We start from the raw sequence: 115,343 nt of genomic DNA, 5'->3' as shown, positions 1-115,343 counted from the left end.
GTCTATTTGTTAAATAATACTTAATACAAAATATTTATATATATTAAAATTATTAGCTTGATTTGCATAAAAAATTTAATATATGTAAAAATGAAAACAAATTTAGAGAAATTACTTACCCTTGTTTTTGTCTGTTTCATTGCATTTGTTTCAGCGCAGAAACAGTTAATTATAGGAACTGTTCTTGACGACAGCCAGCCTCTCCCCGGGGCAACAGTCAAAATAAAAGGCTTATCTAAAAATGTAGCCACCGATATTGAAGGAAAATTCACCATCAATGATATCAAAGAAGGCCAATACACTTTACAAATCAGCTACATCGGTTATGAATCTGCAGACATCAATGTAGAGCTGACACCAGAACATACAGTTGATTTGGGAATCATCAAACTTTCCCAGCCCCGAAAAAACATTGATGAAGTAGTCGTGACCGGAACATTGAAAAATACGGAAGCAAGAGCGTTGAACCTTCAGAAAAATGCGATCAATATTACCAATGTCATTGCCTCTGACGGAATCGGAAAGCTCCCGGACAGAAATGCAGCAGAGACCGTACAGCGCGTACAGGGAGTTTCTATTGAAAGAGACCAGGGAGAAGGAAGATTTGTCTCTCTTAGAGGGCTTCCGCCATTCTGGGCTTCTACAACCATCAATGGAAACAGGCTTCCCACGGCAGAGGAGGAAACTACTTCCAGAGCTACCGCATTCGACTTCTTTCCTACGGAACTGATCTCGTATGTACATGTAAACAAGTCTTTTACCCCAGACATGGAGGCAGACGGAATTGGTGGTGGTGTTAATTTTATCACCAAAACTCCGCCAATGAAAACAGAATTCAAAGCAACTATTGGAAGCGGATATAATGCCAAAGCTGACAAAGGAGTGTATAACCTCGGATTTTTATACGGAGGAAGAACGAAAGATAAAAAATTCGGGTACCTATTCAATTTTGCCCATTTCATCAGGAACTGGTCTACCGATAATTTTGAGGCGAGAAGAAGTGGCGATGAGGGTGTTTTCAGACTGGAACTTCGTGATTATAACGGAGTAAGAAAAACAACAGGGATCAATACGGCTTTTGAATATGTACTGTCTCCAAAAACTACTTTCTATTTAAAAGGAATGTATGGTACATTATCGGATGACGAAACCCACTATAAACATAGAATCCGATTTGATAAATTCAGCAGCGCCAACAATACAGCAAGGGTTGAGCTTCAGAATATCCACAATTTATTGATTACAGAGCTTACTTCTGTTTCTTTGGGAGCAGTTCATCATTTAAATAAAGGAAAAATCGACTGGGATTTATCTTACTACGACAACAAATTCAAGTATGGAAATATTCCTGATAAACAAAACAATTCCTACTATGTTATCAAATATACTCAATCCGGTGTAGGGATTAATCCTGATTATATTTCCGATCATGGAAATGGGCCAAGAGCTTACTGGAAAACCGATGGAGGAAAATTAGATTATAAAAATCCGGATGCTTTATTTGGTTTTTACAGTGATCCTAACTTTAAAATGGATGCCTCCCAGATGAGATTTACAGATCTTGAATTCTATAAGGTTTTTGTAGAGGAAAAGGATAAAATTGTAGCAGCATTCAATCATGAGATCAATGCTTCTGATAAACTCACTTTAAAATATGGTTTTAAATACCGCGATAAGGAGCGTAATGCAAAGTTCTCTGATATTTTCTACAACTGGAGCAGCGGAACAGCCCCACTTCTGTCTGAGTTTTCACCATATATCACGACACAACCCAACGGACCGAAATATTTAAGTGAAATGAATGCCCACATCGGGAATACTTTTGGACCGGTACTTTCTACAGAAGGAATGAACCAGTTTTGGTATGATCATCAGGAAAATCTGAAAATTAATGCTGCTGATTCCGAAGCACTGGAATACAACAAAGCATTAGGCAGAAACTTTGATGTCTTTGAAAAACATGCGGATGCCTATGGGATGGCAACATATAAACTGAATGATAAGGTTACGATTTTAGGAGGGATCAGACTATCGAATACCAATACGAAAGTAAGAGGATACAGCGTAAATGATAATATACTGACTCCAGTAGAAAATACCAAAAACTATCTGGCTGTTCTTCCAATGGTTCATTTGAAATATACGCTGAATGATAAAGCCAATCTTCGTTTTGCAGCGACAAGAACTTTCTCAAGACCCAATTTTGGAGATCTTACTCCAGGAGGAACTTATATTGAAGCTGACAACGAATTCAAAGGAGGAAACCCAAATCTTAATCCTACCTATTCTTTGAATTTTGATCTGATGGGAGAATATTATTTCTCCAACGTAGGGATTCTAAGTGGAGGCGTTTTCTATAAATCCATAACAGATCCTATTTTCCAGGATTCTTTTATCGGAAATTATAATGGAAACAACGGTGTACAGTTTACAGCCCCAAATAACGGAAAAGCAGCATGGTTAGGAGGTATTGAACTGGGAATCAACAAGAGATTTGATTTTCTTCCAGGATTTCTTCAGTATTTCGGAGTACAATTGAATGCTACATTCATGACTTCTGAAATGGAAAAACCAAGCGGAAGAACAGTAACCCTTCCTTATCAGGCAAAAGAATTGTATAACGCCCAGCTTTTCTTTGAGAGAAAGGGTTTCAATGCAAGACTGGCTTACAACTATAAAGGGAAATACGCTGTAGAATATGCTGAGGAAGATATCAACGATTCTTATTATGGTAAATATAGCAATCTGGACTTCGGCGGGTCTTATCAGTTTACCAAATACCTGACCTTGTATGCTGATGTGAATAATATTCTGAACAAACCTCTGATCTATCATTTCGGTAAAAATGAAGACCGTCCTGAGCAGGTAGAATTTTATGGCGTGCGATTTAATCTTGGAGTAAAACTGAACTTCTAAACCATTATTATGGCCAGAACCATCAACAAAAAAACACTGGTAACACTGAAAGCTGCTTTCGCTGCTTTTGGTGTTTACTTCTGCATGTACGGCTTCAGAAAGCCTTTTACTGTAGCTTCTTTCGAGGGACTTTCCTATTTCGGAGTAGATTATAAGATTCTGATTATTATTGCACAGGCAGTAGGCTATTTTATTTCAAAATTTATCGGGATCAAATTTATTTCTGAACTGAAACCACAAAAAAGACTTACTTATCTGTTTGTTTTTATTGCTATTGCAGAGCTTGCCCTGTTAGGATTTGCGGCTGTTCCCGCCCCTTACAATATTATGTTTATGTTGATCAACGGGATTCCGTTGGGAATGATCTGGGGAATTGTTTTCTCCTATATTGAAGGACGCAAAACGACAGAAATCATTGGTTTATTCTTATGTTCAAGCTTTGTCGTTTCTTCAGGGTTTACAAAGTCGGTAGGAAAATTTTTAATGGATACGTTCTCGATTTCCGAGTTCTGGATGCCGTTTTCAGCCGGACTTCTTTTTGTGATTCCTTTACTTCTTTTCGGGCTGCTTCTTGAAAAAATTCCCCAACCTACAGAGGAAGATATTTTACTTAAAAACAAAAGAGAGCCATTGAATGGCCGGGAAAGAAAAGCACTGATTCAGCAGTTTTTTGTTCCGATCGTGTGTATTATCTTTTTATATATCAGTTTAACGGTTTTAAGGGATTTCAGAGATAATTTCAATCGTGAGATCTGGGACGGACTGCATTTTAGTTTCGACAGTTCTATTTTCACTTTAACGGAAATACCCATTGCGGTGATGGTACTTTTGATCTTAAGTTTCATGGTCAAAGTAAAGAATAATAAAAGGGCATTTGCTTACTATCATTATATTCTTTTTGCTGGAATTCTTACCGTGGGACTTTCTACTTATCTGTTTCAGCAGGGTTCTTTATCTCCTTTTTTATGGATGACGATTTCCGGTTTTGGAATGTATATCTGCTATATCCCTTTCAACGGAATTTATTTTGACCGGATGATCGCAGCATTTGAAATTAAAGGAAATGTAGGATTTCTTATTTATATTGTAGATTCATTCGGGTATCTGGGAAGTGTGCTGATTCTTTTGTACAAAAATTTTGGTTCAGCTCAGACTTCATGGTTACATTTCTATATCAACTTAAATTACATCATCACCGTTACAGTTTTCATTCTTTCGGTGATTGCTTTTCTGGCTTTCAGGAACAAATCAAAGCCAAAACCAAAATCAAACCCAAATTCTAATCAATTCATCAATTTCGATACGTCGAAAATTTTATAAATTATAATACAATGACAACAAAATTTGATTTACTCGTTGTAGGAGGTGGAATTTTAGGAACATTCCATGCTTATCATGCGCTGAAGAAAAATCTTAAGGTCGCTTTACTGGAAAGAAATTCTGTTCCTCAGGGAGCCACTGTAAGGAACTTCGGACAGGTAGTACCGTCCGGAATGGATCTGAAATGGCAGAATTTCGGAAGAGAAAGTCTCGCCATATACAATGAACTTCATACCCAGGCGGATCTTACTATCAGACAAAACGGATCTGTATATATCGCTTCCAATGACGAAGAGCTTCAGCTGATTGAAGAACTTTATGAAATCAACAGAAACAATGACTATGAATCTGTTTTATTATCAAAAAACGACTGTATCAAGAAATATGACGGTCTCCGTTCAGATTACTGTAAAGGTGGACTGTTTTTTCCACAGGAACTTTCTGTAGATTCTGCAGACATGATTGTAAAACTTCATACACTGCTTCAGGAAAAGATGGGATTGCAGATTTTCTATAACACCACAGTTCTTGAAACACATGAAGATGATCAGAAATGTACCGCTGTAGCTGCAGACGGAACAGAATTCAACGCTTCAAAAATCATCATTTGTGGCGGACATGAGTTTAAGACTTTATATCCTAAAGTATTCAATGACAGTGATCTGGAAGTCAGTAAACTTCAGATGCTTCAGACCAAACCTCAGGGGATTTATTCACTTCAGGGAAATATTCTTACCGGGCTTTCTGTAAGACGATATGAATCATTCAGCGAATGCCCTTCTTTTCAGAAAATCAAGGCCTTAGAAGACCCCAACTCATTTGAAAAGAAATACGGAGTTCATATTTTATTCAAACAGGCCCTTGACGGTTCTGTGATCATAGGAGATTCTCATGAGTATGCGGACGCTAAAAATGCGGATGATCTGGGATATGACCTTAATATGGAGATTGACGAATTCATGATTCTTGAGGCGAAGAAAATCATTGATCTTCCTACGTATGAAATTCAGAGAAGGTGGTTCGGAATTTATTCCCAGTGCAAAACGAAAGATATTTTTGAGCACAGTCCATCTGCCAATATTCATATTATAACAGGTATCGGAGGAAAAGGGATGACAGGAAGCGGTGGCTTCTCCCAATTTAATATTGAAAAAATTTACGCATAAAATTGAAATGAAAAATATAGAATTATTGGTTCTGGATATGGCCGGAACAACTATTGATGAGGATAATGTAGTCTACAAAACACTTACCAATGCAGTGAACGATTACGGCTATGTGGTAAGCCTGGAAAAGGTATTATCCAGCTGTGCCGGTATGGAAAAACAGGAAGCCATTACAAGTCTTTTAAAGGAAATCAATGGCAATGAAGAAGACGCTCCTGCAATCTTTGAAAATTTCTCTGATCAGCTTAAAGAATCTTATAAAAACCTTGAGGTAAAACCCATTATCGGAACGGAAGACTTCCTTCTCAGCATGAAGTCTCAAAATAAAAAGATCGTTTTAAATACAGGCTATACTTCTGAAATTGCTCATCAGCTTTTGAATAAACTCAACTGGAAAGAAAATATTCATTTTGATGCTTTAATTACTGCTGACGACGTTTCGGAAAGCCGTCCAAGCCCTGAAATGATCCATCTTGCCATGAAGAAATTCAACATCACTGAAGCCAATAAGGTTTTAAAGGCCGGAGACTCTGTTATTGATATCGAAGAGGGTAAAAATGCCGGCTGCGGACTAACCGTAGCTGTCCTTTCAGGGGCTCAGACCCAATCAGAGCTTGAAAAAGCGTCACCTGATTATATTCTGAACACCATTTCTGAGGCTGAAGGTATTCTTTAACAACTTCTTTTTTAAATATTTTTTATACTTCTTGACACAAATGTTTTCATGGTAACTCATTGGAAACGTTTGTGTTTTTACCACCCCATCAAATTTCTAATTTTACAGAGGTTTTCACAAAAGCTAAATAATTTGGCTTTTGTCATTCTGACGAAGGAAGAATCTTATTGATCTGCGAAACATTAGATTCTTCACTATATTTCATTTCATTCAGAATGACACTTTTAAAACAGCCTCGATTTAGTACAATCAATTGAATATTTGAAAATCCGAATATTTCAAGAACTTTTTTCTGGAACTTTTTAATTATCAATTAATTAATTTTCAGTTTACATATGTTTACAAATAGTAAACTAATTTTACAATAGTTAAAAATAAATTACTATTTGTAAACTTTTGATTTTAAAAAACTCTTTTTCCTATGAAAACAAAACTATTATCAATGGCTGTTGTAATGAGCTGTTTCCTTGGAGCTCAGACCAAAAAAGTTCTTTTCATCGGTATCGACGGATGCCGTGCAGATGTAATGATGTCTACTCCTACTCCCAACATTCAAAACCTTATCAGTCAGTCGATCTATTCTGTCGACGGGCTTTGTGCTGCCACTACCTGGAGTGGAAACGGATGGAGTACTATGCTTACCGGTGTATGGCACACCAAGCATAATGTTCAGGACAATAATTTTACAAGCCCGAACTATGTTAATTATCCTGACTTTTTAACAAGAGCAGAAACTTACAATTCTGGTCTGAGAACTATTTCTCTTGCTCATTGGGCACCCATTAACGATAAAATTATCCAAAACGCTGATGTGAAAACCAATCTGGCAACAGATCTTGCAGTGAAAAATGCTGCTGTAACAGCTTTGCAGAATGATAATCCTGATATTCTCTTTGTAGATTTTGACGATGTGGACCACGCAGGACATTCTTATGGGTTCTCTTCAAGTGTCCCTCAGTATGTTTCTTCTATTAAAACAACTGATACTTATGTCGGAGAGATTGTTACAGCTATGAAAAACAGACCTTCTTATAACAATGAAGACTGGCTGGTAGTACTCACTACAGACCACGGAGCAATAGAAAGCTCTCATGGAGGCGGAAATCTTTCGGAAAGAAATATTTTTACGGTGTATTCCAATCCGGGATTTACTCCACAGCAAATCAGCAAAACAGTCCTTGAGTCCAGTAAGACGTTCAATCAGTTGAATTTTCCTGCAGGAACTTATGCAAAACCTTCCAATCAGGCTCCTTTCAATTTCGGTGCAAATCAGGATTTTACGATTGAATTTTGGGTAAAGCCTAATGCAGCCTATTCCAGTGATCCCGTGATGATCAGTAATAAAAACTGGGCTAATGGGAAAAATAAAGGATTTGTTTTCTCAGGGTATTCCGGGCAGACATTCAAGATGAATATTGGTGATGGAAGCAACAGAATAGATCTTGTTGGCGGAAAAGTGGAAACCAATAAATGGAAACATATCGCTGCCAGCTTTGACAGGGATGGTCTTGTAACGCTGTATGAAGATGGTGTTCCGGTAACTTTTGCTAAAATGAATACAATCGGAAATATTGATTCCGGACTTCCTTTAACTTTAAATCAGGATGGAACAAATATTTATGGAATCAATCTGGCAGCTTCTTATAAAGATGTGAGAATCTGGAAATCGGCTCTTCCTAACGATGTAATTGTGAATTGGGCTAATCAGGATATTACACCTTCACACCCTTATTATTCTCAGTTATTAGCCAATTGGAAATGTAATGGAACTTCAGGAAATACCTTGACGGATTCAAGTCCAAATGCTAATAATATGACGGTAACCGGTTCTCCTGCGTACAATACAGGTACTGTTAACAATTTCAAGGTGTATGATTATACCTCAACGACAAGAGAAACCGATCATTTTCCTACGGTATTGAACTGGCTTTGTATTCCGGTGCAGTCTTCATGGGGGATTGACGGAGTGAACAGAATTCCGGTATGTTCCAAAGAAGTATTGGCATCAAAAGAAATGAAGATCATTGCTGATGATTTTAAAATATATCCAAATCCTGTTTCAACATTTATCGGAATCCAATATAGCTCTGAGGATAAGGAAATTAAAGCAGAAATCATCGACAGTAAAGGAGCGCTTGTTTCAACGTTATATTTACAGTCTTCAAGAGGATATTACGATGAAAAAATCAGTATCGGAAATCTTCCGTCAGGAGTGTATTTTATTAAAATCAACGGAAGCAAAAAGTCATTAACCAAGACTTTCATCAAGAAATAAAACAGTAAAGCAATTAGATTTAAATTTTGATATTAGAACAAGGATATTCCTATCCGAGTTCTAATATTTTTTTGTTATATATTCAGATTCAGCTCCATCTGCACATCTACACGCTCATATCCTGCATCCACAATAGGCACATGCTTAAAACCCAGCTTTTCATAAAGTTTTATTGCAGGAACCAGCACAGAATTTGTTTCCAGAACTACTTTTTCAGCATTCAGGCTTTTTGCCAGATCTACTAAGGCGGTTCCCAGTAAATATCCTATTTTTTTACCCTGAGCTTTAGGACTTACCGCCATCTTTGACAGCTCAAAAGTGAGAGGATCCTCTTTCGATTTCACCAATGCACAAGTTCCTACGGCTTCATTATTTAACAGCGCAAAAACAATATGCCCTCCTTTATTTAAAATATATTCTTCAGGATTATCCAACAGCTTATAATCACCCGCTTCCATCACAAAGAACGTTTTGATCCACTCTTCATTTAAAGCTTTAAAAGCCCCTTTATACTGAGGTTCATAGACTACAATTTTTACTTCATTCTTAATATCATTCATCGCTATAAGGTTTATTAAATTCTGTTTTTTATCATTTTCCCAAGTTTCTCCAGATCACTTTCCACTCTATCAGTCCATTCTAATGCATAGTTCAGCCGCATACAGTTCTGATACTGATTATATTGTGAAAATATTCTCCCCGGAGCAAAGTTTACCTTCTGGCTGACAGCCAAATCATAGAGATCTTCCGTACAGATTCTCTTATCCAGTTCCAGCCAAAGCATAAAACCTCCTTTGGGATCTGAGATTTTTGTATTATCCGGAAAATATTCAATCACTGACTTCTGAATCTGAAGGTAGTTGGTATACAGCTTTTTCCTGAACATTCTCAGATGATGATCATAACGCCCATGGGCCAGGAAATCTGCAATCACGTCAGAAAACAAAGAAGGTCCGCTTACTGTCTGAACCAATTTCTGACGGATAATTTTTTCTTTGAATTTTCCGGGAGCCACCCATCCTACTCTAAAACCAGGAGCCAATGTTTTGGAAACCGAACCTACCCACATCACAATTCCTGCTTCATCATAAAATTTGCATGGTTTTGGCCTTCCCGCTCCGAAATAAATGTTTCCGTACACATCGTCTTCCACCAATGGGACATTGTGCTCGGTAAGCATCTTCACCAGCTCTTTTTTGTTCTCATCAGGCATCTGAAACCCTAACGGATTATTATAGTTCACTACAAAACAACACGCAGAGAGCTTCGGAAGCTCCTTCTTTAAAGCATCCAGATCTACACCTGTAATGGGATGAGTCGGAATTTCTACGGCTTTAAGTCCTAATAACTGAATCGCCTGAAGGATTCCAAAATACACCGGACTTTCTACAGCCACAGAATCTCCGGGCTGAGTAACCGCCATTAAGCAGTTATAAACCGCATTCATGGCTCCGGAAGTAATAACCAAATCATCTTCTGTGATTTTCCCTTCCATTACCATGGACCATTTGGCGATTTCCCGTCGCAGTACTTCACTTCCCTGTACGGGCTCGTAATTGGTTCCGCTGTCGCTCTTTCTTTTCATTACATCGATCATGCATTTCTTCATCTTGGCCACCGGAAGAAGACTTTTTCCTGGAATTCCAAGGGCAAACTGCGTAACATCTGTACCTCCGATGCTTCCAAACACTTTATCTATAAGGTCTTGTGGAGTATTCTTACCTTCAGAGACTTTCATTTGGGTCACAGAAGGCAGCGCCAGCTTTCTCTGGGAGGTCTGGCTTACATAATATCCGTATTTGGGACGTGATTCTACCAAAGATCTGCTTTCGAGCTCCATATACGCCTGTTTTATCGTGTTCAGGCTTACATTGTATAATTTCTGAGCACTTCTCAGCGAAGGAAGCCTGTCTCCAAACTGCAGGGTTTCACTTTTAATCTGCTCTGTGACAGAATTAGCTATTTTAAGATACAGAACATCTTTTGGCATTGCATTACGGTTTTAAGTAAATGTACAATTTTATCCTGCTCTATTCAGGGTTCAGCCAGCTGATCATACTGTTGATACTGCTTTTTAACTGTTCCGGATCCTTGAAATTGGGCGTATTATTGTTTTTAAAATATCTTTCAGCACGGGAAAAGAAATTTCTCTTCTCAGTTTCTGTCATTCTGTTTTTATCATAGATTCTGAAAGATATCTCATCCTTTTCATTCACGATAAGACTGGCAAAAGCAACTATTTGATTTCCATTTTTAGCCAAAAGAAAAGGAAGTCCGAAATTCTGATCTGCTTTTTTCAAATTCTGTGTTTCAAGAAAGATATTTTTCAGCATCAACATGTCTGATATATAAGCCTCAGCATATTGAAACTGTTTCTGATGTTGAGTGATTGTTTCCATATTTTCTTCTTTAGCTTAACAAAATTATGGAGTATTTAATTTTGGATACAGATACAGAACTATACAATATTGTGGGTACAGATTATATTATAATGCCCGGAATTTGTAATAACGAAAGAAAACGGTTCCACCACCAAACCAGAAATTGATATCATAAAGAGCACTATTTATGCAATCGCTATTTCAACCTCTAAAGTATTGTGATACCGGATCGTTGTGTAGTGTCGCTTGCACATGGTTGCAAATATTTTTATCAACCATTTGTTCCGCATTTTCTATATTTGCAAAAAATTTTAGACAGCATGAGCTTCTTTGGAAGTAATATTAAGACCATACGACAGATTAAAGGATTAAGCCAAAAGGCCTTTGCGGACTTATTTGATTTAAACAGAGGGGTAATAAGCTCTTATGAGGAAGGACGCGCAGAGCCAAAAATAGAAACAATCCTGAAAGTTGCCAATCATTTTAATCTTGATCTTGATAAATTTCTGACAGAAACCCTACAGCCAAACCAATTGGGAAGTATTTCATGCACTGATCAGCTCATACTTTTCCCGGAATTGGCTCTTCAGAATGACAAGAAAACGCAAGTAACAACGGAAAATAACAGTCTCAATATATTATTATTGCAAAAAATATTAGCATCTGTTGATTTGATCTATGAATTTACTACAGAAAAGCACCTATTGCCACCATATCAATATGGAGATATTATATTTCTGAATAAAGCCGATCCAAATACAGAACCTATTCATAAGTTGTTGGTGTACACCAATAAAACCCTTCAATATATATCTGATAATCAATTAATAAATAAAAAAAATAAGGAATATTATAAGATTGTAGGATATGTTTCTACCACCGAAAAGAATATATTTGCAAGCATCTTTGAAAGACTGGAAAGGCTGGAAAATAAAGGATAGCCTATCCATCAGACAAGAAATAAAAATCCCCATGCAGTTGATTGCATAAGGATTTTTATGAGTTATCACATTTTACTTAAAATCGTTTTCTTCAATACTCTTATTATAATACAATTCCACAAGGTTGGCTTCCTGATTTCCACTTTCAGAAACAAAAGTAGATTTAGTGGCATACCAAAGATCTCCGAACTTCTTGTAATCACTTTGTAAAACCGTTGAAAACGTATTCTTTTCTCCATTTTCAACAGTTTCTTCTTTGCTTAGAAAGAATGATTTCACATCGTAATACAGATAAGTCACCTTTCCTGTTACATAGGTGGCTTTTATTTTATAATATATCTTATCAGGATTCTCATCAATAAGTTCAATTTTGTACAGTTGAGGATCTATGTAGGCTAATTCATTGATGATATATTTTCTGTCAGCTTTATCTTTGAATTCAGCAGGATCAGCCAGTTTTCTCTCACCATTCACCAATTCATATCCTGTTTTCCCATCAAACCAGGATCTGTATACAATCCTTCCCTGATATTCAATCTCAAAACTTCCTTTGTTAGGCACCATTTCTTTTGTGATCCAGTTTACCTTACGGCCGTCCATTACCGTTTCTGATTTGGAATAAAGTGTTTTTATACTGCTTAAAAGTTTCTTACCTCCTTCTGCTTGAATAGCTTTTTCAATAATTTCCCGGGCTTTTTTCTCGTTGGCTGTCTGTGAGAATAATTGATGAGAAGCAGTTATCAACGTAACAGCTAAAACGGTATTCAATAATTTCATGATTGTTTTATTTCTGAAACAAATGTACCAAAAGCAGCCTCAATTTTTAAATTATTTAAAATTATTTGTAATTAAATCGATCTTCGTTTTGCCATCAATAAGTATTTAAAGCTGAAAACAACCGTTAAAGACATCTTATAATATACAAAATATGACAATGAGTGATTATCAGACATAAAAAATCCCTCCATAATCAGATTACAGAGGGACTTGTACCCCAGACGGGACTTGAACCCGTACGTCCTTGCGGACACAGGATTTTAAGTCCTGCGTGTCTACCAGTTCCACCACCAGGGCATGGTGTGGAGCGAAAAACGGGATTCGAACCCGCGACCCCAACCTTGGCAAGGTTGTGCTCTACCAGCTGAACTATTTTAGAATAGTGCGGATGAAGGGACTCGAACCCCCACGCCTCACGGCACCAGATCCTAAGTCTGGCGTGGCTACCAATTACACCACATCCGCTGGTTTGCTGATCTGAATTTACAGATTCAGGCTATATTTCTTACAAATATAAAAATTTTATTTAAAGAACACTCTCTATTAAAACAAAAAACCCTCCGTAAGATATTACAGAGGGTCTTGTACCCCAGACGGGACTTGAACCCGTACGTCCTTGCGGACACAGGATTTTAAGTCCTGCGTGTCTACCAGTTCCACCACCAGGGCATGGTGTGGAGCGAAAAACGGGATTCGAACCCGCGACCCCAACCTTGGCAAGGTTGTGCTCTACCAGCTGAGCTATTTTCGCATAGTGCGGATGAAGGGACTCGAACCCCCACGCCTCACGGCACCAGATCCTAAGTCTGGCGTGGCTACCAATTACACCACATCCGCTGGTTTTTTATATTGTAAGTTTTAAAGAGCTTGCTTCGTTTTTGTGAGTGCAAATATAAGGCAATTTCCTTTACTACCAAACTTTTCAAAGAAAAAAATTAAATTTTCTACATTTTTTTTTCGCGGCACCTTTTATTACATTTCATTTTCTTACTTTTACATCGTTAATATTTACGATATGGAATTACAAGGAACGGTAAAGAAACTTTTTGATGCTCAAACATTTGCGAGCGGGTTTCAAAAAAGAGAAATGGTTATTTTAACTCAAGAACAGTATCCACAGCCGATAAACATAGAATTTTTATCTGATAAAATCAGTTTATTAGATAACCTTAAAGAAGGAGAGAACGTAAAGGTGGGAATCAACATCAGAGGTAGAGAATGGGTTTCTCCTCAAGGTGAAACTAAATACTTCAACTCTATTACAGGGTGGAGAGTAGAGAAAGTTTCTGAAAATGCTTCAGAACCTACTCAGGCAATGTCTCAGCAATCTGCAACTCCAGTTTCAAACGAAAATCCGTTCGCGGGAGACGATGATGATGATTTACCTTTTTAATTAAAGAATATAAGATCAAATATAAATCCTGCTTTTTGAAGTGGGATTTTTTTTCTAAGCATGGTTCGATTAGACGAAAACGAGATTTCATTTCCTGACCCTGAGCTGTATGGCGGTCATGAAGGAGTGGTTGCTTTTGGAGGCGACTTGTCTGTAGAGCGTATCTGGTTTGCTTATCAGCTGGGTATTTTCCCCTGGTACAATCCCGGAGAAGAAATTCTTTGGTGGTGTCCGGACCCAAGGTTTGTTCTTGACCCGGCAGAATTAAAAGTTTCAAAATCAATGAGAAAGATATTAAACAGAAACGTTTTCACTTTTTCAGAGAATAAAAATTTCAGGGAAGTAATCAGGAATTGTCAAAAGGCAACCCGAAAAGGACAGTCCGGGACATGGCTTTCTGATGAATTGATGCATTCTTTTATCCAGCTTCATGACTATGGCCTTGCCAAAAGTATTGAAGTGTGGCAGGATAAAGAGCTTGTAGGTGGTTTTTACGGACTGCAAATTGGCAGTGTCTTTTGTGGAGAAAGCATGTTTGCTACAGTGAGCAATGCTTCCAAAGCAGGATTCATTCATTTTGTAGAGAGCAACAGAAACAAGATTGAATTAATTGATTGCCAGTCCCATACAGAGCATCTTGAAAGTCTTGGTGCTAAAATGATTCCTAAAAAAGAGTTTCTAAAAATTTTACACGAAAATAATGAACGCGGATAAAGAAAAATGGGTTCTTCTGATTATCCTGAGTATTATCTGGGGATCATCCTTTATTTTAATCAAAAAATCGCTTGAGCATTTTAATCCTTATCAGGTAGGATCTTTAAGGGTTCTTATTGCAGGGATTATTTTACTTCCGGTTGCTATTTCAAATTACAAACTCTTCCCGAAAAAACATTTAAAATGGTTAATTCTGGCTGCTTTTACAGGGAATTTCATTCCTATGTACCTTTTTCCAATCGCAGAAACTGAAGTCAGCAGCAGTATTGCAGGAATCATCAACTCTATGATGCCTATTTTCGTGATTATTGTAGGGGCTTTGGTCTGGAAATTTGAAACGACAAAAAAGCAGATTATAGGAACTTTAATAAGTTTCACCGGGGTATGTATCCTTGCATTCGGTGGAGGTGACAGCGGTGAATTGAAAATGATTCCAATCCTGTTGTTATTATTGGCCACTTTATGCTATGCCATGAGTACAACAACGGTCAAATCAAAGCTTATGGAAGTTTCTTCCACTGTTTTATCAGCTTTTGTATTCTCATTTGTCTTACTATTTCCCTCTATTATAGCACTTACGTGCACCGGATTCTTTTCGGAGTTCAGCTTTTCAAAGGATAATTTGCTGGGCCTTATGTTTGTGAGTCTCTTATCTATCTTCGGAACGGGTCTGGCGATGACAATGAATTATCGTTTACTGAAAGTTTCGTCTCCCCTTTTTGCTTCCACGGTTACTTTAGTAATGCCAATTGTTGCTATTATCTGGGGTATTATAGATGGTGAAAAACTGACTTATTTACAATTTATAGGGGCAGGAATCATCATTGGAGGACTTATATTTTTAAGAGCAAATCCAAAAAAATAAAATCATATTATAAATTAAATTATATTTGACTGATTTAACTTATAACTATGAAAAAAATTCTACTTTGTGGCTCAATTGCCTTATTAACACTTTCATGTTATTCTTCTGACGATAACGATCCTTTTGACAACGGCGATCCTTCCAATCAAAGTGTAATTCTTCCTACAAAAATGATCAAGGATGGTATTGTAATGAAAATCAATTACAACGGAACCAAAATCATCAGCATGATTAACAATATTAATCATGGGCAAAGAATTGAATTCAGCTATACCGACGAATATGTTACTGGAATCAAAAATTACGAAAACAATATTCTTGAAAGCACCGTTGAATATGGATATAATAACGGCCGTATGGCTTCAGCAGTTACAAAAGAATATTCTACTGCAGGTACAGTACAGAACACCGTTACATTTACTTATGTTTACACAAGCAATACAGAAATCAATGTAAAAAGACAAACAAATTCTGGGGCTGCAGGGTCTTCTACAATCAACAGTGTATTTACCTACAACAATGGAAATATGATAAGCAATGTAGGTTCAGGCACAGGAACCGTAAATGGGAACACCGTTAATTACACAGAAACAGAGACCTACACTTACACGGATAAAAACTATCCTTTTAAAAATGTAAAGGGCTTTGATAAAATCATATTCAACGGAAACGAAAGCAGCGATGGGGTAAGCATGTTGTTTTCAAATATAAAGAATAGCTTAAGCTCCTATAAGGGACAGTTTACCAATACCACGGCTGGCGGAGGAACCGGAACCGGAACAACTTCTCATAAATATACCACTACATTCAATACCGCAGGTTACCCGTCTGTAGAGGACAGACAATCTCTTGATATAAATGGAAATCCTCTTACAAGCGCTCCTGATAAATTCATCTACGAATACAACTATCAATAAAAAAAACCTGCAGAAATGCAGGTTTTTCTATTATTTTTTAGATTAATCTAGTTCTTTTTCCTCACTTTAGTCGCTTTTACCTTTTTCACTTCATCTTTAATGAAAGGATATTTTTTCTGCATATCCTTAACTAAAGACGGATCAAGGTCTAATGCTTTCTGAAGTGATTCTGTTCCTTTATCCTGATCTTTCAGATTGAAAAAACAATTGCTCAACTGATAAAACAGTTCAGCTCTGTGATGTTTTTTTAAGGCACTATTCAACACAGTTACCGCATCTTCGTACTCTCCTACCAACATTAAAACTTCTGAGTAGGCATACCAGTTGTAGAACCTTGTAGGCTCAGCATCCACCAGCTTTTTAAGACAGGAAAGGCTTTCTTCAAACTTCCCTGAATCGATGAAAAGAAACGCTAATCTTTTTTGATACTCAAGATTGTTTTCATTCAGCTGGGTAGCTTCTTTCGCATAATGCAATGCTTCAGACATTCCGCCCATTTCTTCGTAAAGATAGGACTGTTCCATCATGGCAAGATAAAACTGAGGATCTTCTCTCAATGATTTCTGGAATGCATTTAAAGCTAAAATAGGTTGTTTTAATGCCTTGTTGCACAATCCGATCTTATAAAAAGTAAATGCTTTTGTGTATTCCAGCTCCAGCATTTCTTCATAAGTATCGATGGCTTTCTGGTATTGTCCCATAGCTTCATAACAAGCTGATTTGTTAGCATATACTCCTACAGAGTTTGAGTTGATTGCCAACAAATAATCGTAGCCTCTTATAGCTTCATCATAATTTTTTCTGTTGAAATAGAATTGTCCGTATTCAAACCAGGCAGTTTCAGAATAAGGGAATTCATCTAAATATTCATTAAGAAAGGCTATAGCCTCCTCGCTCTTATTCAGGTCACTGAAACACACCATACAGTTTTCCAGCGAATATTCATCCGTTGGATCTTCTTTCAGTGCTTTTCTGTAATGTTTAAGCGCGTTAAAAGGGTCTCCAAGATTCACATATTCATCCGCAATAAAGTTGTGGAGAAAGTTTTCTTCTTCCTCTAATGTCAAAGCTTTTTTACAAATTTCAATGGATTTTCTGGGATTTCCTAAGCTCGAATAATATTTGGCGTAACAAACCAAAAAGTCTGTGTTCTCCATAGAAGCACCTTTCAGCTCGTTGATAAGTTCTTTCGCCATATTATACTCTTCCCATTCCAGAAGGATTTCAAGTCTTTTGATCTTGATATCCAATGAATTGGGATGAAGCTTTAGACCATAATTAACCGCCATATCAGCGTAATTAAAATCACCAAGCTCCAAATAATAAACAATAATGTCTTCCAACTCTTCTGTATCAAAGTAGAATTCGTCATTGTTTTCCATCATTTCCTCGAACTTTTTTACAAGTTCATTTCCAAAATACTCTTCCAATAGTGTCCTCTTTGTCGGCCTGATGTCTGAATTTGCTTACAAACCTCGGCAAACGGTTAGTTAATAATACATCTGAAACTGATATTCAAATATTTATGCAAAGTTGCAACTTTTTTTTGAATTTTCCATTTCATAAATTTCTATTATAAAAATAGTAAAAAAAGAAAACCAATAAAAGGATTGTGGATAAAAAAATGGAAATTGGGGTTAAATTCTTATGACCAGACGTTTTCCGCTTTGTATATCAGCATTCCATACGGTTTTGATATTTTTAATATCAGCCTCCTCTGTTTCCATCTTAATTTTTCCTTCTACGGCTGCCCGATACATTTCCGGAATAATTTCTGAAAACAGAAGTGCAGATTCTTCTTTCGTCCAGCTTCCCAGTCCTGATCCTGAAATCTGAATATCAGTTCCTCTGAGAATCTGTGAAGACAGTTGAATGGTGTCTCCGCTCATTCCTCCTATGGTTACCAGTTTTGTTTTATGGGAAAAAGTTCCGTCACCTTTAAGGGCAGTCAATATCATTTCTACAGAATGGCCCCAGATATAATCCAAAATAATATCTATAGGCGTCTGCTGATGAACTTCTTTTATTTTTTGTTTAAAATCATGATCTGTGGATTGAAGAGAAATTACCTCATCAGCTCCGAGTTCACGCAAAGATTGTAAGGATTCTTCATTTCTTCCGATAACGATGATCTTTCGGGCGCCATATAATCTGGCAATCTGAACGGCTATTCTTCCCGTAATTCCTGTCGCTCCATTGATAAGTATCGTATTTCCGGGCTGCAATCCTGCCTTGAATTTTAAAGCCATCGCTGATCCCATGACCGCATTGGGTAATGCCGCAGCTAAAGAAAAATCCAGTTCTTCAGGAATGGGAATGATCATTTTTCTGTCTGCTGCGGCTTTTTCAGCCACCGTTCCTTTTTTGCTGAAAAAATAGACTTTATTTCCGTTTTCAAGATATCCTGCTCCATCTGTTCCAATAACCGTTGGCTGATGCTCCTGATGTTCTGTAGAATAATGATTTCCTCCAGCTCTTGCTCTATCAAGATTTTTAATAGAGGCTGCTTTTACTGAAACCAAAATTTCATTTTCCTGTACTTCAGGCTCCGGAAAATCTGCATATTGAGGGATACTTCCTTTTTCAAATACTACTGCTGCTTTCATTCTTTTAATTTTTAACAAAATTATTGATGATGAATGCTGGGAAGCGATAACATTTGTTATCAATTGGGAAAGGAAGCTGGAGGAAGGGAGGCTGGAAGTTTATAAAGATGGAAATAGAATTGGAACACGGAGGACACTCAGTGATATAATATTGAGTATTATTCGTTCACAATGGAACTTCGTTTAACAAGTATATGTGTTTTCTTCCATCTTCCGCCCTATCCCAATCTCTCTTTCAGGATTTTGCTTTTGATCCTGCTGAGATGTACCGTTGTAATACCCAGATAGGAAGCAATATAATGTTGGGGAACTCTTTTAACAATCTCCGGCTTGGTTTTGGTCAGATTGATATACCGCTGCATAGGTGTATCTTTAATGAAGGAAAAGAAATGTTTCATATAATCGAATACTCTTTCAAAAAGAGCATCCATAAACAGGTTTCTGAGCTCTGGATTTTGATAGACTTCTTCCAGGAAAGCTTCCACATCAGGTTTGCTGATCCTGTATAAAATACACGGCTCTATGGTCTCAAATGACACCATGCTTGGCAAGCCTTTTTTAAAGCTTTCAAGGGAAGAAAACATTGTATTTTCAAGAAAAAACTGGAATGTTACGTCTTTGCCGTCATTATTATACCAGGCTCTCACCATTCCTTTTTCAATATAATAGGCATTATAGGAAACCTCATCTTCTTTTAAAAGTAAGGTTTTGGCAGGAACTTCCATCCGTTCAAAGCTGCCCAGAAATTTTCTCCATTTTTCTTTAGGAAAGGGAAATTTGTTTTTGATATGCTCAAACATGCCTGATAGAAAAAAGAACGGACAATTCGTCCGTTCTTCCTGTATTTTTTTAGATTAAACTTTTAATTTTAGCTATGATATCATCACCTAACTGATCAGCTTCTTCCTGAGAATGAGCTTCCGTGTAAATTCTGATAATCGGCTCTGTATTTGATTTTCTAAGGTGAACCCAGTTGTTTTCAAAGTCTATTTTAACACCGTCTACTGTAGAAACGTCTTCATTCTGATACTCCTGTTCCATTTTGCTTAAGATAGCATCTACATCAATCTCCGGAGTCAGTTCTATTTTCTTTTTACCCATGAAATAGCTTGGATATCCTGCTCTTAGCTCAGAAACGGTTTTGTTTTCTTTAGCCAAATGAGTTAAGAACAAAGCTACTCCTACCAAAGAGTCTCTTCCGTAATGTAAATCAGGATAGATAATTCCTCCGTTTCCTTCTCCTCCGATGACAGCATTTTTCTCCTTCATCAAAGTAACAACGTTTACTTCTCCCACGGCACTGGCAAAATATTCTGAATCATGGGAACGTGCCACATCTCTTAAAGCGCGGCTGGAAGAAAGATTGGAAATAGCGGCTCCTTTTTTGTGTTTCAACAGATAATCTGCAACAGCAACCAATGTATATTCTTCACCAAACATTTCACCTTTTTCATCAATCAGAGCTAATCTGTCTACATCCGGATCTACTACAACTCCTACGTCTGCATTTTCTTTTTTCATCAATTCGCAGATGTCTCCCAAATGTTCTTTCAAAGGTTCAGGATTGTGTGGGAAATGCCCTGTAGGCTCACAGTATAATTTGATGGTTTCACAACCTAATTTATCCAAAAGCATAGGAATGGCAATACCTCCTGTAGAGTTTACGGCATCCAGGGCCACTTTAAAGTTTTTAGCTTTGATCGCTTCTACATCTACCATTGGTAAATCAAGGATCTGCTGAATATGGATATCAAAAGCATCATCTCTTGTTTCATATTTTCCAAGATCGTCTACTTCTGCATAATTGAAATCTTCACTCTCTGCTAAAGCAAGTACTTCAGCCCCGTTTTCTCCGGTGATGAATTCTCCTTTTTCGTTCAATAATTTAAGGGCATTCCACTGTTTTGGGTTGTGGGAAGCGGTAAGGATAATTCCTCCGTCTGCCTTAAGCTCTGGAACCATTATTTCAACTGTTGGCGTTGTAGAAAGGCCAAGGTCTATCACATTAATTCCCAATCCCTGCAACGTAGCCGTTACCAAAGAAGAAACCATCTGACCAGAAATTCTGGCATCTCTTCCGATGATAAGGGTAAGATCTTTTTTGTTTTTATTATTCTGAAGCCAGGTTCCGAATGCGGATGCGAATTTTACTACATCCAGCGGTGTTAAGTTATCATTTACCCTTCCACCAATGGTTCCGCGAATTCCGGAAATAGATTTTATTAATGACATGATGTTTTTACTTTTATTTTGTTCTTTCTAAATTTTCCAACGCAAAGATACTTAAAAGACCCTTCAACTTATAAGACCGGAATCTTTTTTTGGATTTTATCATAGGTATTTTTTACAACTTTCGGTGGTGCAAAACGATACCCTATATATAACAGTCCATAAAGGTTATTATTTTCTACGGTCTGGTTGTTTTTCTGATCATAGGCATAGGACTTGAAATTCATTTTACCACCGAATAAGAACCGGTCTGTATTATACCCGATGTGAAGGCCGCCCTGCATTCTTATGGTAGCATACTGTGCATTTTCTTTGGTTCCTGAATTCTGAACATCGCGGTAACTGGAGAATTTTCCTCCGATTCCAACAGCCAGATAAGGTGAGATATTCACATTCTTGCCAATGACCCAATTATAGAAATATCCTATATTTCCTCCGATATTATATTGAGTCTCTTTGCTTTTTATACCATCAATTTTATTTCTGAAAATAGTAAGGTCATAATCTACAAAAGGAACCCAGCTTCCGCTACTTTTATACTGCCATTCTCCTTGTGTATAGATACTTCTTGCTGAAAAATTTTTATTGAGAATATAGGAGGTGGAGCCACCAAAAGTTTGAACCCTTAAATCCGGAAACTGAATATATGGATCTCTTCCTTCCTGCCATCCGGGAGAAAGGTCTTCCATATTTTCAACGTAAAAGCCGTTTACATTTTTATAATAAACATTCTGGATCAATCTTCCGGGAAAGAATCTGAAGCTCAAATCGGTATAAGAGCTTTTTCCTTTCATTGCATCCTCATTGTTTCCCTGTAAAAACCTGGGTGAAAATGATACTGTCGCACTTATAATTCTATAATCGACTGAAAAGGAAGTTTTGGTTTTATTGTTGATTGACAGGTCCATCTCGAACGCATCCTTACCTTCTCCTGATGAAAAGACATAGTTCTCGATATTGGTATCAAGATTCACACGAATCATTACCTGATCCGCATAAGATTTGGTATTAACTGTATCTGACTGTGCCTTTACCAGAAAGGTAAATAAAGAAAATAATACTAGTGATCCTGCTTTTAAAAAATTCAAACCGAATAATTTACATTAGAAAAATGAAATTACTACATTTTTTTCAATTATCCGATGAACCCAGTATTAAGAACAGCCACAATCTTTATCGCAGTTGGTTCTTTTGGAGCTGAATTTCTTAGGTGCAAAATTCTTTTTAAGTACTTTAAATAAAGAGTAGCAGGCAAATGCTACAATTAATAAGATAAGTACGTACTGAAAGATTAATGATGAGTCCATTACTTTAAAATCTGATATACTATCATCGACACAAAATATGCCAAACCTGTCATCATGACCACCTGAAAGCCAGTCCATTTCCAGCTTTTGGTTTCTCTGTAGACTACTGCAAGTGTAGAAACACACTGCATTGCAAACGCATAGAAAAGAAGAACCGATATTCCGGTTGCAAAGCTGAAGACTTTTTCTCCGTTTGGTTTTACATCTCTTCTCATTTTATCAATTACTTTTACTTCCGGAGCATCATCCTCCAAACTGTAAAGTGTAGACATAGTTCCTACGAACACTTCTCTTGCCACGAAGCTGGTAAGAATTCCTACACCCATTTTCCAGTCGTAGCCCAGAGGAGCAATTACAGGCTCTATTCCTTTACCCATTTTGGCAAGGTAAGAGTGGTCAAGATGAACGTCTGTAGCTACCAATTCGTTTGTTTTCTGACTTGGTCCGAAATAGCTCAGGAACCAGATAATAACGCTTACAATGAAAATTATTTTTCCGGCTCCGGTAATGAAGTCCCATACTTTCCCCAAAACCATTTTAAGATCGTAGCCAAAAAGTGGTTTTTTATAGGCCGGAAGGTCCATTACCAGGTATGTTTTTCCTTTGCTTTTAATAAATCTTTTCAGGATTGCTGCTGAGAATAACGCGACTAAGAAACCCAGGAGATACATTCCCATCAAAACCAGCGCTTTATATTTTATTCCTAAAAATGTCCCTTCTGAGATAATCAGTCCGATAATAATACTATACACCGGAAGTCTCGCAGAACACGTCATAAATGGTGTTACCAATATGGTCAGCAATCTTTCTTTTACATTTTCAATGTTTCTGGTAGAAATTACCGCAGGAATAGCACAGGCCGTTCCCGATACCAGGGGAACAATACTTTTTCCGTTAAGTCCGAAAGGACGAAGCAACCTGTCCATCAGGAATACAACTCTTGCCATATATCCTGAGTCTTCCAGCAGATAAAGGAAATACAACAGGATTCCGATCTGTGGTGCAAAAACCACAATTCCTCCGATTCCCGGAACGATTCCGTTTGAAATCAGTGAATTAATTGGTCCTTCAGGAAGATGTTCACTTGTAAATGCTGCCAGCCATGAGAAAGTTTCTTCGATCCAGTTCATTGGATATTCCGCAAGGAAGAAAACACTTTGAAAAATAACAAGCAGGATCAGTAAGAAAACAACATACCCCCAGAATTTATGAACTAAAACTTTATCCAGTTTTTCAGTCAATAATTCTTTGAACTGGGCTTTTTTAGAAATTACATCAGCCAGTATCTTGTCTACGTTCTGATATCTTCTAACAGTTTCCTGAACCTGTAATCTTTTTGGAACCAAGCTTTTAGAATCCGCCTCATTCAATTGTTCCATTACTGAGTTTATTCTGCCAAGATCTGTTCCCAGTGAAAGGCTCATCCAGGCTTTGTATTCATTATCGAAACCTTTATGTGCGGCCAGTTTCTGAATAAAATCTCTATGTTCGTTTGGTGTTTCAAAAGAAGCGGTATTTGTTTTTACAAATTCATTGTTGTAAATCGCTTCTCTTACCGTATCAATCCCGATCTGCTCCTTGGCGTTAGTCTGGATAATTTTAATGCCTAGTGCGTCGGAAAATTTTTGAATATCAATAGTAATTCCTCTTCTTTCTGCCTGATCAATCTGATTGACAATCAGAACCATGGGAATCCCAAGATCCTGAATCTGCTGAAACAGAAGCAGCCCTCTTTTCAAACTCAGTGCTTCAAGAATATAAACAACTCCTTCATAATTTTTCTGCTCATCAATAAGATATTTGGAAAAAATAGCTTCATCTTCTGAACTCGGGTAAACGCTGTATGAACCGGGAAGATCTATTACTTCCACCTCTTCGTTTTTATAAGTATAGCTTCCCGAATGGCTTGCAACGGTAACGCCGGCATAGTTCCCGGTCTTCTGCTTTTTGTTGCAAAGCGTATTGAAAACCGTTGACTTTCCTACATTAGGATTTCCGACTAAAAGTATCTTTTTTTTCTTGTTTTCCTGCATTAATTCAATTCTTCAACAATGATGTAATCTCCTTCTTCCTCACGAAGAGCAATCCGGCTTTTTTCTGCTCCAAACTCCACATACATTGGCCCATTGAACGGAGCCTGATACAAAATTCTGAAAGTGGTTTCCGGAAGAAGCCCCATTTCAATGATTTTATTGGGCATTTTCAGATGGTCATTATCATACCCCAATATCTTCCCCATTTTGTTTTTAGGGAATCCACTTAATTTATGTAATCCTTTCTCTTTCAAAGCCTAATTTTTAGTCCTGCAAATATACGTTATTTAAATTTAATCTAAATAACGTTTTGAGATAAAAGAAATCACCCCAAACACATTGCTGTATCTGGGGTGATTCAAAATATAATTTAGTTGATATGAATGCTTATTTTTTCTTCACGTCTGAAGCTTGTTCTTTTTCTATTGGATTGTCATTGGCATTGAAGAAATCTTTATACATCTTTTCTTGCTTCTTCATCATGTCTCCGATTGTTCCATCCATTCCAGGAATTGATTTAGACATCATTTCCTGTGTCATCATAGGTCTTACAGAAGAAAATGGATCTTTTTTGAAATCATTGAATGTTTTTTCAAACTTTTCTCTCGGCATTTCAGTCACTTTTAAACCAAGGTTGGAGAGCTTTTCCATGTATGTCAATTCTTCCCAATCTGGAACTTTTTTATTTCCCTGAAGAACCCAAGAATAATTTTTGCCTTCGTCCTCAATCTTTACGATCAAGCCCGGAAGTCCTGAAAATTTATACGGTCCATCCTGAAAAGGAAGCTCTGAGCTGAACCAGGCTGTCCATTTCTTTCCTGCAAATTCCGTTGTTGCTTTCTGAGCATTGTAGGATCCAATTTTAGCTTTTTCGTTAGAAATTTTCCAGTCTAATTTTAAAGTTTCATTATATCCGATACTCATAGGAGAAAATCCGCTTGCTATTCTCTCAACATATTGGATTTTCATATCCGGATAAGTCTTCACTATTTTTGCAGAAAACTTTGGCATTTTGAAAGATTTAGATAGATCTTTATAAACTCCTGCCTTTTGCATTGCTTCAAACTGAACTTTCAGAATAGAATCTTGTCCAATAGCTGTAAAGTCTCTATAAACAGATCTGTCTTTAACTATATCAAGAGCCATAATTACTTTCTCAAGCTTCGCCGAGTCTTTCTTCGGCTTAAAAGTCAGTTCATAAAAGAAACGGTTTGCAGCTTCCTTTGATTCCTGAGCTCCTGCAAACGCAAACAGAGCAATAAGAAATATGGAGAATAACTTTTTCATTATAACAAGTTTTATATAATTAGTTATCACATGACTACTTTTGTTACAGTTTTTTTGAAATTTTATTTTTTAGCAAAAAGATTTATCTCCTCCGGATTACATGGTGACTAAAAAATTATGATTCTCTTAAAACAGTTTCATTTTTAAAACGCTTACCTTTAAGTTTCTAAAAAACAAAATATTATGGACACGTTATCTCAATTAAGATCTGAACTGGAGGGAGAATATCAAACCACAAAAAAGTTTATTGATTTGTTTCCCGAAGGAAAAAATGACTTCGCTCCCCATGAAAAAAGCATGAAAATGATGCCTCTTGCCACCCACCTTGTAGAAGTTTTTGAATGGCCAAACACAATTTTAAATACTTCCGAACTGGATTTTGGAAAAGGAGACTACAAACCTACCGTTCTTTCTACAAGAGAAGATCTTAAGAAAAAACTGGAAGAAGATTATCAATCAGCAAAAACAGCATTAGAAAACAGCACAGAAGAAGACCTGAATCCCAGCTGGACTATTAAAAACGACGGTCATGAACTGGCAAGCTGGAGCAAATACGGAGCGATCCGCCATGCATTGAACCAGATTACGCATCACAGAGCGCAACTGGGAGTATATTACAGACTGAACAACATTCCTTTGCCGGGAAGCTATGGGCCTTCAGCAGACCAGCAAAGCTTTTAATTTTAATACATCAGTATATCTCAACAAAAAACCAATCCGGCTGGATTGGTTTTTATTTTATTTAAAGTTGAATTTTACCGTTAACATGACCTGGCTAGGGCGGAGTTGGATCTTCGTGTAAGAAGAGCTGTTCGTTGTTTGATTAATATTATACGTTTCAAAGAATTTTCTGTTAGCGATATTTAACCATTTAATTTCAAAGTCAATTTTCTTTTTAGACCAAGAAAACTGATATGAAACATCATAGAATCCATTCTTGTATTTATTAATTCCATCACTTGTATTTACCTGATCCCAATTGAATCCAATCGTATGATTTTCTAGTGGATAGAAATAAACTGCCAAATTGTGATTAAACCCTGTATTTACTCCAAGTCTGCTTTGATTAGTACTTAAACCAATATTATCCTGTTTGTTTCTTGATAAATTAAGGGTATAATCTATACTTGCCCAGCTGAAATAGGTATTATTAAACTTAAGCCCGTAAGTCTGAGTATTGTTTTTACTTAAATATTGTGTATCATCCAAGAATGCATCAGATTTTGACAATGTATTTCCATAGTTCACAGAAGCATTGGTTTTGAATTTTGGAAAATATTTACCAACCTCAATATTGAATCTATTGGTCTTTGAATGATTCTCTCTTTCAATGTATCTTATTAAAGTAGAACCCGTTGCTGCATCCAAAATTGGAGAAGAAAGTAAGTTTCTTTTACTATCACTCAATGAATAATTTATATTAAAGAATAGATTGTTTAATGGGTTTCTGTATTCAATCCGTGATCCTGCACTTTTTGAAGTTATTTGAGGAATTGGATTATTGGGATCCATCACATTAAATCCTCTTGGACTTAATAACATATATCCCGCATAAGCCGTCTGAATATCTCCAAAATTGTTGCTGATGTTTCCGTTCAGGCTTGCTTTCCAAAATGAAGCAAATGAATACTGAACAAATGCGTTTGGAGTGAATGTTGTCTTATTTAGTGATTTTGACACCCCTCTTAGGTCATCTTCAGCCTTAATGTTGTTGAAATTTGCTGGGAAATTAGCAAAAATACTCCAAGCTTCAGATTTATAATTAACTCCTACTGAAGCTGTAGGAACAATTTCTGTAAATTTCAGGTTGTTTTCATAAATACCATCACTGAAATTTGGTGGAACATCATTTGGAACAGAAGGATTAGGAACCGCCTGTCCATCAAAGTTTGTATTTAGCTTATCTGTAGAAAAATCAAATCCCACCTGAGGAGTGAATGTCCACCCTTTTGTAGAAAAACTGATATTTGCTGAATGTGAAGTATCTAAAGTTTTTAATCTGAACTGTTGTAATGCTAAAGTTCCTGGTGCAAAATTTACAACACCATATTTATCTTTTTCATTCGGATCATTTGGATTTACCTTTGGAAGTTTATATGGCAACTGTAAATAACTTGCCGGATCTACTGTCAATGTCTGTTGATCGTCCTGGTAATTGATATATGATTTGAAATTCACCATCTTTTCTCCCCAGGGGATGATAGTACTCAATGAATTTTGAAAAGATGATGTAGGAGATTCCACAGCTTGATTTCCAGATCTTCCAGCTCTGTCTGCAAAAGCTCTGTCTGCATTCCAGAACTGGCTGAAACTTGTGGTATTTTTAAAGAACCCTTTCTTAGCGTTCTTGGTAAAAATCAATTCACCTTTCAGTTTATCCGTATAAAAATTATTTCTGGTACTCATTACTACCGTTGACTGTTGTGGTCTATCTTTAGTTGGGAAATAAGTCGTTTCATTATAATCTTCCCTTTCCACTGCATTGTTGGTATAATTTGCATTAACCTTTAATTCCCATTCTTTCTTTTTATCAATATTTGTTAAGAAATTCGCAGACAAATAATGAACATTATTCATCAAATACCTTTTCACTGGCAGATTTGGAGTCGACGCATTCTCCACATTCAACCAGTTATTCTGAGAAATATTACTTCTTCTTCCTTCCCATGAGCTTCCAAATGCCAGAATATTTCCTTCATTTTCCACCTGCTCACCCATATTATTGGTTTTATAATTGACTACCCACTGGCTTTTCTGTCCAAAGAACATTGGGGTCAGTTTTACATTCCAAAGCCATGGATCTCCGAATCCTGTTCCTACTTCTCCTCTACCAGTCATGGTTACGGAGTTTTTCAGTTTGATATTGATGGCCGCCTGATCTGAAGGCACTTTGTCCTGAAGTATTTTTACCGGCTGGTGGTTTTCTAGTACTTCCACTTTCTGTACGGCATCTTTCGGAAGTGAATTGTTGATAGTACCATAGCCACCTTCCATAAGGTCTTTCCCGTTGACATAGAATTTATTAATGGCATTTCCCTGATAAAGAATTGTTCCGTCATTATTGACTTCAATTCCTGGGATCTTTTTCATTACATCCGCCAGGGTTCTGTCATTTTTACTGTTGAAAGCCTTAAGATCATAAGAAATGGTATCACCTCTTGCGGTAATCATTTTTGTTTTCAGCTGAACTTCTTTAATTTCTGTAGCTTCAGACTGCATTTTAAAATTCAGAGTCTGGTCGCTGTTACTGATTTGCTTTGTAAGCGGTTTCTGATTGAATGCTTTCACTTTAAGATCTACATTGGATTCTGCTGAAGTGAAAGTTACTTTGTATTCTCCTTTAGAATTGGTAATTCCGTAAGCCAAAATAGCATCTTTACCTGGTTCTTCTACGGTAACACTGGCACTTGGTATTGCTACGCCATCATCATCAGTAATCTTTCCTGTAACGGTCTTCTGTGCAAAAGTGATCACAGTAAAGAAAAGCATCAGAAATAAAGAAATATTTTTTTTCATACCTATTATTTGCTCAATTAGTTAATCATTGTTGTTTTTTGTTACACTTTTATAAAGATGCCTTTTATAAGTAAAAGTTAAATCCATTATCACTACAAACATAGTTATAATTTAACTTTTTACAAGCCTTAAAAAACTAATTGTAAATTCTTTTAAATTATTAACTATAATTAACAAAACAATTTTTGATTTTTTTGTGTTTTAACAGAAACATTATAGATATAATATATCAGACTCCCTGTTTTTATTTACCTTACAATATCTGTTTTAAAATTCATGACTTTATGATTTGTTAAAAAAAACAATCCATTCAATAAATACTTCATATTAATCAATAATAAATCCCCACCCGATATTGGGTTGATTATAGATGATTGATGTAGTATAAAGTCATTTTAATTCTGTTTTTACAACGAAAAGAGAGTTTTGATCAATTAATAAAAAAAATAATATTTTTAACTATTCCAAATAGCAAAATCTGATTTGAATCATAGATTAAAAAAAAATTAAAGAGGAGGTTCGTTAACATTTATTTAATAATTTTGTCATATAAATTTACTAAAATGGGAATTATTTTAAAGCCTATAGATATTGTAGATGACATTTCTAAAGAGGAATTCTACGAAAAATATCTGAAGCCAAGAAGGCCCGTTGTCATCAAGAATATGGCAAAAAAGTGGCCTGCTTACCAAAAATGGACAATGGAATACATGAAGGAGGTAGTAGGAGATGTAGAGGTTCCTTTATATGACAGCTCAAAAGCAGATCCTTCTGCTCCCATCAATTCTTCTGCCGCAAAAATGAAATTTGGAGATTATATAGATCTCATTCAGCGGGAACCTACTGATCTGAGAATATTCCTTTTTGACCCTATAAAATTTGCACCAAATCTTTTGAAAGATTATATTTCGCCCAAAGAACTCATGGGAGGATTCCTGGATAAATATCCGAATATGTTCTTCGGTGGAAAAGGATCTGAAACATTCCTTCATTTTGATATTGATATGGCACATATTTTCCACACTCACTTCAATGGAAGAAAACATATTCTTCTTTTCGATTATAAGTGGAGAGAAAGACTTTATCAGATACCATATGCAACCTACGCGCTAGAAGATTATGATATAGAAAATCCTGATTTCGCGAAATTTCCTGCATTGGATGGTGTAGAAGGAATTGAATGTTACCTTGAGCACGGAGATACTTTATTCATGCCTACAGGATGGTGGCACTGGATGAAATACCTGGATGGAAGTTTCTCTATTTCTTTAAGAGCATGGGACAAATCATGGGCAGTAAAAGCACATTCTTTATGGAACCTTACTGTACAGCGTAAATTTGACGACATCATGAAATCCAATTTCAAAAAGAGTTACATGGACTGGAAAGAGAAAATGGCCGTGAAAAGGGCAGAAATGGCTTTAAAAAGAGGCTTACCAAGATAAATAAAAAGACGTTTCAATTGAAACGTCTTTTTGATTCTATTATAAAAATTGTTATTTCTTAATAATTTTATAGCCTTTCTCGGTCTCTTTATCTTTGACTTTTACAATATAATTTCCTGCTGCCAATTCACTTACATTTACAGATCCGTTTTCTGAGTTCATCATTTCTTTTTTCACCAGCTTTCCATTAAAATCGTAGATATTGATTTCGGAGATCTTCGTTTTATTTTTGATGTATAAGTTATCTTTCACCGGATTTGGATAGATAGACGCCCGGCTGTTATCCGCTTTTACATCAGAAACCGATAGATTGTTTGCTGAAATCTGGAAATCATCTATCCCGATAAACCAGACGTCTTCAGTTGTGGAATAGAAAGCGATATAGATGGTTTGCCCTACATAAGGAGTCAGATCATATGTATACTGATTCCATGAAGTAGGAGGTTTTACTGCTGCAGCAAGTGTATTGGTAAGCCCTGCGACGGTAGGCGTTGTTGTTGATATTTTTATATCCACCGTCTCTGCAAGCCCGGCTCCTCTGTTTCTTGCCCAGAAAGTAAGCTTATCTGATACTCCGGCAGTCACCACTATAGCAGGACTAATGACATAATCATCATGGGCAGTGCTGCCATATTCCAATCCCAGAAAATGAGTTCCTGAATGCGGAGCATTGAATGAGGAATCATAGGAATCCCAGGTTTCCCAGGTTCCGGGATCTCCTCCGTTAATGACTGTCCAGTCGGCAGGCATTGTTGCCGAATCAAAACTTTGAGAATATTGTGCCAGCAAACCTATTGGTACAAAGCACAGCAGCGTTACGAATTGATAAATTTGTTTCATAGTGTTTTATTTTCACACTAATTTAATAAAAAAATAAACAAATTGATAAACAAATCGCCATAAAAAACAAAAATAATCCAAATTTTTATAAAAATCCCCTACAACACCCTATAAACAGGGTATTGTCTGAAAGTCCTTTCTTCAAAATAAGGGGAATGCCTGTACACCCAATCCAATTGGGACTCTCCATCCTCGGAAAGCTTTTTATCGGATAATTTTGCTTTTTCAAAAGCTTCTTTCATTTTTTTATCTTTTTTCAGCAGTTCAGCTGCGGTATCTTCAAAAATATAGGCAGAATAATATTCTTTCTGAGCTAAAATCCCATCGAAGAAATTCCAGTTGAAAAATGAGTCTAACGCCTCAGGCTCAAGGGTTTCTATGATATATTTTACACCAGGCTGATTGGTGGCAACCAAATAATCCCCAGCAGAAAATGTCATATCCTTACGGGAAGTGTCTACGGTAGTTTCAAAATGCAGATAGTGACCTTCATAAGGGTTTTTAACAGTTTTAAAGTCTTTGATTGTATAGGACTCCACCGTTACAGTACTGTCTTTCTGAACCGGCTTCATCTGAATCTTGTTTCTTTTAAATTCTTCGATAACACGATATTGAGACTGTGGAATCACATAATATTTAGGAATGGTAATATATCCTGTTGGAACTGCAGTAGTAAAAAGTTTTATATTCTTTGTAAAAGGTTTGTTTCTGTCATAATAAAGCCTGGGTTTCCGGGAAACTTCGCTGGGTTTATATTTTCCTTCATAGCCTTTAAAATCCATGGTAGAGAACTTAGTGGAATCTATTTTCCAACGGATTCCATATTGTTTTCCCGCCTGATATTGTTTTAAATTTTCAATACGGAGCTGTTTTATTTTGTGGTACTCTTTATCTAAATTCTGCAGGTTTACCAACATATATTTGTAAGTAGCATCTACTCTTTTATCATAAGGTTTTAACATATGGGTTTCAGGGACAGTCCCTAAGGAGTTGAAAAGAGAAGTATATCCTGTGGAATATCTTGGAGAGTCTTCAAAAGAAGCAAATCCTACTTCAGGAACATCACCATGAATATTGACATAAGGAGTACTTTCATACCCCAGTTTTTTCATATCCTCAAGATTTTTAGCCTGATAATCATTGTAAAAATAAGCTCCCAATGTTTTTCCAAGGCGTTCTTTAAAGGTTGAAATATAGGTGAATGTATATTGATAATCTGCTCCGTTGCTTACATGGTTATCTATAAATACATCTGGTTGTAACCATTGGTAGATTTCCTGAAAGCTTCTGGCATTTTTGGAATCTGCTTTAATAAAGTCTCTGTTCAGGTCATAATTCCTTGCATTTCCTCTGAAACCATATTGTTCCGGCCCATTCTGATTGGCCCTGGAGTAAGATCCTCTGTTGAGCATTCCACTCACATTATATGCTGAGATAGCAGCGATAATAAAATTCTGTGGTGTTTTGATCTTTTTAGAAGCAAGATCTCTCATCAGCATCATGGTTGCATCTATTCCATCCGGTTCTCCGGGGTGAATTCCGTTATTGACGAAGAGAATGGCTTTATCTTTTCTTAATTTTTCAAGATCTTTTTCAGGAAAAGGATTATAAACCACCACATAAATAGCTTTTCCGTTATCGTCTTCTCCTTTTTTAAGGTACTGAATGGTATTGAAGTTTTTAGCCAGATCCTGATAGTAGCTATTCATTTCGTCATAGGTAACAGTCTGATTGCCACTCCCTTTTTCAAATGGGGTCTGAAATGATTTTTGAGCAAAAAATAAGGTAGAACTCAGGGTGAGTAAAAGGTATTTCAGTTTCATTGAAGTCATATTTTTCAGACTTTAAAAGTAGCCATCTTTTATGAAAGAGAAAGATATGAAACTGCAAAATTGCTTTTAAAATTAAAACCCCCACCAATTTTGAAAACCAGTAAGGGCTATTTAAATCTATAAATTTCTTCCTTTTTCATTTGGGTATAAGGAGGGAAGCGGATCGCTTTGCCAGAATTCTTTGGAATTAATATCCATGATTGATAATGCTCCGGTATAGGCTGCACCGGTATCCATATTCCAGACATTGGCTTTGTTGGCAGGTGTTGTAATACCAATATCAAGAGTGGGCGTATGTCCGATAAATATTTCTTTGTACAAAAGCAGTCTCTTAGGATACAGCTCTGAATTCTTTTCCAGTTTTTTATCCATTGCCACAGCAGTTTCCCAGAGTGTTCTGTCCCAACGGTAATTGCTGGAATAGACTTCTTTTTCCGGCCCGTGCATGGAAGCATATCCTGCATGAATAAACAGTCGGTTCTGATCGTCAATGTGATAGTTTTTCATCCTTTGAAAGAATTCCAGGTGAAGATCCAGATCTTCCGGGAAATAATCAGCATAGCTTTCCACAGTACTTTTTCCGCCATTGAATAGCCATACATCGGGATTTTGCCCAAAGGACAGCCAATCTTCACACCAGGCATCATGGTTTCCTTTGATGAAAATACATTCCTGCCTTTCGGAAATTTCTATTAAAAGTTTAATAATTTCAGAAGATTCACTCCAGCCGTCTACATAATCTCCGAGGAAAATCAGTTGGTCATTTTCCGTGACTTCAGCTCTTTCAAGAGCCTGTTGTAAGGCTTTAAATCCTCCGTGAATGTCTCCTATTACTAATGTTCTTTTCATTTTACTTCGAAATGTATTTTGCATCTACAAAATCTGTCAGCCATACTCCGTTTGCAGACTGATAGAAAGATAACCCGTCCTGATGCATGGTTCCGGTTCTGATAGTAAGAATCACAGGTTTGCCGTGTCTCATTCCGACCTTTGTAGCAGTCTCTTTATCAGCGCTTAAGTGTACATGCTGACGGGTTCTTTTTTCAATTCCTTTTTCTAAAATGGATATGATATTACCTTCTGCAGTTCCGTGATAAAGAAATTCAGGGGGTTGTTTTGTTTCCAAAGCCAGATCTATATCTATAGAATGGCCCTGACTTGCCCTGATCATGGTTTTATCTTCATTAAAAGCAAAGCGCTTTTTATTATTGGTTTCTACTACCTCATCCAGTTCTTCGGCAGTAAAATATATTCTCTTTTTGGCAGATTTTCCTCTCAGCTCTTCTATATCTGCCCATCCGTTTTCATCCAGCGAAAGTCCTATACTTTCGGGCTGATGCCGTAAGATCAGGCTTAAAAATTTACTTATTTTTTTCTTTTCTATTTCGTTCATGGTTTGTGTTTTACTTCATTAATTTTTGGTGTAATTTCTCACATAATGCTTCAATATCATCTTTCCTCACCAGCTCCGTAATCCATTCTTCAGGAATATTTTCATATCCATAATAAATTCCGGCAATTCCTCCTGTGATGGCTCCGGTGGTATCCGTATCTTCTCCGAGGTTTACCGCTTTCAAAACTGCTTCAGAATAGCTTTCAGAGTTGAGAAAACACCATAAAGAAGCTTCCAGGCTGTGAAGAACATATCCGCCACTTTTGATTTCATCTTCGGGATATTCGGAAATATCATTTTTTAAAACTCTATTAAAAAGCTCAATTTCTTTTGGGTTAAATATCTGTTCTTCTGCATATTTCAACGCTGATTTTTGTGTATAAGTATACGCTTCTGTTTTGTCCTTACCTTTTAATAATTCGATCGCAAAAAGTACATAGATGAAACAAGCAAAAATAGACCGGAAATGGCCATGAGTTATTGCTGAGACCTCTTTTACTGTAAGATAAAGCTTTTGAATATCATTTTCATTTTCAAGATAAAAAGCAAGGGGAAGAATCCTCATCAGAGAACCATTCCCGTTATCTTCCTCAAAAATATTTCCTGAAAACCTGGCACTTTCACCTTTAATTAATCTCGCCAAGGCATGTCTTGTTGTTCCTCCTATATCGAAAAGCCTTCCATGGGCGGTCCAATGGCCATATTTATTCCATTTTACAAAGCTTTGTCCTATATTTTCCAGATCATATCCCTTGGTAAGTTCTTCAGCAAGACAAAGTGTAAGAGAGCTGTCATCACTCCAGGTTCCTTTGGGTTGATTCCAGGACATGTATTCTAGCATTTTGGTTACCGGAAAACGTTTTAAATCTTCTCTTTTTTTAAATTCTACAGGAACACCAAGAGCGTCTCCTATGCAGACGCCCATGATTCCTGCTTTTACTTTATTTTCCATCAGGCAAGGTTTACCAGTTTATCAAATAACAGTTTCATTCCCTGGGTTGCTGTTTCTTTCATGACAACGGCTCTCTGTCCGTATCCAAATCCAGTTTCATTAGGATTGATAACGATTAAAAGACAGTCATCTTTGATATCATGAATCAGTCCGGCTGCCGGATATACCTGTAAAGAAGTACCGATAACCAGTAAAATATCTGATTCTTTGACGATTTCTCTTGCCGTCTGATACAATGGAACATCTTCCCCGAACCAAACGATAAAAGGTCTTAATTGCGCCCCGTCTTCTGCTTTATCCCCGATATTGATGTCCTCTTTTTGGTCATAAATCAAGCTTTTATTATTGCATGAGCATGATTTGAACAGTTCTCCGTGGATATGAAGGATATTGGTAGATCCTGCTCTTTCGTGAAGGTCATCAATATTCTGGGTAACGACCTGAACATCGAAATGTTTTTCCAGCTCGGCCAGTAAGTGATGCGCTTCGTTGGGTTGTACTTCATGAAGCTGGCGTCTTCTCTGATTATAAAATTCAAGCACTAAAGCTCTGTCTTTTCGCCATCCTTCCGGACTTGCTACATCCGTTACATTATGATTTTCCCAGAGTCCGTCTCCGTCTCTGAAGGTTTTTATTCCGCTTTCGGCACTTATTCCTGCACCGCTTAATATGGTTAGTTTTTTCATTGGTTTAATCTAATAGTTTTTTGTAAATCATTTCATTTTCATCATCAAAGCAAACAAAAATAACTTTCTCAATGACATCTGATTTAAATTTTCTGACTTCATCTACAGCAATCTTTCCTGCCAGATCTTTTGGAAATCTGTATACTCCTGTACTGATATTGGGAAAAGCAATCGTCTTTACCCCGAGGCTTTCTGCTAATTTCAACGAATTATAATAACAAGTTGCCAAAAGTTTTGATTCTTTTTCTTTATTGTTATTCCAAACCGGGCCAACAGTATGAATAACATATTTTGCAGATAGATTTCCCGCAGTCGTTACAACAGCTTCTCCTGTATTGCATTTACCTTGTCTGTTTCTGATCGCTCTGCATTCTTCCAGTATCTGTGGACCTCCTGCTCTGTGAATGGCTCCATCAACTCCGCCTCCACCAAGTAAGGAGGAATTGGCTGCGTTGACAATTGCATCGGCGTGGATCTTTGTGATGTCTCCTTTTATTAATTCAATTTTCATTTTAGATTGAGCTTTTTGTTTAAAACCTCATCATCAAATAATAATGGCTTTTCTTCCGGAACGATAAGGTTATACAAATCATCATTTAAGACAAACTGATATTGTTCTTTCACAAAATCTGAAATGTTTTCAATTAAAATAATATCGTCTTTGGCAAAAGAACGGGTAAATTCATTTCGCAAACCTATTTGTATTGCTCTTCGTTGCAATTTATTTCCAAATGGATCATGATCCGGATCCCACTGCAACCTCACAGAGGATTCTTTCACCTGAGTCTGCCATTCTTTTCTTGAGATTTCAAGCTTATTATTGTAAGAGGAATTTACAGCATTTTCCAGATATTCTCTAAATGCATCTTTTTTCAGATGAATTGCTAAAACATATTCCTGACCTTCTTTTCTTCCCCAGCCATTGCGATACATCATCCAAAGAAAATTAGGCTTTATCCAGGTCATTCTTTCGAGACTGAAACCTCCACCAAAAAATTGGTTTTTAACAGCGAATTCTCCTATTTCTTTTCTATAGGATTGATAAACAATAATCTTCTCATCATCATACTGAGCCATGATATGATACCCTTCTTGAGGCCAATCCTGTTCTTGTTCTTTATATTTTTTTAATTTAATATTCATTGTATTTCCTCAAACGGTCCCAGCATTTCTTCTTTCTTTGTAAGCACTGCGAAAACCACTCTTTTAAATTTATTTTTATATTTTCCCTGAAAATGCTTTTTAAACAATCCTGCAATTTCTTTGGGATCGTTTCTGAACACTCCACAGCCCCATGCTCCTAATATTAAAACTTCATTTCCTTCATGTAAAGCCAGCGAAAGCATTTTATCCATTCTGACATCCATTGCGGGGAGAATTTCATATTCTCTTTCCGGTTCCTGACGTTTTACCACCCCTGCATTGACTGCCGGAGAGGTGATGAAATTACACAGAACTGGTTTAGGCAGCAATTCTCCTTTATCTTTCCTGAAAACCGGAACTTTCGGGCTGTAAATCATTGTATCAGTATAAAAACAGGATTCCATCGCGCGGTGAGTTGTATAATAATCCCAGGCCTGAAGAAGGCTTTCATACAATCCGGAAGTTCTTGCGAGACTTTCTTCCTGTGCTTCAGCTCCGTTGATAAATCCACCTCCGGGATTTTTTGCTGACGCGAAGTTCAGACACATTATTTTTCCCTGATCTTCTTCTTCAGCTAATTGTAAAATTGCTTTTAAGGAACTGCAGTTCCTTGTTTCAAACTGTGTTTCAAAATCGGTTTTCGGCATTGAGGATTCTATCATTTCTGAAAGTCTTTCCGGAGTGAAAAGAGCGGTTTGTTTTTTACTGATTTCCAGCTCGTTTTCTATATTTATTTTTTCGTTGTGTTCGTTTATATAATATTTTTTAGCAAGGATATCTAGGGTATCTTTTGCCATTCCTTTATTTGTCATTATTAGTTTTTATATTTAACATCAGTTCTTCCAGATCAGTATTTTCTGTTATTTCAAAATCATCTCCTATAAATACTTTGGTTACTTTAATGTTGCCTACAATAGCTTTATTAAAGTTCTCCAATTCTTCTGAAGGGACCCAAAGTTCATTATGGTTTCTTGCTCCTACATTCTGTGCAGGATATTGATCTGCTACTTCTTCCAATACATCAAACTGGGTTACAAAACCAAGATAGTTTCCGGCTTCATCTCGGGTATTCCATTTTTCAGCGATCTCAGAAGCATACTCTTCATTAAGTACTGGATAGAAAATGGGCTGCCAATTCAGCCTTGGAGGAAATTTTTTAAATCCACTTTCTATAATCAATATCATTTCTTTTTCTCCTACTGGTCTGTATAATGTTATCGTTTTCATCGTGTTTATTTTATTATACTGTAATTCCAATTTTTTCCGTATTAATTTATTCAAAATCATACACATACACTTCCAAATTCTTTGCAAGCAGTGTTCTTTCAATAATAGGCTCTATTTCTTCCCATTTTCCTCCAGCCAATCCACATCCGATTCTCGGCATATGAATACTTGCATTAAGCAGCAAAGCTTCATCAGAAAGTTTTTCCAAAGCTTTTTCAATAGCATCATATCGAACAGGAACTCCGTTATTTCCGGTTTTTATTCCTTTTTGCCCGATTATATTGGCTACATAAATATATTTTTCAACCTGAACCAATTGAATTTCTCCTAATGCAAAATTGTTTTTACTGCTGAAGCGGTGCCAGTTTCTGTATTCTTTTTCCGGTGCTTCCCATCTTTTAGAAACAGCCAGTACAAAACCTTTTCCCCAGCCTCCGATATCATTACAGATATGAGTGATAATTTTTATTCCTTTTGCCTGTGGAGCTGTAGCATCTCCTTTTAAATATTGTATCGTTTTCATGGTTATTTACTTTTATTCATTATCAATACCCTGGTTCTGACTCGTATAAAATTAATACTTGTATCTGCAAAATTTATAAAATCTGTTTAAAATCTTTTGAATACGGAGAATATGATCCGTAGATCGCATCAAATTCTACATCAAGTTTTTCTACTTTAAATTTCTCATCAATCTGATCTAAACAGGTAATCACAAGATTCTTTTTAGCCGGAAATACATAAGCTCCATCCAGCTTCAAAGCATAATTCAACAGGTTGTAATCTATTTCTCCTGTTCTTAATTCCTTCTGATATTCATTAAATGTACAGGTTTCTTCTTCATTATTTTTCAGGTTCATTTCTTTTTCATTGCTCATCCAGCCGTTTCCGTGGCGGGTTGTATAGCTTCTGGTCACATAATACATTTCAATGTCTTCAATTTTTAAAAGCTTACATATTTCGCAGGCATTTTTTGAAGTCGTATATGCATAGGTCACATTCGGAAAAACACCATGATCCATATCGAGTAAAATACCCTGGCTCCCTTCAAAAATAAGATGATCGAATGAAGTCAGCCAGGTATAATCATTTATTTTCCAATCAATGCTGTCAATAGCTTCTAAAAAAGGCTGTAAAAGCTCATTAACTTCTTTTTCATCTGCAAAGCCATAATAATAGGCGATTCCTTTCAGTTTTTCCATCAGCATTTCTCTGGGCGCAATCAGGTCTATGGCAAATAGTTTATAAGGACTTTCGTGTCTTTTCATGGTTGCTCCTACTCCTTTCCCACAGGTTCCGTGTTCCAGATTTCTTGCATTGGTTCTGTTCTGCCATACATCAAAAGGAGTCGTAACCTTCGCCAGTGGATGAATATGAAGCTCAATATTTCCGTTCTTTGTTTTTAATTCTTCTCTTTCATTGAGCAGAAAAACCGGATGAATAGTGCAATGTTCCGTAAAGTAAGAAGGCAAACCGCGAAGAGATCCGCTTGCAAAACTTGAATGCACATGCTTTGTATCATCAATCATCACCGTATGAGCAGCCTGCTGGCCTCCTGAGAACCGGATTACAACAGCCTCCGGATTCTGAGAAGCCAGAAAATCTGTAGTGATTCCTTTTCCTTCATCACCAAAACCAAGTCCTATTACTATTTGCGCCTTTTTCATGTCTTTTTATTTTTTGAAATCCTTAATCACAACATTTCTAATGATAATTCCGGACTTCTAAAGCATTTGAAACTGATCTAAACCTCCTGTTCCAGTTGTTCCAAAACTTTGATTTTTAAACTTATCACAGATGATTCCTTTGATAACGTTGGGAATTTCTCTGTGATCTTCTATGGAAATACAGTTTTGTCCTAATAATTCTCTCCATCCTCTGTCTGCTCTCAGTGCCTGATCGGAATGCAAAACACTGATATGGTATACTTCGTACTTTTTCTTTGCTTCTTCCAGCAGCTCAAGATGAGTATAGGTTTGCTGTCCTTTTCCCATGATTTCTCCGATGGCGGAAGCAGGAAGTGTTTTCAAGCAAGGTTCGTCGCCAACGGTAAACAGCAATCCTTTTTGTTTTCTTTTTTCAAAGGCATCTGTTCTGGTATGAAACGCTGCGAAATACCATGCTAAAAGATAGCTTTCTCCTGCATTTCCGCCGCCGCCGGACTCAATATAAGTGCGGGTGAGCCACATATCCAGCTCTGCATCTCCTGATTCAAACTGTCCCACCTGAAGCGGGTAACCATCACATTCATGATCTCCAATTCCCAGAAATAATAACGCCGGATCGGGAACACCTCCCTGGATAATTCCTCCCATCAGTTTTGGCAATCCATCTCTGATCAGTTCATGTGGAATATGCCCCATACTTCCTGTAACATCTAATCCTAAAATAATTGGAACTGAGTTGGGATGAACTTCTGAATCTCTGGATTCCCTGAAAGAAATTCCGTGAGGATTCATAGACTCATGAGCCATTCTTTTGGCATTCTGGGTGAAAATTTCACCTGCGGATTTTGTTCCGTACCCTGCTTTTCTTGCTCTGTCATAACGAGCGTCTAAATCGTATCTTGTACTTCCCATAACTATAAGGTTTTTCCAAATAAATATTCAAATCTCTTTTGGGTTACTTCGAGCTGAATATTCAGATTTCTGATTGTTAATGATAATTCCATGTCTTTCTGAGCGAATGCTTCGGGATTGAAATCCACAAAAGTCAGACTGTTCCTGTCCAGAGGACTGATATCAATAAGCCCTTCCTGTTCGCGCTCGAGTCTTTTGATTTTTAATTCGATATCTTCAACTCTGCGTCTGTAAATCAGTTCGGAGTCTGCTCCGATGATTCCTGCACGGTCTTCTCTGATCTGATCATTATTTCTCTGTAATGATTCGATAAATCTGGGTTTTAATTCATCTTCCATAGATCAATATTTTTATTTGTGTTTATATTACGCTAATTAAACAGAACATAGTAATGCCATCCTTTTTAAGAAGGATTTATTCCTTAGAATACATGATATCAGTTCTTAAAACATACTTTGTTCCACTCATCAAGGTCTTTCCTTCATGTCTCAGGGGGTGATGAAAAATCAGTGCTGTTCCTTTCTTCGGAGCTACGGTAAACAGGCTTTCAAATTCTGTTTCCCCTCCCTCAAAATCATCATTCAGATAGACCATAAAGGTGTAAAAGCTTTTCTCTTTTTCATTTCTGATATAGCTTCCGTCTCTGTGCATTTTAAACTGCTGTCCAGGTGAATATTTATAAATCCTGAGCATTTCATTAAAGTTAAGAAGCTGATATCCATCATGTTCCTGAGGTAGAAATTCAGTTGCCTTTTTAAACAGATCTTCAGCCATTGCTTCATCAAAAATCATCAGCCGGTCATTATTTCTGATTCCTTTATTCATCTGTTGCCGTCCAAATACATTGATCTTTGCTTCTTCAAAAACTTTTTCCTGCGAAAGACTGATATACTGATCACATTCTGTTTCGGTCAGAAAATCTTCAATCAGAAATATCTGTGGGTGTAATTCTGTTTTTTCCATGATTCCTATTTTGTGTTGGTGTTGTGTTTTAGTTTCTTAATTGGTCTCTTACTTCCATTAAAGCAAATCCTAAGAGGTTTTCTCCATTCCAGAGTAAGGGATTTTCTGATCTGCTATCCGTTTCCAGCATTCCGATTCCCCAAATTCTGTCATAGGGACTTGCTTCCACAAGAATTTTATCTCCCGTTGACAAAAGAAATTCTTTAAATTTCTGATTTTGAGAAAATTTCAAAAGATTTCCTTGGGTTACAATTTCATATTTATATTCGTCCCAAAGTTTCGGATTAAAGTTTTTTACTTTTCTGCCTAATGCTTTTGCCTGGTTAGGAGTAGCGGCCTTTAAGATTTCTTTTTCTGTTTCAGAATCATTAAATAACCTTGCTTTACCTGCCATCATATAGTGTTCGGCTGTTTTATAAAGGATCCCGTTTTCTTCAAATTTTCCAGGAAACCATTGGCTGAAACATGATTTAGTTACCACATCCTTTGCCGTGTGCCCCCAGAAAAAGAGAAATTTTACCCTTTCTTTCTTCTGAAATCTTTCTGTAATATTTTGTGTAGTGTATTTCATGATTGTGTTATTTCTACACAAATTTAAAATATTATCAGTCTTTGCACCAAATTTATTTGTGTTAATTTTACACTAATAAATGTAACACACTGATTTTCAGTTGTAAAATTTCATTCTCAAGAAACAGACAACACAAATTTTAATCACTAATGATACAAATCTTTAATTGGTTTAGGCTAAAGCCGAAAGAATTTGATCATAAAAAAACGGGCTAAAGCCCGCTTCTATTGAATGTTTTCAATTGATATTTTACACTGTTCTTCAAAACGTTTTATAAATATTAGTGGATATTTATGTAAACATTTGTGAGAGTTTTGGTTTAGATATAACTATTTAATTTCAAAATAAAAACCTTGTTCTTCAAGCTCTTTGTATTTTTCTTTGTTGAAAGTAAAAAGTTTTCCGGGTCTGCCGCTGCCCTCTTTTTTTACGTTATTGGTTTCGTTCAGCAATCCGTAGCTCATGATTTTCTTGCGGAAATTTCTTCTGTCGATTTCCTGTCCTACAATGGTTTTATAAAGATTTTCAAGGTCAGAAAAGGGAAATTCTTCATTGAGAAGATTGAAGCCGATCGGCTGATATTGAATTTTTGTACGAAGTCTTTTTAAGGCAGTCTCAATGATTGTTTTATGATCAAATGCCACTGAGGGAAGTTTATTGACGCTGAACCATTGTGCATCTTCCGCATCAGAATCTGCAAACAGTTCATGATAGGAAGGGTTCACAAGGCCCAGATAGGCCACAGAAACCACTCTGTTTCTCGGATCACGGCCCAGATTACCAAATGTGTAGAGTTGCTCTAAAAAATCGGGTTTTATGCCCGCTTCTTCATAGAGTTCTCTTTTTACCGCATCATCAACGCTTTCATCATCAAGAACAAGCCCACCCGGAAGAGCCCAGCCTCCTTTAAAGGGGTCAATATTTCTTTTAATCAGAAGGATCTGAAGATCTTTTTTATCAAAATATCCGAAAATAACGGCATCTACAGCCACTTTTATATCCTGTAATTTTTTTGGGGACTCCATAAATTGATTTGCGTTACGAATACACAAAGCTACGATTTATGCTCAAATTAAAAAATAATTTCGGTTATAATAAAAGTTCCTATCTTTAAGTTATCATTCTAACCAACTTAAAACTAAATTATTATGAAAAATGTATTAACAATTCTTTCTATTGCTTTTTTATTAACAGCATGTGAGAAAGGAAAAACAACAGCTGCCAATACTACTGATAAAACAGACTCTACCGCAGCCAATTCTGAATGGAAACCTGTAGACTCTGCTACATCAATGAAAAACTGGATGGCATACTCAACTCCTGGAGAAATGCAAAAAATGCTTGCAAAATCTGATGGAACCTGGACAGGAGAAACCACCATGTGGATGGAAAATGGAGCAAAACCGATGATGAGTAAATCTGAGGCTACTAATAAAATGATGTATGGCGGACGTTATCAGATCACTAATCACAAAGGCGACTTTATGGGAATGCCTTTTGAAGGGATGAGCATTGTGGGATATGATAATTCAAAGAAAAAGTTTGTCAGCACATGGATTGATAATATGGGAACCGGAATAATGCATTCAGAGGGAGATTGGAATGCATCCACAAAATCAGTTGAATTTAAAGGAAAAATGACTGATCCTTCCAGACCAGGAAAGGATTGTGATTTTAGAGAAGTTTTCACATTTGTAGATGATAATAACCAGAAACTGGAAATGTACGGTCCTGATTCCAAGACAGGGAAAGAGTACAAAACCATGGAAATAAAATATACCCGTAAAAAATAAGTCAAGAAAATAAAAAAACCGCTTCAGATGAAGCGGTTTTTTTATTTTATAATGAATTAATCATTCAGTTTTAATACAGCCATGAACGCTGATTGCGGTACTTCTACTCTACCAATCTGCTTCATTTTCTTCTTACCTTCTTTCTGCTTTTCCAATAGCTTACGCTTTCTGGAAATATCTCCACCGTAACATTTTGCAGTAACGTCTTTTCTTAAGGCTTTAATAGTTTCTCTGGCAATTACTTTAGTTCCCAATGCTGCCTGAACAGCGATATCAAACTGCTGTCTAGGAATCAGCTCACGAAGCTTCTCACACATTCTTTTTCCGATGTAATAAGCATTAGAATCGTGAATCAATGAAGACAACGCATCTACCATATCACCATTGATCAGGATGTCCATTTTTACAAGCTTGGAAGCTCTGAATCCAATCGGGTGATAATCGAATGAAGCATATCCTTTAGAGATTGATTTTAATCTGTCATAGAAGTCGAATACAACCTCAGCAAGAGGCATGTTGAAAATTAATTCAACTCTTTCTGATGTTAAGTAGCTTTGGTTAACAATTTCACCTCTCTTTTCGATACATAAAGTCATTACTGCTCCTACGAAATCAGACTTTGTAATGATTGAAGCCTTGATGAAAGGCTCTTCTACTCTATCCATTGTTGAAGGATCCATCATTTCAGACGGGTTGTTGATCAGAATCGGAACTTCAGGTTCTTTTTTAGTATATCCAAAATAAGAAACGTTCGGTACCGTGGTGATCACGTTCATATTAAACTCTCTGTCAAGACGTTCCTGAACAATTTCCATGTGAAGCATTCCTAAGAATCCGCAACGGAAACCAAAACCAAGAGCCGCAGAACTTTCCGGTTCGAAAACCAAAGAAGCATCATTCAGTCTTAATTTTTCAAGGGAGAATCTAAGCTCTTCAAAATCCTCAGAATCAATAGGATAAATACCGGCAAAAACCATTGGCTTTACTTCCTCGAATCCATCGATAGGACCATCAGCCGGGTTTTCAAAAGAAGTGATGGTATCACCTACTTTTACCTCGCGGGCATCTTTAATACCAGATACCAGATATCCTACATCTCCACAATGAATGGTTTTCTTTGGAACCTGCTTTAATTTCAACGTTCCTACTTCATCTGCTCCATATTCTTTTCCGGTTGCGAAGAACTTAATCTTTTCATTTTTAGTAATACTTCCGTTCACAACTTTGAAATAGGCTTCAATTCCTCTGAACGGGTTGTATACAGAGTCAAAAATCAGGGCCTGAAGCGGTCCGTCAGGATTTCCAACCGGCGCAGGAATTCTCTCTACGATCTGTTCCAAAAGATGATGTACACCTTCCCCGGTTTTCCCTGAAACTCTCAATACATCTTCATATTCGCATCCGATAAGATTCATAATCTCATCAGTTACCTCTTCAGGATTTGCAGACGGAAGATCAATTTTATTTAGAATCGGAATGATCGTCAAATCATTTTCCAATGCCAGATACAGGTTACTGATAGTTTGTGCCTGAATACTCTGTGCAGCATCTACAATAAGAAGCGCTCCTTCACAGGCAGCAATAGAACGGGATACTTCATAAGAAAAGTCAACGTGTCCCGGTGTATCAATAAGGTTTAGAATATATTTTTCTCCTTTATACTCATAATCCATCTGGATAGCATGCGACTTAATTGTAATCCCACGTTCTTTCTCCAAATCCATATCATCAAGCGTCTGAGACTGTAATTCTCTTTGGGTAACGGTATTCGTATACTCCAATAGACGGTCTGCCAGGGTACTTTTACCGTGGTCGATATGAGCGATTATGCAAAAATTTCGTATGTTTTTCATTTAAGAATCTTGTAATTTGCAAAGATAAGAAAATGCAAGAGAATTTTTCATTCTAATTCTTTCTTTTAACTGAAACACAGATAACAATAAGAAGAGATGCCCAATTTTTCCCTTTTTTCCGTATTATTTTGTTTTACCAAAGTCTTCCGGTAACAGATAATTTCCTGTAAAAGGATCAAGATAAACTTTAGGTCCTACCGTATTCTTTCTTTTACCTGATAAACTGACATCTACCACTGCACCAATAACGCCACCAATCAGACCACCTGCAGCAGCACCGATTGTCACCCCGGTTGTTACAGTTTCAGGAAATAATTCTGCTTTAGTCACTTCAATAAAAACACCATTCTCATCTTTGAAAATCTCAGTATAACCAACAGGAATATTTTTGTATGCTATCCCATTATGCACAAAAGCATAAAAGTGTCTTATTCCTGTTTTCTCCTCTCCTTTTACTGCTTTTGTAACAACTCCTTTATCATTAGCCTGCAAAGTAAATCCGGGTTCAGGATTATGTGTAAAAAAGCTGTAATAATCTTTGTAAACTCCTTCTTTCAATTCGTTTGCGTTCAGAATATTAAGTTTTTCTTTTAATACAGAATCATAGTTAGGAAGATCACTTTCTGAGATACTAAATTCCCATGGTTCTCCTTTATAAGATTCTTTAAACAGATCGGTAAGAATTAAAGTTGCTTTTCTGGACAGGCTTTGGGCTAAATAGGGTGTTGTACGTGATGATACTGTTGCTATTGTATCTTTTCGGTCAATAAAATGATATCCATCTTCTTTCTTAATAAATGTACTTGCTCTTAATTCAAGCTTTCCGACAGAGTATTTTTCTTTTTTGTCTTCTGAGATATTCAAGCTTTCCAGTAAAAGAACCATGTCTTTATTTCCTCTTACCGGATTGTATTTATAAAACCAATCTGTTATGTCTTTGCTGGCATTATTTTCGAAAATAATTTTAACCTCGTCCTTATGATACATAATCATTCCGACTTCCGGATTTGCTCTTTGATCTATCACCGTAAGACTTTTAATAGAGTTTTTGTTGTCTTTAATAGATTTTGAAAAATCAATCGTTTCTATTTTCTGTCCCCATAATACCATCGAAAATAATAAAAAGAAAAGTGTTTTTTTCATAAGTGAAATTTCTGGTAAAAGTAATTTTTTTTGTTATAAAATTAAACGGCTCTCACAGAAAGATCTGTAAGAGCCGTCCAACATTAAAAAAATAAACTATTATGGGTTTTGTCTAGGTCCCGAAGCATTATTGTTTCCGTGAGGTTTTCTTTCATCCATTTTATCCTTCATCATTTTCTCAGATTGAAACAGCTTCAGAACTTTCTGGCAGGGAATTACCTGCTGCATTTTTTCTGCATATTTTTTTCTGTTATCTAACAGCTTTTGGCCTACCTCAAAGCTTTGCTGCAATTTGGCTTTTGCCTCTTCATCCGTTAAAGATTCAGGATCAAAGCTTGAATTAAACTGACTTTTTATTTGTTTTTGGCTGTCCAGATATTCGTTATACAATTGGGTAAATTCGGCTTTATCTCCTGGATCGACATTCAGATTATCCATGATCATATTGTTCCTGAATTTTTTCAGAAGTTCTTTTCTCTCTTCCGGAGAAAGATTATTGATCACTTCTTTCCTTTGCTTAGGATCCATCTTTTTCCAGTCGTAATCAGTTCTTTGGGCATTTAATCCAAAGCCATAAATAATCAAAAACGTCAATAATATCTTTTTCATTTCTTTTAATTATAAATATCCAAATAAACGTCCTGAGTCGAATTACTTGCTAACTCTGCAATTTCAGAATTAGAAAACGAGTCCAGATATTCATTCATTTGTGTTTCTACTTTTTTATTCACGGTTTTCACCGGTTTTGGTGTCTCGATTGCTTTTTCAGTTTCATTTACGCTTTTAGAAGCATAAGTACTATTACTCTTTTGATTTTCAACTGTTTGATTATTATTTTCAACAGAAGTTAAATCAGATTTTAAGGTTTCGTAAGCAAGCTCACCTTCTGTTTTTGTTTCTTTGGTATTGGCAGTATATGCTGTTTCAGAATTTAATCCTTTTTGAGCAGAATCATTATCCGAATTGAAAACATAAGTTGCTCCAAAAATCAAAGCCAGTGATGCCGCTGCAGCATACATCCAGTTCAGCTTAAAGACAGGTGCTTTTTTACTTGTCTTTATATCATTCAAAACGTTCTCCTGAATATTTTCAAACATATTATCAGGAACTGTGTAAATGTTTTTACGCTCTAATTTTTCTATGTCGAACTCTTTCATCTTTGTTGGGATCAAAAATTATCTTTCGTAATTTTCTTTAATATATTCTTCTATTTTTTGTTTGGCATAATGATAATTCGTTTTCAAAGTTCCTACTGACATATCTACAATTTTTGATATTTCTTCGTAGGGTAAATCATCATAGTACCGCATCATAAATACCAGTTTCTGCTTTTCGGGCAGGCTTTGTATGGCGTTCTGCAGCAAAATCTGTATTTCTTCGGCATCTCCTTCCGTATTGTCAGCTACGAGATTCTGCATGTGATACTCCGGATCTTCGTCAGTTTTCTGCATTTTCTTCATTTTGTTCACCTGCTGCAATGCTTCATTGGTTGCAATTCTGTACAACCAGGTATACAACTGGCTATCATTTTTGAACTGATGAAAATTTTGATAAGCTTTAATAAAAGTTTCCTGCAACGTATCCTGTGCAAGATCTCCGTCCACAATAATTCTTCTTATATGCCAGTACAATCTGCTTTGATAGGCATCCATCAAGGCACGGACACCTTTATCCTGGGTCCGTGGATTCTGCATCAACGAAATAATTTCCGCGTCCTTAATCTTCATGAGATGCCTTACCTTGTTTTGGATTACAAAAATAACTGAAAGTTAAATTAAATCTTCACTTTTCAATTAAATATTTAAAATAATATGAGACACTTACGCAATAAACGTGCCTATATTGAAGTACAGGATTTCTGAGAACATCTTCCTTTTCCGGCTCAGCTTAAAATCTTATATTTGTTATATGCAAATTGTAATCATCGGTTCCGGAAATGTTTCCTATCATATAGCGAAAGCTTTCACCTTGAAAAGTATTCCCCTGGCCCAGATTTTTGGCAGGAACGAAAGAGAATTGAGTAAAATTTCAGAAGAATTAAACATTCCTTATTCCACAGAGCATCTGAAGGAAGCAGATCTTTATATCATCTGTGTAAGTGATAATTCTGTAGAAGAAGTTTCAAAGAGTATTACCAAAAAAGGCTGTTTGGTTGCCCACACCTCAGGATCACTTCCAAAAGAAGCTTTGTCCGGTGAGTACCGAAAAGCAAGCTTCTACCCTTTACAGACATTTTCAAAATCAAAAGACCTGGAGTATGAAAAAATTCCGTTTTTTGTAGAAGCAGAAAATGAAGGAGATCGGAAAATACTGATTGGACTTGCTTCACAGATTTCAGAGAAAGTGATGGAAAGCAGCCATGAAAAAAGAAAATATATTCATTTAACAGCTGTTTTCGCCTGTAATTTTGTGAATCATCTTTTTTCAAGGGCTAAAGAAATTTCGGATTCTCAGGATATTCCGTTTGATTATTTCTTACCGCTGATTGATGAAACAGTCCAGAAAATTTATGAAATTGAGCCTAAACAGGCACAAACCGGACCTGCAGTGAGAAATGATGTAAGAATTTTACAGCTGCATGAACAGTTATTAAAAGACGAAAGTCTTGAAATTTATAAAACAATGAATCATTCTATTCAGGAAATGTATGAGTTATAAAGAGAAGTTAAAAGATATTAAGGCATTTGTATTTGATGTTGACGGCGTTTTTACAGACGGAAGTGTTTATCTGCTTCCCGGTGGGAATATGTGCAGGGTAATGAATGTATTGGACGGATATGCCGTAGTGAAAGCATTAAAAAACAATTATTTGATCGGAGTAATTACCGGGGGAAATGATGAAATGGTAAAACACAGAATCAATTACCTGGGTATCCAGGATTACTATCCGAAGTCCCACAACAAAATAGAGGATTTTGAAGATTTTAAGAAGAAACACAATCTTAAAAATGAAGAAATCCTGACTATGGGAGATGATCTTCCGGATATTCATATTATGGAAAGCTCAGCTATTGCGGCATGTCCTGAAAATGCCGTTCCTGAAGTAAAAGGAATCTCTGATTATATTTCCCCGAAAAAAGGAGGAACCGGAGCAGTACGCGATGTGATTGAACAGGTGATGAAAGTTCAGGGAAACTGGCATGATGATAACACTCAATCTGTATAATTACCGGTATGAAATTACTTTTAGCCTCTCAATCACCAAGAAGAAAAGAGCTTCTTTCAAGCCTGGGTTTTGAATTTGAAGTCGTAAAAATAGACTGTGAAGAAATTCTTCCGGAACATATAAAAATAGAAGATGCTGCAGCTTATCTGTCTGATTTAAAAGCAGATGCTTTCAGACCCTTGGGAGCAGATGAAGTTCTGCTGACAGCTGATACCGTTGTAGCTATTGATAATCAAATTCTTGGAAAGCCCAAAGATGAAGCCGATGCCTACAAAATGCTTCAGAATCTATCCGGAAAGACCCATCAGGTTTATACCGGAATCACCATCAAAACTACGGATAAATCTATTACAGAAACTGATGTTGCCGATGTTTCGCTTGATGAGCTCTCTGATGAAGAAATACGATATTACATTAAAAACTATAAGCCTTTCGATAAAGCAGGCAGCTATGGTATTCAGGAATGGCTGGGAATGGCAAAGATCACCAGCCTTACAGGGAGCTTTTATACCATTATGGGACTTCCTACCCATCTTGTTTACAAAATATTGAAAGAAACCTCTCTGATCTAAGAAAATATTGAAGTTTTAAATATCAGTTAAAGAAGAAATAAAATATTTCCACAAGAAATATAAATATTATTCATTATAAAATTTTATTATTTTTACAAAATCATCAAACTGCTGATAATAAAAAGCAGATTAGCAAGTTATAATTGAATAATGAAAAAGAATATATTATTCCTTTTAGTGATATGCCTTGTTGCTTCCTGTGCTACCAAAACAAAAAAGCCGGAGCAGCGATCAAAACTATTGAAAGGATTTTCCACATATTACAATACTCTTTTTAATGCGAAAGATGCATTAAACAGTGAGTTTACAACCAGAGATAAAGGACATAAAGACAATTTTTATGCTCCTTATATTCCTATTCTGACCTATGAAGAACAGCCTTTGGGAAGTGATCTTGGACAGTCAGAAGCGTTTGCAGAAAATTCCATGAAAATGGCTGAAGTAGCCAACAGACCTTCAGGAAGAGGAAATTCCGGAGTACCCAATATACCCGGAGGGCCTAAGGGAAATGCCCCTGACAGACCTGATGGTGAACAGGGTAAAGGAGCTACTACACTTGAAATTGCTGAAGCAAAAGCTTTAAAAGCAATTAATAAATATTCTGTGACCAGAAATGGTGAAGAAAAAAACAAGCAGATTTTCGATGCCTATATGATTCTTGCCCAAGCGAGAATTTATAGAGGTAAATCCCTGGAAGCGCTGGATGCTCTTAATTATGTGTTCACCAAAATGAAAGACGATAAAAGGATCGCTCTGGCAAGAATTTATCAGGGGCTTGCCTATGACCAAATCAAAGATTATCACAGAGCCCATGAAACTTTTGCCAAACTGAAAGGAGAAGACATTAATAAAAGCTACGCAAAACTGCTGAGCATCTATTACTCTGAATCTCTGCTGGATGCGGGCAAAAAAGAAGAGGCAGCGAAAGAGCTTGATGCAGCTTTTGAACTGAACAGCAACAGAAAACTAAAGAGCAGAATTGCTTATCTGAGGGGCCAGGTTTTAGAAAATCTGAACCAGAATGATAAAGCAAGGGAAAGCTATACCGCAGCATACAAATATGCCAATGATTTTGAATTTGAAGTAAAATCTCAGATTGCCATTGCTAAGACTTTTAATGGTAAAGGGGATTATGCCGGCGCCAAAAACTATCTTGAAGGAATCAGTAAAAAGGGGACTTATGGTTCAAGAAAAAATGAATTTTATTATGCTTTAGGTTTAATGGCCAACAAAGCAGGAAAAAAAGATGAAGCTCAGCAATTCTTCAGAAAATCCCTCTTTGAAAAGGTTTCTGACCCTCAGATCCGTGGATTGGCTTATTACGAAATAGGAAAAAGCTATCTTGATAAGAATGATTATATCGGAGCCGGAAGCTATTATGATTCTGCGCTTGCTGTGATGACTTATGAGCCGTCAAAAATTTTATTAAAAGATCAGTCGGAATACATCAAAAAGATTTCAAAGAATTATTATCTGATCAAAAAGAATGACAGTATTCTTTCACTGGCAAAGATGGATGAAGGTCAGAAAACAGACTATTTCACAAAATATATAGCAAAATTAAAGATTAAAGAAGAAAAAGAGGAGCAGGAAAGAAGACGTGCGGAAAGGAGCAAAGGTTTTGATACCGGAGACTATAGCGCTAATTCTATTTTTGCCAACAGCTCCAATGCTTTTGAGGATTTCGGAGTCACTACCAAAGGATTTTACTTCGGAAATACCGGAACTGTAAGCAAAGGAACATCCACCTTTAAACAAGTCTGGGGAGATCGTGCTCTTGCCGATAACTGGCGTTTTTCCAAGAAAATGGCTTCTATTGAAGATATGAAGAATGAAGCGCTGGGAGTAACTTCAGCACCTAATCCGAGACGTTTCGAGCCTTCTTACTATATTGAGCAGATCCCAACGGACCAGGGAAAATTGTCTCAATTGAAAAAGGACAGAGATACTGCTTCCTTAGGACTGGGAATCATGTATCAGAACTATTTTACCAACACTCCCCTGGCGACAAAAACACTGTATGACCTTGTAGATGTAAAGCCGGAGGAAAAGGTAATGCTGCAGGCACTGTATGAGATTTTTGCCATGAATTATGAGAAAAATCCACAGGCATCTGAAAAAGCGAAACAAATTCTATTGACGGATTACCCTTACACTTCTTATGCTGAATTTGCCAGAAACCCTAAAAACAAATCGTTCGTAAAATCAACGGAAGAAGTTGAAAATGAATATAAAAAAGCATATGCCTTATTTGAATCGGAAAAATTTGCGGAAAGTAAAGAGGTGATAGATCAGACCCTTCAAAAATTTCCTAAGGATGCACTGGTTCCTAAACTGTACCTGCTCAATGCATTCAATGCCGGGAAATCCAGTGGAAAGGAAGTCATGATTCTGCAGCTTGAACAGATTGCCCTGAATTATTCTAAAACTCCTGAAGGAATAAGAGCTAAAGAAATGCTGGTTTATCTGAAAAGTGATCTCAGCTTCCAGGCAACAGATAATAAAGGAAATGCGGTCCCTCAACAACCCGCAGGAGCACCTGTACAGCCTAATGCCCAGAACACTGGCGTTCCGCAAATGAATAATGGAAAAGTTCAGAAGCTGGAAAATATCAGTACTCAAACCCTGAATATGGATCCTGCTCCACAGCAGGGAAATCCTGCCCAGCAGCAGAAAAATAAGAAATCAACAGAAACCAAACCAGGATCAAAGGCACCGCCAAGACCTCAATAAAATAAAAAAGCGAAGATCTACTCTTCGCTTTTTTTATGCAGTTGTTTATTCTTCTCTACTACTCTATTTAATAAATATTACGAGCCCTTTTTCTTTACTCCATGGAAATCTTTGAGATAGAAAGGCTCAAAATATGCTATATCTTCAAATTCTTTATTTCCTATTTTTTCCAATGTCTTTTTGATAAGATATTTCGCAGAAGGATACACATTCTCGTTAAAAACAGCATCAGGAAGATTCAGGATCTCTTTTGCCTTTTTGGCACCATCGCCTACAAATAATACTTTTTTATCTTTGAATTCTTCAAAAGAAGTTTCATTCAAAATCTTGGCTTCGGTTTCAGATAATTCTTTTCCCGTATTACCGTCATAAACGGCCGTATAAACCTCCATTCTCCTCGCATCAATCAAAGGTACTATGAAGTCATAGTTATCGCTTAAAAAAGGCTCTATCATGCTTTCAAGAGAATTCACAGCAATCAGAGGAATTTTAAGACCATAACAGAATCCTTTTGCAGAGGCTGCACCAATCCTTAATCCTGTGTACGATCCGGGACCTTTCCCCAAAGAAACGGCTTCGATATCTTTAAGAGCAATTCCAGCCCCTTCCAATGCCCATTCTACATAGGTATGAAGGCTTTCAGATTGTTTATAATTTTCAGAAACTTCTTCACATACGCACAGTAGTTTTTCATTGTCTGATATCGCTACTGAACAGTTTTTGGAAGATGTTTCCAGATATAGAATTTTCATTTTTTTGTTTTAAGCTAAACAGCAAAATTGCTTTTAATATTCTGCAAATTTAGTCCATTATTTTGACTATTTTCTATAAATCGTTCTCGGTTCTGCCTGAGCACTCGGGTAGATTGTCATATCCGAAACGGTAACATGTTTCGGAGCATTCACACAATAAGCAATGGCATCAGCAATGTCTTCAGCTTTCAGAGCATCATAGCCTGCATACACCGTTGAAGCTTTCTCACTGTCGCCTTTGAATCTTACCAAAGAGAAATCGGTTTCTACAGCTCCCGGCTGAATATTGGTTACCTTGATGCCAAATTCGGTAAGCTCAAGTCTCATTCCTTCTGAAATAACGTCTACAGCTTTCTTTGTTGCACAGTACACTACTCCATTCGCGTAGGTTTGTCTCGCCGCCACAGAACTGATGTTTACTATATGACCTAAGTTTTTAGTTTTCATATTCGGAATAATCATTTTAGAAACATAAAGTAGTCCCTTCACATTTCCGTCAATCATAGAATCCCAGTCATCTGTCTTCCCGGCTGAAAGAGGGTCCAGCCCATGAGCATTCCCTGCGTTATTGATCAGGACATCAATATCTTTCCAGGTTTCAGGAAGTGAATTAATGGCTGTTTCCACTTCTTCAAGATTCCTAACATCAAACAATAAACTAAACATTTCGGTATATTGAGATAACTCTGATTTTACAGCTTCTAGCACCTCACTTCTTCTTCCACAGATAATGATTCTGTTTCCTTGTTTTGCAAGAAGCTCTGCAGTGGCTTTACCGATACCGGAAGTTGCTCCGGTGATTAATATTGTCTTCATAAATTTGCTTATTAATGATATGAATGGAATACTTTACCAAGAGTATGATATTGTTTCCTTCATACATTGTTATTGATTTATTAATTTGCATCCAATGCCTGAAAAGCATCGGTTATATGGTCAATCTTTAAGTTTCTGTTTTCATCAGGAAGAACGGAGATGATATCAAATCTTACTTCGTTGTCTTTATTAAATTCTTCGAGATAATGATTGGCTGCAGAAACAATTGATTTTATTTTGGTTTTGGTGACTGCTTCCTGAGGGAGCATAAATGCATCAGTAGATCTTGCTTTCACTTCCACTATGATAATCAGATTATCTTTTTCTGCAATAATATCAATCTCCGCTTTCTGGAAACGGAAATTGCTGACCAAAATTTTATAGCCATTTTTCTGAAGATATTCAGCAGCAAGATTTTCTGCTATTTTTCCAAAATCGTTGTGATGAGCCATACTGTATACTTAAGAGTTTGGAGATAGGAGAGTGGATATATTAAAAATCTATTTTTACTTTAGTTCCAACCTTCATTTTAACATGACCACCGATTAAAAGTGGACGGTTATCCTTAATATGCCCATTCGGGAAACCAAATACTACAGGAAATTTATATTTTGAAATTCTTTCTGAAATCAGCTTATAGGCAAATTCATCAAAGCTTTCTTCATAGCTTTTGTTTTCCTTTTCATCTCCCATATTGGTCATCCCGCCAACGATAAGTCCTTTGATCTTACTGAAGACTCCTGCCAGCTCCAGACTCATTATCATACGATCCAGTGCATAGAAGTTTTCTCCGATATCTTCAATAAATAAGATTTTGTCTCTAAAGTCAAAAGAATATTTTGTTCCTAACAGAGCGTAGATAAGGGCTAAATTCCCTCCAACCAATTCTCCTTCAATATTCCCTCCTTTGTTAAATTGATGTGATTCAAGACTGTATTTTGGAGTTTTTCCTTTGAGGATATCAAAGATCAGGTCATAGCTTTCATCAGTAACACCGAAGCTTGATGTTTTAATGGTCTGCCCATGAATAGAGGCAAAACCTTTTTTCAACAGATAAATTTGTATAACGGTGTTATCAGAATACCCAATATACCATTTCGGATTTTCTGTAAAACCTTTTATTTTCAGGTGCTGAATCAGGTGCTGGCATCCGTAGCCTCCTCTGGAAGCCCATACCGCCCTGATTTCAGAATCATTTAAAGCCCAATTGATATCTTTTATTCTTTCCTGTTCTGTTCCGGCATAATTATATCCGTTTGAAAATCTGGTGTAAAGATGTTCCCCGAGAACGGGTTCAAAACCTCTACTTTTAATCATTTCTATTCCCTTTTCCATTTGAGAGGCATCTACCGCTCCTGCAGGGGAAATAACAGCTATTTTGTCGCCTTTTTTAAGGGACTTTGGAAAGATCATTTTTTTCATTTTGTTTTTTGATATTTTACTTCTTTCTTTTCTGCTTCCTCCAGCTGTCTTTCAAACTGATTGAACTTTTTGAAACTCTGTAGGAAGATAAAGAAACTGAAGATAATAAGAATACAGCCAACAACTCTTCTGATTTGGTTGGCCAGCTTTTGTGTTAATTTATCGTGAAATTGCTTGGCAAGAAATATCTTGGCAAGATCTATTGAAAGGTAAGTGGCCAGTACAATCCCTATGTATAAAATAAAACTGCTGGTGTCCGGATATTGATTCCTCACAGAAATTACCGTTACCAGCCAGAAAAGGATAACTCCTACATTGAGAAGATTAAAGAAAAAACCATTGAAAAATGTTTTAATATAATTTTGTCCAATGATCTTTTCTTCGCCAGGCATATGCATCTTGGTTTTGGTAACCAGCATCACAATCCCATATATAAAAATAAGAATGGAAGTGATTCTGTAGAAGCCAGGATGTTTATCTATTAAAGCTACAATATCTGTACTGGCATAATACGCTGCTACAATACATAATAAATCTGCAGTGATAACTCCAAGATCCAATGATAAGGCATGTTTCGGGCCTCTGGAAAAGCTGGTTTCAATTAACAGGAAAAAAATAGGTCCTATAAAAACCAAGCTCAGCATGAATCCTAATATGATTGCCGATAGTACAAGTTCTAGCATTTAATGTGTTTTAAAATGAAAATAAATTCATTTCGTTTTATACAAAGTTATACTTTATGATTTAATTATTCAATAAAGTTGTGATATATCAAGTGGATTTTAAGGAGAGTTTAATGTAAAGTTTTTAGAAAATAGGAGAGGAGAGTATATTCAAATGTTTTTGTTAAAAAAATAAAAAGCTGAATGTAAATATACATTCAGCCTTTCAATAATTTTATCTACAGTCTTATAAAAGACGTATTTCTTATTTCACAATCTGGAAGTCAAGCTGCTTCTGAATCAGATTGGCTTTTACCACTTTGATCTGTACTTCATCACCCAACTGATATTTGTTTCCGTGTCTTATTCCGTATACCGCATGGGTTTTTGCATCAAACATATATGAATCGTCTACAAGATCCCTTAATTTGATCAGGCCTTCCGCTCCATTTTCAGGAATTTCAACCCAGAAACCAAATTCTGCCACTCCGGAAATAACCCCTCTGAAAGTTTCTCCCAGGTGTTTTTCCATGAATTTAACCTGCATAAATTTGATAGAGTCTCTTTCCGCATCTGCAGCCAGCCTTTCCATGGCACTGCAGTGTTTTGCTTTGTCTTCAAGATCCCCTCTGTTTGGAGATTTTCCTCCATCCAGATAATGCTGAAGAAGACGGTGTGCAAGTAGATCCGGATAACGACGGATAGGAGAGGTAAAGTGGCTGTAATACTCAAAACCTAAGCCATAGTGGCCAATAGGTTCAGTAGAGTACACCGCTTTGCTCATACTTCTCATTGCAAGTGTTTCGATCATGTTTTCTTCTCCTTTTCCTTTCACATCATGAAGAAGTTTATTCAAAGATGCGGCAACCTTTTTGGTATTGGCCAGATCCATTTTGTATCCGAAAGTAGCAACAAAGTCTCTTAACGATTCTAATTTTGCAGGATCCGGATCATCGTGAACCCTGTAAATAAATGTATTGTTAGTGATTTCACCTTTTCTGCTCAGAGATACATATTCAGATACTTTTTTATTGGCTAAAAGCATGAATTCTTCAATCAGGTGATTGGAATCTTTACTTATTTTAAAGTAAACTCCAATCGGTTCATTATTTTCATCCAGATTGAATCTTACTTCACTTCTGTCAAAAGTAATAGCTCCTCTTCTGATACGTTCATGACGCATAATCTTTGCCAGCCTGTTAAGAGTATTGATCTCTTCCGCCAGGTCTCCCTGTCCGCTTTCTATACGCTCCTGAGCTTCTTCATAAGTAAATCTTCTGTCAGAATGAATCACTGTTCTTCCAAACCACTGTTTCTGGATTTCAGCCTCGTCATTCAGTTCAAAAACTGCAGAAAAAGTATATTTATCTTCGTGAGGACGAAGGGAACACACATCATTACTCAAAACTTCCGGCAGCATCGGAACTACCCTATCAACAAGATATACTGAAGTAGCTCTTTTATATGCTTCATCATCCAGAATTGTTCCCGGAACTACATAATGGGATACATCTGCGATGTGAACACCGATTTCCCAGTTTCCATTTTCAAGCTTTCTTATAGATAAAGCATCATCAAAATCTTTCGCATCTTTAGGGTCAATTGTAAATGTACAGATATTACGCATATCCCAGCGTTTTGCAGCCTCTTCGTCAGTAATACTTCTGTCTATTTTATCAGCATCTGCTTCTACTTCCGATGGAAATTCATAAGGCAGGCCATACTCTGCAAGAATAGAGTGGATCTCTGTTTCGTGTTCTCCCGGAGCACCCAATACCTGTATGATTTCACCTTCAGGATTTTTATCCCCAGGTCTCCATTCAGTCATTTTTACGATGACCTTATCTCCGTCCTCAGCATCGTTGAATTTTCCCTTTGGAATAAAGATGTCTGTATTGATTGATTTTTTATCGCAAACCACAAATCCAAAATCTTTGTGGGCAACCTTCTGAAATGTTCCTACAAATTCAGTTCTGGTACGTTCCAAAACCTCCAAAACGGAGCCTTCCAATTTCTTTCCTTTATAATGATAAGTTATAATAAGAACCTTATCTCCCTGCAGGGCATCCTTCACATTTTTGGAATGAACGAAGACATCGTCTTCCAATCCTTCCACACTTACATAAGCATTTCCGCTTTGATTGAAATCAATAATTCCGGTAAGTGTTCCTCCAATTTTCAGGTTTACTATATATTTTCCTTTTTCTACTTCTTTGATTTTTTCAGATCCCTGAAGTTTGTGCAGCGCCTGAATTACAAGTTCTCTTTGTCTTGGATTTTTGTAATCTATTCCGTCAGCGATCTGCTTATAATTATAAATCTTGGATGAATTCGCATTCATAAAACGGAGGATCAGTCTTCCGATCTCCATCATCTTTAAATCATTTTTATGACTTATATATTTTCTTTTTTTTGGCATTTTAATTTTCTTTTAATTTGTTTTGGTCTTACTTCAAATAAAACCTTTTTCTAAATTTCCCCATTCATTCCTTGTATAAGATTATTCAATTTCATCATTAGATTCTTTCCGTATATCATCAGAACTTATCTTTCAGTTTACTTAGAACGGGAGCTTTAGTTTTGTATAAATTTAATACAATTCTCGAGAAGAAAAGAGAAAAACCTTCTATTAAATATGTTTCAAATATAAGAAAGGCTTTGGAGAATAATAGAATGTAATTTCTATTGGACACTGCAAATGTACGAATAAAAAATAAATAAGGCTTGTAATATGATTTACAAGCCTCAGTATATTTAGCAAACTGCAATTTTGTCAACTCTGTTTTGGTGTCTTCCACCTTCAAAGTCTGTTGAAAGAAATTTATCTACAATCTCAATCGCCAGTTCCTTTGATATAAATCTCGCAGGCATTGAAATCATATTGGCATCATTATGCTGTCTTGCCAGTGTTGCAATCTCCGGCATCCAGCAAAGAGCGCATCTTATTTTCTGATGTTTGTTCGCAGTGATCTGAACTCCGTTTCCACTTCCACAGATCAGAATTCCGAGCTCATTTTCCCCGTTTTCCACAGAGGTTGCTGCAGGGTGTACAAAGTCCGGATAATCCACACTGTTTGTGGAAAACGTTCCAAAATCCTGGACTTCAAATTGTTCTGAAAGATAGTTCTTAACAATCTCCTTATATTCATAGCCTGCATGGTCCGCTGCGATAGCAATTTTTCTTTTCATAATACTCTTATTAAGCTTTATTAGATTCTATTTCCTTACAAAGGTAAGAATAATAACAATTCGTGTTAGTAAACCCTGAGTTAATTGTTAAAAGGTATGTTAATAACTGTGGAAAACTTTTATCAACTTTCTATTTTTAAAGATCAATTTATTTCGTAATAGAAATTCTTTCCGCAAATTTTTACCACAACTTTCCAGATGTTTTCTTCAGCTATCCCCAGGTTTTTCCATAATAAAATAACTAATAATGACTTCATATCAAAGTTACCAACATTTGTTAATAAGTATGTGAAATAGCGGGTTTACAAGGATTTATATTGTGAGTTAAATATGAATTGAATAAAAGTTGAATGTTATCAATTTTTAACGTAAAACTTATCCCCGAAACTAACAACACTCAACAACAACTACATTATTCTTTTTTTTATAAGAGAAAAAATTGTTGATTAATGGGTGATTGGGTTCGGGGAAAGTTTTTGAAAACTTTTATTTTAATCAATCTGTTGAAAAAGTTTAAAACCTTACATTTGTGAAACGAAAATTCAGTGAGTTTCCTGAAATTATCCTGCCGGGAGTTGCGGAAGTGTAATCCGGAATCTGGCTCAAGGAATTTCATGGGGCTTGGAAAAAAATAAATCTACGTATGAAAACAATCAATGATTTCAATTTTAAAGACAAGAAAGCTCTGGTAAGAGTGGATTTCAATGTTCCTCAGGACGATCAGCTGAAGGTGACAGACAATACAAGAATTGTTGCTGTGAAACCAACAGTGGAAAAGATCCTTAATGATGGTGGTTCTGTCATCTTAATTACACACCTTGGAAGACCAAAGGGAGAAGTGAAAGATGAATTTTCTCTTAAACATATTCTTGGTGAAGTTTCTGCTGTTCTTGGACAGGAGGTAAAGTTTGTTGATGAATGTATCGGGGAAAAAGCAGAACAGGCTGCTGCAGATCTGAAACCAGGGGAGATCTTATTATTGGAAAATGTACGTTTTCATAATGAAGAAGAAAAAGGAGATGCTGCTTTTGCTGAGAAACTTTCTAAACTGGGAGATGCTTATGTAAATGATGCATTCGGGACTGCACATAGAGCTCATGCTTCAACAGCAGTGATCGCTCAATATTTTCAGTCAACTAAGTTTTTCGGTTTACTGATGGCTAATGAGCTTCAGGCTATAGATAAAGTATTAAAGAGCGGCGAGAGACCTGTTACAGCTATCCTGGGAGGTTCTAAAGTTTCAACTAAAATTACCATTATAGAAAATATCCTTCCTGCAGTAGACAATCTGATCATTGGTGGAGGGATGGCATTTACCTTTATTAAGGCTCTTGGTGGAAAAATTGGTAATTCGTTAGTCGAAGAAGACAAGCTTCCTTTAGCTTTAGAAATTTTAGGAAAAGCAAAAGAGCATAAAGTAAAAGTATATCTTCCGTCTGATGCTATCATCGCTGAAAGTTTTAGTAATGATGTGGAAAGAAAAGAAGCTGATATCTATGCAATCCCTGAAGGATGGATGGGGCTTGATGCAGGTCATAAATCAAGAGATCAGTTCAATGATGTATTGTTAAATTCAAGAACTATTCTTTGGAATGGACCGATCGGAGTTTTTGAAATGTCAAATTTTGCTGGTGGTACTGTTGCTTTGGGTGAAAGTATTGCTGAGGCAACAAGATTAGGAGCTTTCTCTTTAGTTGGAGGAGGAGACAGTGTTGCTTTCGTTAAGCAATTCGGATATGCAGACCAGGTAAGTTATGTTTCTACCGGTGGTGGAGCGATGCTTGAAAGTCTTGAAGGACTTGAGTTACCAGGTGTAGCTGCAATCAACAATTAAATAAAAATAAAGATATTCTAAAAGCCTGCTAATATAATTAGCAGGCTTTTTTCTTTCTGTGATTATTGAAAAATCCTTTAATGATCGGTGTTTTCATAGTAGTTTTAGATATAACCTGTAGTTATATTGATTTGGCCTGAATTCGCTTTCAGTTACTTAGGTATCCAGTAAATAATGTGCTTAGTTTTTCTTTTTAAAATTGGGGAATTAGAAAGAATGCGTTCTTGTTTTATAACCAGATTTTTATGATAAATCGGTTATGATTTTTTGATGTGAATTTTAGTTTTTTTTTCATTAATTCATGTTTATTTTCACAAACATTAAATTGATTAAATGATGTGATGTGACCTAATATTTCTGAAAACTAAGGGTATTTCTTATAATATTTTCTTACCCAAGAATTTGTGATTTTTTTAATCGTATCCTTGAGTTTACTGAACCTTTGAACTCTTTAGGAATTTATATCTTGTATGATATATATTTTGTATTTTTTGAGCTTTAAAAACAAGTTTTATGTGATTAGTTTTATTTTATGAAAATTTTTTAAAATTATTTATTCACATATTAGTGATTCCATTGTAATTTACTGTATATCAATATTTAAACTATTCTTTTTATTAAATTATATACTGCTTTTACTTTAAAGTGTAGCTAAAGATTAGAAATTATTTATTCAATATTATAAAATGAAGAATGAACTTAGTTTTCAAGAAAATAATTTCAAGATTTTTTTTGAAATCTATTTGCTTACTCTTTTCTGGAACCAGTAATTTGTTTCGATGTCTTTTATTTTCTAAACTATAAAATTTTTAAGCTTTTTCTTTATTAGAATTTTCAATGTCTTTATTTTTTAACTATAAATTAGTCTAAAGAAATTTCTTTGAATATTTTTTATTTGAAAAATAAAATAGAGTAGGGGAGTTTTATGTCTGGATTTTAATTTCCTTTTTTTGATTGAATGTAAAATTTTTCCGAGTATTTATATCTTGGTTGATTTTGAGCCGGAATTTGCACCTTTTTTGTTGGAATTTAATTTCTAACATCTGTTTTTCTTTTTTTTGGATCAATTTTGTTCAGAAATTAGATAAATGATCAAAGTAATACTGTAACTGAATGAAATAATAAGAATTCTTGATTTTTCTTTTTTAAATTGAAATGGAGTAGGGGAGTTTTATTAAAATATAGAATATTAAATTTTAAAGTTTTATTTCAATTAAGGCTTATTTATAAAATATCAAAAAAGAAAACTCAGGAGAAAAAATCCTGAGTTTTTATTTTTTTAAGCTTGAAATGCTGAAAATCGACCTTCATAAATGGGTCAAAAATCCACTTTCTATCTTTTTTCGATAATATATATCAAACTTGAAAATTCGTTTGAAAATAACGCTTTTACGTTTGAAATTGTTCCGTAGACTACTGCTTTTACCCAAAATAGGGGTGATTTTTTGTATTTTTCGCTCAACATTGAGATGTAATAGGAGTCTAGCACTAAAGGTTTTATTTTTCTCATTTTCCAGTCTGCTTTTTTTGAAATCAGATTTTCCATTCCAACTTTTGAGAAATGATAAATGTGTCTGGGTACATCATAAGCTGCCCAATATTCTTTATAATGTTTTGCATCATATGAAGTAGGGTTAGGAACAGCGATAATAAGAATTCCTTTTTCTTTTAATTTCCCGTGAAAAGCATTAAGCATTTCATCCTGGTTCTCGATATGTTCAAATACATGCCATAGTGTAATAGCATCTAAGCTGTTTTCTTCAATTGTATTGATGTTATCCAATACAGAAGCTTTCGTTATTTTTCCTTGTGCTGCTTTTCTTGCATCTGCGTCTGGTTCAAAACCGAAAGTTTCAAAATCATTTTCTATAAATTTAACAAATTCTCCGGCACCACATCCATAATCTAAAACTCTTGATCCTTTCTTTATTCTGTCTATTAATACATTTTTTTTGTATTGAAGATTAAAAGACTGAAGGAATTTATAAAGCTTTTCTTTCATACTTCCAGAGTCCTGATGATGAGAAATGTAATCTTCACTTTCATAATATCTGGAAATATTGGATGGGATAGGAGTAGTCTTGAAGACTCCTTTTGTTTCTGTCTCTTTAATTTCAAAAATTTCCTGTGAAAGAAAATGATCTTTTATTTTCATTGAAATCTTTATCTTTTATATAGTAGAAAAAATTAAGATATTCAGAGCCCGGTACAGGTTCATAAATACCTTAATTTTTGTTTTATTTTTTTTAATGTTTCACGTGAAACATATTTTTTTTAACGTCCTAAATAGACTAGTAAAACGTTGATATCGGCTGGGGAAACTCCGCTTATTCTTCCTGCCTGTGCGATAGTCTTAGGACGTACGTTAGACATCTTCTGTTTTGCTTCTGCAGAAAGGCTTGAAAGTTTTGTATAATCAAAATCCTCAGGAATTTTAATGTTTTCCAGACGATTCAGCTTAGCTACATTTTCTTTTTCTTTCTCAATATATCCTTTGTATTTAATATTGATCTCGGCCTGTTCTCTTACTTCATCATTGTATTGGCTTGAAACTTCTTTAATAAAATCAATTTCATCCAGTTTTCCTAATGTCATATGAGGTCTGGTAAGAATTTGTGCCGCTCTGTATGCCTGATCTACGGGGTTACTTTCTATAGATTCAAGGACCGGATTGATGATACCAGGTTTTAAAGAAGTTTCTCGTAAGAATTCTTCAAGTGCTTGACTTTCAGCTACTTTAACTTCCATTCTTTTTAATCTGTCCTCTTTAGCTAATCCTAAGTGATAAGCTTTTTCGGTTAATCTGATGTCTGCATTATCCTGTCTTAAAAGAAGTCTGTATTCGGCACGTGAAGTAAACATTCTGTAAGGTTCTTCAGTTCCTTTGGTGATAAGGTCATCTATTAAGACTCCGATATACGCTTCGTCTCTGTTTAGAATAAAATCACCTTTTTCATGAACTTTATTGTGGGCATTGATACCGGCAATTAATCCTTGGCCGGCTGCTTCTTCATATCCTGTTGTTCCGTTGATCTGTCCTGCAAAATATAAATTATCAATTAATTTTGTTTCCAGGGTATGTTTTAATTGGGTAGGAGGGAAGTAGTCATATTCAATGGCGTAACCAGGACGGAATACTTTTACGTTTTCAAATCCAGGAATTTGTTTCATTGCTTTGATCTGTACATCTTCAGGAAGAGAAGAACTGAATCCGTTTACATAGATCTCTACAGTTTTCCATCCTTCCGGTTCTACGAAAAGCTGATGTCTGTTTCTCTCTGCAAAACGGTTGATCTTATCTTCAATACTTGGGCAGTATCTTGGGCCTAAACTTTGAATGGTACCATTGAACATTGGGCTTCTGTCAAAGCCTTCTCTCAAAATATCGTGTACCGTTTCGTTTGTATATACGATATGGCAGCTTAATTGTTTTGTCAATTTCGGAGTATCAAGATAGCTGAACTTTTGAGGATTTTCATCTCCTTTTTGTTCCTCCATTTTTGAATAATCCAAACTTCTTCCATCTACTCTTGGTGGAGTACCGGTTTTCATTCGCCCTGCTTCAAATCCTAAAGTCACTAATTGTTCGGTAATTCCAAATGCTCTTGGCTCACCCATTCTTCCTCCGCCTAATTGTTTATCTCCAACGTGGATTAGACCATTAAGAAAAGTTCCGTTAGTAAGCACTACAGATTTTGCTTTAATCTCAATTCCTAAAGAAGTAACTACTCCGGTTACTTTATTATTTTCAACAATCAGTTGTTTCACCATATCCTGAAAGAAATCAAGATTGGGTGTATTTTCTAATGCTAAGCGCCATTCTTCAGCAAAAAGCATTCTGTCATTTTGGGTTCTCGGAGACCACATCGCAGGACCTTTTGAAAGATTCAGCATTTTGAATTGTATTGCAGATTTATCTGCTACAATTCCGGAATATCCTCCCATTGCATCAATCTCTCTTACGATCTGTCCTTTTGCGATTCCGCCCATTGCCGGGTTGCAACTCATCTGTCCGATGGTCTGCATATTCATTGTAACAAGTAGGGTTTTTGAACCGAGGTTAGCTGCTGCTGCTGCTGCTTCACAACCTGCGTGTCCGGCACCTACTACTATTACATCATATATTTCTGAAATCATTTTTATCTCGCTTGTTTTAAGCTTTAAACCTTATCTTTATAACCAATGTTTCACGTGAAACATTTTTGAAGAATGTACTCTAGGTAAAATTATATTATTACTAGAATTGAGTACTTTAGGTATGGGACTTTAAGTGATTGTTCAATTTTAAAACTTTAAATCCCCGTATTTGGCCAAGTACAAATCTTCCATTCTCCGCATCTCTTTTTCTTCCTCTTCCGTCTTGTCTTTATAGCCTATAAGGTGTAAAATACCATGGGCTAAAACTCTTCTTAATTCTTCTTCATAATCTCGGGAAAGGGTAGAGGCGTTATCAGAAATGCGCTGCAAAGATACGAAAATCTCAGCGCTTATTGTCTTACCTTTTACATAATCAAAAGTGATGATATCTGTATAATAATCATGCTGTAAATAATCCTGATTAATCTTAAGAAGATATTCGTCATCACAGAAAATGTAATTGATTTCTCCCAGCTTTTTTCCTTCTGAAAGAATAAGATCTTCCAGCCATTTTTTGTAATCTGTACTTACCGACTCTGGTAAGTTTTCGTAAAAGAACTGTATCATTTTTTTTAAAACCAGTGTCCTAAAATAACACTGAATATACCTTTTTGGTTGTTTTTTAGTGAATGGCTGAAGTTGACTTTTATCTGCCCAAAAGGAGATTTGTAACCTGCCGTAATTCCCAGGGAACTATAATTTACTTTAACTGCATCTTCAAACTTGATGTCGTTTGATAAGTTAGCAAAGCTGAAATTTCCACTGATAAAATAGTTTTTGTTAAATTTAAACTGGATATCGTTTGAAGCCAGTATCACATTATTAGTATAAAGCTGGGCGAAATAAAACCCTCCAAAACTTTTAAAATTCATTAGATTTTGCTCAAAAATTCCTCCTAATCTGTATTGATAATAGGCAGGAAGATTTTCACCAATGGTAACCCCTCCAAACACATTAAGACGGTAAGTGAATTGTTTGCCAAGAGGAATATTGATTTTAAGATCTGCTTTGATCTGAATTATCCTTTTGTCAACTTCAGATTTTAAAAGATCTACTACCTTTCCTTCTGCTGCGAAATAAATTCCTTTGGTAGGGAACTCCTTATCATCCTGTGTATCGGTTTTTATGAAGATGTAAGGGTTCAGAAAGCGGCTGTAACGTCTGTTATCTCCATTGCTGTTTTCTGCTTTGAAATAATCATGGCTGATACCGCCTCCGATAGCAAATTTATCCTTCCATATAGACTGTATATAGGCTTCATTTCTCAGCCATTCCCATCGGTCTACAACATAATTGTCTACATTTTTGATGTCGAAACTCATCCCGGATGAGTAAATACCGAATCCAGGAATATATCCGTTATCTATAAAATAGTTCAGATAATATCTCACGCGGTCTCCGACAACAACATCCAGTGAAAGATTTGAATTTTTAAATAAAAGCCTCTTTGCTGAATAATTCAAAAGAAGCCCTGTTTTGAAAACTTCATCATAGTGCAAACCAAATTTTAAAAAGTGGCGGGTGTCATCTTCAGTGACATAAAGCTTAAGGTAATTGGCATCATTTTCCTGAACGATATCATAATTGATAAAACGATAGTTGTTTGTTGCCACCAATTTATCCACCATTTTATTAATGCTTCCATAAGTCTGTAAAGAGGGTAGGCGGAGTCCCATTTTCCCCAGTGTGTAATTTTTACCATATATTTTACTTCCTTCGATGGAAATGCTGTCTATTTTGTATACGTTGGAATATATTGGGTTTATACGCTGTCTGAGGCGGTCAAAAGGACGCTTTGGAAGCTGGTCCAATACCTGTGAATATTTGAGCCCTTCTACATATCCGCTGTCCAGAATCTTTTTCTTATCGTCATAGCTTGTTGCAGACATTCCTTTCAGGTTGGGTTTGATATTGATGTCTGTATATTTATACTGTTTTCTTGTATCTTTTTTTATCCCGAAATCAATGACCTGGTTCAGGATAGATATAATATTGTTTAAATCCTCTCTTTTTGAAAGATCCTGGTTAAGGTCCACTCCGATGACAATATCGATTCCTCGGTCCTTTAAAGGCTTTGAAGGGTAATTTACTGTCATTGCTCCGTCAATATAAATGCTGTCACCAATTTTTACAGGATCCATTAAAGAAGGGAATGCAGAACTTGCCATAATAGATTGTACGAGATCTCCTTTTTCAAATATCTGCATATTGCCGCTTTCAAGATTGGTTGCAACACACATGAAGGGAATTGGCATTTTGGAAAAGTCCTCAATATTGGAAACGTTTTTAAAAAGTTCTTTCAGAAGATAAACATTTCTCTGGCCGGTACTGATAGAAGAGGGAAGTGTAATTTTTCCGTTTTTCAGGGGAATGGATAAAAGATATTTGTCTACGGATTTGTTGAAAAAAGTGGTTTCCTGTCTCGATTTAGGATCCATAATTAAAGAATAGAAATCCGTATCCATGACAATTTTTTCTATTTCTTTTCCGGAGTAGCCGGCAGCATACAAACCACCTACAATGGCTCCCATACTTGTTCCGGAAACATAGTCTACCTTCACTCCCAATGAATCTAATACTTTAAGAACTCCTACATGTGAAAACCCTTTGGCTCCGCCGCCGGCCAGCGACAGTCCTATCTTTGGGTTTTTAGGAATCACCAAATCTTTTTTTACCTGAGAATGGATCAATAGCAGTTGGAATATGGAAAGCAGAATCAGGAGTTTTCTCATAGTTAATCTTTTATATAAATCCGTTTCACCCGGGGGGAAATGGAGGTTAATACTTCATAAGTTATCGTTTTGCAGTAGCCTGCAAATTCTTTTAAACTTGGTTTGGCGTTAAAAACAGTTACGGTATCACCTTCTTTTACATTCGGGATATTATCTACATTTATCATCATCATATCCATACAGATATTTCCGATGATGGGTGCTAATGTTTTGTTTACTCCAACATTTCCTACCTGATTTCCAATCAATCTTGGGATTCCGTCTGCATATCCTACAGGTATAGTCGCTATTCTCGTAGGATGGTCAGCTTTATATTTTCTGCTGTAGCCTACAGATTCACCGTTTTCAACCATTGATATCTGTGAAATTACGGTTTTAAAACTTACAACAGACTGCAGTTGCTTCTGAATTTCATTGTCCGGTGATTCCCCAAGCATTCCGATACCAATTCTTACCATATCAAACTGATGATTGGTATAGCTTGTTATTCCGGATGAATTCAGAATATGGCGAAGAGGAGAGTATTCCAATTTTTCTATCAGGTAGCTGGAATTCTTTTCGAAAACTTCCAGCTGTTTCAAAGTAAATTCTTTTTCTTCTGGCATATCAGAAGACGATAAGTGGCTGAACATACTTTGAACTTTCAGATTTTTTTGGCTTAAAGTTTCACTTAACTGATCCAGTTCAAAATCTTTAAAACCAAGGCGGTGCATTCCGGTCTCCAGTTTGATATGAATTGGATACTTCTTGTCATAACCTGATTTCTGAACGGCTTCATAGAATAAGTCCAGCACTCTGAAACTATAAATTTCAGGTTCCAGGTTGTACTCTATGATAGTCTGATAGCTGTGCTGCTCAGGATTCATTACAATGATAGGAGTGGTAATTCCTTTCTTACGAAGTTCAACCCCTTCATCAACATAGGCTACACCCAGATAATCTATATGATGATGCTGAAGAAATTCTGATACTTCATAACTTCCCAGCCCGTAAGCATTGGCTTTTACCATTGCCATCATTTTAGTTCCCGGTTTCAGCAAAGATTTATGATAGTTGATATTATGGAGAATCGCATTAAGATTTACTTCCAGTACTGTATCATGCTTTCTGAGTTCAAGAATATCTTTAAGCCTTTCGATTTCAAACTTTCTGGCTCCTTTTAACAGGATAATCTGATTTTCTATTTCAGTAAGGTGCTTACTTTCAATTAATTCTTTTGTATCAATGAAAGTATATGTTTTAGCTTTAAATAATTCACTAAAGTTTGATATTTCATCGCCGATTAAGAAAACAGAATCAAAATGCTGCTCATTGACCAGCTCCGAAACTTCTTCATATAATTCTTTTGCATTGGTGCTTACCCCCACGATATCAGTTAAGACCAGCGATTTTTCAGATTTGTTGTATTCATTCAAAAACTGCAGGGCAGTCTTCAATGAATCGAGATCAAGATTAAAAGAATCATTGATGACAATATTGCCTTTAATTCCTTCGATCGCTTCAAGCCTCATTTCAACGGCCTTTAAAAGGTTGATTTTTTCAACGATCTTTTTATTTTCGATATTCAGTTCCTTTAGGACTGTGATAAGCGCCATAGCATTGGTTAATGTAGCTTCGTCTCTCTGATGGGCCGGAAAACTGATTTCTTCACCAAAATAATCAACAATAATGTTGTCATCTTTGGAAATATTGCTTTTGATGAAAACCTGGTTCTCTTTTTTAAAACCGTAAGAAATTAATTTTTTATCAGAATAGGATTTTTTAATTTTTTGTTCAACCAAAGAATTGTCACCATTATAAATGATCACTTCTGAATTTTTGAAAAGACTGATCTTTTCATCAATGAGTTGCTCTTCGGAAGAAAAATTAGCGGCATGAGCTGTTCCGATATGAGTGAGCAGCCCGATCTGAGGATGAAACATATTTTCAAGTTTTTCCATCTCGTGCGGTTTTGAAATTCCGACTTCAAAGATTCCCAGCTTATAGGAACTGTTAATCTGAAGAAGAGACAGCGGAAGACCAATCTGAGAATTAAAACTTTTAGGACTTTTTACAGTGGGTAATTCATTCCATAGACATTGATATAACCATTCTTTTAAAATAGTCTTACCATTACTTCCCGTAATTCCGATAGATTGTAAATGAGAATTTTCAAAATGATACTTCGCCAATTTTTGAAGAAACTCTACAGAATTTTCAACTATAATCCAGGTGATATTCTCAAACTCAGGATAATGATGTTCAGAGATAATGACATTGATTCCCCTGTCTATTGCAGACTCTATAAATTTTTCGCCGGAATTTTTATGGGTATTGATCGCAATAAAGGCTGTATTCTTGGTAGAATAAATAATCCTGCTGTCATACGCTATATTTTTGATCATTAAATTTCCGTCTCCAATGATTTGTGTATTGGTGATCTCTGCAATGTGTTGTACTGTATAGTTCATTGGTGCCCTTTCTGCTTTATTTTTTTGAACGAAACGGAAGAAATAAAATTCAAAAAGTAAGAAACCAGTTATTTAAGCTGATTCTTTTTCCGGATCTTACCTATCCTTTTTCCGCTTTTTATTTTTTATTGAGTGAATCTATTTTTACGGGTGTATTCAATCCCCTATTTTCTTTTTAAAAGTACTTCGTCAATAAATACACGGCGGCTTACTGCTTCATAGCTTTCAGTTTCTCCCAATTCTACCAGATTATCTCCCTGGGAAGTTCTCATAGAATAGTTGGCAAGATTACCTGTTCTTTTACAAATAGCATGCACTTTTGTGACGTACTCAGCAGTGGCCATCAAATTGGGCATCGGTCCGAATGGTCGGCCCAAAAAGTCCATATCCAATCCTGCAATGACCACTCTGATCCCGCTATTGGCAAGCTGGTTGGCAATATCAACAATACTTTCATCAAAAAACTGAGCTTCATCAATGGCTACTACATCACAATTGGAAGCCAGCAGAAGAATTTCATTAGGATTTTCTACTGCTGTACTGCGGATTTTATTCTGATTATGAGATACCACATCCTCTTCAGAATACCGTATATCCATTTTGGGTTTAAAAATTTCCACATTCTGACCTGCCATTTCTGCTCTTCGCAATCTGCGGATCAGTTCCTCGGTTTTACCCGAAAACATAGAGCCACAAATCACTTCCATCCAACCACTTTGTTTGGAATGATTAATTGTATTTTCTAAAAACATTTGTTAAATTAGCCGTATATTTTTAACATCAAAAGTAAGCAATTTTAATAAGAATCTTATTATGCAGAATATCCAAGATTTAAAGGAAAAGATTTTTTTTGAATCCATGAATATCATTGATAATCTGGACAAAATAAACAACGTAGACGAATTACTTTCCAAGCAAGATCTTGTAGATGAGCTTGCTAACAGGATTTCTTTTTTGAAACTGCTGGAAAAGAATATTGAATATTTTGTTACAGACCATCCGGCACAGTATCCGGACAATCAGCATATCTCTTTTGCATCCGGAGAAACGGAACATTATGATAAAGGAAATGAAGTAACAGAAGAGGAAGCTATTTTCAATAATGAACTGAACGAAATTGATGAGAATGAAATTTTCTCAACAGGTTCTGAAGAAGAGGAAGCGGTTTTCAACAACCAGCTGAATGAAATTGTTGAAAATGAATTCCATGAAAATATGGTAAGTTTTGTGGAGGAAGGTTACGAAGAAAAAACAGCGGAAATCATTCAGGAGCAGACTTCTGATCGTGAAACTTTGGAAGAAGAAGCCATTTTCAATAATCAGCTGAACGAAATTGATGAAAATGAAATTTCGGAAGAGCAGAGAGCTGTTTTGAGCTTTGTGGATGAAGAAAAAATTCTTGCTGATTCTGCACCGGATTCTGATGAAGATCTCAATGAAGACCTGTTTCATCATGAAGTGACGGAGGAAGAAGCCGTTTTTAACAACCAACTGAATGAAATGGATGAGCAGGATGAAGAAAACAATGAGCAAGAATCAAAAAAAGAAACTGATGTAAATGATACTAAAGCTCCCGTGACAGAAATCATTCCAAGTATTTTTGATACAGAAACTCTGGAAGATGAAATACTGATCGAAGAAAACGAAGAGCAGTTTGTGGCTTCCAATATTTCTATAGAACAAGGGGAAATGGTCACAGAAACTTCCAATGTGGAAAATGTCCTGAGTGAGATAAAAAATGATCATTCAGTAGAAGAAATTAAGGAGGAAAGCATCCTTGCTGAAGTTTATGACAGAAGAAAAATCGTTGAAATCGATAAACCTTCTGCCGAAGAAACAGAAAAACATCCTTCTGATGAAAGTTTTGAAAATTTAGAAGAATATCATCAGGAGAAAAAAATAAAATTATCCAATATCAAAGGATTGAAGGCCGTTCAGTCACTTTTTGATGACGATCCTTTGGAAAGAGAATTTCCTAACGAAAAGGAGCCTGTAGCAGAAAAAGAAGATACCGGAAGTCTTCTGAAGTCTAATATTCCTACCCATTTTATGGAAGCAGACAAGCAGAAACCGGAATTTAAACTGGATCTGAATGACAGAATTGCTTTTTCCAAAATGCTCTTTGAAGGAAGTCAGACAGATCTGAATGATACGGTATTTCAGCTGAACCAGTTCAAAACACTGGAAGAAGCCAAAGAATATTTGAGTGATCTGTATTACGAAAGAAAATGGAATAAAGTGGATGAATATGCGCAGAGACTTTGGATATTGGTGGAAAATAAATTCTTATAATTTTGAGCGGAATCTTATATTTTGTTCCCACACCGGTTGGGAATCTGGAAGACATGACTTTCAGGGCGGTAAATGTCCTTAAAGAAGTTGATTATATTTTATGCGAAGACACCAGAACTTCCGGAATACTTTTAAAACATTTTGAGATCTCAAAGCCTTTAAAATCTTATCATTTACACAATGAACACCAGGCAACGGAGAAAGTAATTGCAGACCTTAAAAACGGTCAGAATATCGCTATTATTACCGATGCGGGAACACCCGGTATTTCGGATCCGGGATATTTGCTTGCAAAAGCAGGAGCAGACAATGCTATTGATATGATCTGTCTTCCAGGAGCAACAGCTCTCATTCCCGCACTTGTCGTTTCAGGGCTTCCCAATAATGAATTTTTATTTGCTGGTTTTCTGCCACAGAAAAAAGGAAGACAAACCAAACTCAAGCAGCTTGCTGAAGAAAAAAAGACCATCGTTCTTTACGAAAGTCCCCATAAAATCAATACGACTCTGGAGCAGATTAAAGAATTCTTTGGAGAAGAAACCCAAGTAAGCCTAAGCCGTGAGATCTCTAAGAAATTTGAGGAAACCAAACGAGGAACAATCAATGAATTAATTGAATTTTCCAAAAGTAAAACACTAAAAGGAGAGATCGTTCTTATTGTCAACAATTCTATTTAATTTTTCTTGAAAAAATTAGTCTTTGTATTATGTTCTGTAGTCTGTACGGCACAGACCAACCAATATATGAAAGTGGTCCTGTCAAAAAAGACAGGAAAGGAGGTGAATTCCTATTCGGAGGGATATGGAACAGTTTACGATTCCGGGTCTAAAAAACAGGGAATTGTAGACTCTTTAGGAACCATTACTTTTGAATCTCCTTACAGAGGAGGAATTTTACACATTTTTAAAAACAGATTTATTCTTTATTCTGAAGACGGGACTCATAGAAAATCGGCTATTATTGACGAAAAAGGGAAGGAATTCATTCCTTTGGATGATCAGGAATTCAATACGCCCTGGTGGAGTAAAGACTGCATTATTTCTTCAAAACAGGATAAAGAAGCCGTCTATGACTATAATGGGAAAGAAATTATTCCTTATGCTGAAAAGATCCGTTTTTCCGGAAAGAACAGATTCTTTGTTTTAAAAGATAAAAAATGGTTTTTGTATGATCTTAACGGAAAGCAGCTCAGCACGCGTGAATTTAAAGAAGATTACAGCTTTGAAGATGGCAAAGCACTGATCATGAATGAAGAAAATGAGAGTGAAATCATTGGAAATAACGGGCAGACCCTGCATAAATTTTCTAAAACGGTAGTAGATATCAATGCGTATCCTTATCTGATTACTAAAAATAAAAGTACCGGAAAATATGGCTTGATAGATGCAGAAGAAAATACAATTGCAGAGGAAATCTTTAATGATATCACGCCGGAATACTTTGGCAGGAAAGAATATATCTATCTGATAAAAAACGGAAAAGCAACAGTCTTCAGTAAAAAAGACAAAAAGCTGTACTCCCAGAATTTTAAATATGTAAATCCACTGTTGAATCATTATTTCAGTGTCTATAATGATAAAGTGAAAAAATCCGGAATTGTTGATCTGGAAGGAAATACCATTCTTCCTCAGGAATACGATTTTATCAAAGCTTTTACTATTTCCGGGAAAGATTTTATCTATCTTAAAAAAGGAAATGAAGAAAAATTTATAGATAAGGATCTTAAAAACATTGTTGGAGAAGGAGTACAGATTTTAGGGTTTTATCCCGATAATCTTATTATTGGAAAGCAGGATCGTTACTATAGATTTTCTGTGAAGGATGGCTCAACGATAGAGTTGAAGAACATCAGTCAGATCAGAAATGAAGACGTTGAGTATTTTAATCCGCTTAATCAGTATTCAAAACCTTTGGTATGTAAAAATACAGACAATTTATATGGCATTCTGGATGGAAAAGGAACAGAAATTGTTCCCTTTATTTACGAAGATATCGTCACATTCGGGAATGCTGAAAACGAAATTGTAGTAAAAAAAGAAGGAAAATTCGGAGTTTCAAACTTTCAGAATGAACCTTTGAAAGAAATTATTTACGATAAATATTTCTGGCAGAAAGAAGTACTGAAGCTGGATAGAAGCAAAAAAACAGACTTTATTTATTTCACAAGATTTAAAAATAATCCTGTTCAGCTTTAATAAAAAGTCAGATAATTATCAAAATAATCCAGTATTTTAACAATTTAAATGGGTTGAATAACAATTTATAATATCTTTGCAAACCGTTTAATTCCGGATAGGAATTGTAGAAATTATAAGAGTCAGCTTTCACAAGCTGAATGAGTTAAAAGAAAATAATTATCAATAGATATGAAAATATTAGAAGGAAAAGTAGCACTAATTACCGGAGCTACAAGAGGAATCGGTAAGGGTATCGCTGAAATGTTTGCTCAGCAAGGAGCAAAAGTAGCATTTACCTACGCTGGCTCTGTAGACAAAGCAAAAGAATTAGAAGCAGCTTTAAGTTCTGTAACCCAAATTAAGGGATATCAGTCTGACGCATCAGATTATGATGCTGCTCAGAAGTTGGTGGAAGAAGTGATGGCAGAGTTCGGGCAGATTGATATTTTGATAAACAATGCAGGGATTACAAAAGATAATCTGTTATTGAGAATGTCCAAAGAAGATTGGGATAAAGTAATCAAAGTAAACTTAGATTCGGTTTTTAACCTTACCAAAGCGGTAATTAAGCCAATGATGAAGGCCAAATCCGGATCTATCATTAATATGACTTCTGTAGTAGGTGTGAAAGGAAATGCCGGACAAGCGAACTATGCTGCTTCTAAAGCAGGTGTAATAGGATTTACAAAATCTGTGGCCCTGGAATTAGGATCAAGAAATATCAGATGTAATGCTATCGCCCCAGGATTCATTGAAACGGAAATGACAGCTGTTCTGGATGAAAAAACAGTTCAGGGATGGAGAGAAGAAATTCCAATGAAAAGAGGAGGACAGCCTGCAGATATCGCGAATGCGTGTGTATTCTTAGGCAGCGAAATGTCAGCTTACATTACCGGACAGACGTTAAATGTTGACGGTGGAATGTTAACTTAGAAAATGAAAAAAGTACAGGATATAGTATTATTCTTGTCGATTTTAATAGGCATCGGTCTGGCATACATCAGTTTTTTTAATGTATATCAGACCGATGATTATTTCTGGTCCTACACAACAAGAAAAGTAGGATTGCTGCAAAGTTTTATAAATACCTATACAACATGGGGCGGAAGGTATTTCGGGTATTCAATTAATATGTTTAATCCTGTCTTTTATGACAACAATAATATCCTCCCGAAAATATATCCGGTCTTTTTAATGCTCTCTTTTATCGGAGTTTCAGCATTAAACTTTAGAGAATATTTCAACTATTCTCTGAAAGAATCCCTCAAAAAAGGATTTCTTCTGTTTTTCTTTTATACAGTGCTTCTTGTCAGCCTACCAGAGCATTACTTTTGGATTACAGGTTCCAATATCTATTTCGTTCCAGTAATTTTATCCGGCATTTTCCTCTTTTTTTTCAAAAAATATGAAGATACAAAGCGGAAAATATGGTTTTATCTCTCGGCTTTATTTACCATAATTCTGATGGGTTCTAATGAAATTGTGGCATTGATTCTTGAAGGTCTCCTGCTTGTATCTTACTATCAGAGACGTAATAAAGAAAACCTGTTTTTGGTTCTGCTGGGTACCGTGTTTTTGCTGATATGCTTTCTGGCACCAGGAAACTTCAACAGAATGGGAGAGGTGGAAAGAGGAATTATAAAATGGCTGAAAAGAATTGCTCTTTTGGGTGCTGATACAGCCTATGTAGGGCTAAAAGTTGTTGCAGTACTTCCATTACTTATGAAAGTTTTTGAAGAAGAACTCAAAAAGATCACTTCGCAGATAACATTGAAAAAAGCCGTTTTATTTTGGTCTGTGTCACTCATTCCTTTATTATTTACGAGCTATATTCTCACCTCCATTGCAAGGCAGTTTGAAAGTATACTTTTTTATTTCCTGCTTACTTTTTCACTGGTTGTATATTATAAATTTGAAAAAATTAAAAAATTCTGGTGGGTTTCTCTTTTCGTTGTTTTTCTTCCTGAACTTAAAATTTTCCCGGAAAAATATGATTATTTTAATATTGATTTTAATGGCGGAAATATAGTTTTGGAACTTCTGACGACAGATTTGAAAGAATATGAAAGAGAAATGAATGAAAGAATAGATCTCATCAAAAACGCATCAAAAGACTCTGTGGTCGTGGATAAGATAAAAGAGGTTCCGAAAATCTTATATATCGATGAAATGGCTTCTGAAAAGGAACGGGAAACCTATGTAAATGATCAGCTCCAAAAATACTTTAACAAGAAATACATCAGAACAAAAGAATAATATAAAGGCTTTAGATAATTCTAAAGCCTTTATTGTGCTGTTATTTTAGTCTTTAAAAACCTGATTTTCCTGTTCCTGAACCCGGATAAAAGTGGTTCTCTTGGAAAGCTCTTTAAGCTTTGAAGCGCCTACATAAGTACAGGTAGACCGTACACCTCCAAGAATATCTTTTACGGTATCTGCTACAGGACCTTTATATGCTGCTTTCACTGTTTTTCCTTCAGAGGCACGATATTCTGCCACTCCTCCGGAATGCTTATCCATTGCTGTTTTAGAACTCATTCCATAGAAAAGGCGGTATTTTTTACCATTTTCCTCTATTATTTCTCCGCCGCTTTCATCATGACCGGCAAACATCCCGCCCAGCATTACGAAATCTGCACCGCCTCCAAAAGCCTTTGCAACATCGCCGGGAACTTTACATCCGCCATCAGCAATGATATGTCCGCCTAAACCGTGGGCCGCGTCAGCACATTCAATAATAGCGGAAAGCTGAGGATAGCCTACTCCTGTCTTCACTCTGGTAGTACAAACAGACCCGGGGCCGATACCCACCTTGATGATGTCTGCGCCTACAAGAAGAAGCTCTTCTACCATTTCTCCTGTAACGACATTTCCTGCAATAATGATTTTATCCGGAAAATTAGCCCTTGCTTTCTTCACAAATCCAACGAAATGCTCAGAATAACCATTGGCTACATCAATGCAGAGAAACTCAATTTTTGGGTGCTTTTCGAGGATCAGTCTTATTTTTTCTTCATCCGCTTTTCCTGTCCCTGTGCTTAAAGCAATATATTGATGAATACTTTCCGGCTGACTCTGCAGAAACTGATCCCATTGCTCGGGAGTGTAATGTTTGTGAATAGCGGTAATAATCTTTTCTTTTGCCAGCTCTACAGCCATTTCAAAAGTTCCTACGGTATCCATATTGGCAGCAATTACCGGAACACCTGTCCATTTTTTCTTTGTATGTTTAAAGGTAAATTCTCTTTGTAAGTCAACTTCAGATCTGGATTTTAAAGTAGAACGCTTAGGGCGGAACATTACATCCTTGAACCCCAGTTTTATGTCATATTCTATACGCATTTTGTAATTATTTGTCAGAATAAAGGTAATGAATAATCTGAAATGGAAGGGTTTTGAAATGATAGTTTTTAACCATTGATGATATAAAAAACGGCATGAAAAATTATTCCATGCCGTTTTTGATTATTTATACAACTTCAGCTTCTGATAATTGTTGATGCGAAGTTTCTTGTGTTATTCAATAAATAAATGATCAAGAGATTATTTCATTTCTTTTACATTTTCAAAAGTCATCACTTCTTCCAGTGTTTTCATGTATTCATAGGCTGTAAGGTCAAACTTTACCGGGACAATGGAAATATATCCGTTTGCCAAAGCGGTCTCATCAGCATCTTCAGAATCATCCATATTGTTAAAATAACCGGTCAGCCAGTAATATTTTTTACCGTGTGGGTTTACTCTTTCATCAAAGCTTTCCTCCCACTTTGCGTGAGCCTGTTTACACACTTTTACCCCTTTTATTTCTTCAGCCGGAAGTTTGGGAATATTCACATTCAGTACAATACCTTTTGGCATTGGGTTTTCTAAGGTTCTTCTTACAATATTCTGAATAAATTCTTTAGCCTGGGTAAAATCTGCTTCCCAGCTGAAATCCAGTAATGAGAATCCGATGGCAGGAATTCCTTCTACACCCGCTTCTACAGCAGCTGACATCGTTCCCGAATAGATCACGTTAATAGATGAGTTTGCTCCGTGATTGATTCCTGAAACTACAATATCAGGTCTTCTTTTCAGAATCTTATCAAGAGCCATTTTTACACAGTCTACAGGAGTTCCGCTGCACGAAAAATCAGTCTGCGGCCCCTCAAGGGTAACTTCTTCGTAGCTTAGCGTAGAATTAATGGTAATAGCGTGGCCTTTTCCACTTTGAGGAGAGTTGGGTGCTACAACAACTACTTCTCCGATTTCATTCATAAAACTGATAAGATTTCTGATACCAGGAGCTGTAATTCCATCATCATTAGTAACCAGAATAAGCGGTCTTTCCATAAATTATCTTTAATATTTTTTATTCAAATAGAGTGAATTTGTTCATTTCAGAATTGAACAAATAGATTTTCAACCCATCAAATGTAGGCAAAAATAAGACGTAATAAAACAGCTGTTTTATGATTAATTGTTACGGATTCAGAATGAAGATTGCTCGATTTTCATCATGAAATGAAGCTGTGAGCAGGGAAAAGAAAATTTTAAAGTTTAAAAAGTAGATTAAGAATGATGTAAAATTGATACACAGATCTAATTTCAGATTCTCAAAATATCAATTTCAGTTTCACGAAATAACCTCAGTACTTCACAGGTGCTTTTTGAGACAGAATCTTATACTGTCCCGTTGAAAAGCACCTGCTAAGCCTGATTGTTGTTCATTGAAGTGGTTGTACAAAATAATAAACTAATCAAGAGGTTTTCTGCCTGTAATGATGTTATAAAGAATAACAACAATGGCAATGACCAGCAGAATGTGAATCAAATACCCCGTGCTGATGCCCGGTACTATTCCTAATATTCCTAAAAGCCAAACAACGATGCAGATAACTGCAATTAACCATAATAAACTTCTCATGACTTTACATTTTAAAGTTATTTGATTAAATATCAGCACATTTTATGCCTTTATGGGTGAAAACTGATTTTTGTGGTATCTGTTTTTAGTTTTCAATAAGAAATAAATGTTGCGGCTATTCTCTGAAAATGAAACGATAAATATTTCATTTTGGAAGCAAACAGCCTGATAATAGGAAATGGCTAACACTGTTATTATTATTTGCAGATCTATTTAATAAAAATGTTCAAAACTATCTGATAATTGCAAATAAGGTATTAAATTTGATCATTTGTAACAGTACCAAACTTACTGCTACTAATTATTATACTTATTTTTAAAAAATTAATAAATAAAGACAGTTTATGTGGAAAAATTTCAAACTGAATAAATTTTTACTCCTTATTCCATTAACCAGTCTAATGTTTTGTTTCAACTCGCCAAAGAATGACGATGAAAAGATGCAGACGATTATGGTGAGCGTAAAAAACACACTTTCTTATCTGCATTATAGCCCCAAGTCTATCAATGATGCCTATTCGAAGGACGTTTATAAGCATTATTTCGAGTTGGTAGATCCCGCGAAAAGATATTTCCTGCAATCTGATATGGATGAATTCAACAAGCATGAGACAAAGCTTGATGATTATATCAATCAGGGAGATCTTACGTTTTACAAGCTTACGATTGACAGACTATACCAGAGAGTGGATGAGATCGATAAAATAACACAGGATATTTTCAGTAAGCCTATCAATCTTCAGGAAGATGAAACGCTTACTCTTGAGCCAAAACTCAAAAAGATACCTGCCAACAAGCAGGAACAGTATAATGAGTGGAAAAAATTCATCAAGTACAATATCCTACAGGAAGTAGAATCGATGAACAGCAAAGAAGAAGCTCAGAAAGAAAAGAAAGACTCTGTTCAGAAGTATAAGCTGAAAGATACCATCAAGTTTAAGCCTCTTACTCAGGATGAAAAGATCAAAAAAGCCACTGATGAAGTAAAAGATCTTGTAAAAGATACCTTTACCCGATTCAAAAAGAGAAAAAAAATGGATTGGTTTACGGTGTATATGAATGCCTATACAGAAGTATTTGACCCGCATACCAACTATTATTCTCCAAAAGATAAGGAAGACTTTGATACGCAGTTTACAGGAAAAGTAATCGGTATCGGAGCATTGATCCAGGAGAAAAAAGGAAACCTTTACTTGGGAGCTCTTACCATTGGTGCACCGGCATGGAAGTCTAAGCAGCTTTCTGAGGGTGATAAAATCCTGAAAGTAAAATCTAAACCGAAGGATGATGCTGTAAATGTAGTAGGAATGCTTTCTGATGAAGCGGTAAGGCTGATCAGAGGAGAGAAAGGAACTCCGGTAACACTGACGGTTCAGAAAAAAGACGGTACCATCAAGGATGTAACAATGATCCGTGAAGAAGTAGCTATTGAAGATACATTCGCAAGAAGTATCGTAGTGAACACTGCAAATGGTAAAAAATACGGTTTCATCAACCTTCCAAGCTTTAATGCTGATTTTGAAAATGCTAAAGGAAGAAATGCTTCTGATGATATTAAGAATGAGATCATTAAACTGAAAGAACAGAATATTCAAGGAATCATTCTTGACCTTAGAAATAATGGAGGAGGATCATTAACTGAAGTAGGAGATATTATGGGGCTTTTCATGGAAGCTGGACCTTACGTTCAGGTGAAAGACGGAAACGGGAAAATACAAACCCTTAAGAATAAAAATGAAACTCCGATTTGGACAGGCCCATTGGTGATTATGCAAAACGAACTTTCAGCTTCAGCTTCAGAGATCCTTGCTGGAGTAATGCAGGATTATGGAAGAGCAATGATTATCGGTTCTCCGCAGTCTTTCGGAAAAGGAACCGTTCAGACCTTTGTAGACCTGAACAGATTCCTGAATACAGAAGATGATTTCGGATCTTTAAAACTGACGATCCAGAAGTTCTACAGAATTACCGGAGAATCTACGCAGAGAAAAGGTATCGTTTCTGATATCCAGATGAAAGACTTCTTTACCTATGCTGAAGTAGGAGAGCGATATGATGACTATGCATTGGCATGGGATAAAATTCCGCCTACGAAATTCCAGAAGCTGAACTATTTCAACATTCAGGCGCTGGAAAAAGCAAGTGCAGACAGAATGGCTAAAAACAGCAATTATCAGTTGTTACTAGAGTCAGCTCAATGGAGAGAACAATTGGACAAAGAAGAAAATATCACTTTGAATATCACTAAGTTCAATGAACTGATGAAGAACAGAAAATCTCAGATTGAAAAGTTCAAAGCTCTGACTAAATTTGAGAACGGACTTCAGTTTATCATGTATCCAAGTGAAGTCGAAAGAGAGAAAAAAGACGAAGCTTTCAAAAAGAAATCTGAAATGTGGATCAAAAATCTGAAAAAAGATCTTTACCTGCAGGAAGCAATGAACATTGTATCAGACATGGGAGCCAAATCCTAAACATAAAAAAACCGCTAATGAAAATTAGCGGTTTTTTTATGGAGTAAAAAGATTACTTAATTTCTACACATCCCACTCTTCCTCCGGCATTTCCGGTAGGCTGAGTATGGAAATCATCTGCGGCAGCATGTACAATAAGGCCTTTGCCGATGATGTTTTTAGACTCATCTGTACAGCCCAGACACCATTTGTCTGTCTTGAAAGTCAGTGTTGCAGTTCCGCTCTCATCAGCAACAAGGTTTCCTATGTCTCCCATATGGAAATGTTCAGCACCCCATTTACCATGATCATTTTTGGAAGGATTCCAGTGACCACCGGTAGAGGTTCCGTCTGCGGCAGAGCAGTCTCCTTTTTCATGAATATGTACTGCATGAATTCCAGGGGTAAGGTTGGTTACATTCAGTTTCATGATCACATCATTTCCCTGCTGGGTAAACTTTGCCGTTCCTCCTGTTTGTGTTCCGCTTTTGGCATTTACAGAATACATTTTTGTTGTTCCGCATGAAGCTGTTAAAAACGCAAATCCTGCCAATAATGCTAATGTTTGTACTTTCATTTTTTAAATGATTTAAAGTGATTTTATCCCTAAAATTATAAAAGATTTTCTAAAGCGCTTTATGATTCCAGTCTTTTTTTCAAAAGATAGGGTGGAGTACAGCAGAGATCCACTATGTTTCGGTCTCAGATTCTGCAACTTTGTAAGAAGATTGTTTGCTTTAAAAAGAGATGAAAAATGCTTATTTTTAACGGTGAAAGTAATGAGTATCTAACATCAAAAGTAAGGAAGAAGTAGAAAAAATGATTATTCTATATACATTTATCAATGAAGAAAAGCACAAATCCGTCCTTGACCGCTATCTGCCCGTTTTTTCTGATGATACTAAAAGAGATATTTTGAGATACAGAAGATGGCAGGACGCTCAGCTTTCTTTGCTGGGGAAGATTTTGCTGCGGGAGGGTTTGAGAACCCATTATGATATTTCTGATGCAGAAATCAGGGTCAGCCCCAACAATAAACCTTATTTAAAAGGGAACCCTGTTCACTTTAATATTTCTCATTCCAAAGATTTGGTTGCCTGTGTCATTGCTGAATTTCCTGTGGGAATTGATGTTGAGTTTTTCGATACTTCTATAAACTACCTTGATTTTGAATTTCAGATGACTACTGAAGAGTTTGAAAAAATTAATGGGGCTGAAGACAGGATCAGCAGTTTTTTTACCTATTGGACAGCAAAAGAAGCTGTTATAAAAGCGCATGGTGATGGAATGATGATTCCTTTAGATTCTTTTGAAGTCTCAAATAAAGAAGGCGTTGTCAATGGAGAAAAATTCTTTATAAAAGATATTTTTATTGATAAAAATTATTGCAGTTGTATCGCCTCGAAGGACATAAACATAAATAATGTGGTACCTTTGATTACATATGTAGAAATTTCATAAGGTTAAAATTTATAATTATATGTGCTTGATTTACAGTATTTTTTTAACCTAACAAAATCATCAATAGGTGATTAATGTTGTTTTTTTTGTGCATTTTTCTTTTGAGAATCCAAAATTTACATATATCTTTACCTGCAGAAAAAAAATTATTTTAACACTAAAAACAAAATGAGAAAAAACGTATTTCTGCTGGTTACCTGCGGTTTCAGTGTGCTTTCTTTTGCGCAAGTGGGTATCAAAAAAGACAATCCCTATGCCAGCGCTGATCTTGAACTGGGATCAAACAACAAAACATTACTTTTAAACAGAGTTCCCAACACCAGTGCTGTCGCAAACCCGGTTAATGGAATGATGATCTATGATCTTTCTGAAGAATGTGTAAAAGCATATCAGGCTGGCAAATGGTCCAAATGCCTTGGTAAAGGGTTAATTGGAAAAAAAGCCCTCAATAGTCCAGTTTCTTTATCTTGTGCTTCAGCTACTATTTCTCCAAGTCCGATTGCCGGCCAGGCTTTTAATGGCAGGCTGACGATTCCCTATACAGGTGGAAACGGAGGAACTTATGAGGCTCAATCTGTTCAGGCCAATGGACTGAGCGCTGCTTTACCCGCTGGAAGATTTGCTATGGGAAACGGAAGTTTACAATACAATATTACAGGAATTCCGGACAGGGCCGGCAATATTACATTTAATGTAACTGTTGCGGGTAACTCTTGCTCTGTTACTTCAAAATAATATAGTAGATACTTTCTGGAGACCAGTTTCAAATTATTGCAACATATTTCTTAAGTAACTTATATACAGGGTTTCTCCGTTTTATTGCAATTTCAACGAAGAATATTATATAGACAGATTTTATTAAACACAAACAAAAATTTAACATGAAAAAAAAGTTATTATTAACTACCTGCCTTAGCATTACCACTTTTTCATTTGCTCAGGTTGGGATTAATCAACCCAATCCTCATTTAAGTGCAGATCTCGAACTGGGATCTACGAATAAGAGTTTATTATTAAACAGAGTTCCCAATACGGGGGCTATTAATAATCCGGTAAACGGAATGCTTATCTATGATGTATCAGAACAGTGTGTAAAGGCCTTTCAGGGAGGCGCCTGGTCACAATGTTTTTGGAAAGAAACTACTTCTTTTGCATTATTATGCTCATCTGCGGCATTTAACCCTGCTTCCGCAACTCAAAATCAGCCTTATTCCGGGACGTTAACAATTCCTTATACAGGAGGTGACGGAAGTGCCTACACAACGCAAGTTTATCAGGCAAATGGATTGACTGCCACATTGGTTCCCGGTAATTTTCAGGTGGGGAATGGTACTTTACAGTTTAATGTAATAGGAACTCCGGTTAGTACAAGTCCTGCAGTATTTAATATTACTGTAAATGGAAGTACCTGTTCTGCAATTTCTCTTCCGGTAAATAATGGAACTCCGGTAATTCCTCCTACAATTACCATCAATGAAGGAATATATTTTATAGGATCAGTGTATGATAATGATTATGCTCCGTATACCGAGCCTACGGGGCCTGCAACAACTACCAGACCGGTAGCCGCAGATGGTGTTCTGGATAAGCTGGCAGATTATCAAGGTTTTATTCCTACGGCAGGGCTGGAAATCTTTATTCCTGTTACCACTACCGGAACCGGTTCTCTTAGTGCATGGAGCTCAACAACAACGGTTCCTGCCAATCTTACGGAAGATGGAATTTCCAGACAGCTTACACTTTCATGGGCAGCGCAGACTTATAATTCTAATACTAAATCAATCAAAGCAAGGCTTACAGCTATAGGGGGAACTTTGAATGCTAAAAAACTGGATATCAATGCCGGAATAGGAAATGATTATCTTGGGGTGTTAATGGCAAGATTCCAGTTCCCGTCCAATAATACCGGAGCTTCAAAAAACTATGACGTTCGTATTCTACCAGGTATTCCTGATAAAATGTTTGGTATTCCTGACGCAGGAGGATCCAATAATACGCATAATTTCCTTTATCTTCCTGTTCAGGCTGAAGATGGATACACATGGTTAAATAACAATCTGGGAGCAGATTATGCCAATACTAACGGCTCAAACTTCAGTATTGCTCAGCAGGCAACCGGTCCTAAAGATTTTAGAGCATATGGATCAATGTTCCAATGGGGAAGAAAACCAGACGGACATGAGTTAATGATCTGGACTGCAAGTAATGCAGGAACACCTGTTAATCCAATTGTTAATCCAGCAGCAACTGATAACCCTACTGATTCCAGATTTATTGGAACAGGCGGAGGTTGGAGAGTCACAGCGGATGGAACATTATGGCAGAATGGATCTACTCCGAATAATCCATGTCCTAGAGGGTTTAAAGTTCCCTCAGCAGCTCAGCTAACTAACTATATTGCAGCAGTTAAACCTCTAGGGTTAGGTGGTGGAATTAATGCTGCAGCTTCCAGTAAACTAGCTTTTCCTGCCGCAGGAAAACGCGATGCTTCGTTTGGAACGATATCATCATCTTATTCAGGCAGCAGTGGCTTCTATTGGGGGAGTGGAGCGTCTGGCCAGTCAGGCGATATTTTCCAGATTTCAGAATTTGGAGAACATGGCGTTTCAAGCTCCGGAACAGCACAGGGAAGCTCAGTTCGTTGTATCAAAGAATAAGTAAAATTTGAAATAAATGATTATTTGATAGCTGCCAACATTGTTGGCGGCTATCAGGTAATACTGAAACTAATACCATTATAAAAATAATCTTTCTCAGTCTGGCCATATTACTGAATTCAATACAATATGTTCTGATTAAAAATAATGATGAATATACATTTAAACTAAGCAAAGTCTAATGTTCTTTTACTAAAATGAGAGAGAATCTCAGTAAACCTGTTACAACTATTCTACTCTCATCAACTCAATACTTCTTTAGATTTTACTACCTAAAGTATAACCGCTGATGTCCGGAAATATTTAAATGAGAGTATTAAGAATAATTAAAATGGTGAAAAAGCACCTCAATCTAACTACCTAATATCCTTTTATCCTATGGAAGCATTCCTTATGAAGCTAACCCCATACCAGTCGATTTTTTTTAATGAATGGATGCTTAATCCTTCCCGAAGCGATTATAATATTATATTTGACCAGTCTATGTCTGGCTCTATAGACATCCAAAGACTGAATATAAGCCTGATAAGATTTGTTAATAATCAATTGCTGGTAAACAGCAATGTGATCTCCCAATCCGGAGATCTGTTCTGGAAACGCAGACCCTTACTTTCGGAAAATGATCAGATATTAACATTTATTCCTCAGGAGCTTAGCATTGAAGAAATACTTGATTTTGCACTACAACCTTTTGATCTCGAAAAAGAGCAACTAGCCAGATTTTATGCAATTCAGTTAGATAACGGAGGGTATAGGATTATCCATATCTTTTCCCATATTCTGGTGGATGGGCTGAGTGCGAATAGTATCTATACAGAGCTGAGTACATATTACAACGACCCCGCCTATGAAAACCCGATCAACATTAATGAACAGGCAAAATTATATGACAATTTAAGAATCCAGCTTGAAGATACTTTACTAAAAGGAAAATCAGAAATGTCAGATTTCTGGAAAGCCAATCTGAATGAGGTGGAGAATATTGGTTTTAAATTTTTAAAGACCAAACCTTTAGAATCAGCATCCAAAAGAAATAAGCCACTTCCTAAAAATCCGGTAAGCGAGCTTCGTTTTAGCATTTCCGAATCTATATTTTCTAAAGTAAGACAATTAACATCAAAATACAAACTTACGCCTTATACCTATGGGCAATTGGTATTAGCTGTCTTACTGCACAAAATTTCAGGAGTAGATAATCTTGTGATTAATTATCCTGTCGGAATTACAGAAGGCCAGGATTTTATCTTTGGAGCTCATATTAATACGGTTTTAAAAGGATACCGGTTCAGTAAAGATACTTCACTTCAGGATCTGATTGATCAGAATATAGAATATACCAATCAGTTAAAAATAAGCAAAGCACGATATTTTCCCGTTGAAGAACTGATCAGCTATGCCCCTACATCAGATATTTTAGAATATGGATTTGTACAAACCAGTCTGAAAGATGTGGTGATTCATTATGAAGGGGCGAGTGATGTGATTATCAACAGTGATCTGAATGTCGATCTGGTAGGTAAATTATCATTTGAGCAGGAAGTACGAAACGGACAGCTTAATTATAAGGTTCGGTATGCCAATCAGGATCTTAGCACTGAACTGGTATTCAATTTTACGGAAATGTATCAGCGATTATTTGTTGAAATCCTTGAAGATCTGCTGGAAGGAAATCCCGGGAATTCTATAAGTAATTATAAGCTTTTAGATTCAGAAACCTTTCAAACGATTATTCATGATTGGAATAATACAGGTTCAGATAATCCCTCGGATAAAACCATTCATCAGTTATTTGAAGAGCAGGTAGAAAGAACACCGGACCAGACGGCTTTGGTATATCATACCACTACACTTTCTTACCGTGAGCTCAATGAACGGTCAAACCGCCTTGCGAATTATCTTGTTAAAATGTATGATCTTCAGCCTGATGATTTGATTCCCTTATGTTTGGAACGTTCTGAAAATATGCTGATTGCCATTCTTGCTGTATTAAAGTCAGGAGCGGCGTATGTACCCATGGATCCGTCATATCCTTCAGACAGGATTGAGCATATTCTTCAGGATACCCAGGCAAAAATAGTACTGACACAGAATTCAATCATAGATAAGGCACAGGCTGCTATTTCAGATATAATAGCACTGGATGATTATGCTTTTCAAAATAAATTGGAGGGGATGAATCCTGATAATCTTTCTATACAGGTTAGGCCTGATAATCTGGCTTACGTAATCTATACCAGCGGAACTACAGGTCTGCCAAAAGGCGTAATGGTAGAGCACAGAAACGCAGCGAATCTGGTAGATCAGGTGCAAGATGCCTATGGTAATAGTAAAGGAGAAAAAATTACAGCATACACTTCCTATGTTTTTGATGTGTCCGTATCAGAATTCTTCAATGCCTTATTGTATGGAAATGAACTGCACATATTGGGAGAAAACATCAAAAAAGATGCAGATTTGATAAGTCGTTATTTGATTGATAATCAAATAGCTTATGCCTACCTTCCGCCAGTCATGTTATCCGTATTGCCACGTATAGAATATCCATCTTTAAAAGGATTACTTTATGCCGGTGAACCTTGTGACTATGAAACAGGGAAATACTGGTCAGAGTATACAAAACTGTATAATCTGTATGGACCTACAGAAGCTACTATTTATGCAGTTTACAAACAAATACAGCATGGGGATGTACATCTTATCGGACGTCCAGTAGGTAATACCACGGCTTATATTCTGGAGAATGATTTTCAGCCTGTTCCCATAGGAGCGGTTGGTGAGCTTTACCTTGGCGGAGCGGGAATTGCAAGAGGCTACCTGAATCGTCCGGATTTGACAGCTGAACGTTTCATAGATAATCCTTTTCGGGGCGACAAAGAAAGACTGTACAAAACCGGAGACCTTGTACGTTGGCTTCCTGATGGGAATATCGAATATATCGGACGTAATGACTTTCAGGTAAAAATCCGAGGATACAGGATCGAGCTGGAAGAAATAGAAAATAAACTTTCCCGGTTTCCGGGAGTAAAACAATCTGTAGTTCTGGTAAAAGAAAACAAAACCGGGATGAAGTATCTGGCCGGATACTATGTTTCTGATGAAGAATTAAATACTGAAGAGCTGACAGTCTTCCTTTCGGGATCCCTTCCGGAGTATATGATTCCCGGAGCTTTTGTACAACTCACGGAACTACCGCTCACTGTTAACGGAAAACTAGACAGGAAACAGCTTCCAGAGCCTGAATTTACAGGAAACAGACAATATACTGCTCCCCAGAATGAACTGCAGGAAAGACTATGTCAGATCTATGGGGAAATACTTGGGTTGAATAGCGAAACGATCAGTATTTATGATGATTTCTTCCGTTTGGGAGGAAACAGTATCATGGCAATAAAGCTGATCAGCAAAATACAGTACGAGTTGAAGCTGCAGGCCAATGTAGCTATGGTGTTCAGCCATAAAACCATTGTTTCTTTAGCTGAAATTTTAAGCGGAGAAAATAATATTGATAAACAGGAAAAAATTACCCCTTTTAGAGTAACATCAGTGGAAGATCAACGGTTATCCTTTGCCCAGGAAAGACTTTGGTTTATTGAAAAATTTGAAGAAGGGAGTAATGTCTACAATATTCCAATGGTATTTAAGCTGGGAACCCATGTTCAGACAGAACTTCTTCAGCAGTCTTTTGAAGTGTTGATTCAGCGTCATGAGGTTTTGCGCAGTATGATCTGTTCAACAGAAGAGGGAATAGGATATCAGGTAGTTACAGACCAGAATATTCAGCTTTCTGTAAAAGAGGTTCAAACGAGGGAAGAACTTGATGAGGAGATCAATACTGTCAATCATAAAATTTTTAGTTTAGAGGAGGAACTTCCATTGAATGTGGCCCTTTTCAGGCTGAAAGATCAGAAATACTTATCTGTTGTAGTTCACCACATCGCTTTTGATGGGTGGTCTACGGATATTTTTATCAAAGAAATTAACAGGATTTATCACAGCCTTGCAACAGGAAAAACACAAGAACTTCCGGTTTTAAATATTCAGTATAAAGACTTTGCCTTATGGCAGAGAAACTATCTTAAAGGAGATACACTTGATCAGCAAATTCTTTACTGGAAAGATAAGCTTAATGAATTTCAGACCCTTGATCTTCCACTGGATTTTAAAAGACCGGCACAAACGTCTTACCAAGGAGCGACGGAATATTTTAGCTTCCCAACCGATCTTGTGACAGATCTGAGAGAGCTTTCAAAAGAACTGGGAGTAAGTTTATACAGCGTGATGCTGAGTGGCTATTCACTGATGTTGTCCGCTTATTCAGGGCAGGATGACATTGTTGTCGGAAGTCCTGTTGCCAACCGTCATCATGCAGGCCTTGAAAATATTATCGGTCTTTTTGTTAATACATTGGCATTAAGAGAAAAAATTGATCCTGATCAGGAGCTCAAAGATTTTATTTTACAGGTTTCCCAATCCGTAATGGAGGCACAGTCTCACCAGGATCTTCCTTTTGAGAAGCTGGTAGAAGAGCTGAAAATAGATCAGGATATGTCCCGCCATCCGATTTTCCAGGTGATGTTCGGACTTCAGAGCTTTGAAGAAGGAATTTATTCTGCCCATGAGGATGAAGCGGTTCTTCTTCCTTTTGACGGCAATATCAATTATCAAACTGCAAAGTTTGATTTGACCATGATGATTGATGATCATGGAGAAGAAGTACGGGGAATATTCAATTATGCAGTATCACTTTTCAACAGAGATACGGTTCTGCGTATGAAGAATACTTATATACTGCTTCTTGAACAGCTTGTAGAGCTCAGAAATATAAAAGAAGAAAGCTGTAAGATAAGTGGTCTTTCTTTTATGACAAAAGAGGATCATAAAAAAATCATAGAAGATCAGAATATATCAGGAATAAACAACCTTGAAATACAGACGATTCACGGCTTATTTGAAGATCAGGTACAAAAAAATCCGGATCGTACAGCATTGGTATATCAGAATGTCCGATTATCTTATCACGAGTTGAATGAGCGGGCAAACCGCCTTGCCCATTATCTTATGGATACCTACAATCTTCAGGCTGAAGATATGGTTCCTTTATTTTTGGAACGGTCTGAAGATATGATTATTGCCATTCTTGCTGTTTTAAAAACCGGAGCAGCTTACGTTCCTATGGATCCTTCTTATCCGGCAGACAGAATAAGACATATTTTGGATGATACCAATGCCGAAATCATCCTTACTCAGGAAAAAATATCTGAAAAAATACAGAATATAGACCTTACCAAGAACATTATCTCATTGGATGAGGTTTCTTTCAGGGATTTTATTGAAAAGAGCAATGCCGAGAACCCTTTGACTGAAAATAAATCAGATAAGCTGGCTTATGTGATCTATACCAGTGGAACGACGGGAATGCCTAAAGGGGTAATGATTGAGCACAGAAGTGTGGTAAATGTAGTGACTCAGATAAGAGATGCTTATGGTTTCAGTGAAACCGAGAAGATAACAGCGTATACTTCTTATGTATTTGACGTATCGGTATCAGAATTTTTTAATGCCCTGTTGTACGGAAATGAACTGCATATCTTAGATGAAACCATTAAAAAAGATGCAGATTCGATAAGCAGATATTTACTCGACCATCAAATAGCCTACGCATATCTGCCTCCGGTAATGTTATCTGTTCTTCCTCGTATTGAATATCCGGACTTGAAAGGATTACTGTATGCTGGTGAACCGTGTGACTATGAAACCGGAAAATACTGGTCAGAATATACAAGTCTTTATAATTTGTATGGGCCTACAGAAGCCACAATTTATGCAACCTACAAAAAAGTAGAGCATGGTGATGTCCATTTGATCGGGCATGCTGTAGGAAACACCTCTGTGTATGTGCTGGATGCACTTCTTCGTCCGGTTCCCATAGGAGCTGTGGGAGAACTTTATCTTGGGGGAGATGGGATTGCACGCGGCTATTTGAACAGACCAGAGCTGACAGCTGAGCGTTTTATCTCAAATCCTTTTCAAACAGAAGACCAAAAAGAGAAAAGTAAGAATGAAAAGCTTTATAAAACAGGAGATTTAGTAAAATACCATGCTGTCGGAGAGCTTGAATATATCGGGCGTAATGACTTTCAGGTAAAGATCCGTGGTTATAGAATTGAGCTTGGAGAAATTGAAAATAAGCTGCAACAAAATCCGGCAATTCGCCAGTCAGCAGTTCTTGCTAAAACCAATAAAACAGGACTGAAATATCTTGTCGGATATTATGTATCTGATTCTGCTATAGAATCTCATGAAATTTCAGAATTCCTGGCAGAAACCTTACCGGAATATATGATTCCGAGTGTTTATGTACATCTTGAGCAACTTCCATTGACTATTAATGGAAAATTAGACAGAAAGCAGCTCCCTGAACCAGAATTTACGATAAGCAATGAATTTACAGCCCCTGAAAACGAGCTGCAGGAAAAATTATGTCAGGTGTATGCGGATGTTCTTGGCCTGGATGCTTCAGTCATTGGAATTTATGATGATTTCTTCCGTCTGGGAGGAAACAGTATCATGGCCATCAGATTGATCAGCAGCATCAAAAAAACTCTGGGCATATCAATAGGAGTAGCGGCTGTATTTACCCATAAAACGGTAGCTTCCCTTTCTCATGTCTCTGGTAGTAAGATTGATACAGGTGTTCAGGAAACTATGAGTCCAATAAAAGTATCCTCTCCGGAAGAGCAGCGATTGTCTTTTGCTCAGGAAAGGCTATGGTTTATTGAAAATTTTGAAGGCGGAAGCAGTGCTTACAATGTTCCGATGGTCTTCAGATTGGGAAGAGAAATACAGCTGGATGTTCTTCAGAGATCATTAGAGACAGTGGTAATGCGCCATGAAGTGCTTCGTTCCGTGATCCGAACTGCAGAAAATGGAACCGGCTATCAGGTTGTTACAGATCTTATCCCTGAACTCAGGTATGCAGAAGTTGAAACCAAAGAGGAACTTGGGAAAAGCATAGATCAATGTGCCCATAAAGTATTCCGCCTGGAAGAAGAACTTCCGGTAGAGATTACTGTTTTCAGATGGAAAGAAGATCATTGTCTGTCTGTTGTGATTCATCATATTGCATTTGACGGATGGTCTGCAGATCTGTTTTTAAAAGAAATACAAACCATATACAGCGCTCTTGTTAAAGGAGAAAATCCTCAGCTTCCGGAATTAAAAATTCAATATAAGGACCTTGCTTTATGGCAGAGAAAACATCTTACAGGCGAAACATTGGAGAAGCAGATTACCTACTGGAAAAGTAATCTTGAAGATTTTGAAGCTCTTAGTCTGCCTTTAGATTTCAAAAGACCTGCAAATATCTCTTACGACGGTGCTACAGTCCATTTCAGTCTTCCCCCGGAAATGGGTTCAGGATTGAGAAAGCTTTCCAGAGAATGGGGAGTGAGTCTGTACAGCCTGATGTTGGGAGGATATTATATGATGCTTTCTGCTTATTCAGGCCAGGATGATATTGTTGTAGGAAGCCCTATTGCCAACCGCCACCATGAAGGTCTTGAAGATATGATCGGTTTCTTTGTGAATACATTGGCGCTGAGGGAGAGGATCTGTGCAGAACAGGATTTTAAAGACTTTATTCTTCAGATTTCAAAATCAGTAACAGAAGCCCAATCTTATCAGGAACTTCCCTTTGAAAAACTGGTGGATGAGTTGGATATAGAACAAGATGCTTCAAAACACCCGGTTTTCCAGGTAATGTTCGGCGTTCAGAACTTTGGAGTGAATATCAACAATGAAGGTCTATTTACTCCTCTGCATCATGAAATCAATTATCAGGCAGCGAAGTTTGATCTGACCACTATGATTGATGATGGGGAAGAAACGATCAGGGGAATATTCAACTATGCGACCTCTCTTTTCAAAAAAGAAACGATTCTGAGAATGCAGAGCACTTATATTCTGCTTCTAGATCAGGTGGCTGCAATAGGAGAGAGTCGTGATAAAAACATAAAAATCAATAAATTCCGTCTTCTGGAAGATTCAGATTATAGCAAGATGACGGAAGGATGGAACGAAACAGGGTCTGAATATGCCACTGATAAAACAATACAGCAATTGTTTGAAGATCAGGTGACAAAAACGCCTGATGCCACAGCTTTAGTATATCAGGATATTGAATGGTCTTATCAGGAACTGAATGAAAGATCAAACCGTTTGGCGAATTATTTAATCAGTACTTACCATCTACAGCCGGATGATTTGGTTCCTTTGTGTCTGGAACGCTCCGAAAATATGCTGATGGCTATGCTGGCTGTATTAAAAACCGGAGCAGCTTATGTTCCTATGGATCCGTCCTATCCATCCGAAAGAATTGAACACATTCTTCAGTATACAAAAGCTAAGGTCATTTTAGGCCAGGAAAGCACAATGAAACAGCTGGAAAATAAGGGTGTTAACGCTATTGCTTTGGATGAGGTTATCTTTAAAGCAACACTTGAAACATTTGATGCTAATAACCCTGTTACCAAAGTTAATCCCAATCATTTAGCTTATGTCATTTACACCAGTGGAACCACCGGAATGCCTAAAGGTGTATTGATAGAGCATAAAGGAGTAGCCAATCTGATACAGCAGCATGCCAGAGAATATGGATTCATCTCTGAGCTTTCGGTTCCGCAGAAAAACTGCCTTTGGTATGCCAATTATGTATTTGATGCCCATGTTGCTGAGTTATATCCTGCTCTTGTTCATGGACAAACCATACATCTTCTGAATAAAGAAACACAGACGGATCTGATTGTATTACAACAATATATAAGAGAAAATGATATTAAAGTTGCTACTATTCCTCCTGTTTTACTAACCAAAGAATACATTCTTCCGCTGGAGACACTTTTGGTTGCCGGGGACATCACCAATCCGCAGGTTATGGCTCTGTATAAAGAACATGGAGTAGATCTGGTTAACGCTTATGGCCCAACAGAAAGTACCGTATGTGCAACTTTACACCATTATAACGAAGATGAAAATCCATTAAATATCGGAGGTCCGATCGGGAATGTGAATGTTTATGTTTTAGATCAACATTTAAGACCAGTTCCAGTAGGTGCAGTGGGAGAGCTGTACGTTGGAGGAGCAGGAATTGCCAGAGGTTATCTTAACAGACCTGATCTTACGGAAGAACGTTTTATCATCAATCCTTTCCAGACCGGAGAACAGAAGATAAAAGGGGAGAACAAAAGATTATATAAAACCGGAGACCTTGTACGATGGCTGCCGAATGGTGAGCTGGAATATATTGGAAGAAACGATTTCCAGGTAAAGATCCGCGGATATAGAATCGAATTAGGTGAAATTGAAAATAAACTGTTAACCTATCCTGGAATTCGCCAGTCAGCAGTATTGGCTAGGGAAAATAAAGCAGGGTTAAAATACCTTGCAGGCTATTATGTTTCTGAAAATCCCATAAATTCAGCATTACTTTCAGAGCATTTATCAGAATCATTACCTGAATATATGGTTCCGGGAGCATTTGTCCACTTAACGTCTTTACCATTGACAATCAATGGGAAGTTAGATAGAAGAGCATTGCCTGAACCTGATTTTACAGGAAATAAAGAATATACAGCTCCGGAAACAGAGCTGCAGAAAAAATTATGTCAGATTTATGGTGAAGTGTTGGGCCTTTCTCCAAACAGTGTCAGCATTCATGATGATTTCTTCAGATTAGGAGGAGACAGTATTATCAGCATTCAGCTGGTGGGAAGAATCCGTCAACAATTGGAAGTGAGACTGAGTGTTAAAGAAGTCTTTGCTGCCCGCACCACAGCTTCTCTGGCTTTACTGATAGAAAATAAAAAGAAAGAGGAGGAAAACCATATCGTTTCAGAACAGGGATTATTACAGGGAGAAGTTCCACTTTTACCAATACAGGAATGGTTTTTCAGCCAAATAGAATCAGGATATTTAGAAGATTTCAACCATTGGAACCAGGCATTCCTGATCTATGTTCCTCAACTTGATAAAGAGCTGCTGGAACAATCTGTAAAATATCTGATCGAAAGGCATGATGCCTTCAGACTTCAGTATCAAAATAAGCACGGAAAATATATTCAAAAGTATGGTGAAGCGAAAGCCCCTTCAATCAATTACCTCAATGTTTCAGGTCTGAACGAGGAAGAAGTATCAAAAGTTTTTACGGATTGGCAGTCTCATTTTGATATTGAAAGAGGTCCGTTATATAATGTTGGATATGTTGATGGCTATCAGGATGCTAGTGCGAGGATTTATTTTGCATTCCATCACCTGATTATAGATGCAGTAAGTTGGAGAATTATAACCGAAGATTTAAAAAATATTTACCGGTCCCTTGAAAAAGGAGAAAGAAAAACGATTGCATCCCATACCAAAGGAACCAGCTACCGTCAGTGGGCAGCAACTGTAAAAACGTACAGATCGGAATCTCAGGAAGAGGAGCATTCATTTTGGAATACCATTGCAGATACTGCTGAAGAGAACAACAGAAATCTGGAAAATTTTATTGGTGAGAATTACCAGCAAAATCAATTGATGATATCCGAAGAAATCACTCAAAAGTTAATCAGAGGAATTCATCATGTTTACAACACGCAGATCAATGATGTGCTGCTTTCTGCATTATCTCTCTCGCTTTCAGAATTTACAGGACATGAAAATCATTCCGTTGTGCTGGAAAGTCATGGCCGTGAAGAAATATTCAACCATCTTGATATTACGGAAACAGTAGGCTGGTTTACCTCCATGTATCCGTTGTCTTTAAAGAAAAGTAAAGATTGGTTAAATACTGTAGTACAGACTAAAGAAACACTGAGAAGCATTCCTCACAACAGAATCGGTTATGGAATCCTTATAGGTTATACAGAGCGTGAATTGCCTAAAATCAGTTTTAATTATCTGGGACAGCTGGATCAGGAAACCGGAGCAAAAAGTTGGTTTATTGCCTCAGAAGACAGCGGTTTAAGTATTGGAAGTAAAAATAAAGACAGTCATTATATCAGCATCAATGGCGCTGTAATAGAAGGTAAGCTGCAGTTTAAGATTGCCGGTTATCTGAAAGATGAGCAGATGAGCCTTTTCTCAGAATCTTTTAAAACAAAAATAGAGGAAATTGTCCACCGGCTTTCCCAGGCAGACAGAAGCTTCCTGACGCCATCCGATGTAGATTATATTGTTGAAGACAGTCAGCTCGAAGATATTCAGAAAGATGGTGAAATAGAAGGAGTTTATCTGGCTAACAGTTTACAGGAGGGATTTGTATATCATGCTTTAAATCAGGGAGAAACAGATGATGCCTACCGTGTACAGTTGATCTGGGACTATTTTGCAGAAATCAGTCCTGAAAACATGAAAAAATCCTGGGAGCTTACCCAGAAACGCTATCCTGCGTTGAGAATAAGATTTAACTGGAATGGAGAGATCGTTCAGGTTATTGATAAAAAAGGCAATCTGGACTGGAGATATCAGGACATCAGCAAAATTAATGATGAGGCCCAGAACACTCTGATTGAAGAAATAATACAAAAAGACCGTTTTGAGGGTTATGATTTATCCAAAGGCAATCTGTTCAGGGTTTACCTTTTCAAAAGAGGAGAAAATCATTACAGCTGCCTGCTGAGCAATCATCATGCGATTCTGGATGGATGGAGCTTGCCTGTTATTCTGAATAGTGTTCACAAATCTTATCTTCAGCTGAACAAAGATTATCAGCCTGAGCTTGTTGTAGATACAGCGTATACAGATACCCAGAAATACCTGCAGGAAAATAAAGAACTCAGCAGCAGCTTCTGGAAAAGCTATATGGATCAGCTTGAAGATCAGGAGGATCTGACTAATTTATTGAAGGAAAGCGAAAGACAAACGGATCTTGGGATTTATAAACATATCAAAGATCATCAGGATGCAGAACTTTTGATAGAAGGTGAGCAGTATCAGCAATTAAAAGAATTTACCCAGACAAATGGCTTTACTGTAAACGCTGTTCTGCAGTATTTGTGGCATAGCCAGTTGAAGATTTATAGTAATGCAGAAGTGACTGTAGTAGGAACTACGGTATCCGGAAGGAATCTTCCTGTTGATGGAATAGAATCTTCTGCGGGACTTTATATCAATACCTTACCATTAATTGTAACCCATGAAGGAGGTAAAGTAAAAGACCAGATTGTAAAGATTCAGGAGAATATCAGTGAGCTTAACAGTCATAGTGATGTGAACCTGGCGAATCTTCAGCGTGAGGGGCGTAGAATTTTCAGCAGTTTATTTGTCTATGAAAACTATCCTGTTCCTCAGGGAGAAAATAACAATGAACTAGGATTTGTATTCAGGGATGCCGTAGAAAGACTGGATTACCCACTGGGAGTTACAGCTTTTGAACGCGATGAGAAAGTTTCTCTGGTGATAAGTTATGAGGGATATCTGTTTGAAAAAAACATGATGAATCAGCTGTTGGAAGGAATGAAGACCGTTCTGAACCAGCTATTGGAAACACCTGAAATGATTTCCGAAGATCTGTCTTATATCACCTCAGAAGATCATGAAAAAATAACAATAGACTGGAATAATACCTGGACTGAATTCCCAACCGGGAAAACAATCCAAAGTATGTTTGAAGCTCAGACAGCTAAAACACCGGATCGTATCGCGTTGGTACATCAGGAGGTAACCTTATCCTATAAAGAGATTAATGAAAGAGCAAACCGCCTTGCCAACTATCTGAACGATACATACAATCTCCAGCCGGATGATCTTGTACCTTTATGCTTGGAGCGTTCAGAAAACATGTTGATCGCCATTTTAGCTGTATTAAAATCCGGAGCAGCTTACGTTCCGATGGATCCGACCTATCCAACTGATAGGATTGAACACATTCTTCAGGATACACAAGCGAAAATAGTGATCACTCAGAAAAGTGCTGAGGTGAAATTCAATGAAATTCACTCGAAAAAAGCAGAAATTCTGCTATTAGATGATGAAAAACTGATAGAAAAGCTTCAAAACAGCAATATTGATAATCCGGTCACCCGAACTCAGGCAGATGATCTGGCCTATGTGATCTACACCAGCGGAACAACAGGAATGCCTAAAGGAGTAATGATAGAGCATACAGGAGTGATAAACCTGGTGAGTGACCTTTATGCCCGTTATGATCTGCATGAATCCGAAATCATTCTTCAGTTTGCCAACTATGTATTTGATGCCTCGGTAGAACAGATTTTCTTAGGTTTATTGAACGGTTGTCAATTACTGTTCATAGACAACCAGGAAATGCTGAATGAAGAGGAATACATCAGAAAATTAAAAGATAATAAAGTAACCTATCTCCCTTTTACCCCTTCTGTATTGCAAAATATAGATGTTACAACGGTAGAAAGTGTACGTACATTAGATTCCGGAGGAGAAGCTTTACCGGCAGACCTGCATAACAAATTGAAAAATGAAAACTTCCTGTTTGTCAACTCTTACGGGCCTACAGAAGCAACCATTACATCTCTTGTCAATACCAATCGTGAGATCAACTGCATTGGGCGTCCGCTCAATAATACAAGCGTATATGTTCTGGATCAGTTTTACCGTCCCGTTCCTGTAGGTGCTGTAGGAGAGCTTTATATAGGTGGAATCGGAGTAGCCCGTGGATATTTGAACAGACCTGATCTTACCGAAGAACGATTTGTCCATAATCCTTTCCAGACAGAAGAACAAAAAAACAAGGGGGAAAACAGCAGGATTTATAAAACCGGAGATCTTGTACGCTGGCTTCCGGACGGAAATATTGATTATATCGGAAGGAACGACTTCCAGGTAAAAATAAGAGGATTCCGTATAGAATTGGGAGAAATCGAAAACAGGTTGCTTCAGTATCCAGGAATCCGCCAGGGAACAGTTCTTGTGAAAGAAAACAATGCCGGACTGAAATATCTTGTGGGATATTATGTTGCTGACAGAGATATAGACACTCGTCTGATTTCAGAATTTATGTCAGAAACACTTCCGGAATACATGGTGCCTCCTGCATTCGTGCATTTAACAGCATTACCACTGACAATCAATGGTAAACTTGACAGAAAACAGCTTCCTGAACCCGCATTTACTGAAAATAAAAAATACACCGCTCCTCAAAATGACCTGCAGAAAAAGCTTGTAGAGATCTACGGAGAAGTACTGGGATTACATACTGAAAACATCAGCATCCATGATGATTTCTTCAGATTAGGAGGAAACAGTATCATGGCGATTAAACTGATCAGCAGGATCAAACAAAATATAGATCAGCAGATAAATGTTGCTAAAATATTCAGCAATAAAACAGTTGCTACTCTGGAAAAAGCCCTGACGGAAGACAATAATCTAATAGCGCAGGTAAGCATAGAACCTAGTAAAGTAAATACTCCGGAAGAGCAGAGATTATCTTTTGCCCAGGAAAGGCTTTGGTTTATAGAAGCTTATGAAAAAGGAAGCAGTGCCTACAACATTCCAATGGCGGCCGTTCTGGATACAAAAACTGATATTGATGCTTTATGTACTGCCTTAAAAACAGTGGTGAAACGTCATGAAGTACTTCGTTCAGTGATCAGAACCACAGAAGAAGGAGTAGGATATCAGGTGGTTACAGAATGGCTTCCGGAAATTAAATCAACAGAAGTACATACCAGGGAACAACTTGATCAGCATATCAACCATTGCGCTAATAAGGTATTTAATCTTGATGAAGAAATTCCGGTACATATAGAACTCTTTACGTTTGGAAATCAGAATTATATCTCCATTGTCATCCACCACATTGCTTTTGACGGGTGGTCTGCCGATATATTCCTGAATGAGGTGCAAACCATTTATAACAATCTGGTTAAAGGTGAAACTTCCGAAATTTCAGCATTGAAAATCCAGTATAAGGATTTCGCTTTATGGCAAAGAGATTATCTTACAGGAGAACGTTTGGAGCAACAGATCAGCTACTGGAAAAATCAACTTGACGACTTCCAGAACCTCAATCTTCCTACAGACTTCCGAAGACCTTCGCAGATATCATATGAAGGAGAGAATCTGTATTTCAATCTGACTAAAGAACAGGGGGAAAAGCTTAGAAATCTATCCAAAGAACTTGGTGTAAGCCTTTACAGTGTAATGCTGGGAGGGTTTTACCTGATGCTTTCCGCCTATTCCGGGCAAGATGACATTGTAGTGGGTAGCCCGATTGCCAACCGCCACCATGCCGGCTTGGAAGAAATCATAGGATTCTTTGTCAATACACTTGCATTAAGAGAAAAGATAGACCCGAAACAAAGCCTTAAAGACTTCATTCTTCAGGTATCAGAATCCGTTACAGAGGCACAGTCTCATCAGGATCTTCCGTTTGAAAAGCTGGTAGACGAACTGGGAATAGAGCAGGATACTTCAAGGCATCCGGTTTTCCAGGTGATGTTCGGATTACAGCATGAAACAGCAGCTATCCGGAATGAAGAAGCTATATTTTATCCGTTTGACGGAGAATTAGCTTATCAGGCAGCGAAGTTTGATCTGACCACCATGATTGACGACAATGGAGAAAATATCCATGGAATGTTTAATTATGCCAAAGCAATATTTTCAAGAGGAACGGTTCAGAATATGATCGATTCTTACCTGTTTTTGCTTAATCAGATTGCAGAAACTGATCAATATGAAAAAACATTGCTTTCCGAATTAGATCTTGTTCCACAGGAAAATTATAAAAAGATCACGGAAAACTGGAATACTGGCCGCAAAGAATATTCGTCAGAAAAGACGATTCACGAGCTGTTTGAGCATCAGGTTGAAAAAACACCGGATCATATAGCATTAGTATACCAGAATGTTAAATTGTCTTACAGAGAACTGAATGAAAAAGCCAACCGCTTGGCCAATCATCTTATCGAAGTCTGTGCTCTGCAACCGGATGATCTTGTTCCTTTATGCCTTGAGCGTTCAGAAAACTTGTTGATTGCTATTCTGGCGATATTAAAGACCGGTGCTGCTTATGTACCAATGGATCCGTCATATCCGTCAGACAGAATTCATCATATTCTGAAAGATACAGGCGCGAAAATAGTATTGGCAGAAGAAAATACAGCCGATAAAACAGAACATTCAAATGTTATGGTGTTGGATGAGGTAAGTTTTAAAGCAATACTTGAAACAGCTGATCCTAATAATCCTGTAACCAGTACACAATCTACAGATCTGGCTTATGTTATTTACACCAGTGGAACAACGGGGCTTCCCAAAGGTGTAATGATTGAACATCGTGGTGTGATAAATCTCATTGGATCAATGATAAAGGCACACCGACTTGAAGAATATCAGGAAGTAGGCTGTTATTCAAATTACGTTTTTGATGCCTTTGTCTATGAAGCATTTCCGGTGCTTTGTAACGGAAATACTTTATGGCTTTACAGCAATGATCACAGAACTTCAGTTGATGATCTGAACGGTTATATTAATGAAAATAACATAGAAGTTTCCTTTATTCCTCCTGTTCTGTTAAGAGAAATCGTTGAAAATGGAACAAGCCTGAAACTGATATTCGCAGGAGGTGAAAGCTTCCCGGCTTTAGCCCATAATATTGAGGATATCATTCTTATTAACGAATATGGTCCTACAGAAGGAACGGTTTGTTCTACTTTACATCACTATAAAGAAGATTATAATGCATTAAACATCGGACGGGCTATTGACAACATGAGCATTTATGTTCTGGATCAATACCTCCGTATCGTTCCGGAAGGAGCAATAGGTGAGCTGTATATCAGCGGCGCCGGAATTGCCAGAGGATATCTGAACAGGCTGGAACTTACTCAAGAACTCTTTATTACAAACCCTTTCCGGACTCAGGTACAGAAAGAAAAAGGTGAAAATGACCGCCTGTATAAAACCGGAGATTTAGTCCGTTGGCTGGCTAATGGCGAATTGGAATACATCGGAAGAAATGACTTCCAGGTTAAAATAAGAGGGCACAGAATTGAGTTAGGAGAAATTGAAAATACACTGCAGCAATATCCTGAAATCAGGCAAACTGTAGTCTTGGCCAAAGAAAATCAGGCAGGACTGAAATACCTTGCAGGATATTATGTATCTGATACAGAGATAGACTCTGATATACTTTCAGACCATTTATCAGCATCCTTGCCAGAATATATGATTCCGGCAGTATTTGTACACCTGAAGTCTCTACCGCTGACAATCAATGGTAAACTGGACAGAAAAGCTTTACCGGAACCGGAATTTACAGGCGGAAAGGTATATACAGCTCCTGAAACCGATCTACAGAGAAAATTATCTGAAGTTTATGGCGAAGTTTTAGGTGTTTCATGTGAAACAATCAGTATTCATGATGATTTCTTCAGATTAGGAGGAAACAGTATCATGGCCATCAAACTCATCAGTAAGATCAAGCAGGTTTTAGGATTACAAATTGCTGTAGCAGCTGTTTTCAGTCATAAAACTATTGCTTCTCTTTCTCATGTATTAGCAGATGAAAATAATACCACAGAGCAGATTGTCATTACTCCTGTCACTATAGATTCTCCGGAAGAACAAAGATTATCCTTTGCCCAGGAAAGACTTTGGTTTATCGAAAATTATGAAGGCGGAAGCAGTGCTTATAACATCCCGATGGTCTTCTGTCTGAATAAGAAAACTGAACTTGAGGTATTATATAAAGCTTTGGATGCGGTTGTTATGCGTCATGAAGTACTTCGTTCCGTGATCCGTACAACAGACGATGGCTTGGGCTGGCAATCTGTGATAGATGATCTCCCGGTAATCCATCAGGAAGAAGTAAAAACGATGGGCGAACTGGAAGAGAAAGTAAGCCGTATTGCCAATACGATTTTTAATCTGGACCAGGAACTGCCCGTCATTATCCATATTTTCAAGCTTGAAAATCAGTACTATCTGTCCGTTGTTATTCATCATATTGCATTTGACGGATGGTCGGCAGGGATATTCCTGAAAGAAGTTATGCATATGTATGAGGCCATTAGAGATGAAAAAGAACATGAGCTTCCGGCTTTAAAAATTCAGTATAAAGACTTTGCTTTATGGCAGCGAAATTATCTGACAGGAGAACGCCTTGATATCCAGGTTAATTACTGGAAAAATAAGCTAAGTAGCTTTCAGAACCTTGATCTGCCGTCAGATTTCAAGAGACCGGCTCAGATGTCTTATAGCGGAGACAGCATTTATTTCCATATTAATGAAGAACAAAGCCAAAAGCTGAAAGAACTCTCAAAAGATCTTGGAGTAAGCTTATTCAGCGTCCTTTTAGGAGGATATTATCTGATGCTTTCCGCTTATTCCGGGCAGAATGATATTGTGGTAGGAAGCCCTATTGCGAACCGTCATCATCCGGGATTGGAAGATATCATCGGATTCTTTGTCAATACTCTGGCTTTTAGGGAAACAATTGATCAGGAGCAAAATATTAGAGACTTTATCAGACAAATAGCCGGCTCAGTAACCGAGGCACAATCCCATCAGGATCTTCCGTTTGAAAAATTAGTGGAAGAATTGGGAGTAGAAAAAGATACATCCCGCCATCCGGTATTCCAGGTGATGTTTGGTCTTCAAAGCTTTGGAGAAAACCTTTCCGGTAATCAGTCTATCCTTCATCCGTTTACAGGAAAAGTAGATTATGAAGTGGCTAAATTCGATATTACGACCATGATTGATGATAGCGATGAGGCCATTCACGGAATGTTCAACTATGCTCAATCAATATTCTCCAGAGAAACAGTTAATAATATGATGAATTCCTATCTGTTTTTGCTTGAGCAGATAGCAGATACCAAGGAAAAACGAAACCTTACATTAGCACAATTAACCCTTATTTCTCAGGAACAACAGCAATCTGTATCAAAATTATGGGCTTCAGAAACCCACTATTCAGATCAGAATACCATTCATGGCTTGTTTGAAATACAGGCTGAAAAGACTCCTGATCACACGGCTATAGTGTATCAGGACGTGAGATTATCTTATCGGGAGCTTAATGAACGTTCCAACCGCCTGGCAAATTATCTTATTAAAAATTATAATCTTCAGCCGGATGATTTAGTGCCATTATGCCTGAAGCGTTCTGAAGATATGCTTGTCGCTATCCTTGCCGTTTTAAAAGCAGGTGCAGCGTATGTTCCGATGGATACTTCATATCCGGTAGAAAGGATTAAACATATTCTTGATGATACAGGTGCAAAAATAGTATTGGCACACAACAGTTCTGCCTCAAATGTCAGAGAAGCTTGCGGTGAAACTGCAGCTATGCTTATTCTGGATAGCCAGGAATTAACGGAAGCTCTTGAAAACAGTAGTATTTCCAACCCTGTAACTCAGGCAGAACCACATCACATGGCTTATGTGATCTATACCAGTGGAACGACAGGAATGCCTAAAGGAGTCATGCAGGAACACCGTAATGTAGTACGCCTTTTCAGTGCAACCGATCATTGGTATCAGTTTAATGATCAGGATGTGTGGAGCTTATTCCATTCCTATGTATTTGATTTCAGCGTATGGGAGATTTGGGGAGCTTTATTATATGGTGGAAAACTTTTAGTGCCCTCTTCAGAACAGACAAAGGACACCAATTTATTCTTCAGTTTATGCCTGAAAGAAGGGCTTACTGTATTAAATCAGACACCAACCGCTTTCTATCAGTTTATTGATACAGCCCTTCAGCGTGAAGAACAGCTGACAGAGTTACGATATGTGATATTTGGAGGGGAAGCCTTAAATCTTGCCTCTTTAAAACCTTGGTATGAACGTTATCGTTCAAAACCTGAATTGATTAACATGTATGGAATTACTGAAACAACCGTCCATGTTACCTATAAAAAATTAAGCATAGAAGACTTGAATAAAGCCTCTCTGATCGGAGAAAATATCCCTGACCAGGCGATGTATATCCTTGATGCTTATCTTCGTGCCGTTCCGGTAGGAGCTGTAGGAGAGCTTTATGTGGGTGGAGCGGGAATTGCCAGAGGATATCTGAACAGACCGGAACTGACAGCCGAACGCTTTATAAAGAACCCTTTCCAGACTTTAGAACAAAAAGAAATCGGGAAAAACGGAATCCTGTACAAAACAGGAGATTTAGTACGCTATCTGCCTGACGGAGAACTGGAATATATCGGAAGAAATGACTTCCAGGTGAAAATACGTGGTTACAGAATTGAATTAGGCGAAATAGAAAACAGATTACTGGAATACCCGGAAGTAAGACAAGCTGTAGTTCTTGCCAAAGACAATAAAGCAGGAATGAAGTACCTTGTAGGTTATTACGTTTCCGATGCTGCATTGGAAGTGGAGAAAATCAAAGTTTTTTTATCCGAAGTTCTCCCGGAATATATGGTTCCTGCAGCCTTTGTTCATTTAAACTCGTTACCGTTGACGATCAATGGTAAGCTTGACAGGAGACAACTCCCTGAGCCTGAATTTACAGGCGGGAAAGAATATACCGCTCCACAGACCGGATTACAGGAAAAATTATGTCAGATCTATGGAGAAGTTCTTGGGCTGGATGCTTCAGGAATAGGAATTCATGATGATTTCTTCAGATTAGGAGGAGACAGTATTATCAGTATTCAGCTGGTTAGCAGAATAAGACAGCGTTTAGAGATAAGAATCAGTGTTAAAGATGTGTTTTCTTCAAAAACAGTACAGAATATTTCCGAACTGATCGAAAGCAAAGCAAAAGAAGAGCAAACCCATGTTCTGACAGAACAGGGACAGCTTACAGGACATTTATCTTTCCTTCCGATTCAGGAATGGTTCTTCCAACTGGCAGAAGAAGGCTATATTGGAGATCTGAATCACTGGAATCAATCCTTTTTGATTAAAACTCCTGAACTTGACAAAGAATTGCTGGAGCAGAGTGTCAAACTGCTTATCGAAAAACATGATGCCTTCAGAATTTATTATCCCAAAGAAAATGGAAAATACACCCAAGAATACGGAATCAATACGATACCGGAAATAAAATATCTGGATGTTTCAGGAATACAACAGGAAGAACTTTCAGGCATTCTTACAGAATGGCAGTCGCAGTTTGATATTGAGAGGGGGCCATTATTCCAGATTGGATATATAATGGGCTATGAAGATAGAAGCGCAAGAATTTTCTTTGGACTTCATCACCTGATCATAGATGCTGTAAGCTGGAGAATCATCACCGAAGACTTAAAAAATATTTATCAGACCCTTGAAAAGGGAAATACCGTTGAGGTTCCTGTAAAAGGAAGCAGCTACCGTCAATGGATTGATGCCATAAAAAGGTATAAACTTGAAGATCCTGAATCCAGAGAAACAGAAAATTCTTATTGGAATACCATTACGGATATAGTTGCAGAGAGTAATACTATTCTGACAGCATTATCCTCTCCGGAATATCATTCTTCCAGCCTTATTGTGAATGCAGGATATACAGAAAAGCTGATCAGGGAAGTACATCATGTATATCATACCCAGATCAATGATTTACTCCTATCTGCGTTGGCTTCAGCACTTTCAGACCTTACGGGAGCATCAGCTCATGCCGTTCTGCTTGAAGGGCACGGTCGTGAAGATGTATTTGGAAACATGGATATTACAGAAACTGTTGGCTGGTTTACCTCCATGTATCCGCTTCTTCTAAAAGCAGGAAATGATGTAAAAGATACCGTGATTCTAACCAAAGAATCTCTGAGAAGCATTCCAAATAACGGAATTGGATACGGAAGTCTTGTTGGCTACACAGAAAGAGAGCTTCCGAAGATCAGTTTCAATTATCTCGGGCAGCTTGATCAGGAAGAAAGTACAGGAGAAAAAAACTGGTATATCGCCGGAGAAGACAGCGGAAAATCTATGGGAGACAAGAACTGTGACAACGATATTATTACGGTAAACGGTGCTATTGCAGACGGACAGCTTCGCTTCGGGATCTCAGGATATCTTTCACAGGAGCAGACTGATTTTCTGACAGAAAAATTCAAGGAATATATTGAACAGACAGTAGATGAATTAACAGCCGAAAAAAGAAACTGGCTTACTCCGTCAGATACAGGAAATATTGTTGGAAAGGAACAATTAATGCAAATTCAGGAATCAGGAGAAGTAGAAGGCGTTTATCTTGCCAACAGTTTACATGAAGGATTCGTATATCATGCCTTAAGCCAGGGTGACAAGGACGATGCCTACAGAGTACAGATCATATGGGATTATCTTGCTGAAATCAATACTGATCTTCTTAAAAAAGCATGGTCCTATACCCAGGAGCAGCTTCCGACACTGAGGCTCAGATTTGAATGGAGCGAAGAGATTGTACAGGTTATTGATAAAAAAGGAATACTGGACTGGCGTTATCAGGATATTCAGGATATGCACGAAGTGGATCAGGAGTCTTTAATTGCAGAAACGACCCAGAAAGACCGTTTTGAAGTATATGATCTGTCTAAAGGAAGCTTGTTCAGAATCTATTTGTTCAAACGCTCAGACAAACATTATACCTGTCTTTTCAGTAATCACCACGCTATTCTTGATGGCTGGAGTATGCCTGTATTCCTGACGATGATTCATGAAGCGTACCTTGCATTACTCAAAGGAAATGCCCTTTCTCCGGCCACGGATACAGCATATGCTGAAGCTCAGAAATTCCTTCAGGAAAATAAAAACAGGAACGGAGACTTCTGGAAAAACTATATGGGACTTCTTGAAGATCAGGAAAACCTGAATTGCCTGGTTAAAGAATCTCAGAAAAATATTGATCTTGCTGAATATAAACATATTGTGGATCATCAGGCAGTAAAAATGCTGATTGTAGGGGAGCAGTATCAGAAACTGAAAAAATTCACATCTGATAACGGACTTACAGTCAATGCGGTGCTTCAGTTCCTTTGGCATAAACAGCTTAGCTTATATAGCAATAGTGCCACAACTGTAGTAGGAACTACCGTATCAGGACGAAGCATTCCGGTAGATGGAATAGAATCCTCAGTAGGGCTTTACATCAATACATTGCCACTGATTGTGAATCATGAAGAGGGTAAAGCAATAGATATTATTGCCGAAATTCAGCGCAGAATCAGTGAATTGAATACCCACAGCAGTGTCAATCTGGCAAGCCTTCAGCATGATGGACGCAGAATTTTCAGCAGTTTATTCGTATATGAAAATTATCCGGTACCTAACGGAGATGAAGACAACGAACTGGGAACATTAGGATTTGTATTGAAAGAATCCGTAGAACGCCTGGATTACCCATTGGGAATCGTTGCTTATGAAAATGAAAATGAGGTGCTGCTAAAGATTAAATATGACAGCTTCTTATTTGAAAATGATATGATGGAGCAGCTGCTTCAGGGAATGGAAACTGTCCTTGAGCAGATCCTGAAAACCTCCAATATCAAATCCGAAGACCTGTTCTATCTTACTTCAGAGCAGTATCAGAAAATAACAATAGACTGGAATACTACAGAAATAGAGTGTCCTGAGGGATATACCATCCATAAGATGTTTGAAGAGCAGGCAGAAAAAACTCCGGATAACACTGCGTTGATTTTTCAGGATATAAAACTTTCCTACCGGGAACTGAATCAAAGAGCAAACCGCCTGGCTCATTATCTTATTGAAAATTACGGTCTTCAGCCTGATGATCTCGTTCCGCTATGTCTTGAGCGTTCAGAAAACTTGTTGATTGCTATCCTGGCAGTATTAAAATCCGGGGCTGCTTACGTTCCGATGGATCCAGCCTATCCGATTGACAGAATTGAACATATCCTGCAGGATACCGGAGCAAAAATCATCCTTACTCAGGAAGAAGTAGAAGAAAAGCAGCAAATGTCCCGGATAGCAGAAACAATTCTGTTGGATAGCAAAGAAATATGTGATAAACTTGAACATTCAGGAGCTGAAAATCCTGTTACTCAAACCAGATCAAACCATCTTGCGTATGTCATCTATACGAGTGGAACTACAGGGCTGCCAAAAGGGGTAATGGTAGAACATAAAGGAGTGATCAACCTTATTGAGGACCTGTTTTCACGCTATCAGCTAGGAAATGAGGAAGTAATTCTTCAGTTTGCCAACTATATATTTGACGCATCCATCCAGCAGATATTGCTTGCGGTATTGAAAGGAAACAGCTTATTATTTATTGAAAACCAAAAAATTCTCAACGAAGAAACGTTTATACAAACCCTTAATAATCATAACGTTTCTTATATACACCTTACGCCAACGGTATTACAGAGCATAGACTTTACCCAGGTTAAAAATCTGCGTACATTGATTTCCGGAGGAGAAGCAATGCCGGCAGATCTGTTTAAAAAATTAAGCGGAAGAAACTTCAGGCTGGTTAATTCATACGGGCCTACAGAAGTTACGATCACGTCTATTGTCAACCCGGAAGGAAAGAATACCCATATTGGGAGACCGCTGAACAATACTACGGTATACGTTTTGAGTAATCATCTTCATCCGGTACCTGTAGGAGCTATTGGGGAGCTTTATATTGGTGGAGAAGGGATTACAAGAGGATACCTAAACAGACCCGAGCTTACGGCAGAACGTTTCATCAGCAATCCATTCCAGTCTTTAGAACAAAAAGAAAAAGGGAAAAACGGAATCCTTTATAAAACAGGAGATTTAGTACGCTATCATGCCAACGGAGAACTGGAATATATCGGAAGAAATGATTTCCAGGTGAAAATCCGCGGCTACAGAATAGAGCTTGGTGAAATAGAAAATACATTATTGCAGTATCCCGGTGTGAAACAATCCGTAATATTGGCCAGGGACAATAATGCCGGAATGAAATATCTGGCCGGCTATTATGTTTCAGAAACATCTATAGAACCAGATCAACTTACAGCATTCCTGTCTGAAGCTTTACCTGAATATATGATTCCCACCGCTTTTGTGCATTTACCATCACTTCCGGTAACCATCAATGGTAAACTGGACAGAAGAGCACTTCCGGAACCGGATTTTACAGGAGAAAAAACCTATATAGCTCCTGAAAATGAACTGCAGGAAAAATTATGTCAGATCTATGGTGATGTTTTAGGATTAAATGCTTCAGGCATTGGAATTCATGATGATTTCTTCCGTCTTGGAGGAAACAGCATCATGGCCATAAAGCTGATTAGCAATATCAAAAGAGTGCTGGATATCAGAGTAAGTGTAACGGTTGTATTTGCCCGCAAAACTGTAGCTTCTCTTTCTGAGGCCTTAGCCGGCGAAAATATTAATGAACAGGATGTTATTGCCCCTGTAAAAGTATCTTCTCCGGAAGAGCAGCGACTTTCATTTGCTCAGGAAAGACTTTGGTTTATTGAAAACTACGAAGGCGGAAGCAATGCGTACAATATTCCTATGGCTGTTCGTCTTGATGCAAAAATCAATATTCCGAAGCTATGCAGGGCCCTTGAAACTATTGTAATGCGTCATGAAGTCTTACGAAGCGTTATCCGCTCCACAGACGAAGGAAAAGGATATCAGATCGTAATGGATAAAACCCCTGAGATTCATATCCGTCATGTTTATTCAAAAGAAGAACTGAACGAGGCTGTCAACAATGCTTCAGGCAAGATCTTCCGCCTGGATGAAGAATATCCTGTAGCCATCAGCCTTTTCAGATTAGAAAGCAATCATTATCTGACCGTTGTCATTCATCATATCGCATTTGACGGATGGTCTACCGATATATTCCTGAGAGAGCTGCAAACCGTGTATAATGCTTTAGCTAATAATCAGGATTTTGAGCTTCCGGAATTAAAGATTCAGTACAAAGACTTCGCATTATGGCAGAGAAACTATCTTTCAGGAGAACGTCTTGACAATCAGGTTGGATATTGGAAAAGAAAGCTGGATGATTTCCAGACTCTGAATCTTCCAACGGATTATAAAAGACCGGCTCAGGTTTCTTACGAAGGAGATACTGTTGATTTCACTATTGACCCAAAAGTTGCAGCAGGCCTTAGAAATACATCAAAAAAACTCGGAATAAGTCTGTACAGCGTAATGCTGAGCGGATATTACCTGATGCTGTCAGCATACTCAGGTCAGGATGATGTTCTGGTAGGAAGCCCTATTGCCAACCGTCATCATGAAGGACTTGAAGATATAATCGGATTCTTTGTCAATACTTTTGCTTTAAGAGAAAAAATAGATCCGGAGCAGAACCTTAAAGATTTTATTCTTCAGATATCAGCATCTGTTACAGAGGCACAGTCACATCAGGATCTTCCTTTTGAGAAGTTGGTAGAAGAGTTGGGAGTGGAAAAAGACATGTCCCGTCATCCTGTTTTCCAGGTGATGTTTGGATTGCAGAGCTTTGGAGGTAATTCAGATAACAAAAATGTATTATTCCATCCTTTTGAAGGACAGACAGAGTATCAGGTGGCCAAATTTGATCTTACTGCAATGATTGATGATGGAGAAGAAACAATAAAAGGCTACTTCAATTATGCTAAAGCCCTTTTCTCAAGAGAAACGGTCAGCAACATGATCAATTCTTATGTGTATCTTCTTGATCAGGTTTTCGGTGCCGATGAGATCAACCTTGAAAGGATCAGGCTGAGTACATTAAACCTGATCTCTGTAAAAGAAAATAAAAAGATTTCTGAAGAATGGAATTCAACAGAGAATGAATATCCATCTGAAAAAACCATCCAGAAACTGTTTGAAAGTCAGGTGGAGAGAACGCCAGACCGTACAGCTTTAGTATACAAAGATGTTAAACTTTCTTATTGTGAACTGAATGAAAGATCCAACCGATTAGCAAACCATTTAATTGCTACTTATGATCTTCAGCCTGACGAACTGGTGCCATTATGTTTAGACCGTTCCGAAAATATGCTGATTGCTATTTTAGCGGTATTAAAATCCGGAGCAGCCTATGTTCCGATGGATCCGTCTTACCCGGCCGACAGAATAGAACATATTCTTAAAGATACCGGAGCAAGACTGGTTTTAGGGCAGGAAAGTACATCAGAAAAGCTGGAAAACCTGACAGCAGATGTGATCTCTTTAGATGAAGTAACCTTTAAAGCAACACTTGAAACAGAATCAGCTAATAATCCAGTTACCAATACTCAATCCAATAATCTGGCTTATGTTATTTTCACGAGTGGCACAACAGGATTACCAAAAGGAGTCATGGTTGAAC

At 37.0% G+C, this 115,343-nt stretch carries 80 protein-coding genes and 5 tRNA genes; 28 read left to right on the top strand and 57 right to left on the bottom strand.

Translation table 11 applies throughout. The features are described 5' to 3' along the window. Window positions 1-90 precede the first annotated feature (90 nt). The 5 genes from FW781_RS20620 to FW781_RS20600 all read left to right on the top strand — a co-directional run bounded on the left by FW781_RS20620 (window position 91) and on the right by FW781_RS20600 (window position 8,353). Window positions 91-2,916 carry a TonB-dependent receptor gene (locus FW781_RS20620; RefSeq protein ID WP_149389148.1) on the top strand — a complete coding sequence of 942 codons (2,826 nt, stop codon included), beginning with the start codon at window positions 91-93 and terminating at the stop codon, window positions 2,914-2,916. Window positions 2,917-2,925: 9 nt separating this feature from the next. Further along, entirely contained in the window at window positions 2,926-4,236 is a 1,311-nt protein-coding gene (locus FW781_RS20615; RefSeq protein ID WP_149389147.1) for a DUF5690 family protein, read from the top strand. Window positions 4,237-4,247: 11 nt separating this feature from the next. Then, the gene (locus FW781_RS20610) at window positions 4,248-5,402 is read left to right on the top strand and encodes a TIGR03364 family FAD-dependent oxidoreductase (protein WP_149389146.1); all 1,155 of its coding nucleotides are present in this window, start codon (window positions 4,248-4,250) and stop codon (window positions 5,400-5,402) included. A gap of 7 nt (window positions 5,403-5,409) precedes the next feature. Beyond that, on the top strand, window positions 5,410-6,078 hold the full coding sequence (locus tag FW781_RS20605; RefSeq protein WP_149389145.1) for an HAD-IA family hydrolase: 669 nt from the start codon (window positions 5,410-5,412) through the stop codon (window positions 6,076-6,078). A 421-nt stretch (window positions 6,079-6,499) separates the two neighbouring features. Beyond that, a complete protein-coding gene (locus FW781_RS20600) occupies window positions 6,500-8,353 on the top strand; it encodes a LamG-like jellyroll fold domain-containing protein (RefSeq protein WP_149389144.1) in 1,854 nt (617 codons plus the stop codon). A 74-nt stretch (window positions 8,354-8,427) separates the two neighbouring features. On the opposite strand, the gene FW781_RS20595 is transcribed toward FW781_RS20600, so the two are convergent. From FW781_RS20595 to FW781_RS20585, 3 genes are read right to left on the bottom strand one after another with little or no spacing between them, the layout of a single operon-like run. Continuing rightward, a complete protein-coding gene (locus tag FW781_RS20595; RefSeq protein WP_149389143.1) occupies window positions 8,428-8,913 on the bottom strand; it encodes a GNAT family N-acetyltransferase in 486 nt (161 codons plus the stop codon). 14 nt (window positions 8,914-8,927) lie between these two features. Continuing rightward, a complete protein-coding gene (locus FW781_RS20590; protein WP_149389142.1) occupies window positions 8,928-10,343 on the bottom strand; it encodes an aminotransferase-like domain-containing protein in 1,416 nt (471 codons plus the stop codon). Window positions 10,344-10,383: 40 nt separating this feature from the next. Then, the gene (locus tag FW781_RS20585; protein ID WP_149389141.1) at window positions 10,384-10,752 is read right to left on the bottom strand and encodes a hypothetical protein; all 369 of its coding nucleotides are present in this window, start codon (window positions 10,750-10,752) and stop codon (window positions 10,384-10,386) included. A 281-nt stretch (window positions 10,753-11,033) separates the two neighbouring features. Between FW781_RS20585 and FW781_RS20580 the strand changes: the two genes are divergently transcribed. Next, entirely contained in the window at window positions 11,034-11,675 is a 642-nt protein-coding gene (locus FW781_RS20580; protein ID WP_228720247.1) for a helix-turn-helix domain-containing protein, read from the top strand. A gap of 72 nt (window positions 11,676-11,747) precedes the next feature. Here FW781_RS20580 and FW781_RS20575 read toward each other — a convergent pair whose 3' ends face one another. The 6 genes from FW781_RS20575 to FW781_RS20550 form a co-directional block, all read right to left on the bottom strand. Then, complete coding sequence (locus FW781_RS20575; protein ID WP_149389140.1) at window positions 11,748-12,452, bottom strand: hypothetical protein; 705 nt, start codon at window positions 12,450-12,452, stop codon at window positions 11,748-11,750. Window positions 12,453-12,665: 213 nt separating this feature from the next. Beyond that, window positions 12,666-12,749 (bottom strand) — tRNA-Leu (locus tag FW781_RS20570). An 86-nt stretch (window positions 12,750-12,835) separates the two neighbouring features. Next, a tRNA-Leu gene (locus FW781_RS20565) sits at window positions 12,836-12,917 on the bottom strand. A 120-nt stretch (window positions 12,918-13,037) separates the two neighbouring features. Further along, window positions 13,038-13,121, bottom strand: a tRNA-Leu gene (locus tag FW781_RS20560). Between the two features lie 6 nt (window positions 13,122-13,127). Then, window positions 13,128-13,203: transfer RNA gene (locus FW781_RS20555), tRNA-Gly, on the bottom strand. A 4-nt stretch (window positions 13,204-13,207) separates the two neighbouring features. Beyond that, a tRNA-Leu gene (locus FW781_RS20550) sits at window positions 13,208-13,289 on the bottom strand. A 178-nt stretch (window positions 13,290-13,467) separates the two neighbouring features. On the opposite strand from FW781_RS20550, the gene FW781_RS20545 reads away from it, so the two are divergent. Genes FW781_RS20545 through FW781_RS20530 form a run of 4 tightly spaced genes read left to right on the top strand, consistent with a single transcriptional unit; the run spans window position 13,468 to window position 16,341 of the window. Continuing rightward, window positions 13,468-13,845: a DUF3127 domain-containing protein gene (locus tag FW781_RS20545; RefSeq protein WP_047380715.1), complete on the top strand. Its 378-nt coding sequence runs from the start codon at window positions 13,468-13,470 to the stop codon at window positions 13,843-13,845. A 60-nt stretch (window positions 13,846-13,905) separates the two neighbouring features. Continuing rightward, a complete protein-coding gene (gene aat, locus FW781_RS20540) occupies window positions 13,906-14,559 on the top strand; it encodes a leucyl/phenylalanyl-tRNA--protein transferase (RefSeq protein WP_149389139.1) in 654 nt (217 codons plus the stop codon). Continuing rightward, a complete protein-coding gene (locus tag FW781_RS20535) occupies window positions 14,546-15,424 on the top strand; it encodes a DMT family transporter (protein WP_149389138.1) in 879 nt (292 codons plus the stop codon). The genes aat and FW781_RS20535 overlap by 14 nt, the downstream gene beginning before the upstream one ends. Before the next feature lie 47 nt (window positions 15,425-15,471). Continuing rightward, window positions 15,472-16,341 (top strand): hypothetical protein, encoded by an 870-nt coding sequence (locus FW781_RS20530; protein WP_149389137.1) that lies wholly within the window; start codon window positions 15,472-15,474, stop codon window positions 16,339-16,341. Window positions 16,342-16,388: 47 nt separating this feature from the next. Here the strand turns inward: FW781_RS20530 and FW781_RS20525 are convergent, their stop codons facing one another. The 8 genes from FW781_RS20525 to FW781_RS20490 all read right to left on the bottom strand — a co-directional run bounded on the left by FW781_RS20525 (window position 16,389) and on the right by FW781_RS20490 (window position 25,803). Beyond that, entirely contained in the window at window positions 16,389-17,771 is a 1,383-nt protein-coding gene (locus tag FW781_RS20525) for a tetratricopeptide repeat protein (protein WP_149389136.1), read from the bottom strand. A 207-nt stretch (window positions 17,772-17,978) separates the two neighbouring features. Continuing rightward, window positions 17,979-18,947 (bottom strand): quinone oxidoreductase family protein, encoded by a 969-nt coding sequence (locus tag FW781_RS20520; protein WP_149389135.1) that lies wholly within the window; start codon window positions 18,945-18,947, stop codon window positions 17,979-17,981. Window positions 18,948-19,165: 218 nt separating this feature from the next. After that, on the bottom strand, window positions 19,166-19,747 hold the full coding sequence (locus tag FW781_RS20515) for a Crp/Fnr family transcriptional regulator (protein ID WP_149389134.1): 582 nt from the start codon (window positions 19,745-19,747) through the stop codon (window positions 19,166-19,168). Window positions 19,748-19,796: 49 nt separating this feature from the next. Continuing rightward, window positions 19,797-21,179: a phosphoglucosamine mutase gene (gene glmM, locus FW781_RS20510; protein WP_149389133.1), complete on the bottom strand. Its 1,383-nt coding sequence runs from the start codon at window positions 21,177-21,179 to the stop codon at window positions 19,797-19,799. A 68-nt stretch (window positions 21,180-21,247) separates the two neighbouring features. Beyond that, on the bottom strand, window positions 21,248-22,264 hold the full coding sequence (locus tag FW781_RS20505; protein ID WP_149389132.1) for a DUF4421 family protein: 1,017 nt from the start codon (window positions 22,262-22,264) through the stop codon (window positions 21,248-21,250). 218 nt (window positions 22,265-22,482) lie between these two features. Continuing rightward, a complete protein-coding gene (feoB, locus tag FW781_RS20500; RefSeq protein ID WP_149389131.1) occupies window positions 22,483-24,516 on the bottom strand; it encodes a ferrous iron transport protein B in 2,034 nt (677 codons plus the stop codon). After that, window positions 24,516-24,770: a FeoA family protein gene (locus FW781_RS20495; protein ID WP_034693968.1), complete on the bottom strand. Its 255-nt coding sequence runs from the start codon at window positions 24,768-24,770 to the stop codon at window positions 24,516-24,518. Before FW781_RS20495 ends, feoB begins: the two co-directional genes overlap by 1 nt. A gap of 133 nt (window positions 24,771-24,903) precedes the next feature. Next, entirely contained in the window at window positions 24,904-25,803 is a 900-nt protein-coding gene (locus FW781_RS20490) for a GLPGLI family protein (RefSeq protein WP_149389130.1), read from the bottom strand. A gap of 183 nt (window positions 25,804-25,986) precedes the next feature. Between FW781_RS20490 and FW781_RS20485 the strand changes: the two genes are divergently transcribed. Beyond that, window positions 25,987-26,484, top strand: a complete 498-nt coding sequence (locus tag FW781_RS20485) for a DinB family protein (protein WP_149389129.1) — start codon at window positions 25,987-25,989, stop codon at window positions 26,482-26,484. Between the two features lie 57 nt (window positions 26,485-26,541). Here the strand turns inward: FW781_RS20485 and FW781_RS20480 are convergent, their stop codons facing one another. Next, window positions 26,542-29,319: a Plug and carboxypeptidase regulatory-like domain-containing protein gene (locus FW781_RS20480; protein ID WP_149389128.1), complete on the bottom strand. Its 2,778-nt coding sequence runs from the start codon at window positions 29,317-29,319 to the stop codon at window positions 26,542-26,544. A gap of 563 nt (window positions 29,320-29,882) precedes the next feature. Here FW781_RS20480 and FW781_RS20475 point away from each other — a divergent pair. Next, a complete protein-coding gene (locus tag FW781_RS20475) occupies window positions 29,883-30,764 on the top strand; it encodes a cupin-like domain-containing protein (RefSeq protein ID WP_149389127.1) in 882 nt (293 codons plus the stop codon). Between the two features lie 51 nt (window positions 30,765-30,815). Here the strand turns inward: FW781_RS20475 and FW781_RS20470 are convergent, their stop codons facing one another. The 17 genes from FW781_RS20470 to FW781_RS20390 all read right to left on the bottom strand — a co-directional run bounded on the left by FW781_RS20470 (window position 30,816) and on the right by FW781_RS20390 (window position 43,975). After that, window positions 30,816-31,604, bottom strand: a complete 789-nt coding sequence (locus FW781_RS20470; RefSeq protein ID WP_149389126.1) for a T9SS-dependent choice-of-anchor J family protein — start codon at window positions 31,602-31,604, stop codon at window positions 30,816-30,818. Between the two features lie 98 nt (window positions 31,605-31,702). Further along, a complete protein-coding gene (locus tag FW781_RS20465; protein WP_149389125.1) occupies window positions 31,703-33,427 on the bottom strand; it encodes a M14 family metallopeptidase in 1,725 nt (574 codons plus the stop codon). 126 nt (window positions 33,428-33,553) lie between these two features. Next, window positions 33,554-34,285 (bottom strand): metallophosphoesterase family protein, encoded by a 732-nt coding sequence (locus tag FW781_RS20460; RefSeq protein ID WP_149389124.1) that lies wholly within the window; start codon window positions 34,283-34,285, stop codon window positions 33,554-33,556. Between the two features lies 1 nt (window position 34,286). Further along, window positions 34,287-34,829: an RNA 2'-phosphotransferase gene (locus FW781_RS20455; RefSeq protein ID WP_149389123.1), complete on the bottom strand. Its 543-nt coding sequence runs from the start codon at window positions 34,827-34,829 to the stop codon at window positions 34,287-34,289. 10 nt (window positions 34,830-34,839) lie between these two features. Continuing rightward, window positions 34,840-35,781 (bottom strand): ADP-ribosylglycohydrolase family protein, encoded by a 942-nt coding sequence (locus FW781_RS20450; RefSeq protein WP_149389122.1) that lies wholly within the window; start codon window positions 35,779-35,781, stop codon window positions 34,840-34,842. Continuing rightward, the gene (locus tag FW781_RS20445; protein ID WP_149389121.1) at window positions 35,781-36,467 is read right to left on the bottom strand and encodes an SIR2 family NAD-dependent protein deacylase; all 687 of its coding nucleotides are present in this window, start codon (window positions 36,465-36,467) and stop codon (window positions 35,781-35,783) included. The genes FW781_RS20450 and FW781_RS20445 overlap by 1 nt, the downstream gene beginning before the upstream one ends. A 4-nt stretch (window positions 36,468-36,471) precedes the next feature. Next, window positions 36,472-36,978 carry an O-acetyl-ADP-ribose deacetylase gene (locus tag FW781_RS20440; protein ID WP_149389120.1) on the bottom strand — a complete coding sequence of 169 codons (507 nt, stop codon included), beginning with the start codon at window positions 36,976-36,978 and terminating at the stop codon, window positions 36,472-36,474. Further along, window positions 36,975-37,610, bottom strand: coding sequence for a DUF4291 domain-containing protein (locus FW781_RS20435; protein WP_149389119.1), 636 nt, complete (start codon window positions 37,608-37,610; stop codon window positions 36,975-36,977). Before FW781_RS20435 ends, FW781_RS20440 begins: the two co-directional genes overlap by 4 nt. After that, on the bottom strand, window positions 37,607-38,422 hold the full coding sequence (locus FW781_RS20430; RefSeq protein WP_149389118.1) for a TIGR02452 family protein: 816 nt from the start codon (window positions 38,420-38,422) through the stop codon (window positions 37,607-37,609). Before FW781_RS20430 ends, FW781_RS20435 begins: the two co-directional genes overlap by 4 nt. Then, a complete protein-coding gene (locus FW781_RS20425; protein ID WP_149389117.1) occupies window positions 38,412-38,837 on the bottom strand; it encodes an ADP-ribosylation/crystallin J1 in 426 nt (141 codons plus the stop codon). The genes FW781_RS20430 and FW781_RS20425 overlap by 11 nt, the downstream gene beginning before the upstream one ends. Window positions 38,838-38,883: 46 nt before the next feature. Next, window positions 38,884-39,360, bottom strand: a complete 477-nt coding sequence (locus FW781_RS20420; protein ID WP_149389116.1) for a macro domain-containing protein — start codon at window positions 39,358-39,360, stop codon at window positions 38,884-38,886. A 73-nt stretch (window positions 39,361-39,433) separates the two neighbouring features. Beyond that, window positions 39,434-40,504: an adenylosuccinate synthetase gene (locus FW781_RS20415; protein ID WP_149389115.1), complete on the bottom strand. Its 1,071-nt coding sequence runs from the start codon at window positions 40,502-40,504 to the stop codon at window positions 39,434-39,436. A 57-nt stretch (window positions 40,505-40,561) separates the two neighbouring features. After that, complete coding sequence (locus FW781_RS20410; RefSeq protein WP_149389114.1) at window positions 40,562-41,416, bottom strand: hypothetical protein; 855 nt, start codon at window positions 41,414-41,416, stop codon at window positions 40,562-40,564. 2 nt (window positions 41,417-41,418) lie between these two features. Next, window positions 41,419-41,754 carry a hypothetical protein gene (locus FW781_RS20405; RefSeq protein ID WP_149389113.1) on the bottom strand — a complete coding sequence of 112 codons (336 nt, stop codon included), beginning with the start codon at window positions 41,752-41,754 and terminating at the stop codon, window positions 41,419-41,421. A 76-nt stretch (window positions 41,755-41,830) separates the two neighbouring features. Beyond that, window positions 41,831-42,379 (bottom strand): 2OG-Fe(II) oxygenase, encoded by a 549-nt coding sequence (locus FW781_RS20400; protein WP_149389112.1) that lies wholly within the window; start codon window positions 42,377-42,379, stop codon window positions 41,831-41,833. Window positions 42,380-42,407: 28 nt separating this feature from the next. Next, window positions 42,408-42,950 (bottom strand): NADAR family protein, encoded by a 543-nt coding sequence (locus FW781_RS20395; protein WP_149389111.1) that lies wholly within the window; start codon window positions 42,948-42,950, stop codon window positions 42,408-42,410. Window positions 42,951-43,279: 329 nt separating this feature from the next. After that, entirely contained in the window at window positions 43,280-43,975 is a 696-nt protein-coding gene (locus tag FW781_RS20390) for an NUDIX hydrolase (protein WP_149389110.1), read from the bottom strand. Between the two features lie 123 nt (window positions 43,976-44,098). On the opposite strand from FW781_RS20390, the gene FW781_RS20385 reads away from it, so the two are divergent. Further along, the gene (locus FW781_RS20385; protein ID WP_149389109.1) at window positions 44,099-44,743 is read left to right on the top strand and encodes a DUF1579 domain-containing protein; all 645 of its coding nucleotides are present in this window, start codon (window positions 44,099-44,101) and stop codon (window positions 44,741-44,743) included. Between the two features lie 56 nt (window positions 44,744-44,799). Here FW781_RS20385 and lepA read toward each other — a convergent pair whose 3' ends face one another. The 5 genes from lepA to FW781_RS20360 all read right to left on the bottom strand — a co-directional run bounded on the left by lepA (window position 44,800) and on the right by FW781_RS20360 (window position 49,466). After that, entirely contained in the window at window positions 44,800-46,596 is a 1,797-nt protein-coding gene (gene lepA, locus FW781_RS20380; protein ID WP_149389108.1) for a translation elongation factor 4, read from the bottom strand. Window positions 46,597-46,719: 123 nt separating this feature from the next. Further along, window positions 46,720-47,739: a hypothetical protein gene (locus tag FW781_RS20375; RefSeq protein ID WP_149389107.1), complete on the bottom strand. Its 1,020-nt coding sequence runs from the start codon at window positions 47,737-47,739 to the stop codon at window positions 46,720-46,722. A gap of 99 nt (window positions 47,740-47,838) precedes the next feature. Then, the gene (locus FW781_RS20370; RefSeq protein ID WP_149389106.1) at window positions 47,839-48,348 is read right to left on the bottom strand and encodes a hypothetical protein; all 510 of its coding nucleotides are present in this window, start codon (window positions 48,346-48,348) and stop codon (window positions 47,839-47,841) included. Window positions 48,349-48,353: 5 nt separating this feature from the next. Beyond that, a complete protein-coding gene (locus FW781_RS20365) occupies window positions 48,354-48,896 on the bottom strand; it encodes a hypothetical protein (protein WP_149389105.1) in 543 nt (180 codons plus the stop codon). A gap of 18 nt (window positions 48,897-48,914) precedes the next feature. Beyond that, window positions 48,915-49,466 (bottom strand): RNA polymerase sigma factor, encoded by a 552-nt coding sequence (locus FW781_RS20360; RefSeq protein ID WP_105702317.1) that lies wholly within the window; start codon window positions 49,464-49,466, stop codon window positions 48,915-48,917. 181 nt (window positions 49,467-49,647) lie between these two features. On the opposite strand from FW781_RS20360, the gene FW781_RS20355 reads away from it, so the two are divergent. The 4 genes from FW781_RS20355 to porW all read left to right on the top strand — a co-directional run bounded on the left by FW781_RS20355 (window position 49,648) and on the right by porW (window position 54,210). Continuing rightward, complete coding sequence (locus FW781_RS20355) at window positions 49,648-50,397, top strand: Rossmann-like and DUF2520 domain-containing protein (RefSeq protein WP_149389104.1); 750 nt, start codon at window positions 49,648-49,650, stop codon at window positions 50,395-50,397. Next, window positions 50,387-50,905, top strand: a complete 519-nt coding sequence (locus FW781_RS20350) for a KdsC family phosphatase (RefSeq protein ID WP_149389103.1) — start codon at window positions 50,387-50,389, stop codon at window positions 50,903-50,905. Before FW781_RS20355 ends, FW781_RS20350 begins: the two co-directional genes overlap by 11 nt. Window positions 50,906-50,913: 8 nt before the next feature. Next, window positions 50,914-51,477: a Maf family nucleotide pyrophosphatase gene (locus tag FW781_RS20345; RefSeq protein ID WP_149389102.1), complete on the top strand. Its 564-nt coding sequence runs from the start codon at window positions 50,914-50,916 to the stop codon at window positions 51,475-51,477. Window positions 51,478-51,627: 150 nt separating this feature from the next. Then, entirely contained in the window at window positions 51,628-54,210 is a 2,583-nt protein-coding gene (gene porW / locus FW781_RS20340; protein ID WP_149389101.1) for a type IX secretion system periplasmic lipoprotein PorW/SprE, read from the top strand. A gap of 77 nt (window positions 54,211-54,287) precedes the next feature. Here the strand turns inward: porW and tsaB are convergent, their stop codons facing one another. The 7 genes from tsaB to rpiB all read right to left on the bottom strand — a co-directional run bounded on the left by tsaB (window position 54,288) and on the right by rpiB (window position 61,051). After that, window positions 54,288-54,962: a tRNA (adenosine(37)-N6)-threonylcarbamoyltransferase complex dimerization subunit type 1 TsaB gene (gene tsaB / locus FW781_RS20335; protein WP_149389100.1), complete on the bottom strand. Its 675-nt coding sequence runs from the start codon at window positions 54,960-54,962 to the stop codon at window positions 54,288-54,290. A 66-nt stretch (window positions 54,963-55,028) separates the two neighbouring features. Then, window positions 55,029-55,778 carry an SDR family NAD(P)-dependent oxidoreductase gene (locus tag FW781_RS20330; protein WP_149389099.1) on the bottom strand — a complete coding sequence of 250 codons (750 nt, stop codon included), beginning with the start codon at window positions 55,776-55,778 and terminating at the stop codon, window positions 55,029-55,031. Window positions 55,779-55,858: 80 nt separating this feature from the next. Next, window positions 55,859-56,230 (bottom strand): YraN family protein, encoded by a 372-nt coding sequence (locus FW781_RS20325; RefSeq protein ID WP_149389098.1) that lies wholly within the window; start codon window positions 56,228-56,230, stop codon window positions 55,859-55,861. 40 nt (window positions 56,231-56,270) lie between these two features. Further along, on the bottom strand, window positions 56,271-57,200 hold the full coding sequence (locus FW781_RS20320; RefSeq protein ID WP_149389097.1) for a S66 peptidase family protein: 930 nt from the start codon (window positions 57,198-57,200) through the stop codon (window positions 56,271-56,273). Next, window positions 57,197-57,883, bottom strand: a complete 687-nt coding sequence (locus FW781_RS20315; RefSeq protein ID WP_149389096.1) for a LysE family translocator — start codon at window positions 57,881-57,883, stop codon at window positions 57,197-57,199. Before FW781_RS20315 ends, FW781_RS20320 begins: the two co-directional genes overlap by 4 nt. A gap of 244 nt (window positions 57,884-58,127) precedes the next feature. Beyond that, the gene (rnr, locus tag FW781_RS20310; protein ID WP_149389095.1) at window positions 58,128-60,281 is read right to left on the bottom strand and encodes a ribonuclease R; all 2,154 of its coding nucleotides are present in this window, start codon (window positions 60,279-60,281) and stop codon (window positions 58,128-58,130) included. 335 nt (window positions 60,282-60,616) lie between these two features. Next, window positions 60,617-61,051 carry a ribose 5-phosphate isomerase B gene (gene rpiB / locus FW781_RS20305; RefSeq protein ID WP_047380053.1) on the bottom strand — a complete coding sequence of 145 codons (435 nt, stop codon included), beginning with the start codon at window positions 61,049-61,051 and terminating at the stop codon, window positions 60,617-60,619. A 643-nt stretch (window positions 61,052-61,694) separates the two neighbouring features. On the opposite strand from rpiB, the gene FW781_RS20300 reads away from it, so the two are divergent. Further along, complete coding sequence (locus FW781_RS20300; protein ID WP_149389094.1) at window positions 61,695-62,885, top strand: phosphoglycerate kinase; 1,191 nt, start codon at window positions 61,695-61,697, stop codon at window positions 62,883-62,885. Between the two features lie 1,333 nt (window positions 62,886-64,218). On the opposite strand, the gene FW781_RS20295 is transcribed toward FW781_RS20300, so the two are convergent. From FW781_RS20295 to FW781_RS20270, 6 genes are all read right to left on the bottom strand, one after another. Then, entirely contained in the window at window positions 64,219-65,040 is an 822-nt protein-coding gene (locus FW781_RS20295) for a class I SAM-dependent methyltransferase (protein WP_149389093.1), read from the bottom strand. Between the two features lie 119 nt (window positions 65,041-65,159). Then, window positions 65,160-67,022: a tRNA uridine-5-carboxymethylaminomethyl(34) synthesis enzyme MnmG gene (gene mnmG / locus FW781_RS20290; RefSeq protein ID WP_149389092.1), complete on the bottom strand. Its 1,863-nt coding sequence runs from the start codon at window positions 67,020-67,022 to the stop codon at window positions 65,160-65,162. Window positions 67,023-67,169: 147 nt separating this feature from the next. Further along, entirely contained in the window at window positions 67,170-67,589 is a 420-nt protein-coding gene (gene ybeY, locus FW781_RS20285) for an rRNA maturation RNase YbeY (protein WP_149389091.1), read from the bottom strand. A gap of 5 nt (window positions 67,590-67,594) precedes the next feature. After that, window positions 67,595-69,754 (bottom strand): patatin-like phospholipase family protein, encoded by a 2,160-nt coding sequence (locus FW781_RS20280; protein ID WP_149389090.1) that lies wholly within the window; start codon window positions 69,752-69,754, stop codon window positions 67,595-67,597. Between the two features lie 2 nt (window positions 69,755-69,756). Continuing rightward, on the bottom strand, window positions 69,757-72,204 hold the full coding sequence (locus tag FW781_RS20275; protein WP_149389089.1) for a bifunctional UDP-N-acetylmuramoyl-tripeptide:D-alanyl-D-alanine ligase/alanine racemase: 2,448 nt from the start codon (window positions 72,202-72,204) through the stop codon (window positions 69,757-69,759). Between the two features lie 164 nt (window positions 72,205-72,368). After that, window positions 72,369-72,956 carry a thymidine kinase gene (locus FW781_RS20270; protein WP_149389088.1) on the bottom strand — a complete coding sequence of 196 codons (588 nt, stop codon included), beginning with the start codon at window positions 72,954-72,956 and terminating at the stop codon, window positions 72,369-72,371. Between the two features lie 61 nt (window positions 72,957-73,017). Between FW781_RS20270 and FW781_RS20265 the strand changes: the two genes are divergently transcribed. From FW781_RS20265 to FW781_RS20245, 5 genes are all read left to right on the top strand, one after another. Beyond that, window positions 73,018-74,496 (top strand): hypothetical protein, encoded by a 1,479-nt coding sequence (locus FW781_RS20265; RefSeq protein ID WP_149389087.1) that lies wholly within the window; start codon window positions 73,018-73,020, stop codon window positions 74,494-74,496. A 2-nt stretch (window positions 74,497-74,498) separates the two neighbouring features. Continuing rightward, window positions 74,499-75,173, top strand: coding sequence for a 16S rRNA (cytidine(1402)-2'-O)-methyltransferase (gene rsmI / locus FW781_RS20260; RefSeq protein WP_149389086.1), 675 nt, complete (start codon window positions 74,499-74,501; stop codon window positions 75,171-75,173). A gap of 6 nt (window positions 75,174-75,179) precedes the next feature. Then, window positions 75,180-76,691, top strand: coding sequence for a WG repeat-containing protein (locus tag FW781_RS20255; protein WP_149389085.1), 1,512 nt, complete (start codon window positions 75,180-75,182; stop codon window positions 76,689-76,691). 171 nt (window positions 76,692-76,862) lie between these two features. Continuing rightward, window positions 76,863-77,606, top strand: a complete 744-nt coding sequence (fabG, locus tag FW781_RS20250; protein WP_149389084.1) for a 3-oxoacyl-[acyl-carrier-protein] reductase — start codon at window positions 76,863-76,865, stop codon at window positions 77,604-77,606. A gap of 3 nt (window positions 77,607-77,609) precedes the next feature. Beyond that, window positions 77,610-78,929 (top strand): DUF6056 family protein, encoded by a 1,320-nt coding sequence (locus FW781_RS20245; protein WP_149389083.1) that lies wholly within the window; start codon window positions 77,610-77,612, stop codon window positions 78,927-78,929. A gap of 45 nt (window positions 78,930-78,974) precedes the next feature. On the opposite strand, the gene FW781_RS20240 is transcribed toward FW781_RS20245, so the two are convergent. From FW781_RS20240 to FW781_RS20230, 3 genes are all read right to left on the bottom strand, one after another. Beyond that, a complete protein-coding gene (locus FW781_RS20240) occupies window positions 78,975-80,015 on the bottom strand; it encodes a GMP reductase (protein ID WP_149389082.1) in 1,041 nt (346 codons plus the stop codon). Between the two features lie 201 nt (window positions 80,016-80,216). Further along, window positions 80,217-81,005, bottom strand: coding sequence for a 5'/3'-nucleotidase SurE (surE, locus tag FW781_RS20235; RefSeq protein ID WP_149389081.1), 789 nt, complete (start codon window positions 81,003-81,005; stop codon window positions 80,217-80,219). Between the two features lie 403 nt (window positions 81,006-81,408). After that, a complete protein-coding gene (locus FW781_RS20230; RefSeq protein ID WP_149389080.1) occupies window positions 81,409-81,579 on the bottom strand; it encodes a lmo0937 family membrane protein in 171 nt (56 codons plus the stop codon). A gap of 344 nt (window positions 81,580-81,923) precedes the next feature. Here FW781_RS20230 and FW781_RS20225 point away from each other — a divergent pair, with 344 nt between their 5' ends. Beyond that, complete coding sequence (locus FW781_RS20225; RefSeq protein WP_149389079.1) at window positions 81,924-84,053, top strand: carboxy terminal-processing peptidase; 2,130 nt, start codon at window positions 81,924-81,926, stop codon at window positions 84,051-84,053. A gap of 52 nt (window positions 84,054-84,105) precedes the next feature. On the opposite strand, the gene FW781_RS20220 is transcribed toward FW781_RS20225, so the two are convergent. Then, window positions 84,106-84,609 (bottom strand): superoxide dismutase family protein, encoded by a 504-nt coding sequence (locus FW781_RS20220; RefSeq protein WP_149389078.1) that lies wholly within the window; start codon window positions 84,607-84,609, stop codon window positions 84,106-84,108. Between the two features lie 242 nt (window positions 84,610-84,851). On the opposite strand from FW781_RS20220, the gene FW781_RS20215 reads away from it, so the two are divergent. From FW781_RS20215 to FW781_RS20200, 4 genes are all read left to right on the top strand, one after another. Next, window positions 84,852-85,493 carry a 4'-phosphopantetheinyl transferase family protein gene (locus FW781_RS20215; protein ID WP_149389077.1) on the top strand — a complete coding sequence of 214 codons (642 nt, stop codon included), beginning with the start codon at window positions 84,852-84,854 and terminating at the stop codon, window positions 85,491-85,493. A 168-nt stretch (window positions 85,494-85,661) separates the two neighbouring features. Next, window positions 85,662-86,228 (top strand): hypothetical protein, encoded by a 567-nt coding sequence (locus tag FW781_RS20210; protein WP_149389076.1) that lies wholly within the window; start codon window positions 85,662-85,664, stop codon window positions 86,226-86,228. Window positions 86,229-86,374: 146 nt separating this feature from the next. Beyond that, window positions 86,375-88,150, top strand: coding sequence for a hypothetical protein (locus FW781_RS20205; RefSeq protein WP_149389075.1), 1,776 nt, complete (start codon window positions 86,375-86,377; stop codon window positions 88,148-88,150). A gap of 378 nt (window positions 88,151-88,528) precedes the next feature. After that, window positions 88,529-115,343: non-ribosomal peptide synthetase (locus FW781_RS20200; RefSeq protein WP_149389074.1), on the top strand; the 26,815-nt coding region annotated here is incomplete at its 3' end.

The organism is Chryseobacterium panacisoli (assembly GCF_008274625.1).
GTDB lineage: Bacteria > Bacteroidota > Bacteroidia > Flavobacteriales > Weeksellaceae > Chryseobacterium > Chryseobacterium panacisoli.
This window is presented reverse-complemented; position numbering and strand designations above follow the sequence as displayed.

Coding starts and splice junctions, on each gene's coding strand:
- FW781_RS20620 (WP_149389148.1), top strand. CDS start 91: ATGAAAACAAATTTAGAGAAATTACTTACCCTTGTTTTTGTCTGTTTC.
- FW781_RS20615 (WP_149389147.1), top strand. CDS start 2,926: ATGGCCAGAACCATCAACAAAAAAACACTGGTAACACTGAAAGCTGCT.
- FW781_RS20610 (WP_149389146.1), top strand. CDS start 4,248: ATGACAACAAAATTTGATTTACTCGTTGTAGGAGGTGGAATTTTAGGA.
- FW781_RS20605 (WP_149389145.1), top strand. CDS start 5,410: ATGAAAAATATAGAATTATTGGTTCTGGATATGGCCGGAACAACTATT.
- FW781_RS20600 (WP_149389144.1), top strand. CDS start 6,500: ATGAAAACAAAACTATTATCAATGGCTGTTGTAATGAGCTGTTTCCTT.
- FW781_RS20595 (WP_149389143.1), bottom strand. CDS start 8,913: ATGAATGATATTAAGAATGAAGTAAAAATTGTAGTCTATGAACCTCAG.
- FW781_RS20590 (WP_149389142.1), bottom strand. CDS start 10,343: ATGCCAAAAGATGTTCTGTATCTTAAAATAGCTAATTCTGTCACAGAG.
- FW781_RS20585 (WP_149389141.1), bottom strand. CDS start 10,752: ATGGAAACAATCACTCAACATCAGAAACAGTTTCAATATGCTGAGGCT.
- FW781_RS20575 (WP_149389140.1), bottom strand. CDS start 12,452: ATGAAATTATTGAATACCGTTTTAGCTGTTACGTTGATAACTGCTTCT.
- FW781_RS20545 (WP_047380715.1), top strand. CDS start 13,468: ATGGAATTACAAGGAACGGTAAAGAAACTTTTTGATGCTCAAACATTT.
- aat (WP_149389139.1), top strand. CDS start 13,906: ATGGTTCGATTAGACGAAAACGAGATTTCATTTCCTGACCCTGAGCTG.
- FW781_RS20535 (WP_149389138.1), top strand. CDS start 14,546: ATGAACGCGGATAAAGAAAAATGGGTTCTTCTGATTATCCTGAGTATT.
- FW781_RS20530 (WP_149389137.1), top strand. CDS start 15,472: ATGAAAAAAATTCTACTTTGTGGCTCAATTGCCTTATTAACACTTTCA.
- FW781_RS20520 (WP_149389135.1), bottom strand. CDS start 18,947: ATGAAAGCAGCAGTAGTATTTGAAAAAGGAAGTATCCCTCAATATGCA.
- FW781_RS20515 (WP_149389134.1), bottom strand. CDS start 19,747: ATGTTTGAGCATATCAAAAACAAATTTCCCTTTCCTAAAGAAAAATGG.
- glmM (WP_149389133.1), bottom strand. CDS start 21,179: ATGTCATTAATAAAATCTATTTCCGGAATTCGCGGAACCATTGGTGGA.
- feoB (WP_149389131.1), bottom strand. CDS start 24,516: ATGCAGGAAAACAAGAAAAAAAAGATACTTTTAGTCGGAAATCCTAAT.
- FW781_RS20490 (WP_149389130.1), bottom strand. CDS start 25,803: ATGAAAAAGTTATTCTCCATATTTCTTATTGCTCTGTTTGCGTTTGCA.
- FW781_RS20485 (WP_149389129.1), top strand. CDS start 25,987: ATGGACACGTTATCTCAATTAAGATCTGAACTGGAGGGAGAATATCAA.
- FW781_RS20480 (WP_149389128.1), bottom strand. CDS start 29,319: ATGAAAAAAAATATTTCTTTATTTCTGATGCTTTTCTTTACTGTGATC.
- FW781_RS20475 (WP_149389127.1), top strand. CDS start 29,883: ATGGGAATTATTTTAAAGCCTATAGATATTGTAGATGACATTTCTAAA.
- FW781_RS20470 (WP_149389126.1), bottom strand. CDS start 31,604: ATGAAACAAATTTATCAATTCGTAACGCTGCTGTGCTTTGTACCAATA.
- FW781_RS20465 (WP_149389125.1), bottom strand. CDS start 33,427: ATGAAACTGAAATACCTTTTACTCACCCTGAGTTCTACCTTATTTTTT.
- FW781_RS20460 (WP_149389124.1), bottom strand. CDS start 34,285: ATGAAAAGAACATTAGTAATAGGAGACATTCACGGAGGATTTAAAGCC.
- FW781_RS20455 (WP_149389123.1), bottom strand. CDS start 34,829: ATGAACGAAATAGAAAAGAAAAAAATAAGTAAATTTTTAAGCCTGATC.
- FW781_RS20450 (WP_149389122.1), bottom strand. CDS start 35,781: ATGGAAAATAAAGTAAAAGCAGGAATCATGGGCGTCTGCATAGGAGAC.
- FW781_RS20445 (WP_149389121.1), bottom strand. CDS start 36,467: ATGAAAAAACTAACCATATTAAGCGGTGCAGGAATAAGTGCCGAAAGC.
- FW781_RS20440 (WP_149389120.1), bottom strand. CDS start 36,978: ATGAAAATTGAATTAATAAAAGGAGACATCACAAAGATCCACGCCGAT.
- FW781_RS20435 (WP_149389119.1), bottom strand. CDS start 37,610: ATGAATATTAAATTAAAAAAATATAAAGAACAAGAACAGGATTGGCCT.
- FW781_RS20430 (WP_149389118.1), bottom strand. CDS start 38,422: ATGACAAATAAAGGAATGGCAAAAGATACCCTAGATATCCTTGCTAAA.
- FW781_RS20425 (WP_149389117.1), bottom strand. CDS start 38,837: ATGAAAACGATAACATTATACAGACCAGTAGGAGAAAAAGAAATGATA.
- FW781_RS20420 (WP_149389116.1), bottom strand. CDS start 39,360: ATGAAAACGATACAATATTTAAAAGGAGATGCTACAGCTCCACAGGCA.
- FW781_RS20415 (WP_149389115.1), bottom strand. CDS start 40,504: ATGAAAAAGGCGCAAATAGTAATAGGACTTGGTTTTGGTGATGAAGGA.
- FW781_RS20410 (WP_149389114.1), bottom strand. CDS start 41,416: ATGGGAAGTACAAGATACGATTTAGACGCTCGTTATGACAGAGCAAGA.
- FW781_RS20405 (WP_149389113.1), bottom strand. CDS start 41,754: ATGGAAGATGAATTAAAACCCAGATTTATCGAATCATTACAGAGAAAT.
- FW781_RS20400 (WP_149389112.1), bottom strand. CDS start 42,379: ATGGAAAAAACAGAATTACACCCACAGATATTTCTGATTGAAGATTTT.
- FW781_RS20395 (WP_149389111.1), bottom strand. CDS start 42,950: ATGAAATACACTACACAAAATATTACAGAAAGATTTCAGAAGAAAGAA.
- FW781_RS20390 (WP_149389110.1), bottom strand. CDS start 43,975: ATGGAGTCCCCAAAAAAATTACAGGATATAAAAGTGGCTGTAGATGCC.
- FW781_RS20385 (WP_149389109.1), top strand. CDS start 44,099: ATGAAAAATGTATTAACAATTCTTTCTATTGCTTTTTTATTAACAGCA.
- lepA (WP_149389108.1), bottom strand. CDS start 46,596: ATGAAAAACATACGAAATTTTTGCATAATCGCTCATATCGACCACGGT.
- FW781_RS20375 (WP_149389107.1), bottom strand. CDS start 47,739: ATGAAAAAAACACTTTTCTTTTTATTATTTTCGATGGTATTATGGGGA.
- FW781_RS20370 (WP_149389106.1), bottom strand. CDS start 48,348: ATGAAAAAGATATTATTGACGTTTTTGATTATTTATGGCTTTGGATTA.
- FW781_RS20365 (WP_149389105.1), bottom strand. CDS start 48,896: ATGAAAGAGTTCGACATAGAAAAATTAGAGCGTAAAAACATTTACACA.
- FW781_RS20360 (WP_105702317.1), bottom strand. CDS start 49,466: ATGAAGATTAAGGACGCGGAAATTATTTCGTTGATGCAGAATCCACGG.
- FW781_RS20355 (WP_149389104.1), top strand. CDS start 49,648: ATGCAAATTGTAATCATCGGTTCCGGAAATGTTTCCTATCATATAGCG.
- FW781_RS20350 (WP_149389103.1), top strand. CDS start 50,387: ATGAGTTATAAAGAGAAGTTAAAAGATATTAAGGCATTTGTATTTGAT.
- FW781_RS20345 (WP_149389102.1), top strand. CDS start 50,914: ATGAAATTACTTTTAGCCTCTCAATCACCAAGAAGAAAAGAGCTTCTT.
- porW (WP_149389101.1), top strand. CDS start 51,628: ATGAAAAAGAATATATTATTCCTTTTAGTGATATGCCTTGTTGCTTCC.
- tsaB (WP_149389100.1), bottom strand. CDS start 54,962: ATGAAAATTCTATATCTGGAAACATCTTCCAAAAACTGTTCAGTAGCG.
- FW781_RS20330 (WP_149389099.1), bottom strand. CDS start 55,778: ATGAAGACAATATTAATCACCGGAGCAACTTCCGGTATCGGTAAAGCC.
- FW781_RS20325 (WP_149389098.1), bottom strand. CDS start 56,230: ATGGCTCATCACAACGATTTTGGAAAAATAGCAGAAAATCTTGCTGCT.
- FW781_RS20320 (WP_149389097.1), bottom strand. CDS start 57,200: ATGAAAAAAATGATCTTTCCAAAGTCCCTTAAAAAAGGCGACAAAATA.
- FW781_RS20315 (WP_149389096.1), bottom strand. CDS start 57,883: ATGCTAGAACTTGTACTATCGGCAATCATATTAGGATTCATGCTGAGC.
- rnr (WP_149389095.1), bottom strand. CDS start 60,281: ATGCCAAAAAAAAGAAAATATATAAGTCATAAAAATGATTTAAAGATG.
- rpiB (WP_047380053.1), bottom strand. CDS start 61,051: ATGAAAAGAAAAATTGCTATCGCAGCGGACCATGCAGGCTATGAATAT.
- FW781_RS20300 (WP_149389094.1), top strand. CDS start 61,695: ATGAAAACAATCAATGATTTCAATTTTAAAGACAAGAAAGCTCTGGTA.
- FW781_RS20295 (WP_149389093.1), bottom strand. CDS start 65,040: ATGAAAATAAAAGATCATTTTCTTTCACAGGAAATTTTTGAAATTAAA.
- mnmG (WP_149389092.1), bottom strand. CDS start 67,022: ATGATTTCAGAAATATATGATGTAATAGTAGTAGGTGCCGGACACGCA.
- ybeY (WP_149389091.1), bottom strand. CDS start 67,589: ATGATACAGTTCTTTTACGAAAACTTACCAGAGTCGGTAAGTACAGAT.
- FW781_RS20280 (WP_149389090.1), bottom strand. CDS start 69,754: ATGAGAAAACTCCTGATTCTGCTTTCCATATTCCAACTGCTATTGATC.
- FW781_RS20275 (WP_149389089.1), bottom strand. CDS start 72,204: ATGAACTATACAGTACAACACATTGCAGAGATCACCAATACACAAATC.
- FW781_RS20270 (WP_149389088.1), bottom strand. CDS start 72,956: ATGTTTTTAGAAAATACAATTAATCATTCCAAACAAAGTGGTTGGATG.
- FW781_RS20265 (WP_149389087.1), top strand. CDS start 73,018: ATGCAGAATATCCAAGATTTAAAGGAAAAGATTTTTTTTGAATCCATG.
- fabG (WP_149389084.1), top strand. CDS start 76,863: ATGAAAATATTAGAAGGAAAAGTAGCACTAATTACCGGAGCTACAAGA.
- FW781_RS20245 (WP_149389083.1), top strand. CDS start 77,610: ATGAAAAAAGTACAGGATATAGTATTATTCTTGTCGATTTTAATAGGC.
- FW781_RS20240 (WP_149389082.1), bottom strand. CDS start 80,015: ATGCGTATAGAATATGACATAAAACTGGGGTTCAAGGATGTAATGTTC.
- surE (WP_149389081.1), bottom strand. CDS start 81,005: ATGGAAAGACCGCTTATTCTGGTTACTAATGATGATGGAATTACAGCT.
- FW781_RS20230 (WP_149389080.1), bottom strand. CDS start 81,579: ATGAGAAGTTTATTATGGTTAATTGCAGTTATCTGCATCGTTGTTTGG.
- FW781_RS20225 (WP_149389079.1), top strand. CDS start 81,924: ATGTGGAAAAATTTCAAACTGAATAAATTTTTACTCCTTATTCCATTA.
- FW781_RS20220 (WP_149389078.1), bottom strand. CDS start 84,609: ATGAAAGTACAAACATTAGCATTATTGGCAGGATTTGCGTTTTTAACA.
- FW781_RS20215 (WP_149389077.1), top strand. CDS start 84,852: ATGATTATTCTATATACATTTATCAATGAAGAAAAGCACAAATCCGTC.
- FW781_RS20210 (WP_149389076.1), top strand. CDS start 85,662: ATGAGAAAAAACGTATTTCTGCTGGTTACCTGCGGTTTCAGTGTGCTT.
- FW781_RS20205 (WP_149389075.1), top strand. CDS start 86,375: ATGAAAAAAAAGTTATTATTAACTACCTGCCTTAGCATTACCACTTTT.